This is a genomic window from Schaedlerella sp. (assembly GCF_056796775.1).
On sequence record NZ_JBQIKP010000005.1, the window covers coordinates 56,171 to 149,129 of the forward strand.

Below are 92,959 nucleotides of genomic sequence, written 5' to 3' on the forward strand. Positions count from 1 at the left end.
TTACATGTCACACACTGACCAATCACTACGCTGATTGGTCAGGAGGATGCACATAAAAGCTGGGATTCAGGCCGTCCATTGCCGCAGGCAATTTTAAATGACGGCCTGAGTTACAGGGCACGCCTGGTCAAGGTGTGACCTGTAACTAAAACTGTAAAAGAAAGCATGAAAATGGAAAATTACTCTTGAAGAATCAAGGTTTTTTGTGTATGATAAGTATATTGCGCCGGAAGAGGATTTGGCATGTACAGGAATTTCCATAGAGATAGAATATCTATGCAGAGTATTTTCCGGAGTACAAAAGTTAGGAGGAAACAAAAAATGAATGGAATATTAGCTTCAAGCGGAGCAGGTGGAGCGGCAGGCCTGGGCAGCATTTTTATCATGTATGCGGTTGTGATCGGCGTATTTTGGTTCTTTTTGATGCGTCCGCAGAAAAAGGAGCAGAAGAGGGTTCAGGGGATGCTTGCCACCATGGAGATCGGAGATACGGTTTTGACGACCAGCGGTTTCTACGGTGTGATCATTGATATTTCGGATGAAGCGGTGATCGTGGAATTCGGAAGCAACAAGAATTGCCGGATCCCCATGCAGAAGTCAGCGATCGCTCAGCTTGAAAAACCGGGAGCGGAATAGAAAAGGGCAAAAAAGACTCCGGATGGCAGAAGCCTCCGGTTTCTTTTTTGTCCTTTTCGTTTTCTGAGTATCGCTTTCAGGGGTCTTTGACTGGGATTTTTTGTGGATTTTTACAGGAAGTGGCACTGCTTTGGGCGATATATTTTGCAGTTCAAAGGGTTGAAACAGCCGAAAAAATGCTGTATGATAAACAAATAGTGTTTTTGGGGCCTGACCGTTGGTCTTCAACAGCAGTCAGTATTTTTATAATAATGGAAGGAAGATGGGATATGAAATTAAATATCGGTGTGATCAAGGGCGATGGAATCGGGCCGGAGATCGTGACGGAAGCAATGAAGGTCCTGGATCGGACCGCAGAAGTTTACGGACATGAGATGAATTATACGCAGCTTTTGATGGGCGGGGCATCTATTGATGTACATGGAGTTCCGTTGACAGACGAGACGATCAGACTTGCAAGATCGAGCGATGCCGTATTGATGGGTTCCATCGGAGGGGACGCGAAGACTTCACCCTGGTACAGGTTAGAGCCGTCTAAGAGACCGGAGGCAGGACTTTTGAAGATCCGGAAGGAGCTGAACCTGTTTGCAAATCTTCGGCCGGCGGTTCTGTATGAAGAATTGAAAGGGGCTTGTCCTCTGAAGGAAGAGATCACACGGGGCGGATTTGATATGATGATCATGCGGGAACTGACCGGAGGATTATATTTCGGGGAGCGTTCCACGGAAGAAGTGGACGGTGTCCTGACGGCCCGTGATACCCTTACATATAACGAAAACGAGGTCCGCAGGATCGCGCGGCGGGGTTTCGACACCGCCATGAAGCGGCGGAAAAAGGTGACCAGTGTGGACAAAGCCAATGTGCTGGATTCTTCCCGGCTGTGGAGAAAGGTCGTGGAGGAAGTCGCGGCAGAGTATCCGGAGGTGACGCTGGAGCATATGCTGGTGGATAACTGTGCCATGCAGCTGGTGAAGGACCCGAAGCAGTTTGATGTGATCCTGACGGAGAATATGTTCGGAGATATCCTGTCGGATGAGGCCAGTATGGTGACAGGCTCCATCGGGATGCTGGCTTCCGCCAGCCTGAATGAGAGCAGGTTCGGACTCTATGAACCGAGCGGCGGTTCCGCGCCGGATATCGCGGGGAAGGGGATCGCTAATCCTATAGCCACCATACTTTCGGCAGCCATGATGCTGCGCTTCTCCTTTGACCTGGACAAGGAGGCAGATGCCATTGAGCAGGCGGTTGCGCAGGTGTTGAAGGAAGGCTACCGCACCATCGATATCATGTCAGAGGGAAAGACGCGGATCGGCACCGCCGAGATGGGAGATCGGATCTGCGGATATATCAGATGAAAGGAAGGATACGAAGATGAGAAGTGATACCGTTACAAAGGGGGTACAGCAGGCGCCCCACCGTTCCCTGTTCAACGCGCTTGGATATACGAAGGAAGAACTGGAGAGGCCCCTGGTAGGTGTGGTCAGCTCCTACAACGAGATCGTGCCGGGGCATATGAATCTGGATAAGATCACGGAAGCAGTCAAGATGGGAGTCTCTATGGCAGGCGGGACACCGGTCATGGTTCCGGCGATTGCGGTCTGCGACGGCATCGCCATGGGACATATCGGGATGAAGTATTCCCTGGTGACCAGAGACCTGATTGCGGATTCCACCGAGGCGCTGGCTATGGCCCATCAGTTTGACGCTCTGGTGATGATCCCTAACTGTGATAAAAATGTGCCGGGACTGTTGATGGCAGCGGCCAGGATCAACGTGCCCACCATCTTTGTCAGCGGCGGTCCCATGCTGGCTGGTCATGTGAAGGGGCAGAAGCGGAGTCTGTCCAGCATGTTCGAGGCGGTGGGTTCCTATGCGGCAGGCACCATGACGGAGGAAGAGGTCTGTGAGTTTGAGAACAATGTCTGCCCTACCTGCGGTTCCTGCTCCGGCATGTATACGGCCAACAGCATGAACTGCCTGACTGAGGTGCTGGGTATGGGGCTTCCGGGAAACGGGACCATCCCGGCAGTCTATTCCGAACGGATCCGCCTTGCAAAGCATGCGGGCATGCAGGTGATGGAGCTGGTGAGAAAGAACATCCGCCCGCGGGATATTATGACAGAAGAAGCGGTCCTGAACGCTCTGACCGTGGATATGGCATTGGGATGCTCCACCAACAGTATGCTTCACCTTCCTGCCATTGCCCATGAGATCGGCATGGATTTTGAGATTGATTTTGCAAACGGTATCAGCGCAAAGACGCCGAACCTGTGCCACCTGGCACCGGCAGGCCCCACCTATATGGAAGACCTGAACGAAGCCGGCGGTGTCAGCGCGGTGATGAACGAACTGAATAAAAAGAATCTGCTCCATACAGAGTGTATGACCGTAACCGGAAAGACGCTGGGAGAAAACATTTCCGGATGTGTCAACCGGGATCCGGAGGTCATCCGTCCCATCGACCATCCCTACAGCGAAACAGGCGGACTTGCGGTTCTGAAAGGGAACCTGGCGCCGGACGGCAGCGTGGTCAAGCGTTCCGCGGTGGTGGAAGAGATGCTGGTTCACGAAGGGCCTGCGAGAGTCTTCGAGTGTGAAGAGGACGCGATCGCGGCGATCAAGGGCGGAGAGATCCACGCGGGGGATGTGGTGGTGATTCGCTATGAAGGCCCCAAGGGCGGTCCTGGAATGCGGGAAATGCTCAATCCTACCTCCGCCATTGCCGGTATGGGACTGGGCTCCTCCGTGGCGCTGATCACGGACGGACGTTTCAGCGGAGCCTCCAGAGGCGCTTCCATCGGCCATGTGTCGCCGGAAGCGGCAGTGGGCGGCCCGATTGCTCTGGTGGAAGAGGGGGATCTGATCCGGATCAACATTCCGGAGCTGAAGCTGGAGCTGGATGTGTCCGAGGAAGAGCTGAATGTAAGAAAAGCAAAATGGCAGCCCAAGGAGCCCAATGTGAAGACCGGATATCTTGCAAGATATGCCTCCATGGTGACCTCCGGCAACCGGGGCGCCATCCTGGAGATCCCGAAAACAAACGAATGATTAGGAGGTACCTGCAATGTATTTGACAGGAGCAGACATTGTGATTGAATGCCTGAAGGAGCAGGGCGTGGATACGGTATTCGGGTATCCGGGCGGCGCGATCCTGAATGTATATGACGCGTTATATCAGCATAGTGATGAAATAGAGCATATCCTGACCTCCCACGAGCAGGGGGCGGCTCATGCCGCGGACGGATATGCCCGTGCCACCGGCAGGGTCGGGGTCTGCTTTGCCACCAGCGGCCCGGGGGCAACCAACCTGGTAACCGGGATTGCCACCGCGTATATGGATTCGATCCCCATTGTGGCGATCACCTGCAACGTAGGCGTATCCCTGCTTGGAAAGGACAGCTTCCAGGAGGTGGATATTACCGGGATCACGATGCCTATTACAAAGCACAATTATATCATAAAGGATGTGGTCACCCTGGCGGACACCATCCGGAAGGCATTTCAGATTGCGCGGTCCGGCAGGCCGGGTCCGGTACTCATTGATATTCCAAAGGATGTGACGGCCAACAAGGCAGAGTATACCAGGGAGGAGATCCAGCCCTTTGCTCCGGATGGAGGACAGATATCCGAGGAGGAGATCGACCGGGCAGTGGCTATGATCGAAGAAGCAAAGCAGCCATTTGTATTTGTAGGCGGCGGTGCCGTGCTCTCCGGAGCCAGCGAGGAGCTGAGGGAGTTTGTGGAGAAGGTGGATGCGCCGGTGACCGATTCCCTGATGGGGAAAGGCGCGTTTCCGGGTACCGATGAGCGTTACACCGGGATGCTGGGTATGCACGGGACAAAGACCTCCAACTTCGGAGTCAGCGAGTGCGACCTTCTGATCGTATTAGGCGCCCGCTTCAGCGACCGTGTCACGGGTAATACGCAAACCTTCGCAAAGAACGCGAAGATCCTGCAGTTTGATGTGGATCCCGCGGAAATGAATAAAAATGTGCTCATCACTGCCGGAGTGACGGGCGATATCCGGGAAGCTCTGAAACGGGTGAACAAAAAGCTCTCCCGGCTGTCCCATACGGAATGGATGGAACGGATCCAGGAATATAAACAGCAATACCCGATGAAATATCATCCGGATACGCTGACCGGTCCCTATGTGATTGAGGAGATCTACCGGCAGACAAAAGGGGATGCCGTGATCGTGACTGAGGTGGGACAGCACCAGATGTGGGCGGCACAGTATTATCGGTATTCCAGGCCCAGGACATTTTTGACCTCCGGAGGTCTGGGGACTATGGGCTACGGCCTGGGGGCGTCTCTGGGAGCCAAGATGGGCTGCCCGGAAAAGACCGTGGTCAATATTGCCGGGGACGGCTGTTTTCGGATGAATATGAATGAGATCGCCACTGCGGCCCGGTATCAGATCCCGGTCATTGAGGTGGTAATCAACAACCATGTACTGGGCATGGTGCGCCAGTGGCAGAACCTGTTCTACGGACAGCGGTATTCCGCCACGGTATTGAACGACGGGGTGGATTTTGCCAAGCTGGCCGAGGGCATGGGGGCAGTAGGGATCTGCGTCACTACCCAGGAGGAGTTTCAGGAGGCATTTGCAAAGGCGCTGCAGTCAGACGGGCCTGTATTGATTGACTGTCAGATCGACTGCGACGATAAAGTATGGCCGATGGTTGCGCCCGGCGCGGCGATCAGCGAAGCATTTGATGAAGAGGATCTGTAACGGTCAAGAACAGGGTTACGTATGGACTGCGTGATCCTTACTAAAAGGAGGAATGAAACATGAGCAGAGTATATAACTTTTCGGCGGGGCCGGCGGTACTGCCGGAGGAAGTGCTTCAGGAAGCAGCAGACGAGATGCTGGACTACAGAGGAACCGGCATGTCCGTGATGGAGATGAGCCACCGTTCCAAGGCCTATGAGGAGATCATCACAGGCGCGGAGGCGGATCTGCGGGAATTGATGGGGATTCCTGACAACTATAAGGTGCTGTTTCTGCAGGGTGGCGCTTCCCAGCAGTTTGCCATGATCCCGATGAACCTGATGAAGAACAGAACGGCGGATTATATCATCACTGGACAGTGGGCGAAAAAGGCGGCTCAGGAGGCAGAAAAGTACGGAAAGGTCAACCGGATCGCTTCCTCGGAGGATCAGACTTATTCTTATATCCCGGACTGCTCCGACCTTCCGGTTTCCGAGGACGCGGATTATGTTTATATCTGTGAAAATAATACGATCTACGGAACCAAGTATCATGAGCTTCCCAATACGAAGGGGAAGATTCTGGTAGCGGATGTTTCCTCCTGCTTCTTATCCGAACCCATCGACGTGACGAAATACGGGATCGTGTACGGCGGGGTTCAGAAAAATATCGGCCCGGCCGGTGTCGTAATCGTGATCATCCGGGAAGACCTGATCACAGAGGATGTCCTGCCGGGAACTCCCACGATGCTGACCTACAAGACACATGCGGACGCGAAATCCTTATATAATACACCGCCGGCTTACGGAATCTATATCTGCGGCAAGGTGTTCCAGTGGCTGAAAAAGATGGGCGGTCTGGAAGTGATGAAGGAGCGCAATGAAAAGAAAGCGAAGCTGTTGTATGATTTCCTGGATCAGAGCAGGCTGTTCAAGGGGACAGTCGTACCGAAGGACCGTTCTCTCATGAATGTGCCGTTTGTTACAGGAGACGCGGACCTGGATGCCAGATTTGTCAAAGAAGCAAAGGCAGCAGGCCTGGAAAATCTCAAAGGCCACAGAAGCGTCGGCGGCATGCGCGCGAGCATTTACAACGCCATGCCCTATGAAGGCGTGGAAGCGCTGGTTGCATTTATGAAGAAGTTTGAAGAGGAGAATCTGTAAGATGTATAAATATCATTGCCTGAATCCAATCGCGCCGGTTGGAATTGAAAGATTTGACGAGAATTATGTCAGGGTAGAAAGCGCAGACGAGGCAGATGCGATCCTTGTCCGCAGCGCCGCCATGCATGAGATGGAATTTGGAAAGGACTTGAAGGCGGTTGCCCGTGCCGGGGCCGGAGTGAACAACATTCCTCTGGAAAAATGTGCGGAAAAGGGAATCGTAGTATTCAATACGCCGGGCGCCAATGCCAATGGTGTCAAGGAGCTGGTGTTGGCCGGGATGCTGCTTGCGGCCCGTGATATCATCGGAGGCATCAACTGGGTGCAGGAGCATGAAGAGGATGGCGACCTGGCGAAGGAGGCCGAAAAAGCGAAAAAGGCCTTTGCCGGAAGAGAGCTTGACGGCAAGAAGCTGGGAGTCATCGGCCTGGGAGCCATCGGCGTGCGGGTTGCCAACGCGGCCATCCATCTGGGCATGGATGTGTACGGATATGACCCCTATGTATCGGTAGATGCCGCATGGCAGCTTTCCCGAAATATCCATCACGCAAAGACGGTGGATGAGCTTTACAAGGAATGTGATTACCTCACCATCCACGTGCCGGCGCTGGACAGCACGAAGGGCATGATCAACCGGGAGGCCATCAGTCTGATGAAGAAGGGCGTCATCATCCTGAACTTTGCCCGGGATATCCTGGTAGACAGCGAAGCTATCGTGGATGCGCTCATTTCCGGTACGGTGAAACGGTACGTGACGGATTTCCCGACCCCGGAGATCGCAGGCGTGAAAGGCGCGATCGTGATTCCACATCTGGGCGCATCCACGGAGGAATCCGAGGACAACTGTGCGAAAATGGCAGTGAAGGAGCTGCGGGATTATCTCGAAAACGGAAACATCACCCACTCTGTAAATTATCCGGACTGCAATATGGGAGCCAAGGAAGAGGGCAGCCGGGTCACGATCCTGCATCATAATATCCCAAATATGTTGGGACAGTTTACGTCTCTTCTTGCAAAAGAGAATATGAATATCACACTGATGACAAACAAGAGCAAGAAAGCCTACGCATACACGATGATTGATGTGGACGCGGCGATTTCCGATGAAGTTGTGAAGCGGCTGGGAGAGATCAAAGGGGTGCTGAAGGTCCGGGTTATCGTCTGAGCTTCGATTTTTTACAGGCTGCGGATTCATTGCGGCCTGTAATTTTTGGTTACAGTTCACGGCCGGTTAGGCCGTGAACTGTAACAATTTTTGTGCGTTATCATTTTCTCTTGTGTTCCATATATTGACAAAAATTGTATTAGTGTATACAATGATACATGTTACTGTTTACACCCTGATAGGAGGAAATGATGGAGGGACATCAGGAGAATTCATTGAGAGGTCACGTGTTTCAGAGCATCCGGGACAATATTCTCAATGGTACATATAAAGAGCATGAGGAGCTTCGGGAGGTTGCTCTTGGAAAAGAGCTTGGCGTCAGCAGGACGCCTGTGCGTGAAGCGCTGCGCCAGCTGGAGCTGGAAGGGCTGGTTACGATCATCCCGAATAAGGGTGCCTTTGTGACCGGGATCACGCAAAAAGACATTCAGGATATCTATGAGATGCGCTTCATGCTGGAAGGGCTCTGTGCGAGATGGGCGACGGAGCATATTACGGAGGCGCAGCTGGAAGAGCTGGAGGAGATCATCTTTCTCTCGGAATTTCATTCCAGGAGGTACGGCAGCAGTGGGGATCAGGTGACGGAGTTGGACGGCAGATTTCACAGGGTATTGTATGAAGCCTCCCAGAGCCGTATGTTAAGCCATGTGCTGATGGATTTTCACAGGTATTCCCTGATGGCGAGGCGTTCCTCCATGGTCTCGGAGGAGCGTGCCAGGAAGTCGATCCGGGAGCATAAGCAGATCCTTCGGGCTATCCGGGACAACGATGCCAATCTGGCGGAACAGCTTGCCAATGAGCATGTACTCCATGTGATGCAGAACCTGCGGAGACAGGGGACGGAAGAATAAACGGAACGAATCAGCACAAATACGAATAAACGAGGAGGAGTTATCCAATGGAAAAAATTAAAATGACAACGCCGATCGTGGAAATGGACGGGGATGAGATGACCCGGATCCTCTGGAAGATGATCAAGGAGCATCTACTGGAACCGTTCATTGAGCTGAATACGGAATACTATGACCTTGGGCTGGAACACCGCAATGCGACAGACGACCAGGTAACCGTAGATTCCGCAAATGCCACGAAAAAATACAAGGTTGCCGTAAAATGCGCCACCATCACGCCTAATGCGGCGCGTATGGAGGAGTATGACTTGAAGGAAATGTGGAAGAGCCCCAACGGTACGATCCGTGCCATTCTGGACGGAACGGTATTCCGTGCCCCCATCGTGGTAAAGGGGATTGAGCCTTGCGTCAAGAACTGGAAGAAGCCTATCACCATCGCAAGGCATGCTTACGGAGACGTATACAAAAACACAGAAATGAAGATTCCGGGAGCCGGTAAGGTGGAACTGGTCTACACCGCCCAGGACGGAACGGAGCACCGCGAACTGGTGCACGAATACACAGGTCCCGGCGTAGCACAGGGAATGCACAACCTGAACCAGTCCATTGCCAGTTTCGCCAGAAGCTGCTTCAACTACGCTCTGGACATCAAACAAGATCTCTGGTTCGCGACCAAAGACACGATCTCCAAAAAATACGACCACACCTTTAAAGATATTTTCCAGGAGATCTACGACGCGGAATACGCAGACAAATTCAAAGAGGCAGGAATCGTCTACTTCTACACCTTGATTGACGATGCCGTAGCCCGCGTGATGAAGTCCGAAGGCGGCTACATCTGGGCCTGCAAGAACTACGACGGAGACGTCATGAGCGACATGATCTCCTCCGCCTTCGGTTCCCTGGCCATGATGACCTCCGTCCTCGTATCCCCCGACGGCTACTACGAATATGAGGCCGCCCACGGCACCGTCCAGCGTCATTATTATAAACACTTAAAAGGAGAAGAAACCTCCACCAATTCCGTAGCCACCATCTTCGCCTGGACCGGCGCTCTCCGCAAACGCGGCGAGCTTGACAGCAATCAGGCACTGATGGACTTCGCCGGCAAACTCGAAAAAGCTACCATCGACACCATAGAGTCCGGCGAAATGACCAAAGACCTGGCATTGATCACTACCATAGAGAACCCAACCGTACTCAACAGCGAGGACTTCATCAAAGCCATAGCAAGCAGGCTGTAATAAAAAAGCCCATAACAAATATTTTGTGTGATAGGGGATGCCATAACGGCATCCCCGTTGTTATAATTATAATCTATTCCGCCACCTCCGTATTTCTGCCAATTTCTACTTTTTTTCATTGTATTTTTCCAACATTTAGTTTATACTAAAATAGGCATAAATTTTGGTTTATTTTTAAATATTTTTTTATATGGAGGGCTAAAATATGAGCTACAATGCAACTGGGAACCCAGCAAGCAGAAGAATTGCCTCGATGCTTGATGAGGGAAGCTTTGTTGAGATCGGCGGCGCGGTGACAGCCAGAAATACCGATTTCAATCTGCAGGCAAAAGAGACTCCATCCGACGGTGTCATCACCGGTTATGGAGTGATCGATGGTAATCTGGTGTATGTATACAGCCAGGACGCGACCGTTTTGAAAGGCGCGGTAGGCGAGATGCATGCAAGAAAGATTGCCAATATTTATGATATGGCAATGAAGATGGGGGCGCCGGTGATCGGTCTGGTAGACTGTGCGGGGCTGCGTCTTCAGGAAGCTACCGACGCACTGGAGGCATTTGGAAGTCTGTATTTTAAGCAGTCCATGGCATCTGGTGTGATCCCGCAGATCACGGCGATCTTCGGTATGTGCGGCGGCGGGCTTGCGGTTGTTCCCGGACTGACGGATTTCACATTTATGGAAAGCAAGGACGGCAGACTGTTTGTGAATTCCCCGAATGCCCTGGAGGGAAATGAGATCTCCAAATGCGATACGTCCAGTGCCGAATATCAGAGCCAGACCTCCGGCCTGGTGGACGGAATCGGAACAGAAGAAGAGATTTTGGGCCAGATCCGTACTCTGATCAGTATGATTCCGGCCAATAATGAAGATGATAATTCCTATGAGGAATGTATGGATGACCTGAACCGTGTCTGTGCGGATATTGCCAATGCATCCGAGGATACGGGTATTGCGCTTGCGCAGATTTCGGACAGCCAGGTGTTCTTCGAGGTGAAGAAGGAATATGCAAAAGAGATGGCGGCAGGCTTCATCCGTCTCAACGGCATGACAATCGGCGCCCTTGCAAACCGCTCCAAGATCTACGACGCGGAAGGGAACGCGGAGAGCTTTGATACCGTGCTGACGGTGGACGGCTGCAGGAAGGCAGCGGATTTCCTGAACTTCTGCGACGCGTTTTCCATCCCGGTCCTGACGTTGACCAATGTGACCGGTTATGAAGCGACAAAAGCAGCGGAAAAGGATATGGCAAAGAGCGTTGCGAAGCTGACCTACGCATTTGCCAACGCGACGGTGCCGAAGGTGAATGTGATTGTGGGCAAGGCTTACGGCAGCGCTTACGTGGCGATGAACAGCAAGTCCATCGGAGCGGATCTGGTCTACGCATGGCCGGATACACAGATCGGCATGATGGATTCCGCGCTTGCGGCGAAGATCATGTACGCGGATGCGGATGCCGAAGTGCTCAAAGAAAAGGCGGCGGCTTACAAAGAGCTCCAGTCCAGCCCCATGTCTGCGGCAAGGCGGGGATATGTGGATGCGATCATTGAACCTGCAGACACCAGAAAATATGTGATCGGCGCATTTGAGATGCTGTTCACAAAAAGAGAGGATCGTCCCGACAAAAAGCACGGTACGGTTTAGTGAGGTGAGGCGAAGTGAAGAAAAAATTAAGTATAGCAGGACTTGTCCTTATCCTGATCTTCTGCCTGGCAGGATGCGGAAGCAAGTCAGCGGAAAAAGAGTATGATCAGGAAAGGCTGCAGCAGTATGCCCAGGGGATCATCGATAATTTCAGCAAGATGTCAGAAGAGGAGTTTGAACAGTATCAGTCCATGCCTGATTACAACCTGGATTATACACTGATGATGACAGGATTTCCGATCTCGGGAGAAAACTTCCGGACTATGATTGACGCCTGGAAGTCCGGCAGGGAGGACTGCGGTGAATTTTTGGAAATCGGTGATTTCACGATGGAGGTCACCAACACAGGCGCAGTGCTTTCGGCTCCCCTGAAAGGGGAAGAAAGAGATGCCGATCTGCAGTTTGCCTTTGACGAGGGCGGGCAGATGGAGAGCATCACGGTCAACGCGCACTATTCGACAACCGAGATCCTGAAAAAAGCCGGGCTGAATACGGTTCTGGGAATGGGAACCGTATTCGTGGTTTTGATTTTCATTTCATTTATTATTTCACTGTTTGAGAAGATTCCGGCATTGGAAGAGAAGTTCCGCAAAAAAGAGACTGCACCGGCAGCGCCTGCACCGGCCCCGGCAGCAGCGGCAGAGCCGGCAGCGGAGGTACAGGCCGATGACAGTGAACTGATCGCCGTGATTGCGGCAGCGATCGCAGCGGCGGAGGGAACGACCACCGACGGATTCGTGGTACGTTCGATTAAGAGAAGAAAATCCAATAAATGGAATGCATCCGTAAGGTGAAATAAGGAGGAAAATAAAAATGAAAAATTATACGATCACAGTAAATGGAAATGTTTATGATGTAACGGTAGAAGAGAACGGCGCAGGTGCGGCTCCGGCAGCAAGACCTGCGGCAGCGGCGGCTCCGGCACAAGCTCCGAAAGCGGCTCCCGCAGCGCCCAAGGCAGCGGCAGGCGCAGGCAGCATCCAGGTGAAAGCCGGTGCGGCAGGCAAGGTATTCAAGATCGAGGCCAGCGTCGGACAGAGCGTACAGGCCGGTGACACGGTTGTCATTATCGAAGCCATGAAAATGGAGATCCCGGTTGTTGCCCCGGAGGCAGGAACAGTTGCTAGTATTGATGTAGCAGTCGGCGATGCCGTAGAAGCAGGAGCAGTATTGGCTACATTAAACTAGTGTAAATACGGAGGTTTAACAAATGGAATATATTTCAAATACGTTGGGACACCTCATCGAGCAGACTGCGTTCATGAACCTGACCTGGGGAAATGTGATCATGATCGCGGTTGCCTGCGTGTTCCTATATTTAGCAATCAGGCATGAATTTGAGCCGCTGCTCCTTGTTCCGATTGCCTTCGGTATGCTGCTTGTCAATATCTATCCGGATATCATGCTTCATGCCGAGGACTCCTCAAACGGAGTGGGCGGACTCCTCTATTACTTTTATGTGTTGGATGAATGGGCTATCCTTCCGTCCCTGATCTTCATGGGCGTCGGCGCAATGACCGATTTCGGACCGCTGATCGCCAATCCGAAGAGCTTCCTTTTAGGAGCGGCAGCACAGTTCGGTATCTTTGCGGCTTATCTGGGCGCCATGGCAATGGGATTCTCGGATAAGGCAGCGGCAGCGATCTCCATCATCGGCGGGGCGGACGGGCCGACCTCCATCTTCCTGGCAGGAAAGCTGCAGCAGACCGCGATCATGGGGCCCATCGCCGTGGCGGCATATTCCTATATGTCCCTGGTGCCGATCATTCAGCCTCCGATCATGAAGCTTCTGACGACAGAGGAAGAGCGGAAGATCAAGATGGAGCAGCTTCGTCCGGTCAGCAAGCTGGAGCGGATCCTGTTCCCCATCGTCGTAACCATCGTTGTCTGTGTGATCCTGCCTACAACGGCTCCCCTGGTTGGTATGCTCATGCTGGGTAACCTGTTCCGGGAGTGCGGCGTAGTAAGACAGCTTACAGAGACGGCTTCCAATGCGCTGATGTATATCGTAGTCATCCTGCTGGGAACATCTGTAGGCGCGACTACAAGCGCGGAGGCATTTTTGAACTGGAGTACGATTAAGATCGTAGTCCTCGGACTGGTGGCGTTTGCGTTCGGAACGGCAGCCGGAGTCCTGTTCGGAAAGCTGATGTGCAAGGTGACCGGAGGCAAGGTGAATCCGCTGATCGGTTCCGCCGGCGTATCCGCGGTTCCGATGGCAGCCAGAGTTTCCCAGAAGGTGGGTGCGGAGGCAGATCCGACCAACTTCCTTCTGATGCATGCAATGGGACCGAATGTGGCCGGGGTAATCGGTACTGCGGTGGCAGCCGGAACCTTTATGGCGATATTTGGTGTAAAATAAAATGGAGGACAAATTGAATGGCAGAAATAGCAAAAAAACCGGTAAAAATTACAGAGACTATTCTGCGTGACGCGCATCAGTCCCTGATCGCTACAAGAATGACGACAGAGCAGATGCTGCCGATCGTGGAGAAGATGGACAAGGTCGGATACCATGCGGTAGAATGCTGGGGAGGCGCGACCTTTGACGCATCCTTACGTTTCCTGAAGGAAGATCCGTGGGAGCGGCTTCGGAAGTTCCGCGACGGATTTAAGAATACAAAGCTGCAGATGCTCTTCCGCGGGCAGAACATCCTGGGATACCGCCCCTATGCGGACGACGTGGTAGAGTATTTCGTACAGAAATCCGTGTCAAACGGCATCGACATCATCCGGATCTTTGACTGTATGAACGATATCCGCAACCTGCAGACAGCCGTAACGGCAGCCAACAAGGAAAAGGCGCATGCGCAGGTTGCCATGTCCTACACACTGGGCGACGCGTATACGCTGGAATACTGGATGGATCTGGCAAAGAGAATCCAGGATATGGGTGCAAACTCCATCTGTGTCAAGGATATGGCGGGCCTTCTCTGCCCGTATCAGGCAACGGAGCTTGTAACCGCTCTGAAGGAAGCGGTGGAGATTCCCATCGAGATGCATACTCACTATACTTCCGGTGTAGGTTCCATGACCTACCTGAAATCCATCGAGGCAGGGGCGGACATCATCGATACCGCAATGTCGCCCTTCGCACTGGGAACCTCCCAGCCGGCCACAGAGGTTATGGTGGAGACCTTCAAGGGGACGCCTTACGATACAGGGCTGGATCAGAACCTTCTGGCTGAGATTGCGGACTATTTCCGTCCGATCCGGGATGAAGCTCTCGCAAGCGGCCTGCTGAACCCGAAGAACATGGGTGTCAATATCAAGACACTGCTGTATCAGGTACCGGGCGGTATGCTATCCAACCTGACAAGCCAGCTGAAAGAACAGGGTGCGGAAGACAAGTTCTACGACGTGCTGGAAGAAGTGCCGCGTGTAAGGGCAGACCTTGGGGAGCCGCCGTTGGTTACTCCTTCTTCCCAGATCGTGGGAACTCAGGCCGTATTCAACGTACTGATGGGCGAGCGCTATAAGATGGCTACCAAGGAGACCAAGGACGTGCTGACCGGTAAATACGGCGCAACCGTAAAACCGTTCAATGCGGAGATCCAGAAGAAGGTTGTGGGAGAGGACGCCGAGATCATCACCTGCCGTCCGGCAGACCTGATCCCGGACGAGCTGGATACGCTCCGCAAGGAATGCGCGCAGTGGATTCAGCAGGATGAGGACGTGCTCAGCTACGCGCTTTTCCCACAGGTGGCAGTGGATTTCTTTAAGTACAGGGAAGCTCAGCAGACGAAGGTGGATGCAAAGGTAGCGGACACGGAGAACGGGGCTTATCCGGTATAAAGACAGGTGATCCATTACAAATAGTGAAAAAAGCCGGGGCCGGTTTCCTCCACACGAAAAGCGGCTTCGGCTTTTTATTAGAGAAATAAAGGAGCAGGAAAATGACAGTTCGGGAAAGAATTGAGAAACTTCAGGAACTGATGAAGAAGCAGGACATACAGATCTATATCGTTCCCACGGCGGATTATCATCAGAGTGAATACGTCGGGGAGCATTTTAAGGCAAGGAAATATCTGACAGGCTTTACCGGGTCCGCAGGAACGGCAGTGGTCCTTCAGGACCAGGCATATCTGTGGACGGACGGAAGATATTTTATCCAGGCGGCGCGGGAGCTTCAGGGAAGCGGGATTATCCTGCAGAGGATGGGGGAGCCGGATGTGCCGACCATGGAGACGTTTTTAAAGCAGGAGCTGCCGGAATCCGGAGTGATCGGATTTGACGGCCGCACAGTAGGCGTCGCGAAGGGACAGGAATATGCGAAGATCGCGGCAGACAAGGGCGGCAGTGTCCGGTATGATCTGGATCTGATGGATGAGATCTGGGAGGAACGCCCGGCGCTTTCTGAAAAACCGGCCTTTCTGCTGGACATCCGATATGCCGGGGAATCGGTGGAGCATAAGCTGGCGCGGGTGCGGGAGGCCATGGAAGAACAGAAGGCAGATGTGCTGGTGATCACCAGCCTGGACGACATCGGATGGCTCTTGAATATCCGTGGAAATGATGTGGAGTATTTTCCGCTGCTTCTTTCCTATGCGGTAGTCGGAAAGGACGGGGTAGAGCTGTATGCGGATGAGCGGAAGTTTTCCGATGAAATGAAAGCACATTTTCGGGAAAACCATGTGACCTTGTATCCGTATGACGGGATTTACGGCCGTATGAAAGCATTTACCAAGGAACAGAAGGTGATGCTGGATCCGGAGCAGATGAATTATGCCCTGTTCAGCAATATTTCCGGGGAGGTCAAAAAGATCCAGGCGGAGAATCCAATCGTGCTGATGAAGGCAGTCAAGAATCAGACGGAAGCGGAGAATATCAGAAATGCCCACATCAAAGACGGGATTGCCCATACGAAGTTCATGTATTGGCTGAAAAAGAATATCGGGAAGGAACGCGTCACAGAGATGACGGCTTCCGCAAAGCTGGAGGAATTTCGAGGGATGCAGGAGCATTATATGGGACCCAGCTTCGGGCCGATCAGCGCGTATAAGGAGCATGCGGCATGCGCCCATTATTCCTCCACGCCGGAAACGGATGTGGAATTGAAGACCGAGGGACTTTTTCTGACGGATACCGGCGGACACTACTGGGAAGGCTCCACGGATATTACTAGAACGGTGGCGCTGGGAGAGATCACCGAGGAAATGCGGCGGCATTTTACCACGGTAGTCTGCGGTATGCTGCATCTGGCGAATGCCAGGTTCTTGTATGGCTGCTCGGGATTGACCCTGGACTATGCGGCAAGAGAGCCGTTTTGGAGACAGGGGCTGAATTATAATCACGGGACCGGCCATGGGGTTGGATACCTGGGGAATATCCATGAGCCGCCCGTGAATTTCCACTGGAAACGGGTGCCCGGAAAATCCAAATATCCGGCGTTGGAGGTCCGTATGGTGATCACGGATGAACCGGGGATTTATATAGAAGGTTCTCATGGGATCCGTATTGAGAATGAGCTGATGGTGGCCGAAGGGGAGAAGAATGAGTACGGACAGTTCCTGCATTTTGAGATCCTGACCTATGTGCCCATTGATTTGGATGCCATAGCTTTGGAGTTGATGACAGAGCAGGAGAAGAAGCTGCTCAATGACTACCATCAGAAGGTATACGAGAAGATCGGGCCGCATCTGGAGGAAGAGGAGAGAAACTGGCTGAAAGAATATACAAAGGCAGTCTGATGTGAATATCATGAGTAAAGTTTTGGTGACAGGCGGCGGGGCTGCCGGAATGATGGCGGCACTGACTGCCGCCGGGAACGGACATGAAGTCCATGTATATGAAAAGAATGAGAAGCTTGGCAAGAAGCTGTTTATCACAGGCAAGGGGCGGTGCAATCTGACCAATGCCTGCGACCTGGATACGCTGTTTGCTTCTGTGGTCAGCAATCCCAAGTTTTTATACAGCGCGTTTTATGGATTTACCAATGAGCAGGCCATCGAGTTTTTCGAGAGCATTGGACTGCGCACGAAAACAGAGCGGGGGAATCGCGTATTTCCTTTGTCAGACCATTCTTCCGATGTGATCCGCATGCTGGAAAAGGAGATGGAGAGGCGGAACGTGCGGGTGCATCTGCACAGTGAAGTGAAGGAGGTGCTGACAGACGGCGCCGCATTTTCGGGACTCCTCTTTCAGAATGGAAAAAAAGAGACAGGGGATGCCTGCATCATTGCAACCGGAGGGCTTTCCTATCCGTCTACCGGAAGCACGGGGGACGGGTACCGGTTTGCGGAAAGCTCAGGCCATAAAGTGACGGAGCTTGCGCCGTCCTTGGTGCCTATGGAGGTGAAGGAATGGTACGCAAAAGAGCTCCAGGGACTTTCCCTGCGCAATGTCACAGCGGCAGTTTACGACGGGAAAAAGAAGCTGTATGAGGAATTCGGGGAAATGCTGTTCACTCATTATGGGGTCAGCGGCCCGGTGATCTTAAGCGCCAGCAGTGTGGTGGGAAGAAAGCTTGGGGCAGGGAAGGCGCTTGGAGAAATGCTGGAGGAAAAGACGGCATCCAGGAGGCCTGTAAAAAAAGAACTAATCTTGAAAATTGACTTAAAGCCCGCATTGACGGCAGAGCAGTTGGACCAGCGGGTATTGCGGGATTTTGAGGAACAGAAGAATAAGCAGTTTAAAAACGCGGTAGACAAGCTGTTTCCCGCAAAGCTGAAGCCGGTCATGATCGAGCTTGGCAACATCCCACCTGAGAAAAAAGTCCATGAGATCTCCAAAGAGGAGCGGCGTCGATTTGTGGAACTGATCAAGAATTTTCGGATGACTCTGACCGGGCTTCGTGGATTTTCGGAGGCCATTATCACCCGGGGCGGAGTCAGTGTGAAGGATGTGGACCCCGGCACCATGGAATCCCGGCATGTAAAACATCTCTATTTTGCCGGGGAAGTATTGGACCTGGACGCGCTGACCGGAGGCTTCAATCTGCAGATCGCCTGGTCCACAGGATACGCGGCGGGGAATGCTATTTTTAGTGAATAGGAGGAAGCAAGGATGGGATATAATGTAGCCATTGACGGCCCGGCAGGTGCGGGCAAGAGCACCATCGCAAAGCTGGTGGCGAAGGAGAAGGGATATATCTATGTGGATACCGGAGCCATGTACCGTGCGCTGGCGGTTCACTTTCTGGAAAAGGGGATCGCCGCGGAGGATACGGCAGGGATCATTGCGGCAGCCCGGGAAGCGGAGGTCAGCATCCGCTATGAGGAAGGGGTACAGCAGGTCTATCTGAACGGAGAAAACATTTCTTCCAGACTGCGGACCGAGGAAGTGGGCAACATGGCATCCATGACCTCACTTATTCCGGAGGTGCGGGAGCGGCTTCTGGAGCTGCAGCGTTCTCTGGCAAGAGAAAGAGACGTGATCATGGATGGCAGGGATATCGGAACGAACATCCTGCCGGATGCGGATGTGAAGGTTTACCTGACCGCCAGCGTGGAAACCCGGGCGAAGCGCAGATTCGATGAATTGACCGAAAAAGGGCTGACCTGCGATTACGATGAGATCGCAAAGGATATCCGGGAACGGGATGAGCGGGACATGAACCGGGAGACCGCGCCGCTGCGTCAGGCGGAGGATGCCGTTCTGGTGGACAGTTCGGATATGACTATCCCGGAGGTGGTAGAGACGATTGTCAGATTATGCAGGTAAATTCGGCTGCGCCGGTTCATATAGTAACCGCATAGTCGGAAAAAATTTAGATATAAGGAACCGATATTCATGAAAGTCAAATTAGCAAAAACCGCCGGCTTCTGCTTCGGCGTGAGGCGTGCCGTTGATACGGTATACCGGGAGCTGGAGCACTGCGGCGGCGAACGGATCTATACCTTCGGCCCTATCATCCACAATGAGGAAGTGATCAAGGATATCCAGGCGCGGGGGGCTGCAGTCCTTCGGACAGAGGAAGAGCTGGATGCCCTCGCCGGGGGCACGGTCATCATCCGCTCCCATGGAGTAGAAAAACGGATTTACGACAAGCTGGAGGCTAAAAACATTTCCATCGTAGACGCAACCTGCCCCTATGTGAAAAAGATCCACAACATCGTCCGGGAGGAAAGTGAAAAGGGAAATTTTGTGATCATCATCGGTGATCCGAATCATCCGGAGGTGAAGGGGATAAGAGGATGGGCCGGGGAGAACGCGGTGATCATCCAAAATGCGGAAGAGATAGAAGAAAATTCCAAAATAATCGAGCATTTCTTCTCAAAACAGGGAAATAATTCCAAAAATCATGAAAAAAAAGCCTGTGTCGTGGCCCAAACGACATTTAATTACAATAAATTTCAAGATTTAGTTGAAATTATTTCCGAAAAGAGTTATGATATAATTGTTTTAAATACAATCTGCAATGCAACAAAGGAACGTCAGATGGAGGCCCTGCGTATTGCGGAAGAGGTGGATGCAATGATTGTGATTGGAGACAAGCACAGTTCTAACACCCAGAAGTTATTTGAAATATGTGCGAAAGCATGTAAGGATACGTACTACATACAGACACTTGACGATTTGAATTTGAATCAATTAGGGTCAGTGGAAACAGTAGGTATTACAGCGGGGGCGTCCACGCCCAACAAAATAATTGAGGAGGTTCAAGTAATGTCAGAATTATCATTTGAACAGATGTTAGACGAGTCATTCAAGACAATTCACAATGGAGAAGTTGTAGAAGGGACAGTAATCGATGTAAAACCCGATGAGATCATTCTTAACATTGGATATAAAGCAGACGGTATTATTACAAAGAATGAATATTCCAATGATTCTTCTCTTGACCTGACAACGGTGGTTTCCGTAGGGGACGCCATGACAGTGAAGGTGCTGAAGGTGAATGACGGAGAAGGACAGGTGTTGCTGACTTATAAGAGACTGGCGGCTGAAAAGAGTAATGAAAGGCTGAAGGAAGCCTTTGAGAATAAAGAGGTGCTGAAGGCAACGGTGACTCAGATCCTTGGCGGCGGATTATGCGCGGAGGTAGAGGGTGTGCGTGTCTTCATTCCTGCAAGCCTGGTTTCAGATTCTTATGAGAAAGACCTGAGCAAATACGACGGAAAAGAGATTGAGTTCGTGATCAGTGAATTCAATCCGAGAAGAAACCGTGTCATCGGTGACAGAAGGCAGCTTCTGGTTGCGGAGCGTGCAGAGAAGCAGAGAGAGCTGTTCGCGCGTCTGCAGGTTGGAGATACGATCGAGGGTGTAGTGAAGAATGTAACGGACTTCGGTGCGTTTGTGGACCTGGGCGGCGTTGACGGCCTGCTCCATATTTCCGAGATGTCCTGGGGAAGAGTCGAGAATCCGAAGAAGGTCTTCAAGGTCGGCGACAACCTGAAGGTTCTTGTTAAGGATATCAACGATACAAAGGTGGCACTCAGCCTGAAGTTCCCGGAGACCAATCCGTGGGCACATGCTTCCGAGGATTTTGCGGTTGGTTCCGTGATCACCGGAAGAGTGGCGCGTATGACAGATTTTGGCGCCTTCGTAGAGCTTGCGCCCGGAGTAGACGCACTGCTTCATGTATCTCAGATTTCCAGAGCGCATGTGGATAAGCCGTCGGATGTTCTTTCCATCGGACAGGAGATTCAGGCGAAGATCGTGGATCTCAACGAGGCGGAGAAGAAGATCAGCCTGAGTATGAAGGCCATTGAGATGTCTGAAATGGCAGACGCGGAATAAGGACTACGGCATGATTCAGTGAATGATTGGAAAAACAAAACTGAGCGGAGACAAAAAGCGTTTCCGCTCTTTTTATGTTAAAAGAGCGACAAGATGTTCGCGGAAAGATACAATAAAATCACGAAATTTACTGGATTTTGTATACAAAGTACTGTAGAATAATATCATGTGAAAAAGAGCTGCTATTCTCAGGCTCATAAGAATTAGAATAGCAGCGGATCAAAGAAAGGAAGGGTAAAAGAATGGGACTTTTAACTTTTAAAGGTGGGATCCATCCCAATGACGGCAAGAGCCTGGCAAAAGACCAGCCGATTACGGAAGTGCTGCCGCAGGGTGATCTGGTATATCCACTTTCCCAGCACATCGGCGCTCCGGCCATCGCAGCTGTGAAAAAGGGCGACCATGTGTTAAAAGGCCAGAAGATCGCAGATGCGGGCGGCTTTGTATCCGCGCCTGTGTATGCGTCCGTGTCCGGGACGGTGAAAGCGTTGGAGAAGCATTTCAATCCGACGGGCAGCAATGTGGACTGTATCGTCATTGAGAATGACGGAGAGTACAAGGAAGCAGAAGCCGCTCCGATGAAGCCGCTCTCTGAGATGACGCGTGATGAGATCCTGACCCGGATCGGGGATGCAGGCATCGTCGGTATGGGAGGCGCAGGCTTTCCGACCCGTGTGAAGCTCTCTCCGAAGGAGCCGGACAAAATTGAATATATCATTGCCAACTGCGCGGAGTGTGAGCCATACATCACAGCCGACTACAGAAGGATGCTGGAGAACACCGAGGAGCTGGTCAGCGGGATGCGGGTCATCCTGTCCATGTTCGAGCATGCCCAGGGAATCTTCGGCGTGGAGGACAACAAGAAGGACTGCATCGAAAAGCTGCAGGAAGCCATCAAGGACGAACCCCGCATGAAGGTCTGCGCGCTGCAGACCAAGTACCCCCAGGGCGCAGAACGCCAGCTGATCTATGCGCTGACAAAGCGTGCCATCAATTCCACTATGCTTCCGGCAGACGCAGGCTGCATCGTGGATAATGTGGAGACACTGATCGGTATTCACAACGCGGTGATCAACGGCAGGCCGCTGACCGAGCGGATCGTGACCGTCAGCGGAGACGCGGTGGAGAAGCCGGGGAACTTCAAGGTTCTCCTGGGAACCAACCACCGGGAGCTGATCGAGGCGGCAGGTGGATTCAAAAGGGAACCGGAAAAGCTGATCTCCGGCGGCCCCATGATGGGATTTGCCATGATCACGCTGGATGCGCCGGTGACAAAGACTTCTTCCGCCATTCTGGCATTCCAGGAGGACATTGTGGCTAAGGCCATGTCCACTCCCTGCATCAACTGCGGCCGCTGCGTGGAGGTCTGCCCCAGCCGGATCATTCCGTCCAGGCTTGCGGACTATGCGGAGCGTCACGATGAGGAAACCTTTACGGCACAGAATGGGCTGGAGTGTGTGGAGTGCGGCTCCTGCAGCTATGTCTGTCCCGCAAAGCGCCCGCTGAAGCAGTCCATCGGTTCCATGAGAAAAATTGCTTTGGCAAATAAAAAGAAGAAATAGAGAGGTGAAAGAACAGTGAATGGAAAATTAAACGTATCATCCTCCCCCCATATCCGGGATAAGGTGACAACCAGCAATATCATGCTGATGGTAGTGATCGCACTGTTGCCTGCTACTTTCTTCGGAATCTATAATTTCCGGCATGAGAATGCATGGCTGCTTGTGGTGGTTACCACAGGCGCGGCAGTGCTGACAGAATACATTTACGAGAAACTGATGAAAAAACCGATCACGATCAAGGATTTTAGTGCCGTAGTCACAGGTCTGCTCCTGGCATTAAATCTGCCGCCCACACTGCCGCTCTGGATGGGGGCACTGGGCTCCGTGTTCGCGATTTTGGTAGTGAAGCAGCTGTTCGGCGGATTGGGACAGAACTTCATGAACCCGGCGCTGGGTGCAAGGTGTTTCCTTCTGATCTCCTTTACCGGCCGGATGACCTATTTTGTATATGACGGTGTGACCGGGCCGACTCCGCTGGCGGAATTAAAGGCAGGGGAAGCGGTCAACTCCATGAACATGCTGGTGGGGAACATTCGGGGAACCATCGGAGAGACCTCCGTGCTGGCGATCATGCTGGGAGCCATGTTCCTGCTCCTGATGGGAATCATTGATCTTCGGATCCCGGGTACATATATTGTGACCTTTGCGGTTTTCATCACGCTGTTCGGCGGGCATGGATTTGATCCCCAGTATATTACCGCGCATCTCTGCGGAGGAGGCCTGATGCTGGGAGCCTGGTTCATGGCCACCGATTATGTGACCTCCCCCATCACCAAGGGAGGACAGATCGTATATGGAATCTGCCTGGGAGTGCTGACCGGACTGTTCCGTCTGTTCGGCGGTTCCGCGGAGGGCGTATCCTATGCGATCATCATCAGTAACCTTTTGGTTCCGTTGATCGAGAAGGTTACTCTTCCAAAACCATTTGGTAAAGGAGGAGAAAAATAATGAATAAAATAGTAAAGAATACCCTGATCCTGTCGGCCATTACGATTGTAGCGGGCTGTCTTCTCGGGCTGGTCTATGAGATCACCAAGGCTCCGATTGCGCAGGCCCAGGAAAATGCGAAGCAGGAGGCTTATAAGACGGTCCTTGCAGACGCGGCGGAGTTTACGGTGGATGAGACGTTGGACCCGGCCAAGGCGGCGGATGCGCTGCTGGAAGCAGGCTACTCCGGAGATGATATTACAGAAGTGGCGGAAGCTAAGGATGCTTCCGGAGAAGTGATGGGATATGTGATCACAGTCACCTCCCACGAAGGCTATGGCGGAGATATCAAGATTTCCGTAGGGATCCTTTCCGACGGCACGGTAAAGGGAATCGAGATGCTGGAGATCAGCGAGACAGCCGGCCTGGGAATGAAGGCGGATGAAGACGAGTTTAAAAACCAGTTCAAGGATAAGCAGGTGGAGAAGTTTTCCTATACAAAAAGCGGAGAGGACGGGGATGATAAGATCGACGCGCTCAGCGGCGCTACCATCACGACCAATGCCGTGACCAATGCCGTGGACTCTGCGCTGGTTTATTTTCAGAATGTGTTAGGAGGTAGTGCTCAATGAATAAGTATACGGAGAGGCTGTACAATGGCCTGATCAAAGAAAATCCTACCTTCGTGCTGATGCTTGGGATGTGTCCTACGCTGGCGGTCACTACGTCGGCAATCAACGGAATCGGGATGGGACTTTCCACCACAGTCGTTCTGGTACTGTCCAACATGCTGATTTCCATGCTGCGGAAGATCATACCGGATTCGGTGCGTATCCCGGCGTTTATCGTTGTAGTCGCGTCCTTCGTGACTATTGTACAATTTCTGCTGCAGGGATTTGTCCCCAGCCTGTATGCGTCGCTGGGACTCTATATCCCGCTGATCGTAGTAAACTGTATCATCCTGGGAAGAGCTGAAAGCTATGCTTCCAAGAATCCGGTGCTCCCGTCCATTTTTGACGGTCTCGGAATGGGGCTTGGCTTTACGGTAGGTCTGACCGCTATCGGTATTGTGCGGGAATTGCTGGGCTCCGGCAAGGCATTCAATATGCAGGTTCTGCCTTCCTCTTATGAACCGATCACGATCTTTATCCTGGCGCCGGGAGCCTTTTTCGTACTGGCAGGACTGACCGCCCTGCAGAACAAGGCGAAGAAGCGCGCAGAGGCAAAAGGCGATCCCAGGGCGGAACTCATCGGATGCGGTACGGACTGTGCGTCCTGCGGCAAGAAAGCAGTCTGCGGAGCAGGCACCTCTGGGGCAGAAGCGGGAAAAACAGAGTAGGAGGGGATAGAAGATGAAAGAATTATTATTGATCGCGGTTGGCTCCGCATTTGTAAATAATGTCGTACTCAGCCAGTTTCTGGGAATCTGTCCGTTCCTCGGCGTTTCCAAAAATGTAAAGACTGCAGGCGGTATGGGTGGAGCGGTAATTTTCGTTATTACCATTGCTTCCCTCGTGACAAGTATCGTCTATAAAGGCATCCTGGTTCCGGCGCATGTGGAATATCTGCAGACCATCGTATTTATCCTGGTCATTGCGGCGCTAGTGCAGTTTGTGGAGATGTTCTTAAAGAAGGCAATGCCTCCTCTTTATAATGCGCTGGGCGTATACCTTCCGCTGATCACGACCAACTGTGCGGTGCTGGGGGTTGCTCTGACCAATGTGCAGAAGTCTTACAGCATTCTGGAAGGTCTGATCTACGGGATCGGCACAGCAGTCGGATTTACGGTAGCCATTGTACTGATGGCAGGGATCCGGGAGAAGATCGAATACAATGACATTACGGAATCATTCCAGGGAACTCCCATTGTGCTGGTAACCTCCGGCCTGATGGCGATCGCGTTCTTCGGATTTTCCGGATTGATTTAAGGAGGGAAGAAAAAGCATGAGCATGACAGGAATTTTACTGGCCGCCGTGATCGTCGGCGGGACCGGATTGTTGATCGGCGTCTTCCTTGGAATCTCCGGCAAAGCATTTGCCGTTGAAGTGGATGAACGTGAGGAAGCCATCCTTGGCGTCCTTCCGGGAAATAACTGCGGCGGCTGCGGATACGCGGGATGTTCCGGACTGGCTGCGGCCATTGTCAAAGGTGAAGCAGAAGTCGGCGCCTGTCCGGTGGGCGGCGCCCCGGTGGCGGCACAGATCGGCGACATCATGGGTCAGGCGGCCGGAGACCAGGCGCGCCAAACCGCATTTGTAAAATGTGGTGGAACCTGTGAAAAGGCGCAGGATGAGTATGCATATTATGGCATCCAGGACTGTACCATGGCCAGCATGATGCAGGATACCGGGCCGAAGGGCTGCGATTATGGGTGCCTTGGCTACGGCTCCTGCGTGAAGGCGTGTCCCTTTGACGCAATCCACATCGTGGAAGGGATTGCGGTGGTGGATAAGGAAAAGTGCAAGGCCTGCGGAAAATGTATCGCGGCCTGCCCGAAGAAGCTGATCGAGCTGGTTCCTTATGACCAGAAGACGTTTGTACAGTGTAATTCGAATGACAAAGGAAAGTCTCTGATGGATGTATGTCTTGTGGGCTGTATCGGCTGTAAGCTGTGTGAGCGCAACTGCGAGGCGGGCGCCATCAAGGTGACCAATTTCCTGGCACATATTGATGCGGAAAAATGTACCAATTGCGGCGTCTGCGCGGATAAGTGTCCGCGGAAGATCATTACGCCGCGGAAGATACCGGTATCATAAATATTGAGACATTTACAGGAGGAGTCAGAAAATGTTTTCTGACTCCTCCGATTTTAGTTTCACGTTTGGCAAACGAAAAGCCTTCCTGAATATATTCAGACGATTTCTTAGACATTTCCTTAGATTTTGTATGATGCAACCGCAAGTTTACATGATTTTCTTCAAAAGCAACAGCAATCTGCTTGTATTTACATGGAATTTTCCCTATAATGCGGACAGACAGTCCGGACTGCTGTAAAATAAAAATACTGCGAAAGCGAGAATGTGGATTCAGGAAAGGAAGGAAATGCAATGAGTTTTGGAGAAAATCTACAGTTTTATAGAAAGAGAAATGACATTACACAGGAACAGCTTGCAGAGCAGATGAGTGTATCCAGGCAGACAATCTCAAAGTGGGAATCGGAGAACTCTTATCCGGAGATGGAGAAGCTGCTCCAGCTCTGTGATATGTTTGGCTGCACGATGGATGTTTTGCTGCGGGGGAACGTGCAGGAAAGTCTGCAGGAGGATACAATGGGATATGACCGGCATATGAACCAGTTTTCCGTAAAGATTGTGGCCGGAATCGGAGTGATCCTGTTCGGCCTGATTCTGCAGATCCTGGGAGAAGCATTTCAAAAGCCGGATTATTTTGTGAACACGATATTCTTATTCGTTGCCATGACAGGGATACTGATCATCATAGAGGGCGGAATGCAGCACAGCAGGTTTGCAAAAAAGCATCCGCATATCAACCCTTTTTACAAGGAGGAAGAGCTGGAACTTGCGGAAAACAGATTCCGGGTGCGGATCATTGCCGGAATCGGGATTCTCTTTGCAGGAGCCCTGGCAGCGGCCATGTCAGAAGGATTTCCGGTTCCGGCAGGATGTACGAAAGAGATTTATGACAGTGTACCCATGTTCTTTTTTACAGTCGGAATCTGTACCATTGTATATGCGGGGATGCAGAAGTCAAAATACAATGTGGAAGAATACAACAAAGAGAACTCATCGGTTAAGAGCCGTAAGGATCAGTTGGTTGCCGTCTGGTGCGGATGCATCATGATCATGGCTACGATTCTTTTCTTCATCGCCGGGCTGGGGTACGAGATGTGGGAGAAATGCTGGATTGTCTATCCGATCGGCGGGATGCTCTGCGGGATCGTGACGCTGATACTCAATGGGATGTATAGGGAATAGTATTGACAAAAAGGCAGCAAAAGTAGTATATTTGAAAGGTGGTTAGCGAATACTAACACAAAATGTAATGATTGGAGGACTTTTTATGGGTGGGATTTCAGTGGGGAATGCGATGCAGACTAAGGCACTTTTGGGTCTTATGATACCGTTCCTTGGGACAGTGCTTGGGTCCGCCTGCGTGCTGTTTATGAGGGATCGGCTGAATCCTCTGGTGCAGAGGGCGCTGACCGGATTTGCGGCGGGGGTGATGGTGGCGGCTTCCATATGGAGCCTGCTGGTTCCGGCTATGGAGCAGGCGGCGCACATGAGGCAGTGGGCTTTTCTGCCTGCGGTGATCGGCTTCTGGCTAGGAATCTTTTTCCTGCTGCTTCTGGACCGGACCATTCCCCATCTGCACATGAACAGCAGCAAAGCGGAGGGGCCGAAATGCAGCCTGCAGAAAACCACAATGCTGGTGCTTGCGGTGACGCTCCACAATCTGCCGGAAGGTATGGCGGTGGGAGCGGTCTACGCCGGCTGGCTGTCCGGGGAGGCCGGGATCACGGCCATGGGGGCGCTGGCGCTTTCCCTGGGGATCGCGATACAGAACTTTCCGGAAGGCGCAATCATCTCCATGCCCCTGCGGGCGGAAGGAGTCAGCAAAGGAAAAGCGTTCCGTTACGGCGCGTTTTCCGGCGCGGTGGAACCGATTGGCGCAGTCCTGACGATTCTCATGGCGGGATTCATTATTCCGCTCCTACCGTACCTTTTAAGCTTTGCGGCAGGCGCCATGGTCTATGTGGTTGTGGAGGAACTGATCCCGGAAATGTCCGAAGGCAGCCACTCCAATCTCGGAACGGTTCTGTTTGCGGCAGGCTTTACGGTCATGATGGCGCTGGATGTGGCGCTGGGATAGAAATAGATGAATCAGACTGCCGCATACAGCTTTTAATATCCCACATAGTGTAAGCGGTAGTCTTCGGTCACAAAGATGGCCTGTACATTCTTCAGGCTTTCAATCAGTGCGCTGCCTTCCTCCAGTCCCAGGGCGAAACAGCAGGTGCTTAAGGCATCCCCGTCTGCGGAAGAGTCGGTGATGACCGTTGCCTGTAGCAATTGATTGGCATAAGGATAGCCTGTCTCCGGGTTCAGGATGTGGTGGTACAGCCTGCCGTCCTTTTTAAAGTACCGCTGATAAACCCCGGAGGAAACTACGGAGCGGTCCTGAATCTCTAAAATATCAATGGGCGCATTCTGTTCATCAAAGGGCTTCTGGATGCCGATGCGGAAGGGGCTGCCGTCAAAGGATGCCCCAAGGGTGAGCACATTTCCGCCCAGATTGATCAGGGCATGCTCTACCCCCTCTTTTTTCAGATACTCTTTCAGACGGTCGGCAATGTATCCCTTGGCAATACCGCCTAGGTCTATTTTAGCCTGAGGATCCAGCAGAGTGACCGTACAGGCCTTTTTATCCACCAGAACCTTTCTGTAATCTACATGGGAGCGGGCTTCTTCGATTGCCTCGGCATCAGGAACCGTATGCTCCGTATGATTCGTAAAATTCCAAAGATCACTCAGCGGCGAGATGGTGATGTCAAATTTCCCGCTGGAAAGCTCACAGTATCTCAGTCCCAGAGAGATCAGATCGACCGTTTCCTGTGATACCTTAACAGGGGTTCCGGCGGAGGCGTTGATCCGGGAGACTTCGCTGGTCTTGACCTTATTACTGAAAAGAGACTCATAATTTTCACAGATTTTCTTACATTCATCCAAAACAGAAGTGCTGACACCCCATGCGTCAATCTGGATCACCGTATCAAAATAAATGCCTGTGACACTCAACTTCTCATCCTTACGCGGAGAAGAGCAGGAGGCAAGCGGCAGAAGAAGCAAAATGATGAGAGAAAAAAAACTCACTTTTTTCATAGATATTTTCCTTACAGGTGGAATTTTTTGCAAAGCAACAATTACATTATATCCGGGGAAAAGAAGAAATACAATCATTTTATTCTCACGCCGGTTTGATATTTTATTTTTGGGCGAACAGATATTCGAAAGGTGTTGCAATCTGGAAAGGGATATGGTATGATGTTCAGAGCAAATGACAGAGCAACAGGAGGCGTTATGAAGAGAAATGACTGGATATTGATCACAGTGGTGCTGGCGGTGTCAGCCATTTTTCTTGGAATCCATTTTTCACGTCCGCAGCAGAAGGATGGCATGGCAGAGGTTACGATAGATGGGGAAGTATTTGGCTCCTGGCCTATTTCTGAAGACCGTACGGTTGAGATTGGGGATGGAAACCGTCTGGTGATTGAGGACGGGAAGGCGGACATGGTATGGGCGGACTGCCCGGACAAGCTGTGTGTGAACCAGAAGGCAATCTCACGGGAGGGGGAGAGCATCATCTGCCTGCCCAATAAAGTGGTGATTTCCATTGTGGGCGGTGAGGAACGGGAAGTGGACGCGGTGACCTGACCGGGGCAGAATAGAATTTGGCACAGTGAACGCAGGAGGAATCCATTTGAAAAACAGAGCGGCATATTTCGGTGTATTTACGGCATTGGCCCTTATTTTCAGCTATTTGGAAAGTCTGATCCCAATCCGGTTCGGGATTCCCGGGATCAAGCTGGGACTCGCCAATCTGCTGACTGTGATCCTTCTATATAAAAGGAATGCAAGGGAAGCCTTGCTTCTTTCTGTAGTACGGGTCATCCTGTCCGGTTTTCTGTTCGGAAACCTGTTCAGCATCGTGTACAGTCTGGCAGGCGGGATCCTGAGCCTTTTTGTGATGGCTGTTCTGAAAGGAACCGGGAGGTTCAGTGTGATGGGAGTCAGCGCGGCGGGCGGCGTATTCCACAATATGGGTCAGCTCCTTGTAGCGATGGCAGCCGTGGAGACTTACCGGGTCGGGTATTACTTTCCGGTACTTCTGATCGCGGGGGTGGTGACGGGGCTGCTGATCGGTACCGTGGCAGAGCAGGTATTAAAGCGGCTTGGAAACTTCCGGTTCGAGTCATGATTTAGAGATACAAAAGGAGAAGTACAGGGATGATATCATATATCAGAGGAAATCTGGCAGCGATGGAGAGGGATAAGGTGATCGTAGATGTCCATGGCGTGGGTTATGGAGTTTTTATGCCGGAGCGTTCTATGGGACTTCTGCCCCAGATGGGAAGCGAGGTCAAGCTCCATACCTATCTGAATGTCCGTGAGGATGCCATGCAGCTTTTCGGCTTTTTGACCAGGGATGATCTGGCAATCTTCAAACTGCTGATCGGAGTCAGCGGCATCGGGCCCAAGGGGGGATTGGGAATCCTGTCCCAGCTCTCTGCGGATGATCTGCGGTTTGCGGTTCTGGCGGGAGATGTGAAGGCAATCTCCGCAACTCCGGGAATCGGGAAAAAGACGGCGGAGAAGCTGATCATTGAATTGAAGGATAAGTTGGATCTGGACGATATGCTGCATCCGGCAGAGGAAGGGATTCCCGCGGCAGCAGCGGATTCTGGGGCGACGTCGGTACAGTCCGAGGCGGTCCAGGCGCTGGTGGCGCTTGGCTATGGAAGTACGGAGAGCTTAAAGGCCGTGAAGAAGGTGCGGCTGGAAGACGCGACAGTGGAGGAAGTGCTGAAGGCCGCGCTGAAAAATTTCTAAATAAAACAACATGCGCGGACAGATCAAGCTGCTTGAGCTGTTTTCCCGCAGTACCTGCAAGCAGGAAATCGCAGTACGGGGTTACATAACAGGGGAGACATATGGGAAAGAGGATCATAACAACAGAAAATCTGGAAGAAGATATCAAAATAGAAAATCATCTCCGCCCGCAGCGTTTAAAGGACTACATCGGGCAGGAGAAGGCAAAGCAGACGCTGGGCATCTATATCAGTGCGGCGAAGGAGCGGGGCGACGCCCTGGATCATGTGCTGTTTTACGGACCGCCGGGGCTGGGAAAGACCACCCTGGCAGGGATCATTGCCAATGAGATGGGGGTAAATATCAAGATTACCTCCGGGCCGGCCATCGAGAAACCGGGGGAGATGGCGGCGATCTTGAACAATCTGCAGGAAAACGATATTCTGTTTGTGGATGAGATCCACCGTCTGAACCGCCAGGTTGAGGAGGTCCTGTATCCTGCAATGGAGGATTATGCCATTGATATCCTGATCGGGAAAGGGGCGACGGCACGCTCTATCCGCCTGGATCTTCCGAAGTTTACCCTGGTGGGGGCGACCACACGCGCTGGGATGCTGACCGCTCCGCTGCGGGACAGGTTCGGGGTCATCCATCATCTGGAATTCTATACAGAAGAAGAGCTGACGACCATCATCCTGCGTTCCGCCCGTGTGCTGGAGGTGGAGATCGAGGAACAGGGGGCCAGGGAATTGGCAAAGCGTTCCAGAGGGACTCCGCGTCTGGCCAACCGGTTATTAAAGCGTGTGCGCGATTTTGCTCAGGTCAAGTATGACGGTGTGATCACGGAGTCTGTGGCGGATTATGCCCTGGATCTTCTGGATGTGGATAAGTACGGTCTGGACAATATTGACCGGAATATCCTTCTGACGATGATCGAACGGTTTCAGGGGGGACCGGTGGGACTGGATACTCTGGCGGCATCCATCTCCGAGGATGCGGGAACCCTGGAGGATGTCTATGAGCCGTACCTTCTGAAAAACGGATTCATACAGCGGACCCCGCGGGGACGCGTGGCGACCGAGCTGGCTTACGCCCATCTAGGGATACCGGCTGGCCAGTGAACTGTAAATTCATGGAAAAAACAGTTGGTTTTTGCTGTCGGATAGTTTATAATAACAAGTAAGAAACGCAAGGGGAGGAAGCTATGAGTTCAGCAAAACATTTTACAGAAGTACTCATCGGAGGAAAAGTTTATACTTTAAGCGGATTTGAGGGAGAAGAATATCTGCAGAAGGTATCTTCTTATCTGAACCATAAGATTACGGAATGTGCGAACAGCGATGGTTACCGCAAGCAGAGCGCAGACACTCGCAATGTACTCCTTGCCTTGAATATTGCGGATGATTACTTCAAAGCGAAGAAGCAGGGAGATTCCCTGGAAAGCGACATTGAACTGAAAGACAAAGAGATGTACGACTTGAAGCACGAGCTGATATCTGTCCAGATCAAGCTGGAGAACGCGGAAAAAGAACTGGCGAAGATGAAGGAAGAAAATAATGACCTGCAGATGCAGATCGTGAAACTGGAAACCGAGATGAAGAATCGAAGAAAGTAAATTCCCGTTTTTGCGCGCGGGCGCGGCAGTGAGGATTGACAGGTTCGCGGCGGTTTGGGATAGAGATTTTTTCGGTAGTATGTGCGGGAGGCTATGATTTCAAGACGGGACATCCAATATTGCGGAGAAGATTTAAAAATGAACAGAGGGCGATGTGTGGAAGTACTGGCTCCGGCAGGGTCATATGACAGCTTCCGGACAGCGCTGACGGCAGGGGCGGATGCGGTATATGCAGGCGGCCCTCATTTTGGTGCGCGTGCATATGCGGAGAACTTTACCGAGGAGCAGCTTCTGGAAGCAATCGACGAAGCGCATCTGCACGGGCGAAGATTTTATCTGACTGTCAATACACTCGTGAAGGATCAGGAGATGCCGCAGCTTTACCGCTACCTGGAACCCCTGTACCGGGGCGGGCTGGATGCAGTGATTGTACAGGATATCGGCGTGTTTCAGGTAGTGCGTACCTGCTTCCCGGATCTGGATATCCATGCCAGTACGCAAATGACCATCACCGGGGCAGAGGGCGCCAGGTTTTTGAAGGAATGCGGCGCCGTGCGTGTCGTTCCGGCGAGGGAGCTGTCCCTGGAGGAGATCCGGCAAATGAAACATGCTGTCGGGATGGAAATGGAATGCTTTGTCCACGGCGCACTCTGTTATTGCTATTCCGGCCAGTGTCTGCTCAGCAGTTTGATCGGAGGAAGGAGCGGGAACAGGGGGCAGTGTGCGCAGCCTTGCCGCCTGCGCTATGCATCGGGCGGTAAAAAGGGGTATCTGCTGAGCCTGAAGGATATCTGTACGCTGGAGTTGATCCCGGATCTGATCGAAGCGGGGATTGATTCCTTCAAGATCGAAGGGCGGATGAAGCGTCCGGAATATGTTGCCGGAGTGACGTCCATGTACCGGAAGTATGTGGACCTGTATCAGAAGTCAGGCAGACAAGGGTTCCGTGTCAGCGAAGAGGATCAGGAAATGCTGCTGGATCTGTATAATCGGGGCGGATTCCATACAGGCTATTATCAGCAGAAGAACGGCAGGGATATGTTCGCGTCAGACCGTCCGAACCATGCCGGGGTGCCTGCCGTAAAGGTCATGGATCAAAAGGGCAGGGAAGTGACTGTAAAGGCGCTGACTCAGATCCACAGGGGGGATGTTCTTGCATTTCCTCAGCAGGGAGATCATACCTTTGGCAAAGATCATGAGAAGGGCAGCCGGATCACGATTCCTTTACCGAAGGGGAAGCATTTGGAAAAAGGACTTGTCCTGAACCGGATCAGAAATGAAAAGCTGCTCGAGGAGCTCCGGGATTTCCAGAAGCAGGGAAAACGAAAAGAAAAAATTTATGGTTTCTTAAGACTTTATTCTGAAGAACCTGCCATGATGACGGTATGCATGGGCGAAGTGTCCGCGCAGGCTGTTTCGGAGATTGCAGTGGAACAGGCGGAGAAAAGCCCGCTGGATGAAGCGCGTATCCGAAAGCAGCTGGAAAAGACCGGAAATACGGAATTTGAATTTGATAATCTGGAGATGGATCTGGAGGAAGGGGTATTTCTGCCGATGCAGCAGATCAATGAGCTGCGGAGACGGGTACTGGAGGAACTGCGCAAAAAAATATGCATGCAGTATCACAGACCAGATATGCAGTCAGCGCATCAGGAAGACAGGCAGCCGGATATCGATCGGATCGGAACAGGGCTATTGACGGAAAAAGAAGGAAGCCGGACAGGGTCATTTCAGTTTTCGGCGCTGGTACAGACCATGTCTCAGCTGGACCAGGTGTGCGCGTTTCCCGAAGTTTCCCGAGTCTATATAGACAGCGCGGCCTTGGGGATGCTCAGCGCCGGAGATGCATTGGCGGATCGCTGCGGCTGGCTTCGGGCGCAGGGGCGGGAGGTATTCCTTGGGGTGCCGCATATTTTCCGCGAGCAGGCGGTTCGGATGTGGGAAGCTCGGATGAGATGCTTTGAACGGATCCATTTTGACGGGATCCTCCTGCGGAATTATGAAGGCTTTGCGCTTTGGAACGGCGCGGAAGAAAAGGAGCGGTTACTGCGGGCGCCCGGTCAGGCTGGGAACAGCAGCAGGGACAGAAAAGCGGGCGGATGGATTTCGGGAATTGACAGAAATGTGATCCTGGATCATAATGTGTATGTTATGAACCAGGCTGCGAAGGCATTCTGGAATCAACAGGGGGTACGGGAATTTACCGTGCCTGTGGAATTGAACCGGAACGAGATCCTGCATCTGGGAGCAGAGCATATGGAGATGCTGGTCTATGGATACCTTCCGGTCATGGTGACTGCGCAGTGTCTTGCGAAAACCGTAGATCGATGCCGAAAGCAGGCCAAACCGAAAGCGGAGTATTCCGGAGGAGGGAATCCGAACGAAAATATAAGGGAACTGACGGATCGGTACGGAAATCCGTTTTTAGTGGAAAACCGCTGTGAGGACTGCTATAATATCATTTATAATTCAGTTCCGCTATGTCTGTTTGACGAAAAAGCGGCATTGAAGGAAATTGGCCCTTCCCGGCTCAGGCTGCAGTTTTCCGTGGAAGATGGGGAACAGACGAGTCGGATCCTGCAGGAATGCATCCAGGCATTTTCAGAAGGGATGCAGAAAAAAACAGCCGGAAGTCACCCGGATTTTAAAAACGATACGGAAAGAGGAAGTGATCCTCACCAGTCAGGCAGCCGCTTTACGCGGGGGCATTTCCGAAGGGGAGTTTTATAGTGGTTAATATTATTGTTGAAGTCTCAAAGTATATGATCATCCTATTGATGACCGCCTATACATTTTCCTGTTTCTCGATCTTTGCGCAGAGTTACGAGGAAGATGAAAAACGGGCCTATATTCTGCAGAATGTACTGATGTTCATGATGCAGTTTCTGGCCTATGCGGTGATGTACCTGAAAACAGAGGAACACAAGCTCCTGCTGTTCTTTGCGGTACAGGTGGTTCTTTTAGTCGCGGTCATCCTTCTGTATTCGATCCTGTATCCGAATGTATCCAGGCTGATCGTGAACAACATGTGCATGCTGCTCAGCGCGGGACTGATCATGATCACACGGCTGTCCTATGAAAGCGCGGTGAAGCAATTCATCTTTATCGCCCTGGGGACCGCGTTCGGCCTGGTCGTTCCAGTCCTGATCCGAAAGCTGAAATTTCTGGCGGACTGGGTCTATATCTATGCGGGAGTCGGATTTGCGGCGCTTCTGCTGGTGGCAGTGTTCGCCGCCACGTCAGGCGGGGCGAAGCTGGGATTTACCATAGGCGGGATCGGGATCCAGCCTTCCGAATTTGTAAAGATCCTGTTTGTATTTTATGTGGCGGCCAGCCTGAAAAATTCTACGGAATTTAAAAATGTGGTGATCACTACGGCGGTGGCAGCGGGTCATGTGCTGATCCTGGTGGTGTCTACGGATCTGGGCGCGGCGCTGATTTTGTTTGTGGTGTACCTGGTCATGCTGTACGTGGCGACAAAGCAGCCGCTGTATGCCGCGGCAGGGCTTGGGGCAGGCAGTCTGGCGGCGGTGGCAGGTTATCATCTGTTTGCCCACATTAAAGTACGTGTGGCGGCGTGGAAGGATCCTTTCGCGTCTTATAATGAAGGCGGCTATCAGGTGGCCCAGTCTTTGTTTGCCATCGGGACCGGAAGCTGGTTCGGCATGGGACTGTGCCAGGGAAGCCCGGATATGATTCCCGTAGCAGAGTCGGATTTTATCTTTTCCGCGATTGCGGAAGAGCTGGGTGTGATCTTTGCGCTCTGCCTGATCCTGATCTGTGTGAGCTGTTATGTGATGTTCTTGAATATTGCCATGGAGCTGCGCAATCCGTTCTATAAGCTGGTGGCATTGGGGCTTGGAACCTGTTACATTTTCCAGGTGTTTCTGACCATCGGCGGAGTGACCAAGTTCATTCCCTCGACAGGGGTGACGCTGCCCCTTGTTAGCTATGGAGGAAGCTCGATCCTGAGTTCTATGATCATGATCGGGATCATTCAGGGACTTTACATCATCCGTGAGGACGAGGAAGAGGAACTGGAAATGAAACGGGAGATGGCAGCCAGACGGCGGCGCCAGCGGGCAGCCAGGGAAGCCCGGGAAAGGACGGCGGCAGGCCAGAACGGAGGCGGACGAAAAAGCGGGGATTCCCCAGGATCCCAGCGGCAGAACCCGGGCCGCCGCTCCGGAACAGATCCGGAGGGAGCGAGACGCCAGGGCGCGGGACAGAGACGGACCAGGGCAGGACAGGAGGAGCCAGGAAGAGAGAGAGCATTAAGAGATGAGCAGAGAGGATCGAGAAATAAAAAAACGACAAAAGGAAAATCCAAATTCGAAGAAGTTCCAAAACAAAGAATTCGCTAGGATCACCTATTTTTTTGTGCTGCTGTTCCTTGCAATGATGGGGTATCTGCTTTATTTTACCGCGGTTCGGGCAAAGGATATCGTGAACAGCCCTTACAACGCGCGGCAAGATAACTTTGCGGATCTGGTCATTCGGGGAGATTTTTCGGACAGGAACGGAAATACCCTTGCCCATACGGAGGTGGCGGAGGACGGTACAGAGATGCGGCAGTACCCTTACGGGGATTTGTTTGCTCATGTGATCGGATACAACCATCCAGAGCTGGGAAAGACCGGGCTGGAATCTGTGGAGAATTTTTCACTGTTGAGCTCCAACGCGTTTTTCCTGGAAAAGATGAAGGACGAATTTCAGGATCAGAAGCACCGGGGAGATACGGTGGTGACCACCTTGGACGCAGGCTTACAGCAGACGGCTTATCAGGCGCTGGGAGATAATAAGGGGGCTGTGGTCGTGATGGAGGCATCCACCGGAAAAATCCTGGTGATGCTGTCCAAGCCGTCCTATGATCCGAATCAGATAGAGATGAACTGGTCGTATCTGAACGCGGATGAGGACAACAGCCCGATGCTCAACCGCGCCACCCAGGGCTCCTACGCGCCGGGATCTACCTTTAAGGTGGTGACGGCGCTGGAGTATATGCGGGAGCACCCGGATTATGAAAATTATACCTACGAATGTGCGGGGGAGATCACATCCAATGACGTAACGATCCGCTGTTTTGACAGTACGGTGCATGGCTTCGAGAACCTGCGGGGCTCCTTTGCAAATTCCTGCAACGCGTCTTTCGTCAACATCGGATTGTCCCTGAACCGCAGTTCCTATGCGAAAACGGCGGAGGATCTGCTGTTCAATAAGAAGCTTCCGTGTATGCTGGATTATACGAAGAGCTCTTTTTCCGTAGATCAGAGCACCGGGGAGGCGGAAGTCATGATGACTGCCATGGGACAGGGAAAGACGCTGGTCAGCCCCTACCATATGGCATTGATCACATCGGCGGTTGCCAACGGCGGAATCCTGATGGAACCTTATCTTGTGGAAAAGGTGACCAACCATACGGGCAGAGAGATCAAGAAAAATGTGCCGAAAAGCTATCGGAAGCTGATCTCTTCTGATGAGGCGGCACAGCTGAAGGATTATATGCGCGCGGTCGTAGACGAGGGAACCGGGATGCTGCTGAGCGGCCAGAGCTATACGGCAGCCGGAAAGACCGGTACGGCCGAGTATGCGATGGACGACGGGGAAAAGATGCATTCCTGGTTCATGGGATTTACCAATGTAGACAATCCGGAGCTGGTCATCAGCGTGATCGTGGAAGGATATGACGGCAATGACGGCGCCAAGGCGGTGCCGATCGCGAAGCAGATATTGGATGCTTACTATTATTAACAGAAATGCCGTTATCCGTAGTGGTAAGCCTATGGGCCGTGCCGAAGCGTGAGAGGCTGGAAGGACGTCTGCCGGAGCTGCGGAAAATATGATTTATGCGGAGTATCCGGTCAAAAGGGAAGGAAATCATGAGGATAAAATGTTATTGTGATCTGTATGTGAGTGACGGATTGAAGCGAAAGAAAAATAAGATATTAAAAAAGCTGATGGATCGTACCCTGCAGCCGTCCTTATATATCCTTACATTGGCCCGGGGGGAGCAAAACCTTCTGGAATTTTATCCGGCGCTTCTTCTGCAGCAGCCGTGGTACGATGACGCGGAGGTTTTTGTAGTAGGCATTGCGGAAGGGTATGATGCCGCCGTGTATCTGGTGGAGGAGATCGTCCGCCAGGTGCTGGAAGAGACAGGGGAAACCGATATCCGTAGATTCCTTGCCGAACGGCAGGGAAGATTTGAGGAAGGGCTGGCATAACATGTTGCAGGTGATTTTGTTTATCTTAAAACTCATAGGCTGGATACTGCTGGCGATCCTGGGGCTTTTGATCCTGGTGCTGCTAGCCGTGATCTTTACGCCCCTGCGCTACCAGGCGGAGGCCAGCTGCCCGGGAAAGCTCTCGGAGCTGGAGGCCGGTGTAAGCTTCGGGATTTTTTTCCGGCTGATCAGCGGCAGGCTGCAGTACCGGAAAGGAAATCTGTCCTGGAATATCCGGGCGGCCTGGATCAAGCTGGGTGATACCGGGGACGCGGAAGAAGAAATAGAAGAAGCAGCCGACGGCCTGGAAGAAATGGGGGAGAAGGTGCTGGAAGAGGTTGCGGATGCGGAAGAGGCGTCTGAGGAAGTGAGATTGGAAAAGGCGAAAGAAGAGGCATCTGAGGAAGTGAGATCGGAAAAGGCGGAAGAAGAGGCATCTGAGGAACCAAAATCGGAGCCGCCGGAAGAAGAGACAGCCGAAGATATAAAAACGGAAAATCTGCCGCAAGGACCGGAGGATATCCCAAAAGAGCCGGTAAGAGAAAGCGCGACAGAATCATCGGCAGAATCCAGAGATCAAAAGGCGGAAAATAAATCAGAGGAATCGGCAGACACCAATAAAAAGAAACCGAAAAAGAAGAATAAAAAAACGGTGCCTCCGGATGCTGATACCGGAGAATCAGAAGAGAAACCGAAAAAAACTTTGTCGGACAAAATCACGGTTGTATTTGATAAGATCGAATATACTTTTGATAAAATGTGTGCTAAAATAGAGATGCTGTCGGCAAAGACGGAGCTTGTAACTGATTTTTTATCGGACGGCGTACATCAGTCCGCATTTCTGAAATGTTTTTCCGAGTTGAAAAAATTGTTGTTCCGGCTGAGGCCGAAGCAGTGCAGGGGGAAAATCCGGTTTGGATTCGAGGATCCTTCCCTGACGGGAAAGGTGCTGGCGGGCGCCAGTATGCTGTATCCATACTGGGGAGAGCATGTTTACTGCTGTCCCGATTTTGAGGAAAAGGTTCTGGAAGGCGAGGTATCCGTGAAGGGAGCCTTTCGTATCCTGCCGGCGGCAGTGATGGGCTGGAATCTGCTCTGGAGCCGGAACGTGAGGCGAACGGTTCTGGATGCCAGACGGTTGATCTCGAAATTAAAGAAATAAAATCATTCGAAAAATTGAAGGAGGAATAACAGGATGTCTGAAACAAATAATTTAAAAACGACGGTAGAATCCCTGATGAAGGGAATGGACGGACTCGTTTCCAGCAAAACGGTAGTAGGGGATGCGGTGCGCGTGGATAATATCACGATTCTTCCTTTGATCGATGTGTCCTTCGGAATCGGAGCAGGTTCTAATCTGAGCGATAAAAAGGATAAAGGTATGGGCGGAGTCGGAGGAAAAATCACACCTAGCGCGGTTCTGGTCATCAAGGACGGGACAACCCGGCTGGTGAATATCAAGAACCAGGATACCATTACGAAGCTGTTTGACCTTGTACCGGAGGTGCTGGATAAAATTACGACCAGAAAAGAAGATAAGGTGACAGAGGAAGATGTGGCGGACATCCTGGATGCCGCGGCAGATCTGGAAGAATAGAATAACGAATCATAAGCTAATACAGCGTTGCATAACCGCGGAACATGCAGCATAAGATAATGTAAGTGTAATAATAGCAGTCAGGATTTTGATTATGAAGCGGATGATTGGTTTTGCCTTACTTTGTGCTGCAATGGGAATGTTTTTGATCCTGCTGATCCCTTCCACGTCGATCTTAAGGGTGATGCTGTTCTGTGTGTGTCTGGCGGCAGGCTATGTATTATTTTGTAAATGATCGGTAAGGAACTGCCGTGAAAGGATATGCGCGTCTCGCTTGTCAAAATCCGCATATCATTTCACGCCGGTTCCTGAATAAGATATCCATGCAGGCATGGCTGCGCGGCTCATTGCTTCATGGAAATAAAAAACCAGCATCTGCAGGAGATACTGGTTTTTTCCGTGTCATCAAATATAAAGTAAATACAGTTCTTAAGCGCGTTCTACACGTCCGGATTTCAGACAGGATGTACATACATACATTTTCTTGGATCCGCCTTCTGTTTTAACGCGAACAGATTTTATGTTTGACTTCCACATCTTTGGTGTTTTTCTATGAGAGTGGCTTACATTATTTCCGAAATGGGCACCCTTATCACAAATAGCACATTTTGCCATCACTGCACCTCCTAACAATCTGAAAATTGTCCGATGGACTCACAACACCCATATTCTAGCAGATAGAGCCGTTGATTGCAAGCATTTTTTGCATTTCTGACTGGGTTTTTGCAAAAAAAATGGAAAAATGGAGAATAATAATAGAAAAATCTTGTTTTGCGTTCCATTTTAAAATATCAGTATTGTAAAGTTTATCCAAAAAGAGTATAATAGGAATACTTTCCGGGGCTTTTTTAGTGTAAGTCTGTCCCCCGGGAGATTCGACAAAGAACAGGGGGTTCATATATGATGAAAGGCAGTATGACTACAGATTTGGGGATTATCACGATCAATCCTGACGTGATCGCGAAGTATGCCGGTTCCGTTGCGGTAGAGTGCTTTGGCATCGTCGGGATGGCGGCTGTCAGCATGACGGACGGACTGGTAAGATTACTGAAAAAGGAAAGCCTGACCCATGGAATCCAGATTGCGATTTCCGAGGAGAATCACCTCACTTTGAATTTTCATGTGATTGTGTCATATGGTGTGAATATCCTGTCAGTTTCTGACAACCTGGTGAATAATGTCAAGTATAAGGTGGAAGAATTTACAGGTATGACGGTAGAGAAGATCAACATCTTCGTTGAAGGTGTCAGAGTGATAGATTAAGGAGGATACTTGTCGTGGCAACGAAAACGATAAATGCGGAGCTGTTTACGAAGATGTTTCTAGCCGGAGCAGCGAATCTGGAAGCGAAAAAAGAAGTGATCAATGAACTGAATGTATTCCCGGTGCCGGACGGCGATACGGGAACCAATATGACTCTGACCATCATGTCTGCCGCAAAGGAAGTGGGTGCGTTGGAGAAGGCTGACATGAAGTCCGTATCTAAGGCAATCTCTTCCGGTTCCCTGCGCGGAGCCCGGGGAAACTCCGGTGTCATCCTCTCCCAGCTTCTGCGGGGATTTACCAAGGAGATCCGGGAGCATCAGGAGATTGACGTACCGGTTCTGGCGGCGGCCTGTGAACGTGCGACGGCAACAGCATACAAGGCGGTCATGAAGCCCAAGGAGGGGACGATCCTTACGGTGGCCAGAGGGCTCTCCGAGAAGGCGGCTGAGCTTGCCGGGACAATGGAGGATCTGGAGACCTTTATTCCGGAGATCATTGAAGCAGCGAAGGAAGTGCTGGAGCGGACGCCGGAGATGCTTCCTGTATTGAAAGAAGCGGGAGTCGTGGATTCCGGCGGCCAGGGCCTGGTGGAGGTTTTGAACGGCGCCTGCGATGCATTCCAGGGAAAAGAGATTGATTACAGCGCGATCGAGGCTGCGCCGGCTGTGAAGATGGTAAAGCCGGAAGCACAGGCACAGGCAGATATCCGGTTCGGCTATTGTACGGAATTTATCATCATGACAGAACGGGAATTTTCCGAACAGGACGAGGAGTCCTTCAAGGCCTATCTGGAATCCATCGGGGATTCCATTGTCTGCGTGGCGGACGAGGATGTGGTGAAGGTACATGTGCATACCAACGATCCCGGACTTGCGATCCAGAAGGCTTTGACCTACGGTCAGCTTTCCCGTATGAAGATCGACAATATGCGGGAGGAACATCAGGAGAAGCTGATCCGCGACGCGGAAAAGGTGGCTGCGGAGCAGGCAGAAGCGGCAAAGAAGAAAAAGGAGCAGGAAGCGCCGAAGGAACCGCGCAAATCCGTCGGATTCATTGCCGTGTCGATCGGGGAAGGAATGAACTCCATATTCAGGGAACTGGGCGTGGACTATATTATAGAAGGCGGACAGACCATGAATCCCAGCACGGAGGATATGCTGACAGCCATCGATCAGGTCAATGCGGACCATATCTTTATCCTTCCGAACAATAAGAACATCGTGCTGGCGGCAAATCAGGCCCGCTCCCTGGTGAAGGATAAGGACGTGATCGTGATTCCGACGAAGACGGTGCCCCAGGGGATCACGGCGGTGATCAGTTATATGCCGGATGCGGATGTGGATACCAATGAGGAGACCATGCTGGAGGAGATCACCAATGTGAAGACCGGACAGGTCACCTATGCGGTCCGCGATACTCACATTGACGACAAGGAGATCCATGAGGGAGACATCATGGGTATCGGCGATGCGGGGATCCTTTCCGTGGGCCAGTCCGTGGAGGCAACGGCCAAGGAGATGCTGGCGAAGATGACAGATGAGGACTCGGAGATGATCAGTCTCTATTATGGAGAGGATATCCGGGAAGAGGATGCCGAGAGGTTCGGCCAGGAGATCGCAGAGCTGTATCCGGACGTGGACGTGGATGTACACAGCGGAGGACAGCCCATTTATTACTACGTGATATCTGTGGAGTAGGGAACGGTATGGAATGATACCTTGTGAAACGGCCGCATGGTCATCAAGGGATACCCCTGGGTATACATTCTGACATAGAAGAAATTGAAAAAGCCCGTGATGCGGAAAGGCGCGGCCTGCGGTTTCGTATTGCGGGCTTTTGCCTGACAGGCGGATTAGGAACTGTATGCGGTCCATATCAGTTATTTTTCCGCGGTTCCTTAAAAAATCAGGGAGAAGAGAATGGACGAAAGATCAGGAATCAGGGAAATCAAGGGAATCGGGGAGAAAGCGGAGAAAACTTTCTCAAAAATCGGGATCCATACGGTCGGGGACCTGATCCGCTATTATCCCCGGGGATATGAGGTATATGAGGATCCGGTGGCCGTCGGGGAGATCGAGGAGGGACATACCATGACGGTTTCCGGAGCCATCTATGGAAGGGTCCAGGTGTCGGGAAGTCCGAAAATGCAGATCACGACCCTCTATCTGAAGGATCTCACAGGAACCTTAAAGGTCATCTGGTTCCGCATGCCTTTTTTGAGAAACACTCTCTCGCGGGGCGGAGTGATCACGCTGCGGGGCAGGATCGTCCGGAAAAAGGACGGGCTCGTCATGGAGCACCCAGAGATCTTTTATCCCAGTAATAAATATGAAGAAAAAAGATCCTCTCTGCAGCCGGTATACCCTCTGACCTCCGGGCTGACCAACAACGCAGTCTTAAAAGCGATCCGTCAGGCGGTGGAGATGACCGACCTGGGAGAAGGAAGCCTGCCGGAGGGAATCGCGGAGCGGTATGGGCTTGCCGGATACCAGGAGGCTGTCCGGGGGATTCATTTCCCGGAGACAAAGGAAGAATTTTACCATGCAAGGGAACGGCTTGTGTTCGAAGAGTTTCTTATGTTCATTCTTTCCCTGCGCATGATGAGTGTTCAAAAGGAACGGGTTCTCAATCCATACTGCTTCCGGGATCCGGAGCTGATCGGGAGATTTCTGGAACGGCTGCCCTATGAGCTGACCGACGCGCAGAAATCCGTATGGCGGGAGATCCGTCAGGACATGTCCGGAATTCATGTGATGTCCCGGCTCGTACAGGGAGATGTGGGCTCCGGGAAGACTATTGTCGCCCTGCTTGCCATGATGTATGCAGGACTGAACGGCTATCAGGCGGCGATGATGGCGCCCACGGAGGTGCTTGCAAGACAGCATTTTGAGAATATCCGGAGAATGCTTGCGGAGTATGAGATCCCGCTGCGCGCGGAGCTTCTGACCGGCTCCATGAAGGGAAAGGAAAAAAAGGAGGCTTACGGGCGGATCGCGTCAGGAGAAGCGGATCTGATCATAGGGACCCATGCGCTGATCCAGGAAAAAGCAGAGTATCAAAACCTTGCGCTGGTAGTGACGGACGAGCAGCACCGTTTCGGCGTCAGGCAGCGGGAACGGCTGGCCGGAAAAGGCGTGTGCCCCCATATCCTGGTCATGAGCGCCACGCCCATTCCGCGGACATTGGCGATCATCCTATATGGGGATCTGGACATCTCCGTGATCGGTGAGCTTCCAAAGAACCGGCTTCCGATCAAAAACTGTGTGGTGGATACCGGATATCGGGAGACAGCCTATCGCTTTATGAGGAAGCAGATCTGCTCCGGAAGACAGTGCTATATCATCTGCCCCATGGTGGAAGAAAGCGACAGCCTGGAAGTGGAGAATGTGACAGATTATACGGAGATCGTCCGGGAAGCGTTGGGAAAAGGAATTGCGGTTTCTTATCTGCATGGAAAAATGAAGCAGGCGGAAAAAGACGAGATCATGGAGGCCTTTGCGAAAAATGAAATACAGGTGCTGGTTTCCACGACGGTGATTGAGGTCGGGATTGATGTTCCCAATGCGTCTGTGATTATGATCGAAAATTCCGAGCGTTTCGGGCTTGCCCAGCTTCATCAGCTCCGGGGCCGTGTGGGACGGGGAAAGCACCAGTCTTACTGCATTTTCATGAGCGCGTCAAAATCAGAGGAAACGAGAGAACGACTGGAAATCCTGAACAGATCCAACGACGGATTTTTTATTGCCGGGGAAGACCTGCGGCTGCGCGGTCCGGGAGATCTGTTCGGGATCCGGCAGAGCGGTGTGATGGATTTCCGCCTGGGCGATGTGTATCAGGACGCGAAAATACTGCAGACGGCGAGCGAAGCCGCAAACGTACTTTTGGATGAGGATCCCGGGCTGGAAGTGCTGGAAAACATCGGATTAAAAAAAGCGCTTGAACAGGCGATTTCACAGAATGCCCTGGAAACAACCTTATAAAAAAGTTTCCATCTGTACGGTTGGATGATCTAAAGATCATCCAACCTACGCATCCATTCGCAAAATCCGTGCTATCGCACTCTTGCGTCTGCTAATGCAGCCGCATTTTGCTCATTTATGCGTAGGTTGCTAATCCGAAATATCGGTTTTATTGCAATAAGTTGCATAAAACCGATATTTCGGATTGCAACCGTACAGGTGGAAAAGTTTTGGAAGCAACTTCCAGTGTAAAAGATGAATTCCTCCATATAATATGGTTGTAACAAAAAAACAACTTGTTACAAAAAAACGAAAGCGTAACGATAAAGTTACAAAAAGTTGCAAAAGGAGGAAAATAAAAATGGCAAGTCGTTCATCTAATCGAGCAGCAGTACCGGAGGCGAAGGGAGCCCTTGACAAGTTTAAGTACGAGGTAGCAGACGAACTGGGAGTACCGTTGACAGACGGATACAACGGTGACCTGACATCCAGACAGAATGGTTCTGTCGGCGGTTATATGGTCAAGAAAATGATCGAACAGCAGGAAAAGCAGATGGCTGGCAAATAACAAAAAAATTGCGAAATAGCAAAAGAAAAAAGCACTTAGGATTGACCTGAGTGCTTTTTTCTGCTAAAATTCACATGATCGCTGAAAAATGTATGATGGTTAGATACGGCAGACTGCTCTGCGGTCTGCTGTTTTGAAAAGTTATGCTGTACGTGGAAAGGGGTGCCTGTATGAGAGTCATAGCGGGAAGCGCAAGAAGATTACAACTGAAAACTCTGGACGGCATTGATACACGGCCGACCACGGACCGGATCAAGGAGACCTTGTTCAATATGATAGCGCCCTATATTTACGACTGCATGTTTTTGGATCTGTTCAGCGGAAGCGGGGGAATCGGCATTGAGGCGCTCAGCCGTGGCGCGCGGGAGGCCGTTTTTGTAGAAAAAAATCCAAAAGCCATGGCCTGCATCAAGGAAAACTTAAAGTTTACAAAGCTGGAAAATAAAGCCGTAACATGGAACCGTGATGTGATGACGGCGCTGTATCAGATGGAGGAAAAAAAGGTTTTTGACTATATCTTTATGGATCCGCCCTATAACCAGGAGCTGGAGCGGGGAGTTCTGGAATATCTGTCAGGATCGGCACTCGTGTACGAGGACACGGTGATTATCGTGGAAGCCTCCAGGGAGACAGATTTTTCCTATGTGGACGAGCTGGGATTTACATTGCTGAAGGAAAAAGTTTATAAGACGAACAAGCACGTTTTTATGGAAAAAGCCGGAAAGGAAGAGATATGTTAAAAGCCATTTATCCGGGAAGCTTTGACCCGGTCACATTCGGACACCTGGATATCATGAAAAGAAGCAGCAAGATTGTAGACCGGCTGATCGTCGGAGTGCTGAATAATAATGCGAAAATGCCGTTGTTTTCTGTTGCGGAACGTGTTAAAATGTTAAAGGAAGTGTCGGCAGGATTCGACAATATTGAGATCGTACCGTTTGACGGCCTGCTGATCGATTTCGCGAAGAAGATGGAAGCGGAGCTGATCATCCGGGGATTGCGTGCGATCACGGACTTTGAATATGAACTGCAGATGTCCCAGACCAACCATAAGCTTGGACCCGGTGTGGAGACGATGTTTTTAACAACCAGCATAGAATATTCCTACTTGAGTTCTACGACGGTGAAGGAGATTGCCGCATTCGGCGGAGATACGTCACAGTTTGTTCCGGAGGCGGTAAAAAGGGAACTGGAAAAGAAGATGAGAGCAAAAGAGGCTTATTAATGATGAGCAGCCGCATTGAGCAGATGATAGAGAAGATAGAAGCCTGACGGAGAACGGCAGGAGAGGAACGGAAAGAGAAAAGGAGCGTGTAGATTATGAGCAGCCGCATTGAGCAGATTATTGAAGAGATTGAAGAATACATTGACAGAGATTGCAAGTATCAGCCTTTGTCTACCACGAAAATCATCGTAAATAAAGAACATCTGGATGAGCTTCTTCGGGAACTGCGGATGAAGACGCCGGATGAGATCAAGCGCTATCAGAAGATCATTGCGAACCGGGATGCGATTCTGGCGGATGCCCAGGCAAAAGCGGATGCCCTGATTGAGGAAGCGCAGATGCAGACCAATGAGCTGGTCAGCGAGCATGAGATCATGCAGCAGGCTTATGCACAGGCCAATGAGATCGTGACTCAGGCAACCGCCCAGGCTCAGGAGATTGTAGACAACGCTACGGCGGACGCCAACGCGATCCGGATCGGCGCTATCCAGTATACCGACGACCTGATGGCCAATGCGGAGAGTATCATCGGCCACACGCTGGACAGCTATACGACCAAGTACGACGGACTGATCAATTCCCTGCAGGAGTGCTACGATGTGGTGCGGAACAACCGCGCGGAGCTGGCAATCCCCCAGGAGGATGGAAGCGGATATGAGCAGGGCGGCGGAGTGGAGTGACATTCATCTTAGGTACAGATAGAGAGAACCCATAAGACTGGCAGTCAGCGCGGCTGCCAGTTTTTGCGTGAGATAGGGCAGGATCGGAAAGCCGGCCTTGTGCACCATGCACTGGGTCTGCGCGGCGGCGCAGAAGCCGCCGAAGGAAGTCAGCCCCAGAACGGCCGGGTATAAAAGCTGCAGCGGGAGCTGCATTTCACGGAGCAGACCTAAGCCGTTTGTGACCTCCAGAAGGGGGAGCAGAGCCGAAACTCCCGGTATAATCACAGGAAGGGCCTCGAACAGCGACAGAAAGACGGAAAACAGGATGATATACCCGCCCACCTTTACAAGCGTTTCGAAGCTGTCCATGATGCAGCGGTCAATCTCCTGGAAGGACCAGGCGCTTTTGGTGAAGCCGTTTTTTTTCAGGTTATGGAACGCCTCTTTTTTATGTAAAAAGCTCTTTCTTGTAATAAAGCTGACCAGGACAGGGGAAAGTATCAGGATCAAAAGGGTTGGGATCAGGAGAGCGTCCGTTTCCAGTGTTTTCCATACCACATAATTCAGGATAAATACCGGGCTGGAATTGTTGCAGAAGGAAAGGAGATACCGGCCCTCTTCCGGGGAAATATAGCCGGCTTCGGTCAGATCCGCCGCTGTCTTGGCGCCCATGGGATAGCCGCATAAGAAGCCTGTGACCACGGCAAAGCTGCCGTTGGGAGAGACACCGAAGACATGGGTGAGGAAGGTGCCGAAGGCCGCGTTGATCAGATGCATGTTTCCGGTGACAAGCAGCAGGTTTGTGACAAGCAGAAATGGAAACAGTGTGGGAAGAATGATCTGGAACCAAAGCAGAAGCCCTTCACTTGCGCCTGCAAAAACGGCTTTTGGAGAGACAAGCATGATCAGGAATAAGAGAACGATCCCAAGTCCTTTCAGATTTCGACTCATCCGGAATCCTCCGTTTTGAATAATTGTTCATGCTCACACTGTAAGTATGAGCAGCAACGAATAATTACTAAAGATATATGAAATTGGTTGATTTTTTATGTGTGCTGTGACAAAATGGAAAAAGAGGCGCATTTGCGTGAGACGGCTGTGAACAGCAGTCCAAAAGAGGCCGGGACTCACAGCTGCTATCAAAAAAGAGACAGAAAGGGGAAAGCAACATGGCGGTATTAGAAAACATCGAGCCAAAGGAAGTATTTCATTTTTTTGAGGAGATTAGCCGGATCCCAAGGGGATCTTACAATACAAAGGGAATCAGCGATTACTGCGTGAGGTTTGCAAATGAGCGGAAGCTGGAAGTGTATCAGGACGAATGGAATAATGTGATCATCAAAAAGCCGGGAACAAAGGGATATGAAAACAGTGAGCCTATTATCATCCAGGGGCATCTGGATATGGTCTGTGAAAAAACGGAACACTCGGATCATGATTTCCTGACCGATCCGCTGGAGCTGATGGTGGAGGACGGATATGTGACGGCAAAGGATACCACACTGGGAGCGGACAACGGAATCGCTATCGCCATGGCGCTGGCAGTCTTGGACAATGAGACGTTGGAGCACCCGCCGGTGGAGGCGCTCTTTACGGTGGACGAGGAGGTCAGCATGGACGGCGCAGCCAATGTGGATCTGTCCAGGCTCCAGGGAAAGATGCTGCTTAATCTGGACTCCGAGGAGGACGACACTCTGACCGCAGGATGCGCCGGGGGCTTCCGTTTTTCCTGTGAGATCCCAGTGCAGAAGACTACCGCAAAGGGAAGCGGACTCCTGGTGGAGATCTGCGGCCTTAAGGGAGGGCATTCCGGCGTGGAGATTGATCGGCAGCGGGGCAATGCCAACAAGCTGGCGGGCCGGATGCTGTACCGTCTTGGCAGGGAGCAGGAGATTTTTCTTGTTGAGATCAGCGGCGGCACCAGAGAAAATGTGATTGCGTCCGTGAGCAAAAGCAGCATTGTTGTACAGGAACCGGAAAAAGCGATCCGGATGATCCAAGCCATGAAGGACGAATGGAGGCAGGAATTTGGCGCGGATGAGCCGGAGCTGGATATCCGGATTACGGAGCTGGGGGAAAAGGAATACACGGTATTTACTGGAGAATCCATGAAAAAAGTGGTCGGCTTCCTGGTGAACTGCCCCAACGGGGTGGATGAATACAGCCGTTCCCTGAAAGGGCTGGTAGAAACCTCCGATAATCTGGGTATAGTAGGGAACGGGGAGGAAGGTGTTCGATTCCTCGTGCTGGTGAGAAGCGGCATTTCCACCAAGCTGCAGGAACTTCAGGACCGTCTGATCTGCCTGACGGACCTGCTGGGCGGAAACTGGAATATCGACAGCGGATATCCGGCATGGACCTACAGAGAATCTTCCCGGATCCGTCCCATCGCCGCGGATGCCTTTGAAGAGGTGTTCGGAGTCCGTCCGGAGATTACAACGATCCATGCCGGACTGGAATGCGGGCTGCTCAGCGGCAAGAAGCCGGAGCTGGACTGCATTTCCTTCGGCCCGAATATGCGGGACGTACATTCCTTCAACGAACGGCTGGAGATCGCCTCGGCAGAAAAGATCTGGAATGTCCTGAAAATAATTTTAAAGAGATGTAAATAATCTGAACACTGCCTCATATAGTATAAGAAAACGAACCGGGGCAATGCGTTTTTGAAAACAAGTGATATCAGAGCAAGGATCTATTTTCGGAAGAAGCGCCGGGCAATGCGCGGGCACCGGACGGCTCACCAAATGGCCGTCCGGTATGCGCTGTACTGTATGATCCTCTGTTTTTTTCTTGTAGTGAACATACATATCCTGACCGCCAGGAGCCGGTACAGCAGACTGAATGAAGGAATCCTGTCGTCAGAAGGATACCGCAGGCAGAGGATGGATTCCGAAATGCTGGAGCATATCCGGATGTCGGAGGATCCGGGCAGAGACTTAGGTCTCTACTGGCTGGAAAATCATTTCGGACAGGAGGCTTTCCAGTATCCCTGCTCGGCGGAGACCTTTTCCAGGCTGGAAAAGATCTGGTCCGAGAAGCAGGGGTGGGAGCTGTACCGGGACGCCTGCAAAGCAGTCTGGAATGATCTGCAATATTTTCCGATACCGGTTCCGTCCAATGGAGTCCAGGCAGAGGTCACCTACGAGGATTCCTGGATGTTTGAGAGGAATTACGGAGGAAAGCGGGGGCATGAGGGGACAGATATCATGGCTTCCACAAACGAGCGGGGGCTTTACCCGGTGGTCAGCATGACGGACGGGGTCATCCAGCACAAGGGATGGCTGGAAAAGGGCGGATACCGGCTGGGGATCACGGCTCCCGGGGGCGCTTATTTTTATTATGCCCATCTGGATTCCTATGCGGATATCGAAGAAGGGGATTCCGTGAAGGCCGGCGATCTGTTGGGATTTATGGGGGATACCGGCTACAGTAAGGTGGAGGGGACTACCGGGAATTTTCCGGTACACCTGCATCTGGGGATCTATCTGGTTATAGGGGATCAGGAGATCAGTGTGAATCCATATTACCCGCTCCGATATGTGGAAGACCGCAGGGTGAAATGCGCCTACTAGTACATCATTGCATTAATTTCGAAATAATACGGGAATTACGGGAATTGCCCGCATCCAGAGAGGAATAACCATGAAATTACCAGAAGCATTTGAAGAAAAGATGCGTCTTTTGCTGCAGGAGGAATATGAAACATACCTGCAGTGCTTTGAGGAACCGCGCCATTACGGGCTTCGAGTGAATACAAGAAAGATATCCGCGGAAGAGTTTCTAAAGATCGCTCCCTGGCCGCTGACTCCGGTGCCCTGGATACCGAACGGGTTTTACTATGACGGGGACCGGGTGCAGCCGGCAAAGCACCCGTATTATTTTGCGGGACTGTATTACCTTCAGGAGCCCAGCGCCATGACCCCTGCCAGCAGGCTTCCCGTGGAGCCGGGAGACTATGTGCTGGATGTCTGTGCGGCGCCCGGCGGAAAGGCGACGGAGCTGGGGGCAAAGCTCAATGGGACCGGGATGCTGGTGGCCAACGATATCAGCAATTCCAGGGCCAGGGGATTATTGAAAAATCTGGAACTGCTGGGAATCGGAAATGTGCTGGTGACCAGCGAGGAGCCGGGAAAGCTGGTGTCTCATTTCACGGAATTTTTTGACAAGATCCTGATCGACGCTCCCTGCTCCGGGGAAGGAATGTTCCGGAAGGAAAAGAAGATGATCAAAGCCTGGGAGGAGCATGGGCCGGAATTTTTTTCCAGGCTTCAGCGCAGTATCGTGGTTCAGGCCGCGGCCATGCTCCGGCCCGGAGGGATGCTTCTCTATTCCACCTGTACCTTTGATCCGCAGGAAAATGAACGGATCATAGAATATCTGACGCGCCAATGCCCGGAGCTTGAGATCTGTGAAATGGAAGGGTATGAGGGCTTCTGCCCCGGGCGTCCGGAATTTACGGAAAGCAAACGTCCGGAATTTGAGAAGACAGTCCGGATCTTTCCCCATAAGATGCAGGGGGAAGGGCATTTTATCGCATTATTGAGAAAAAAAGAGTCTTGGGATGATCATGCCGGAGCCCCAGGAAGAAGCGGGACGGCGGGAAAACGGAAGCTGCCGGAGGAACTGGAAGAATTTCTGGGGAGCCTGCGTCTGGAGCTGGACCGGAGACGGCTGGAGATCCGGGAGGAACGGGTCTATTATATGCCGGAAGGAATGCCGGAGCTGCGGGGCATCCGTTTCTTACGCTCCGGGCTGCTGCTGGGGGAATTGAAGAAGAACCGTTTTGAACCGGGACAGGCACTTGCCATGTATCTGAAAAAGGAAGATTACGGAAACATTCTGGATTTTTCCGTGGAGGATGAGCGTGTGATCCGTTACCTGAAGGGGGAGACTCTGGATGTGGAGGATCTGGTTTCGCCCAGTGAAAAAGGCTGGTATCTGGTCTGTGTGGACGGATATCCGCTGGGCTTCGGAAAGCTGGCCTCCCAGGTTCTGAAAAATAAATACCTGCCGGGGTGGCGGTGGATGTCATAGATATTTTGCGGCGGGGATTTTGGATGCCATCGTATGCGGAAAAGCTGTCGGCGGCAGGTTTTTTGCGTGGAAGGGGGACAAGTATGAAGCTGCGTCTGGATAAATTTCTGGCAGACATGGGGCTGGGGACCCGGAGTGAAGTGAAGAAAGCAATCCGCAAAGGGCTGGCGCAGGTCAATGCACAGACCATACGGGAGCCGGAATATAAGGTGGATACGGAAGCGGATCAGGTGCTGTTTGGCGGACAGCCGGCGGCTTACCGGGAGTTTGAATACTATATGCTGAACAAGCCCGCAGGCGTGATCTCCGCGACTGAGGACACAAAAGAACGCTGCGTCGTGGATCTGATCGAAAGCCGGATGCGCAAAGACCTGTTTCCGGTAGGGCGTCTGGATAAGGATACGGAAGGGCTTCTGCTCATAACCAATGACGGGGATCTGGCCCATCGGCTGCTGTCTCCGAAGAAGCATGTGGACAAGGTTTATTTTGCAAGGATCCGGGGCAGAGTCACAGAGGAGGATGTGGAATGCTTCCGCCAGGGCGTTGATATCGGAGAAAAAAAACGGACCCTTCCTTCCGAACTTCGTATTCTGGAAGCCGGAGAGATCTCAGAGATTGAGCTGACCATCCGGGAGGGAAAATTCCATCAGGTCAAGCGGATGTTTCAGGCAGCCGGCAAGGAAGTGCTGTATCTGAAACGCCTGCGGATGGGGCCGCTTGTGCTGGACGAATCGCTGAAACCGGGAGAATACCGGACATTAAATACGCAGGAGATGGATATACTATGTTAAAAGAAAAAAAGGCAGTTATATTTGATATGGACGGATCTCTGGTGGATTCGATGTGGATGTGGCCGGAGGTGGACCGGGAATATATGAAGAAGCATAAGATCACCCCGCCGGAAACCTTTCATAAAGATATCGAGGGAATGAGCTATGTGCAGACGGCGCAGTATTTTCTGGATCAGTTTCCGGTTTTGGACTGTGCCGTGGAGGATATCTGCAGGGAATGGACCGAGATGACCCGGGAGCTGTACCGGACCCGTGTGCCGTTAAAGCCGGGGGCGGGGGAATTTTTGGAGCGGATGAAGCGGCGGGGAATCCTCATGGGGATCGCCACCAGCAATTCCCGGGAGCTGGCATTTACGGCTCTGGACGCCCTGCATATCCGGGATTATTTTTCTGCAGTCATTACATCCGATGAAGTACAAAACGGAAAGCCTGCCCCGGATGTCTACTTAAAAGCAGCCATGGAGATGGAGGTTCTGCCGCGGGAATGTCTGGTATTTGAGGATATTCCGAACGGGATCCGGGCCGGAAAGCGCGCGGGCATGAGTGTGTGCGCAGTCGATGATCTGTTTTCCGCCCCCTGTGAAGCCGAGAAACGAAAGCTGTCGGATTATTATATCCGGGATTACAGAGAAATCTGGGACGGAACCTATGAAATCTGCAGGAGAGCAGAAAGAGTCTGACGGAACAAAGCGTTTCACTTGCAAAACCAATGCAAGGGCTGGCTTGCCGCTTTTGCATGGTGAAGGATTGTATGGAGTAAAAAGATGGAACAGAAATTTTTACCGCTTTGCCGGGAGGATATGGAGGCGCGCGGATGGGACCAGGTGGATTTTGTCTATGTAATCGGGGATGCCTATGTGGATCATCCCTCCTTTGGACATGCCATCATCAGCCGGCTCCTGGAAAGCCGCGGCTACCGGGTGGCCATCCTGTCCCAGCCGGACTGGAAGGATGACAGAAGTATCACAGTATACGGGGAGCCAAGGCTTGCGTTTCTCGTGTCTGCGGGAAATATGGATTCCATGGTCAACCATTATGCGGTTTCCAGAAAACGGCGGGCAGCGGATGCCTATACCCCGGGCGGTGTCATGGGAAAGCGGCCGGACTACGCGGCAGTGGTCTACGGCAATCTGATCCGCAGGACCTACAAGCATACGCCCGTGATCCTGGGCGGGATCGAGGCCAGTCTTCGGCGGCTTGCGCACTATGATTACTGGTCGGACAGGCTGAAGCATTCCATCCTTCTGGATTCCGGAGCAGACATGATCTCTTACGGCATGGGGGAGCGTTCCATCGTGGAGATCGCGGAAGCTCTGGAGGCGGGCATTTCTGTCAGGGATCTGACTTATATCGAAGGAACGGTAGTCAGGACACGGAGTCTGGATTCGGTATACGACGCACTGCTTTTGCCGTCCTTTGAGGAAATGCGGCGGGATAAGCGGGAATATGCCAAAAGCTTCTATATCCAGTACTGCAATACGGATCCGTTTTCCGGAAGGCGGCTTGCGGAATCTTACCCGGGAAATGTCTATGTGGTACAGAATCCTCCGGCAAAGCCCCTGACGCAGATGGAAATGGATGATATCTACGGACTGCCTTATATGCGAACCTTTCATCCGTCCTATCAGGCACTGGGCGGCGTACCGGCTATTGAAGAGGTCCGGTTCAGCCTGACCGGCAGCCGGGGATGCTTCGGCGGCTGCAGCTTCTGTGCCCTGACCTTCCATCAGGGAAGGATCGTACAGAGCAGGAGCCGGGAATCCCTGCTGGAGGAAGCCAGACAGATGACAAAGGAAACGGATTTTAAGGGATATATCCATGATGTGGGAGGCCCCACGGCGAACTTCCGTCATCCGTCCTGCGAAAAGCAATGGGAGCTTGGCGTCTGCCCGAAGAAACAGTGTCTGTTCCCGAAGCCCTGTAAAAATCTGCAGGCGGACCACAGGGAATACGTGGACATCCTCCGTGCATTGAGAGAGCTTCCGGGAGTGAAAAAGGTCTTTATCCGGTCCGGGATCCGGTTCGATTATCTGCTTGCGGATTCGGATCCGGCTTTTTTGCGGGAGCTTTGCAGCCATCATGTGAGCGGGCAGCTAAAGGTGGCTCCCGAGCATGTGTCGGACGGGGTGCTGGAATTGATGGGAAAACCGAAGAATCAGGTATATCAGCAATTTGTGGATCGGTTTGTGAAGATGAACCGGAGGCTTCAGAAGGAGCAGTATCTGGTTCCCTATCTGATGTCCTCCCATCCGGGCTCTTCCTGGAAGGAGGCCGTGGAGCTTGCGGAATTCTGCAGGGACATGGGGTATATGCCGGAGCAGGTGCAGGATTTTTATCCCACGCCGTCCACCATATCCACCTGCATGTATTATACGGGATTGGATCCCCGGACGATGAAGCCGGTCTATGTACCGAAGAATCCTCATGAGAAGGCCATGCAGAGAGCGTTGATCCAATACCGGAATCCGGCCAATTATGACCTGGTGAAGGAAGCGCTCATCAAGGCCGGACGCACGGACCTGATCGGATTTGATCAAAAATGTCTGATTCGGCCGAAGAAGCTGTCCGGGGAGAAGGCTCAAAAGAAAGAGCCGGAAGCGAGAAGGAAAGGGAAGCGTTCGGGAAGAAAAGATCAGGAGATCAAAAGAAGGAATCCGGAAATCAAAAGAGAACATCAGGAAGGCAGGAGAGAACTTAAGAGAAGCGGAAAAAGATGAAGGGGGAGCAATTGTGCAAGGAGGCAGTCAGGTTATGAAAATTGCGGTAGTGACAGGGGCATCTTCCGGCATCGGGAGAGAATTTGTAAAGCAGATGGGACATTTTTATCGGAATCTGGATGAGATCTGGGTGATCGCCCGCAGAGGGCACAGACTCCAGGAGCTGAACCAGCTTTCCAGGGTCCCGATCCGGATTCTGGAGGGGGATCTGCTCCGGGAAGAGGTGTATGAGAAGCTGGAAAAGCTACTTCGGGAGGAAGCTCCGGATATTCGGATGCTGGTGAACGGCGCCGGCTTCGGGAAAAGCGGGACGGTGGAAGACATTCTGGAGGAAGATAAGACTGCGCAGGCGGAAATGATCGAGCTGAACTGCACCGCGCTTTCCAGGATCACATTTTGCTGCCTGCCCTGTCTTTCCAGAGGCAGCAGGATCATCCAGATGGCAAGCGCCGCTGCCTTTTCTCCCCAGCCTTCTTTTGCGGTCTATGCGGCGACCAAAGCGTACGTGCTGAGCTTTTCCAGAAGCCTGAGGGCGGAGCTGAAAAGACGGGGGATCTATGTCACCGCAGTCTGCCCGGGGCCGGTGGATACGGAATTTTTCCGGGTTTCTGGGGAACTGGACAATCCGCTGAAAAAGCTGGTGAAGGTCCGGCCCCAGGGTGTGGTGAGGAAGGCTCTGCTGGACAGCCGGGCAGGAAAGGATATTTCCGTATACGGGCTGCCCATGAAGTGCGCCCACGCGGCGTCCAAGCTGCTGCCTCATCGTCTGATATTAGCTTTTATGGGAGGGAAACCATGATAAAATATGAAAAAGGAACGCCGGGTTATCTGCGCGAAAAACTAAAGATTGAGATCCTGCGTACAGTGGTATATTTTGCCATCGTAATCGCCGTATTTCTGCTGGGCTACAGCCAGACCCATTCCAAAAAGAACCTGCTGACGGTGGTCGCCGTGGTGGGATGCCTTCCCGCCTGCAAGGCGTTGGTGGGGGTCATCACGCGGATCCCTTATAAGACGGTGGATCCGGCTCTGCCTGACGAGATCGGGACAAAAGCGCCGCATTTGACGGTGATCTATGACCTGGTGGTGACAAGCACGGAGAAGATCATGCCCATCGACTGCATGGTGATCTCCCATCAAAAGGTCTACGGATATACCACCGGAAAAAAAGCGGACCTGCAGGAGACAGCGGCTTATCTGCGGAAGATGCTGCGCCAGAACGATTTTCCCGAGGTTTCTGTTAAGATGTACGACCAGTATAAGCAATTCCTCTCCATCGTGGAAGGGCTGGAGAATATCGCGGCCGTAGAAAAGGCAGATACGAAAGAAGAGGAAGGGCAGATTGCGCATGTGATCATGAATCTTTCTCTGTAGAAATGCAGATGGGACCTTTGCTGCATGGGTGTAAAAACCAGAAACCGGTTTTTCGGACAGAACCTTGCAGGAAAGAATCGTTTTCAGGAACGGAGGAGAGACGTGCGGGAAATTCGCATCACGGAAAATGAGGCGGGCCAGCGGCTGGACAAACTGCTGGCAAAATTTTTGAAGGAGGCGCCCAAAAGCTTCCTGTATAAAATGCTTCGGAAAAAGAATATCACATTAAACGGGAAAAAGGCGTCCGGCTCCGAAAAACTTTCTCAGGGAGATGCAGTAAAGCTGTTCCTTTCGGAAGAAACCATAGAAAAATTTTCGGGGAATGCGTCGGACTGCGCTCAGGACGTATATGCAGGCAGGGCAAAAGCTTTGGATATCCTCTACGAGGACACCCATGTGCTTCTGCTGAACAAGCCGGCGGGGATGCTGTCCCAGAAGGCCCGGGAGGAGGACGTATCCGCTGTGGAGCATCTGACCCGGTATCTGCTGGACACAGGCGCGTTGACAAAAGAAGAATTAAAGACTTTCCGGCCCTCGGTCTGCAACCGGCTGGACCGGAACACCAGCGGGATCCTCGCTGCCGGAAAGAGCTTGGCAGGCCTGCAGGAGCTGAGCCGCTTTTTTAAGGAGCGTTCTATTGGAAAATATTACCTCTGCCTGGTTTATGGAAAAGTAAAACAGCCGGAAGCCGTCAAAGGATATCTGGTGAAGGAGGAAAAGACAAATTATGTCCGGATAGCGGAGCATGAGATGCCGGGAGGTGTCCGGATTGAGACCGAATACCGCCCCCTTGCGTCAGGCGGGGAATGTACGCTTCTGGAAGTCCATTTGGTGACCGGAAAGCCCCACCAGATCCGCGCCCATCTCGCGTCAAAGGGGCATCCGATCCTGGGGGATTATAAGTATGGGATCCGCAGGATCAACGACATTTATCAAAAGCAGTATGGCCTGAAATCTCAGCTTCTTCATGCGTGGAGGCTTCGAATGCCGGATACGGGAGGCGCGCTGGGATATCTGTCGGGCAGAGAGTTTCAGGCGCCTCCGCCGGACTTGTTTCAGCGCATCTGCCGGGAAAAGACGGGATATTCGGAGATTTTTTGAGGAAACGGCAGAGGACGAAGATATGTCGGCCGCTGTCACTGGGCAGCAGGCGCAAAAGTGCGAAGCACGGATTTTACGAATGAATGAAATGGGTTGGATGCTCAAAGAGCATCCAACCGTACAGATGGAAATTATTCAGAAGGATAAAGGAGCAGGACAATATGGCAACATGGAACTCGCGCGGCCTCAGGGGATCTACCCTGGAGGATCTGATCAACCGGACAAATGAACGGTATGAGGAATGGAATCTGGCGCTGATCCAGAAGATTCCCACCCCCATTACTCCGGTACAGATCGACAAGGAGCACCGGCATATCACGCTGGCATATTTTGACAAGATCAGTACAGTGGATTATATCGGGGCGGTTCAGGGGATTCCAGTCTGCTTTGATGCCAAGGAATGCTCAGTGGATACCTTCCCTCTGCAGAATGTGCATGAGCACCAGATCCGTTTTATGGAAAAGTTTGAACGCCAGGGCGGGATTTCTTTTTTATTGATCTACTACAGCGGAAAAAACAGGCTGTATTATATGAAATATGCGGAAATCCGAAGGTTCTGGGACCGCGCTCAGGAGGGAGGGCGCAAAAGTATCCGGTTTGACGAACTGAATGAGGAATATTTTATGTCACTGAAAAATAACTGCTTTGTCCCCTACCTGGACTATATTCAGAAGGATTTGGACAGCAGGGATTGACATTCGAATCGAAACTTCGTATAATGACAGAAGATTTTAGCACTGTAGCGAAGTAAAGAAAGGGTTCTATAATTATGGAACAGAAATTACATACACCGGAGGGAGTCCGGGACATTTACAGTACGGAATGCAGGAAAAAACTGGCGGTTCAGGAAAAGCTTCATGAACTGCTCCACCTGTACGGCTATCAGGACATCCAGACCCCGACGTTTGAATATTTTGACGTGTTCCGGAAGGAGATCGGGACCATCTCCTCCAGGGAATTATATAAGTTTTTTGACCGGGAGGGCAATACGCTTGCCTTGCGTCCGGATATCACACCGTCCATCGCCCGGGCTGCGGCTACGTTGTTTGAGGAGGAGGACTGTCCGCTGCGGCTGTGCTATGTGGGCAATACGTTTATCAACCATTCCAGCTATCAGGGAAGGCTCAAGGAAAACACCCAGCTTGGGGCGGAGCTGATCGGCGAGGATTCCATTGAGGCGGACGCGGAGATGCTGGCCATGGTGGTGGACGGACTGAAAAGAGCCGGGCTGACAGAATTTCAAGTGAACATCGGACATGTGAATTTTATCCGGGGGCTGATGACAGTGGCAGGGCTTACGGAAGAGCTTACGGAGGAGATCTTTACTCTGATCAACAACCGCAATTATTTCGGAGTGGAAGAGATCCTGGACCAGGAAGACGTATCGGAGGAGATCAAAGAGGCATTTTCTGCGCTCCCGGAGCTGATGGGCGGAGTGGAGGTGCTCTCAGAGGCCGCGAGGCTTGCGCCGACTCCGGAAGCGAAGGCTGCCATTGCGCGGCTTTTAAAGATTTACCAGGTATTGATCCATTACGGCGTGGAGAAGCACATTTCCTTTGATCTGAGCATGAGCGGGAGCTACATGTACTATACAGGCATCATTTTCCGGGCCTATACGTATGGGACCGGAGATGCGGTAGTGCGGGGCGGAAGATACGACCACCTGCTGGAGAAGTTCGGCAGGCGGACGCCTTCTATCGGATTTGCCATGATCGTGGATGAACTGACCAGCGCGCTGAGCCGCCAGAAGATTACCATAGAAACCAAGCACAACAATCTGATCGTCTATACGGAGAAGACGCTGAAATGGGCGCTGTCCTTTGCGCGTGAGTTCCGGGAAAAGGGCCGCTGCATTGAGATGCTCAAGCGGGGGGCGTCGGAGAATAAGGAGAAGTTCCGGGAATATGGAACGCGCACCCAGGCGGTGAGCATGCTGTATCTGCAGGAGGACGGCACGGTGGAGCTGGTGAATTTCAGGACCGGAAAGGAAAAGACGGTTGACTATGGAAAAGAGAGGGTCACGGAATGAAGTATCTGACATTTGCGCTGACGAAAGGGAGGCTTGCGAAAAAGACTCTGGAAATGCTGGAGAAGCTGGGGATCACCTGCGAGGAGATGAAGGATAAGAGTTCCAGAAAGCTGATTTTTGTAAATGAAGAGCGGAAGCTGAAATTTTTTCTGGCCAAGGGACCGGATGTTCCGACGTATGTGGAGTACGGAGCGGCGGATATCGGCGTGGTGGGAAAGGACACCATCGTAGAGGAAGGCAGAAAGGTCCATGAGGTGCTGGATCTGGGCTTCGGGGCATGCCGGATGTGTGTCTGCGGATATCAGGAGACGGCGGAGCTTCTAAAGCACCGGGAGCTGATCCGTGTGGCAACCAAGTATCCCAACATTGCAAAGGATTATTTTTACAATAAAAAGCATCAGACCGTGGAGATCATTAAGATGAACGGATCTATCGAGCTGGCGCCCATCGTGGGGCTGTCGGAAGTGATCGTGGATATTGTGGAGACGGGATCTACATTGAAGGAAAACGGGCTGGTCGTGCTGGAGGAGGTCTGCCCGCTGTCCGCGCGGATGATCGTCAACCCGGTGAGCATGCGGATGGAAAATGAGCGGGTGCGGGAGTTGATCACCAGTTTAAGAACGCTTTTACAGGAGGAAAAACATGCGGATTGAGAGTTTGGATGAGAACACCAAGAAAAACCTGTTAGAGGATCTGCTCAAACGCAGTCCCAATAGCTATGGAGAGTATGAGGCCTGTGTCCAGGAGATTCTGGAAACGGTTCGGGAGAAACAGGATGAGGCTGTATTTGATTATACCAAAAAATTTGACGGGGCGGATATCAACCCGGGGAATATCCTGGTGACAGAGGAAGAGGTGCGGGAGGCTTACGCGCAGATGGATGAAAACCTGCTGCGGATCGTCCGCAGGGCGCTGGCCAATATTGAAGCCTACCATCAGAAGCAGATGCAGTACAGTTGGTTTGACAGTAAGCCGGACGGCACTATGCTGGGGCAGAAAGTCACGGCGTTAAGGCGGGTGGGCGTCTACGTACCCGGCGGAAAGGCCGTGTATCCCTCCTCCGTGCTGATGAACGTGATGCCCGCAAAGGTGGCCGGGGTGGAAGAGATCATCATGGTGACGCCTCCGGGAAAAGACGGAAAGGTGAATCCCACCACTTTGGTTGCCGCAAAAGAGGCAGGGGTGACGGCGGTCTACAAGGTGGGCGGAGCGCAGGCAGTCGCGGCGCTGGCCTACGGGACAGAGAGCATCCCAAAGGTGGATAAGATCGTGGGACCCGGCAATATCTATGTGGCGCTGGCGAAAAAGGCGGTTTACGGACATGTCAGCATTGACTCCATCGCAGGGCCGAGCGAGATCCTTGTCCTGGCAGATGAGACGGCCAATCCCCGGTATGTGGCGGCAGACCTGTTGTCCCAGGCGGAGCACGATGAGCTGGCGTCGGCAATCCTGGTGACCACCAGCAGGGAGTTAGCAGAGCAGGTATCCCGGGAAACAGACCGGTTCATCCAGGAGCTTTCCAGGGGGGAGATCATCCAGAAGTCACTGGACAATTACGGGCATATCCTGGTGGCGGATACGATGGAGGACGCCATCGGCGCGGCCAACGAGATCGCGTCGGAGCATCTGGAGATCATGACGGCGGAACCCTATCAGGTCATGACCAAGATCCGCAATGCGGGAGCCATTTTTATTGGGGAGTACAGCAGCGAACCTCTGGGAGATTATTTCGCGGGACCAAACCATATCCTGCCCACCAACGGGACGGCCAAGTTTTTCTCGCCCCTGTCGGTGGATGATTTTCTGAAAAAATCCAGTATCATTGCCTATTCCAGAGAAGCGCTGGAACAAGTGTGCGAGGATATTGAGCAGTTTGCGGAAGCGGAACAGCTGACGGCCCATGCAAATTCCGTCAGGGTGCGGTTCGAAGAATAGGGCTGTGCCGCTGTTTTTAAGGGGCGGATGAGAGAGAATGGGAATTGCCGCATACAGAAAGCCTGCAGACGGCCGACTTTCTGTACAGGGCGGTATGAAAGCGGCCGAAAGAAGGAGGATTTGCGTATGAAAGAACGGATGGGAAGCTGTACGAGAAAAACAAAGGAAACAGAGATCACCTTGTCCATCAATCTGGACGGGCAGGGGAAGAACCGGATCGATACCGGAATCCCGTTTTTTGACCATATGCTGGACGGATTTGCGCGGCACGGGCTGTTTGACCTGGAGGTGCAGGTGAAGGGGGATCTGGAGGTGGACTGCCACCATACGGTGGAGGATACCGGGATCGTCCTGGGCCAGGCCATTGCCGGCGCGCTGGGAGATAAGGCGGGAATCCGGCGCTATGGAAGCTTTATCCTGCCGATGGATGAGGTCCTTGCCCTCTGCGCCGTGGATCTGTCCGGCCGGCCGTATTTTAAGATGGATGCGGAATTTACGGCGGAACGTCTGGGTACGCTGGACACGGAAATGGTCCGGGAATTTTTTTACGCCGTTTCTTACAGCGCGGCTATGAACCTGCATCTGAAGATATTGGATGCCGGCAATAACCATCATATGGCGGAGGCGCTGTTCAAGGCGTTTGGAAAGGCGCTGGACGGGGCAGTCATGGAGGAGCCGCGGATGCAGGTCGTCTGGTCTACGAAAGGAAGCCTGTAGGAAAAAATATAGAAGGAGAACATACTATGAGTTATAAAAGGTTAACCCCATGTATCCTGATCGACGGCGCCAAGGCCGTTCGCTGGTTTGACGATAAAACCGTGATATCGGATGACGTGGTTTCCCTTGCAAAGCATTATGGAGAACGGGGGGCAGACGAGCTGATTGTGTTTGATCTGTCCAATTCGGATGAGAACCATGAAGAAGCCATTGACCTGATGAAAAAGATCAACCGGGTCATCAGCATCCCCATGGTGGCAGGCGGAAATATCCGCCGTCAGGAGGATGTAAAAAAGATTCTGTACGCCGGCGCGAAGCGGGCCCTTTTGAACCTGTCCAAGCCCGGAACCTTGAAGCTTTTAGAGGAGGCTGCCCTGCGGTACGGAAAGGAACGGATCGCCGTGTCGCTGAATGATTTCGACGCGCTGTTCAAGCACCAGCACCAGATTGAGAAATATTGTACGGAAATGATATTCATGCACAGGCTGGACCTCAATTCCGTTGTAAACATTACGGAGATTCCCTGCGTGGTGGTGACAGATACGATGGAGCAGAACGAGATTCTCAAGATCCTGAAATCCGACGGGGTCAAGGGGGTTTCCGGCCTCTTTATCAGTCAGAAGGACATGGACTTTGACGCGTTTAAAAATGTCTGCCTGGAGGAAGGCATCCGGATGACTTCCTTTGAAAGCATTATGGATTTTGCGGAGTTTAAACTAAATTCCGACGGCCTGATCCCGGTGATCGTCCAGGACTATAAGACCAATGAAGTGCTGATGATGGCATATATGAATGAAGACGCATTTGAGCATACCATCAAAACCGGCAAGATGACCTACTACAGCCGGAGCCGGCAGGAACGGTGGATCAAGGGGGAAACCTCCGGGCATTTCCAGTATGTGAAGATGCTGACCGTGGACTGCGACAAGGATACGTTGCTGGCGAAGGTGGAGCAGATCGGCGCGGCCTGCCACACCGGGAACCGGACCTGCTTTTTCCAGTCCATTGCAGGAAATGATTTTGACGCCAAGAACCCCTTACAGGTATTCGAGTCCGTGTATAAGACTATTGTGGACCGCAAGCAGAATCCAAAGGAAGGGTCCTACACCAATTATCTGTTTGAAAAGGGAATTGATAAGATACTGAAAAAAGTGGGAGAGGAAGCCACGGAGATCATCATTGCCTCCAAAAACCCCAATCCGGAAGAGATCAAGTATGAGGTCTCGGATTTTATGTACCATCTGATGGTGCTGATGGTGGAACGGGGGATCACATGGGAGGATATTACAAAGGAACTGTCAGACCGGTAAGACGGGCTGGCAGTTTCTGCCGCTTCAGGGGCGGAAACTGTGGGAAATGTATACATCCGGAAATATGCGCGGACAAAAAATGCAGACAGAAGCTGGGGGGTTTGATCCTGTTTTGACGGTGTCACTTCATGCAGGATTCCAGAGGGGAAAAGTTCTAAATATCGGGGATTGTACATATATATTCGATACAAGTATCCGGCGGACTCAAGCCCCCGGGATACAAAGATCGAAAAACGAAAGGAAGCCTGCTATGAACGATCCCGAGGCACGCCGCAGAGAGCTTCTGCGCCAGACAAGAAAGCGGTACGACGACAACCATTTTATTCCCGCGGTCCATCCCAGATACGGAAGTATTTATCATGAATTGTATGACGACCAGGAATCCGCATATCCCAGAGACACATTCCTCTTCCGGCTGACGCTTGGGATCTTGTGCTTTATCTGCTATGTCTGGATGGATTCCAGCCAGGCCGAGATCGCCAGCGTCAGCAGCGATCAGATCGTGAACCAGATTGAGAAGCAGGTGGAAATGGAGGATATACGGGAGGTTTGGAATAACCTGTAGTATTTTAGGCGGGAGTATAGAGACTACATTGGAGGAAACGGTTCAGAGCGCCCTGGCGCAGATCAAAGAAAAGCAATATGCTGCGGTGCTGACTGCAAAAGGGATCTCAGGAGAACGAATCCGCTGCTACGGCTTTGCATTTGAAGGGAAGAGGATTCTGATCGGGTAAAAGAAAATTATTCCACAAAAAACATGGAAAAATTCCCCTTAAATTGGATAAAAATATAGTTGACCAATGGTCGAAGAATGTGGTAATGTTTACTTAAATCAATTCGACCGTTGGTCGATTGCATTTTAAGCAGACGGCTGGGATATAGGAACAGCCATCTGGCAGCAACAGTGGGAAATCAAGGAGGAAAAGGATGACTTACGCAGATTTATTTTATGAGATCAAGGGGAAATTTATGGGGGCGGATGTGAGTGACATACACGAGCATCTTGCGTTTCAGTTTAACATTGAGGACGAGGAAGCCGGCGGCGCTTTCTATGTGGAGGTAAAGGACGGCGTGCTCCATGTAGAGCCTTATGAATATTATGACAGAGACGCCATGTTTATCTGTTCGTCTGAGGTGCTTCTCAAGATCGCAGACGGAGAGATGGACCCCATCGCGGCATTTACGGACCAGAAGCTGCGGGTGGAGGGCAATATTGAGAAGGCGCTGCGGTTAAAGGAGATCATAGAGCTGAAGAAAGGCGCGGCGCAGGAAAAGAGCATCGCAAAAAAAGCGGCCGACAAGGTTGTGAATACCGTAGTAAAGACGGCGGTCAAGAAGGCAGCGGCGAAGGAAGCGAAGAAAAATAAATAAGACAGACACATGGGAACAGCAAAAAAAGGATGGTGAAATCATTGGGAGCATTGAAAAATATTGTAGCTGCGGCGGGAATCCTGGCTGCGGCAGGAATCGGGGAAACCGCATATTTTTATAATAGGACCATGAAGCGCGGAAACGCGAAGACCGACAGGACCATCAAGATGTCGGGTACAGATTGGGCAAAATATTATCCGCTTATGGAAAAGAGAAAGGAATATGTACTGGCGCAGACCCACAGGGATGTATCCATCACCTCTTTTGACGGGCTGAAGCTCCACGCTACATACTTTCCGGCGGTGGAAGACGGGAATACTTCCGATGTAAAGAAAGCTGTAATCTGTTTTCACGGCTATACCGGGGAAGGACTCAGCAATCACGTAGCCATCGCGGATTATTTCCTGAAACGCGGCTATGCCATGCTGATGCCGGACGCAAGGGCCCACGGTGAGAGCGAAGGGGAATACATCGGCTTCGGATGTCTGGACCGGCAGGATGCCCTGGGCTGGATCAACTGGATGATACAGGAACTGGGTGAGGATGTGAAGATCATGCTTCACGGCACCTCCATGGGCGGCGCTACGGTGCTGATGACCAGCGGCCTGGAACTGCCGGCCAATGTGAAGGGGATTGTATCTGACTGCGGGTTTACTTCCCCCAAGGAGGTGTTTACTTATGTGCTGAACCACATGTACCATTTACCGGCATTTCCGGCAATCCAGGGAGCCGACCTGCTGAACAAAAAACTGGCGGGCTACGGCATGGACGAGTGCAACGCCAAATATGAGGTCGAAAAGGCAAAGGTACCGATCCTCTTTATCCATGGTTCGGCGGATACCTTCGTACCGTGCAATATGTGCCATGAGATCTATGACCACTGCAGATCTCCGAAGCGTAAGGTGATCATTGAAGGGGCGGCCCATGCAGAGAGCTATTATAAAGACATGGAGACTTATGAAAAGGCGCTGACCGAATTTACGGAAGAGATTATGCAGTAATAACCTGAGACATACCTGCATTTGTATAAAGAGACGATGCGGATATAGATTGCAGCGGTATTTGAAGCCAATGAACGGACGTTTTTGAACGTGAAAGGATTAATAAACAGAATGAAAACAAGAAAAGGTTATAAGACGTATCCACTGACGGTAGCACAGAAATTCCACAACTATTATTCCGAGTACTGCCCGGGAAAAGAGATCCTGAATGTAGGCACGAGCCTGACCATTGAGTTCGAACTGAATATAGACGAGCTGAGAAAAGCCATCTATAAGGCATACGAGCGGTGTGAGTCTATGCGTGCGCGGCTTGCCTTTGACAAGAAAGAGAAGGAATGGTATCAGTACATTGCCGACAAGGAAGACCGGGAGATCGAGTTCGTGGATTTCACCGGAAAGACCATGGAAGAGGCGGAGGCTGAGATGACGGCGTGGACGCGGGTTCCCTTTGACAAGGAAGACGAGCCGATGAATAAGGTCACCATCATCAAGACTCCGGACGGATATGAAGGGATGTATCTGGTGGGGGATCACAGATTTCTTGACGCCCAGTCGCTGATCGGGTTTATGAAAGACGTGATCGAGCTGTACTGCAACGCGAATTTTGAAGGGATTCCGTATCCGGCGGATATGCGTTCCTATACTGCGCAGATTGAGAAGGATATGGCATATGAGGCCGGCAGCAAGGCGCAGGCCAGGGACAGGGAATATTTCCGCAGGCTCATCGAAGCATCGGAACCGATTTACAACGGAATCACCGGTCCGCAGAGGCTCGAGGACGCCAGGGCGGCAACCGGGAATCCAAATCTTCGGGCAGCGCCTACCGGATCGGACAGCTTCGCGGCGGCAATCGACATCTTCCATCTGGAGGAGGAGCCGACTGCAAGGCTGATGTCTTTCTGCGAGCAGGAACACATTTCTCTGCAGTGCCTGCTTGTGATGGGAATCCGTACCTACCTGCAGAAGATCAACCAGAATGACGACGTGTCCCTGCAGGTTGCCTATGCCCGCAGAGCGACGCTCCAGGAGAAAAAGTCAGGCGGTACGCGTATCCACAGCTTCCCGTTCCGAACCGTGATTTCGGAGGATCAGACATTTTTGGAGGGAATCCATGAGATCCGGGACAGACAGAATGAAGTGTTCCGCTATGTGAATTTCAATCCTACAGAGTATCTTGGATATAGAAAAGAATTATACAAAACGCCGCTGGGCATGGGATATGAGAGCATGTCGCTTACCTATCAGCCGGCTACGCTGAGGGAAAAGGGGCTGACCGACTTAGGCGGCATCAAGTATAAGACGAAGAGATACTGCAACGGTTATTATGCGGACGGGCTGTATCTTACAGTGATGCACAGGCCGGATGACAACGGACTGGATTTCAGCTTTGAGCATCAGACGAAAGCATATACCAGGGAGCAGTTGGAATATTTTTACTATTATTTCTGCAAGATCATGTTCAAGGGAATCGAGACACCGAACATGAAGATCGGCGATATCATCAAATTGGTGTAGTTGTTCTGCAGCATAAGAAAATTCAATACAAAAAAGAAAGGGTGGGGAAAAATGTTTGATCAGTTGACAGAGATCATCGTAAACTATGTGGAGGTTCAGAAGGAAGATATCAAGCCGGAGTCACGCTTTATCGAAGACCTTGGCTTTACGTCTTTCGACTTTATGAGCATGCTCGGTGAGATCGAAGATGAGATGGATGTTGAGATCGACCAGGAGGAAGTGGTCAATATCCGTACCGTCCAAGAAGCAGTGGATTATCTTTCAAAACTGGCGTAGGAACCTGCGGGATTTCCTTATTTGAAAAGGAGAAAGACATATGAACGAATTGCGCAGCACACTCTATGATCTGCTGGTGAAGGCAGAGGAAGCATACGGCACCCAGGATGCCGTCAGATATAAAGTAAAGGACGCTGACCAGGGAGGAAAAAAGAAGACAAAGGTGGAGGCGAAGACCTATACACAGCTTCGCCGGGACAGTGAACAGATTTCGGCAGCCCTCACCGAACTGGGGGAGCAGGGAAAGCATATCGCGCTCATAGGGGCAACCTCCTATTCATGGATCACCTCCTACTACGGCATCGTGAACAGCGGCAGCGTGGCGGTTCCGCTGGACGCAAACCTTCCGGCGGAAGACCTCTGCGAATTGATTGACCGGGCGGATGTGACGACGCTGGTGTATGACGAGACCAAGGCAAATGTTGCCCGGATGGCGGCGGAGAAGTGCCCCGGGCTTACGCATCTCATCGCCATGGAAGGGGAGACTTCCGTTCCCAATGCCCTCCATCTGTGGGAGCTGGCCGCAAAGGCGCCGGAGAGGACAGATTTTGAGCCGAAGCCGGAGGATCTGGCGACCATCATGTTTACCTCCGGAACCACCGGAAAGAGCAAGGGCGTGATGCTGACCCACCGGAATCTGGCGGAAAACGCGACCGCCCAGGATATGGGATATGAACCGGGAATGGTCATCATGACCGTGCTGCCCATCCACCACGCCTACTGCCTGAGTATGGACATTCTCAAAGGGACGTCCATCGGCGCGATCATCTGTATCAACGATTCGCTTTTAAGAGTAGCCAAAAATATCAAGCTCTTTGAACCGAACATGATTCTAATGGTGCCCTTGATGGTGGAAACCCTTGCAAAAAAACTGGAAGAAGCGTCCTTTATTCCGGCCCCGCTTGTGAAGGCGAAGGTATTCGGGAAGCAGTTTCATACCGTGTGCAGCGGCGGCGCCTACTTAAATCCAGACTATATCGCCCTGTTCAAGAAGTACGGCATTACTATCCTGCAGGGCTACGGCATGACGGAGTGCGCGCCGGTGATCAGCACCAACAGCAACAGTGAGAAAAAAGACGGCTCCATCGGAAAATGCATGCCAAACTGTGAGGCGAAGATCGTAGACGAGGAGATCTGGGTAAAAGGTACCAGCGTGATGCAGGGGTACTATAAGATGCCAGAGGAGACGGCCGAGACCTTGGAGGACGGATGGCTGAAAACAGGAGACCTGGGTTACATCGATGAGGATGGTTTCCTGTTCCTGACCGGACGCAAGAAGAACCTGATCATTACGCGGAACGGGGAGAACGTATCCCCCGAGGAGATCGAGAACAAGTTAGGCGCAAACCGCCTGGTGCAGGAGGTTCTCGTGCGGGACTGCGAAGGACTGATCGAGGCGGAGATCTTCCCGGATCTGGAATATGCGTCGAAGAAGCGGATCAAGGATCTGGAGGGAGAGCTTCAGAAGATCATTGATGAGTATAATAAGACGGCTCCGCTCTATAAGCGGGTATTTAAGCTGAAAGTGCGTGACGTGGAGTTTGAAAAGAACACCACGAAGAAGATTAAGAGATTTTAGAGTGACTTACAGGGAGCCGCGGCCGGCTCCCTTTTCATATCATTGTATGCAGAAAAGCTGCCGGTGGTAGTTTTTCTGTATTGCGCAGGAATCACAAAAGACTGAAGAGGTGAATATTCTGTTAAAAAGGTCTTTTTTATGAAGTGGGTAAAAAATGCCGTTGGATATTGGTGTGAAGATATTCTGGACAGAAAATACCTTGGCCGGAAGATCGGGGCTGCCGTTCTCGATACCGGTTTGACTGTGCATCCGGATCTTGCGGGGCGTATCATAGGATTCGGAGATTTTGTAAACAGGCGGAAGCAGATCTATGACGACAGCGGGCACGGGACACATGTGGCGGGGATACTGGCCGGGAACGGAAAGCTGTCAAACGGTGTTTATGCCGGGATTGCGCCGGAGGCGTCCATACTGCCGGTAAAAGTATTGGACGATTCGGGAAACGGAATGGTGGAGTACGTGATGGAGGGAATCCGCTGGGTGCTGGCAGAGCGGAAGAAATACAATATCCGGATCGTCAATATTTCCGTGGGAACCCAGCCGGGGCTTGACAAGGCGGAGGAAGAGCGGCTTTTGAGAGGGGTGGAGGAGCTGTGGGACGCAGGGCTGGTCGTGGTGGTATCGGCGGGAAACTACGGGCCTGATCCGGGAACCGTGGCAGTACCCGGGAGCAGCCGGAAGGTGATCACGGTGGGGGCGGTGGATATTGCGGGCAGGCAGGGAGGGAAGAGCAGGGCAAAGTGGGATTATTCCGGCAGGGGCCCCACCGAGGACTGCGTCATAAAGCCGGATTTGGTGGCGCCCGGAACCTATATTACAAGCTGCAGCGTGGATTACAGACACCGGTTTCGGAAACCTTATACGGTGAAGAGCGGTACCTCCATGGCCACCCCTGTGGTATCCGGAGCCATTGCCTGCCTGCTGTCAAAATATCCGGATATGACCAACGTGGAAGTAAAATTAAAGCTGCGGGAGAGCTGCGTCCCCTCGGAACATACGCAGGGGTGGGGGATGCTGCATGTGGGGAGGCTGCTTTCGGCGGGCTGTTGACGCCCGCCTTCTTTTATGGTGATTGTTTGCGTCTGCGGTACTCACAATAACAATAAAAGTTCTGCACTGAATGGAAATTATCGGGTAGCATTCTGAGCCGATTCATGGTAAAATATGTGAGGTTAGTATTGCCAGAAAGTTTTCGAACACCGATTAAGGAACTGCTGCAGGATCAGCGTTGTATCTGGTTTGCCCCGCTGTTTTGCACCGGATCCTGAGAAAATATGTATGAGGAGGTACAAACAAATGGCATGGTATGATGAGGCGGTATTTTATCACATTTATCCGCTGGGACTGACCGGCGCGCCCAAGGAGAATCCGTATGGGGAGCCGGAGCATCGCCTGAACACGCTGATCCCCTGGATTGCCCACATCAGGGAGATCGGCTGCAACGCGCTGTATATTGGCCCTCTTTTTGAGTCTGTCGGACACGGATATGAGACGACGGATTATAAAAAGCTGGACAGCCGTCTTGGGACGAATGAGGATCTGACCGGTTTCGTGGCAGAATGTCACAGACAGGGGATCAAAGTGATACTGGACGGTGTATTTAACCACACCGGACGCGATTTTTTTGCGTTCCAGGATATCAAGAAAAACCGGGAAAATTCCGCCTACAAGGACTGGTACTGCAATGTGAATTTCTGGGGAAATAATTCCTTCAACGACGGGTTTTCCTATGAGAACTGGGGCGGTTACGACCTTCTCGTGAAGCTGAACCAGCATAACCCGGCGGTCAAGGACTATATCTGCGACGTGATCCGTTTCTGGGTCAGCGAATTTGATATTGACGGAATCCGTCTGGACGCGGCGGATGTACTGGACTTCAACTATATGCAGGCGCTCCGCCATACGGCCAATGAAGTGAAGCCGGATTTCTGGCTGATGGGAGAGGTGATCCACGGCGATTACACCCGTTGGGTCAATGAGGGAACCCTGCATTCCGTGACAAATTATAACCTGCACAAGGCGCTGTATTCCGGACACAACGAGCACAATTACTTCGAGATCGCGCATACGGTAAAGCGTCTTTACGGCATGGGCGGCAACCGTCCGGACGGCTTAAAGCTCTACAATTTTGTGGATAATCATGACGTGGAGAGGATCTATACAAGGCTGAACAACAAGGCGCATTTTACGCCGGTCCATATCCTTTTGTATACGCTGCCCGGAGTTCCGTCCGTTTACTACGGTTCCGAATTTGGGATCGAGGGAAGGAAGGAACGGTTCTCAGACGATTCCCTGCGCCCTGCGCTGAATCTGTCTGATTATGCGGATGCGGCAAAGGACAATTCCTTTACACGGCTGATCGGGGCACTGGGAAGGACGAGACAGAACACTCCGGCGCTTTCTTACGGAGAGTACAATGAACTGCTGCTGACCAACCGGCAGTATGCGTTTTCCAGAAATTACAACGGACAATCCGTTGTCGTTACGGTCAATAACGACGACAGCGATTACACGATGACGGTTTCCGCAGGAAATGCAGCGGAATATATCGGGGCATTGTCCGGAGAAAAGGTATCTGTGAACGGCGGAAGAATCACGGTCAATGTAAAGGCCAATTCCGGGGAGATCTGGGTTCCTGCGGCAGAGGATGGAGCAAAGGCCGCGGCGGACGCGGGATTTACCGGGCTGGATGTGAAGGATGCCGCGGCGGAAGTGAAGCAGGCTGAAAAGAAGGCAGCTGCGGAGAAAGCGGCATCAGAGCAGAAGACTGAGGAAAAGACCGCGCAGGTGAATAAGCCTGACAAGAAGGATGCGGCAGAAACGAGGACGGAACAAAAAACTGCAGATCAGTCTGAAAAGAAAAAGCCGGCAGCTGCGGGCGGAAATGTGGCCGGAGCAGATACTGCGTATACGGAAGCATTTGAAAAAGGGAAGATCGCTGGGCTACAGGAAGCGATCCTTGCGATCATGGGAAAGAATGGCCAGATCACCGATCAGATGCGCAAGGATGTTATGGATAATGTGTATCATGACTCCCTGATCAACTGGATCAAGAGCTTCCGTTAGGATTTCGGGAGCGCAAAGCGCAGAGAAATCCGAGTACCATAATATGTAACTATTCAGAACGTAGGCAGAGGGACTGTGGTCTGCCGTTCTGAACAGTTGCGATCATATGCTGTAAAAAGCCGTTCCTGATGTATATGGGGATGGCTTTTCTAAATACCGACGTATGCAGAAAAGCTGCCGGCTGCCGGTTTCCTGTATGGCTGCGTACTGCGTCGCGAATGAAGCCGTACGATAAAGAGGAATCTGTATTTCATGTCTTGAAAACAATACAACAGGATTCTTCGATTGCTCTTCTTCTAAAAAAGGTTATAATAGGTATTGAGATGATGTGATTCGAAATAAGGGAGATTGGCCATATGATCTTTAAAGGAAAAATCGGAATCTGGTTCTGGCTGCTTTTGATCGGTGTCAATATTGCGATGGTCTATGAGGGGATTCATGGAGAAATAAAAGGCAGGGAAATACTTGCCCTGTTCTTCGCTTTTTTTCTTACGAATATCATATGTATCCCCATGGTGATCAGGAATTATGTGCAGATCGACGGGGAAAAGCTGATCTTTGCATTGGGATTCTGCAAAGACTATATGAAGATTGAAGACATCACGGAGGTATACAGGACGCATAATCCGATCGCTGCAGGCGCGCTGTCGCTGGACCGGATCGTGATAAAGGCAAAAAGACAGGAATGGATCATCGCTGTACTCGATAAAGAGCAGCTGTTCCATGAACTGAAATGGAGAAATCCAAAGATCCAGATCCGGAAATCCATGGCGGCGGGGAGGGAATGACATGTATCGGATCGCTGTATGTGATGATGACATTCAGATGCAAAGATTCCTGTGCTCTGCCATTGAGGAGGCCGGGATTGCCTGCACTGTAGAAAAATTTTCAAACGGGGCGGAGCTTCTACGCGACGAAAAGGAATATGATATTTTATTTCTGGATATCGATATGCCTGTGGTCAATGGGATGGATGCCGCCAGGCAGCTCCGCCGCAGAGACCGGAGGGCAAAGATCATCTATGTCACAGGGTATCAGGATTATATGCAGCGTTCCTTTGCGGTCCATCCCTTTTCCTTTCTTGTCAAGCCGGTGAAAAAGGAAACGATCATCCGGCAGCTTAGGGAAGCGGTTCTGTACAGCCGGGAGGAAGAGAGCGCGGACGTACTGCGGCTGGAGACCACCCAGGGGCTGGAGGAGATCGCGGTTCCGAATCTCTATTATCTGGAATACCAGAGTCGGAAGCTGCGTCTTGTGATGAAGCATGGAGAACGGATGATCCGAGGGAAAGTCTCGGAGTTTTCGGAAAGGCTGGCGTCTTACGGCTTTGCTTCTCCACACAAGAGCTTCATTGTGAATCTGTATCATGTGAAGGCAATCCGGGGATATGATATTGTGATGATGAACGGGGATCTGGTTCCGCTGTCACAGAAACGCTCCGCGGAATTCCGCGGTCTGCTGGGAAAATATCAGGCGGACAGATTAGGAAGTGTATGGAAATAGCTTATATATTCTGACTTGTCTGCATTCCGGCAGCTTCTTATGAATGGGGGGAGAAAATGAGCTGGGTAGAATCCGGGATATGGAATGGAATTTTCATGTGTATGGAGACGGCTGTGCTTACCCTGTGTACCTGGTTTTTCATGAGCCATACAGAGCAGGACCGGAGTGAAAAAAAGAAAAAGCGATGGGGGGCTGCCGTCCTGTATTGGATGGGCCTTGCGGGAATCACCTTCGGCTTTCAGAACAACGGATTTATCCATCTGCTCCTGCTGGTGTATATGGTTTTCATGACAACGCTGGCAGGAATGCGGCTGTACAACCGGGGAAGGATGTACCGGTTCTATTACTTTCTGTTTCCTGTGACCATGGTGATCGTTCGGATCTTTGTCATCTATATGGTGTTTGCTTACATGAGTTCCCGGTGGGGGAGCATGATCTTTGATTATACTCTGGCAAACACTGCGTTGGTGATCAGGCAATTGACGGAAATCCTTCTGACCGGAGCCTGGGTGGTGGTGCTGAACCGGAAGAAATACGAAAATGTGAAAGGGATGCAGTTCGCCGGACTGTTTCTGGCTCCGGCAGTCAGTATGTTTATCATCTTTTCGCTGATCTATACCGGGGATGTGTTTGTGCAGCTGTACGGAGCATTTCTGATCATACTGAATATTTTGGCGCTGGTCATTATGAATCTGTACATCTGGTATTTATTCTCTTATCAGTCAAAAAATAAGAAGCTGAGGGCAGAACTGGAGATCCGGAAAAAGCAGAGTGAGATGCAGTATCAGTATTATGAGAAAGTGGAACAGAGATACCAATCCTCCCGAAAGATGGTCCATGATATGAGAAACCATCTCCAGGCGATCGAAGCCCTGCAGGAGCAGGACGCGGACAAGGGAAAAGAGTATGTAAAGGATATGCGCCGGATGCTGGACAGACTTGGGATCGTAAACTATACGGAAAACAGGATGCTCAATATCATATTGAATGATAAGGCGGAAGAGGCGCAGAAGAGTGGGATCGGGATGGAGATCCGGATTGATGAGATCCGCCTGGAGCATATCCGGGACATGGATATGACGACCATATTTGCAAATCTGCTGGATAATGCTCTGGAAGCCGCGGAGCAGGTGGTGGGGAAACGGATGATTCAGGTGCAGGCGGATACATTTCATGATTTTACGGTGGTGAAGATCCGGAATTCGATGCCGTGCGGCAGTGCGGCGAAAGGGACGGAAAGTTCATCGGTGAAAAAGGACAGGAAAAGCCATATGGGGATCGGCCTGGAAAATGTACGGGATACTTTAGAAACATACGGGGGAGGGATGATGACGGAGATTCAGGAAGGGGAATTCGTTGTGAGTATCACCATTCCGGAATAAAAAACCAAGCAATGAAAGGAGAGGATATCTATGAAAAAGAAGATGAGCAAAATGATGGTATGCGTGTGTGTTCTGACAGGTCTGCTTTTCGGCTGCGCAGGGAGTCAGCGCCTTTCGGACAATTTTGACGAGGCGGAGGTGAAGGCCGCGGCAGAGAGCGTCATTGAAATCCTGAACAGCGGAGAGGTGGAGTTGCTTGTGGACGAACAGTGGAATGCGGTGATGAAGGGCGCGGCGGACGTGGAAATGCTGAAAAGCGAGATTGTGCCCATCGTGGAAGAACTCGGTGAGTTTGAAGGCTTTGACAAAGAAGCGGTTACCGGGAGTAAAGACCCGGATACGGAGCAGGAATTTGCAGTGGCGGTGATCAAGGCAAAATATGAGAAACGTAAGGCGCAGTTTACGATTTCATTTGATGAAGATATGAAGGTGGCAGGATTCTTTATTAAATAGTGAGGAAAGCGGTGATTATTTTGAAGGCTATCATATATTCTTGCATGGCAGTGAGTGCCGTCTTCTGGGTCATGGCGGCCGTATTTGCGGTACTGAAAGGGAAGGCCGCAATTTTGATCAGTGGGTTCAATACGATGCCGAAGGAGCAGAGAGAGCAGTACGACAGGGAGCAGATGAGCAGAGATATGCGGAATACACTTGCCCTTTGGGCAGCTGTGTCAGGCGCGGGCGGTGTACTGGCGTATCTGTTTTCATCCGCTGGCATTGCGGTTATCTCAATGATTGCGGTGCTGATCTTATTTTTTCGGGAAGTACATCTGGACGAGGAGAAGGCTTTTAGAAAATATAAGCTGAAATAGAATCCAATTTTCAGAATACTCTATATTAAGAATTATATCAGCAATGCTAAAAACCAATAAAATGAAACGTGTGATTTTGAAAAAGCGGTGGTATATCATTTTCCGCCGCTTTTTCCCATCTTTTTCAACAGAACGTCTATGTCGATCGGCTTGGTCAGAAAGTCATTCATCCCGCTTGCCAGCGCCAGGTCCCGGTCCTCCTGGAAGGTGTTGGCTGTACAGGCGTAGATCTGAATAGACTGGGCGTCTGCGCGGTCCAGATTCCGGATTTCCCGGGATGCCTCACAGCCGTCCATGACAGGCATCTGCATATCCATAAGGATGATCCCAAATTCTCCGATCTCAGATTCACGAAATAAGTCCACTGCCTCCCGGCCATTCTGGGCGTGGGCAGTCTCAAATCCTTCCATGGACAGGATTTCCAGAAGGATTTCCGCATTCAGCTCCACATCCTCGGCTACCAGGATTTTGCACGGTCCGGAGTGCTTCTGTGAATGCAGGGACTCCTTTGCGGTCCCATTTTTTTCGGTCTCCTTCAAATAGTCCGGAATCTCTTTTACAATGACGGAGGGGATCGAAACGGTGAAGGTACTTCCCGCATGCAGCTCACTTTCCACGGTGATATCGCCGCCCATGGCATTTGCCAGCAGCTTGCTGATCGGCATGCCGAGTCCGGTTCCGGTGATTCCGCTTATGTTCCGGTTCTGCTCCTGGCTGAACGTATCGAAGATCCTGCCGAGATAATCTCTGGACATTCCGATCCCTGTATCCTTACAGAGGTAAAAGGTCATGACGTGCGTATCATCGGTCTTTTCCTGACGGACGGACAGCCGTATGGATTTACCTGACGGCGTAAATTTGGCAGCGTTGCCTACGATATTCATCAGGATCTGCTTGATCCGGGTCGCGTCCCCTTCGACGCAGGGCTCGATCACATCCTTTTCCACGATAAACTCCACCCCGCGGCCCTGAATGTTGTCAGTCTGCATGGCCGCAATCTCATCGACCAGCGCATCCACCATCATCGGTTCATTGATAATATCCACCTTGCCGGCCTGGAGCTTTGACATGTCCAGGACGTCATTGACCAGGGACAGGAGATACTTTGCCGTGCTGTGTGACTTCCGAAGCCATTCCTTAATGTGCGACCGCTGGCTGTCGTCGTCAATGTGGACCATGATCAGATGATTCATACCGATCAGGCCGTTCAGAGGGGTTCGGATCTCATGGCTCATATTGGAAAGGAACTCTTTCTGGGATTTTTCCTTTTCCGAAGCACGGATCGTCTTTATCTGATACCGCATCACGATCAGGAGCATACTGAGTATCGTCAGGATACTGATGACCAGCATGATCATGCTCATGGTAAAAAATGTCCGGGTCTGCTCCCGGAATACGGCTTCGTTGACAGACATGATAAAATACAGGCGTATTTTTTCATCAAAGGGGATAAAATAAAACAGCTCTTTGTATTTTTCACCGGTGTGGGAGTGATAAAAGGCAAAGGTCTCAAGAGCCGCGAATTTTTCGGCAACCTCTTCATTTGTCAGCTCGGAATCCTCGGATTCGGACAAATGTGCAAACAGATTATTTTGTTCGTTCTCGTATACTTTTTTATTGATATCTACGATGTAATGTCCCTCCATATCGATGAGGGCGCTGTGACCGCGACTTTCGCCGCTTTTGGTAAAACAGTCGATCACCATTTTATCCTGGATGGATGAGATATCATTCATTCCGATGATCGCGCGCATCCTGATGCCGTCCACCTGAAAATCCTGCAGACGGATCCCGTAGAGTATGCTTTCCCTGTTCGGGCCGCTGCCTTCGGTGTACTCATCAAACCGGGTCACAAAGCGGTCGTTGCCATTTGCGAAATAGGTCATAAAATCCGGATATCTGGCCATGGATTCGGGAGGATAGATCTCATGTCCGTCCGTGTAGACCGTTCCATCCTCCGTCACCAGGCAGAGCCGGGCAAAGTCGCCTACGGTGCACTCCAGGTCCAGATGCTCCTGCATTTCCTCGAAGGTCCTGCAGTTGTAGCCGGCAAAACGCTCCTGGATCTCATAGAGGTCCTTCCAGCAGATCTCAATATATGCCTGAATCGTAGATTTATCGTGCTCCGCAATCTCGCTGATCTCGTTGATGATATTATCCGAGATCGTCTGATTCAGCTGATTGATATAAAAAAGTGTGATCACAGAGACAATTGCCAGTGCGGAAATCACCAGCATCGCATAAAAAATTTTTTGCTTTTTTACCATTGTTTTCCCCCCCCTGTGTCTCATCCTTATGGAACTTTGACAGGAATTGCCGGGTGGCTGAGATTCTGTTCCATCCGACAGCAATATAATCATAGCTCATTTTCCAGAAAAAATCCATACCTAATCGGACGAAGTCTGCCCGTCACGCAGTAAAGAATACCTTGCATAATATGGGGGGAGAGACTATAATAAATAAGCGGAAAGCTGCCGGGGCAGTTTTTTACGGATATCCATGTATTCGAAAGGATGATCAGCGGCAGGCTTTCTGAATTTGTGCCGTATCTGCAGAGAAAACAGGCAGATGCGCATAGTTTAGAGATAAAGAGGTATATGCAGATGATAAGAATCGGTATTTTAGGCTATGGCAATCTGGGCAGGGGTGTGGAATGTGCCGTGAAGCAGAATCCGGATATGGAGCTGGCGGCAGTCTTTACCCGCAGGGATCCGGCAGATGTAAAGATCCTGACAGAAGGTGCATGTGTGTGCGGCATATCCGAAGCGCAGGACTGGAAGGACAGGATCAATGTGATGATCCTGTGCGGCGGGAGCGCGACGGATCTTCCCGAACAGACTCCGATCTATGCGGAGCTGTTCCATGTGGTAGACAGCTTCGATACCCATGCAAGGATCCCGGAGCATTTTGCCAGGGTGGATGAGGCGGCGAAAAAAGGCGGTAAGGTGGGAATCATATCCGTGGGCTGGGATCCGGGGGTGTTCTCTCTGAACCGGCTGTATGCCAATGCGATCCTTCCGGATGGAAAGGATTATACGTTCTGGGGAAAGGGCGTCAGCCAGGGGCATTCCGACGCCATACGCAGGGTAGAGGGCGTCAGGGACGGCAAGCAGTATACGATTCCGGTAGAGGCCGCGCTGGATTCCGTGAGAAAGGGAGAGAATCCGGATCTGTCCACCCGGCAGAAGCACACGAGAGAGTGCTTCGTGGTACTGGAAGAAGGGGCGGATGCGGCGAAGGTGGAGGAAGAGATCAAAACCATGCCGAATTATTTCGCGGATTATGACACGACGGTACATTTTATCAGCCAGGAGGAACTGGAGAGAGACCACAGCGGGATTCCCCACGGCGGTTTCGTGCTGCGCAGCGGAAGGACCGGGTGGAAGTCAGAGAACAGCCATCTGATCGAATACAGCTTGAAGCTGGATTCCAACCCGGAATTTACGGCCAGTGTCCTGGCGGCATATGCCAGGGCGGCATACCGGCTTGGCTCGGAAGGCGTAAGCGGCTGCAAGACCGTGTTTGACATTGCGCCGGCTTATCTGAGTCCGAAGGACGGGGCAGCGCTGCGGGCAGAGCTTCTGTAGGAACGTCTGCCGCAAAGACAGATACAGAGTAGAAAGAGAAAAGGAGGAACGGAAAAATGACGATCGAGCGTGTAGAGAATATGGCCGGAGGAGAAGGTCATGTGATCATCAAAAAGATTCTGGGAGAAAAGGAACTGAACGGAAAATGCAGACTTTATGCGGAGGTTACTCTGGAAAAGGGCTGCTCTCTGGGATATCATGTGCATCATAACGAGAGCGAAACTTACTATATCCTTTCCGGAGAAGGGGAATACGATGATAATGGAACCCCGCGTCCGGTAAAAGCAGGGGATGTGACGTTTACGCCGGACGGCTGCGGACACGGACTGAAAAATACGGGGCTGGAAGATCTGGTATTTATGGCGCTGATCATTTTGGATTAAACGTTCTGTCCTTACGGATCAGCACCCCGTACAGCTGGAATTCGTTTTGGAATTTGAATGACCGCTGCGCTCGTCATGTTCAGAGCGCGGCGGTTTTGGCATTCAGGAGAGCAATCGCCCGGCCGTTTCGGAAGTCCGCCGAAGTATAGGAATGACAGGGGGCAAGGATATGTCAGGATTTTTCCGGCAGATCTTTACAGGCTGTATTTCCGGAACAGGCAGGAGATCACGCCCGCGGCGCACAGGCCGAACAGGACATTGTGCATGGAGCCGAATACATCCAGAGCTCCCCGGATGCCCTGGAGAGATTCGAACCGCTCCGGGATCCAGTTATTGACCAGGAAGGCGCCGTAGGAACAGATATAAATAAAAAAGAATGAGAACATCCCCCGGCCTACATCTTCTTTGTAATATCCGGTCTCGTCATACACGCGCACCCTTGTCATGGCCCAGAGCGCGGAGAACAGCTCAAATAGGATGAAGAAAGCGGCTACGGCAAAATAGGATGCCAGGACCAGGGTATAATTCTGAGAGACCACTGCATTTTCAATGTCGCCGTAGGGCGCGCTCCCCCGGAAAAAATTATAGGCCATAAATCCGGTGATGGCCAGAATCAGGATCACCGACAGGTTCCGGAAAATAGTCTGGGAGATCCGGTACACGGTCCTTCCACCTTTTTTGATGGGGGCGGCAATGGGAGTCTGTCCGCTTCTTTTCCGCCTGGCATGGGACAGACGGACAGGCTCCCGATACTCACTTCGGCTGCCGCGCCTCCGGCCGTTTCCGGGTCTGTCATAATCGTCATCCTCATAATCATAATCATCCCTGCCGTCATAATAACCGTCATATCCATCATCCGGATCCTCAATGGACAGGTCGTAACGTCTGCTGTCCCTGACACGGGGCATGGGCTGCGTCATGGTCTCTGTCCTTACGCCGCTGCGGGAATCTTCGTCACTTTCCGGATTCACTTTATATTTGGAGGAGATATCTTCCTCATAGGTAACTTCAAAATCATCACTGAACTCATAAGCGCTTTTTGGGGGCTTACGCATAAGATCACTCCTTTTTCATTGTTTTTAGAAAGCTCTGCCAGGATGAGACATATCTTATCACACGGCAGATGGATTTTCCAATGTTTTTTATTTTAAATCCTTTTTCGGGCAAAATCAATCTTTCCAGAAAAAACGTCCTGAATTTTTCAGATAGTTCCATCATGAAGCATTGACCTGAGACTCCGATAGACGTATAATAATAGCGCAGGCGCAGCGATTTGGAACAGCGGGCCTTAAGTCTGTCTGCTTGTCGCGGCAATGACGCAAAAAACAGAAAAGGAGTGGAATTATGGCAATTTTAGTAGCAGGAGGAGCAGGATACATTGGAAGTCATACCTGTGTGGAGCTCTTGAACAGAGGTTATGAAGTTGTAGTGATTGACAACCTTTACAATTCCAGCGAAGTCGCTTTGGAGCGTGTGAAGGAGATTACGGGAAAGTCATTGAAATTCTATAAAGGTGATATATTGAGCCGGGAAGACCTGGAGAAGATTTTTGATAACGAGGAGATTGAGGCTGTGATCAATTTCGCAGGGCTCAAAGCAGTCGGAGAATCTGTGGCCAAGCCATGGGAATATTATCATAATAATATCAGCGGAACATTGATCCTGTGCGATGTGATGAGAAATCATGGCTGCAAAAATATGATCTTCAGTTCTTCCGCGACCGTATACGGAGACCCGGCGGAGATCCCGATCACGGAGAAATGCCCGAAGGGACAGATCACCAATCCGTACGGACAGACGAAGGGGATGCTGGAACAGATCCTGACAGACCTGCACGTAGGGGATCCGGAGTGGAATGTCATGCTGCTCCGTTACTTCAATCCGATCGGGGCCCATGAGTCTGGACGGATCGGAGAGGACCCGAAGGGGATCCCAAACAACCTGGTTCCCTATATTGCCCAGGTTGCGGTCGGCAAGCTGAAATGTCTGGGTGTCTTCGGGGACGATTATGATACCCATGACGGAACCGGAGTCCGTGACTACATCCATGTAGTGGACCTGGCAGTGGGTCATGTAAAGGCAATCGAGAGAATGCGGACAGAGGAAGGCAAGGGCGTTCATATCTACAATCTTGGGACAGGCGTCGGCTACAGCGTGCTGGATGTGGTGAAGGCATATGAAAAGGCATGCGGCAAAGAGATCCCATATGAGATCAAGCCACGCCGGGCAGGAGATATCGCGATGTGCTACTGCGACGCAACGAAGGCAAAGGAGGAACTGGGCTGGGTTGCGGAACGCGGCGTGGAAGAGATGTGCGCGGATTCCTGGAGATGGCAGTCCAACAACCCGGACGGCTACAGAAGCTGATAAAAGATTTTCATCTGTACGGTTGCAATCCGAAATATCGGTTTTATGCAGCTTATTGCAATAAAACCGATATTTCGGATTAGCAACCGTACAGATGGAAAGATTTTCGATCACACGATTCTGAGCGGCAGAATGGAACTGGAAAATCATTTTTATATATTGACAAGCGTTTCCAAACTTGTTATGATAGAAAAACAGAACGCACTCTGTTTTTGCGGAAGAGTGATACCCGAAGGGCATCCCATAACGCATGTCCCTGCGGGACGGGCGGATTTCGTCCGATCAGGTATAGAAAGTGAGATAGTGTATGAGAAGACAGGTATACTCTCTGCTGGTGGATAATAACCCGGGTGTCCTGAGCAGGATTGCGGGATTGTTCAGTCGGCGGGGCTACAGTATTGACAGTATAACGGCAGGGATGACGGCGGATTCCAGGTTTACCAGGATCACGGTCGTATCGTCGGGGGATGAGCTGATCCTCTCCCAGATCGAGAAGCAGGTACGTAAACTGGAGGATGTCCGGGAGATCAAGCTCCTCAAGGATGACGAGGCAGTGTACCGGGAGCTGATCATGGTGAAGGTGCGCGCGGACGCGAAGCAGCGTCCGGAGGTGCTCTCCATTGCGGATATTTTCCGGGCGAAGATTGTGGATGTGGAGCCGGAGTCCATGATGATCGAGCTTACCGGGGATCAGTCCAAGCTGGAGGCTTTTTTAAACCTGCTGGACGGATATGAAATCCTGGAGCTTGCCAGAACCGGAATCACGGGATTGTCCAGAGGGATCAAGGACGTTACATATCTGGAGTGAATCACGGATTCGATAAGGGATTCAGCTGTAACCGGATAGCTAAAGGCTCAAGAAGCCTTTAACTTATATATTACTCACGGCCGATGAGATTGGCCGGCAGAAGAAACAGGAGGAATTTCAAAATGTCAGCAAAAATTTATTATCAGGAAGACTGCAATCTTTCCATGCTGGAAGGAAAGACCATTGCCATCATCGGATATGGCAGCCAGGGCCATGCACATGCCCTGAACCTGAAAGAATCCGGATGCCATGTCATCATCGGACTTTATGAAGGAAGCAGATCCTGGTCTAAGGCAGTGGAGCAGGGATTTGAAGTGTTTACCGCGGCAGAGGCGGCGAAGCAGGCCGATATCATCATGATCCTGATCAATGATGAGAAGCAGGCAGCCATGTACAAGAAGGACATTGAGCCGAATCTGGAAGAGGGGAACATGCTCATGTTTGCTCACGGATTCAATATTCATTTCGGACAGATCGTACCCCCGAAGAACGTGGATGTGACCATGATCGCTCCGAAGGGACCGGGACATACGGTAAGAAGCGAATATCAGGTTGGAAAGGGCGTTCCCTGTCTGGTTGCGGTAGAGCAGGACGCGACCGGCAAGGCACTGGATAAAGCGCTTGCTTATGCGGCAGGTATCGGCGGAGCAAGGGCAGGCGTACTGGAGACGACCTTCAGGACAGAGACAGAGACAGACCTGTTCGGCGAGCAGGCAGTACTTTGCGGCGGTGTATGCGCACTGATGCAGGCAGGCTTTGAGACATTGGTGGAAGCTGGATATGATCCGAGAAATGCCTACTTCGAATGTATCCATGAGATGAAGCTGATCGTGGATCTGATCTATCAGTCCGGTTTCGCGGGAATGAGATATTCGATCTCCAACACTGCGGAGTACGGTGATTATATCACAGGTCCGAAGATCATCACAGATGAGACCAAGAAGACTATGAAGAAGATCCTGGCAGACATCCAGAGCGGTGCGTTTGCGAAGGACTTCCTGCTGGATATGTCCGAAGCAGGCGGACAGGCTCACTTCAAGGCAATGCGGAAGCTGGCTTCCGAGCATCCGTCGGAGAAGATCGGGGAAGAGATCCGCAAGCTCTACAGCTGGAGTGATGAGGACAAGCTGATCAACAACTAATAGAGAATGAATCTATAAAAGAACAGTAGACCAGTCGTGGGCTGCTGTTCTTTTATAGATCAGGATAATTCTCTGAATTTTCCATAGAATAAAAAAGACATACGCCATGACGGAAGCGTATGCCTTTTTATTTCAATAAATATCTATTCTTAAGCAATGCCGTTGACAGCCTTGGTCAGACGGGAGATCTTTCTGGAAACGGTGTTCTTATGATATACACCCTTTGTCCCAGCTTTAGAAATCTCAACGATGGCAGCCTTCAAAGCTGTCTTAGCTGTCTCAGCGTCCTTCTGCTCGATCGCGGTCTCAACCTTCTTGACAGCAGTCTTCACTCTGGACTTGATCGCTTTATTTCTGGCAGCCTTAGTCTCGTTTACCAAAATCCTCTTCTTAGCAGATTTAATATTAGCCAACCTGTACACCTCCAAATCACATAATAATCAAAATGCAGTTACACTTCACAAACTGTGAATGATAACAAAATGCAGACAGATCATAAAATCTGCCTGAAAATGACTCCGTTGGATTCGGACACGGACGTACCAACGGAACATACTCACTTATTTTATGCCAACTGTCAAAAGATGTCAATACATATTTCTCAAAATATTGTAAAAACTACATACTATTCGCAGTCTTATAAGAATAAGTAGAGTGAGGGAAAGAACATGTTGGAGAAATATAGTGTGCGTACAGATCTTGCGCTGGAGGAGAAGGAACGGTTTGAATCAGACAATGTGGAGATTTCCGGAGTGGTATTGGAGGAAGAATACGACAAGGAACGGGAGATTCGGATCACCCGTGTGAAGGTGGAGACGGAAAACGGGGCCAAGACCATGGGGAAGCCGGTGGGCGTCTACCTGACCATGGAAGCGCCCAATATGGCAGTGCCGGACGAGGATTACCACAGGGAAGTGTCGGTCAAGCTTTCCGAATATATCGAGGAGCTGATCCGGGGCAGGTCGCTGGATACGGACGATCTGTCCGTCCTCGTAGTAGGTCTGGGAAACCGGCAGGTAACGCCGGACGCGCTGGGGCCGTATGTGGCGGATAACCTGTGCGTGACCCGGCATATCGTGAAGGAATATGGAAAATACGCTATGGGGATGGAGCATGCCCGTCTGGTCAGCGCCATCGTACCCGGTGTCATGGGGCAGACAGGAATGGAAACTCTGGAAATTGTAAAAGGGGTGGTAGACGAGACGAAACCTGATCTGGTGATCGCCATCGACGCGCTGGCGGCGAGAAATACCAGAAGACTGAATCGGACCATCCAGATCGCGGATACTGGCATCCATCCCGGTTCCGGAGTGGGAAATCACAGGAACGGGCTTACGAAGGAGTCCGTGGGAGTTCCGGTCATCGGGATCGGCGTCCCCACAGTCGTAGACGCGGCGACCATTGCCAATGATACCATGGAAAATCTTATCGAAGCGCTGGAAACCTCGGAAATTCTGAAAGGAGTGGGGGACGTTCTGCGGACTTACAACAGCGCGGAAAAATACGAGCTTGTAAAAGAACTCATATCTCCCCATCTGAACGGCATGTTTGTGACGCCAAAGGATGAGGATGAGCTGGTAAAACAGATCAGCTATACAATTTCCGAAGCATTGAATATGCTTTTCACGAATAAAGAGGAGGAGTAAGGAATAAGGTAAAATGAGGGATCTGACCGGTCCCTCATTAAAGGAGGGTGTATGGAAAAAGAACGACTGAGCCGGGGGATCGCGGCAGTGCTGCTGTGCCTGGCTTTTACATATATCATTATCGATACCGCGGGAGGTACAGGCATTGGATGGGGATACCGCTGGCAGAGGGCGCTCTTTCAAAGTACGGAGCGGATGTATCTGCCGGGGGCGGTGTACGCGGCCCGGGAGGAAAACAAGCCTGCTGCGCAATGGCTCCTGGAGCAGGCATTCGACTGGATCCCGCTGGTGGAGTATCTGGATACGAAGATCCAGTACCGGACGGTCATGGAGGATGAGGAGACCATCGCAAAAATACTGGAAAATCAGGCCAATGACGGCCATATGGTAGATCAGAACGGAAATCCGGTGGGAGGGACTGAAAGCGTGGAGGATGTTGTGCCGACACCGGGACAGCCGGTCCTCGACATGTCCATAGAAAGGCTTCGGGACTTTGATTATCTCCTCAGCAATTTTTATACGGTTGACAGTTCTACCATGATCGGACCGGAGCAGCTGAACGCGGATGACCTGCTGGGAAGGAGCATGAAGATCGATACCAGTACGCAGGGACCCAAAGTGCTGGTCTTTCATACCCATTCTCAGGAAGAATTCGCCGATTCCACTCCGGGAGACCCGGCTACAAGCATCATCGGGATCGGGGAGTATCTGGTACAATTGCTGAATGCCAAGGGGATCGGAGCCATTCATGATACCGGGGTGTATGATATCATCAACGGACAGCTGGACCGGAGTAATGCTTACGAAAACGCGGAGGCCTCCATCCGTCCGGTCCTGGAGGCCAATCCCACGGTGGAAGTCGTCATTGACCTGCACCGGGACGGCGTGGCGGAGGGCACCCATCTGGTGACGGAGGTGGACGGAAAGCCTACGGCAAAGATCATGTATTTTAACGGATTGAGCCGTACAAGGACCAACGGGGATATCGAGTATCTGTACAATCCATATATCCAGGATAACCTGGCATTTTCCCTGCAGATGCAGCTTGCGTCGGAGAGCATGTATCCGGGGTTTGCGCGGCATATCTACCTGCGGGGATACCGGTACAATCTGCATCTGATGCCGAAGTCACTGCTGATCGAAGCGGGGGCTCAGACCAATACGGTGGAGGAAATGCGCAATGCCATGGAGGTGCTGGCGGAAACACTGCATCAGGTGCTGATGTAAATTTCCGGATAATCTTCAAAGAAATGAAAAAAGACTTGCAATATACCCTGCGGGGGTATATAATGTAAAGCGTATAAGGTAATGAAAGTTTTCTACCTGTATGGCTGGATGCTCTTTGAGCATCCAACCCACCTCATTCATTCGTAAAATCCGTGCTTCGCGCTTTTGTGCCTGCTAACGCAGTCACATTTTACTCATTAATGAGGTAGGTTGCTAATCCGAAGTCGTATTTTCATTGTAATAAATTGCATAAAAATGTGACTGCGGATTGCAACCGTACAGGTGGAAAGTTTTTTGCGTCGCCGAAAGAACGGTGTGAGGAAGAGGTTTATATGGAAGAGACTCATGTAGAAGAGGAATATACAAAGGATACGCTGCCGGAAGAGACCGGCGGATGCTGCGGAACACAGAAGGAGTGCTGCCACAAGACGAAAGAGCGGTCGGATAAGGAGTACAGGGATCTGGTTCATCGCCTGAACCGGATTGAGGGGCAGGTACGGGGACTGAAGCGTATGCTGGAGACGGATGCCTACTGTACGGATATCCTGGTGCAGGTATCGGCAGTGAACGCGGCGTTGAACAGCTTTAACAAGGTACTGCTGGCGAACCACATCCGGACCTGCGTGGCAGAGGACATCCGGGCCGGGAAGGATGAGACGATTGATGAGCTGGTGGCGACATTGCAGAAGCTGATGAAGTAAGGAACTGTGCATAAATAACTTATATATCTGACTTGTCTCAATATCCATCTGCCGCATCAGAAAATCTTGACGCAGCCCACTGCGCCTGCGATTTTCTTCTTTGCAGATAAATATTGATCCTACGTCATCTGTACAAGTTATTTGTGCACAGTTCCTAAACAGATTCCCCCTGTATGGTTGGATGCTCTAAAGAGCCTCCAAGCGTACAGGTGGAAAAATTTTGTAGTGCGAAGGAGGAAGGATTATGGAACAATATACAGTAACCGGAATGAGCTGCGCGGCCTGCAGCGCCAGAGTGGAAAAAGCTGTAGGCGGCCTGCCGGGAGTGCAATCCTGTTCGGTGAGCCTGCTGACCAATTCCATGGGAGTGGAGGGATCTGTCTCCGCGTCGGAGGTGATCGCGGCAGTAGAGGCGGCAGGCTACGGAGCAGCAATAAAAAATGCGGAGGCAAAATCAAAAGGAACCGTGAAAGCCGCCGCAGAGGAAGAATTTTTAAAGGATCATGAGACTCCGGTCCTGAGGCAGAGGCTGACCGCGTCCCTGATCTTTCTGATTCCGCTGATGTATCTTTCCATGGGGCATATGATGTGGAACTGGCCTGTGCCTGGATTTCTGGCAGGCAATCATGTGGCAATGGGCCTGATCCAGCTTTTGTTTACAGGGATCATTATGATCATCAATCAGAAGTTTTTTATCAGCGGCTTCCGGGGACTGCTCCATCGCGCGCCCAATATGGATACACTGGTCGCGCTGGGGGCGGGGGCGGCGTTTGTGTACAGCACCTATGCGCTGTTTGCCATGACGGACGCGCAGATGAAAATGGATATGGCGGGCGTCATGTCCTATATGCATGAGTTTTATTTTGAATCGGCGGCCATGATCCTGACGCTGATCACAGTGGGAAAGATGCTGGAGGCCCGTTCCAAGGGAAAGACAACGGACGCGTTGAAAAATCTTATGAAGCTGGCGCCCAAAACCGCAGTGATCCTGCGGGACGGCGCAGAGACAGAAGTTTCCATTGATCAGGTACGAAAAGGAGATCTCTTCGTGGTCCGTCCGGGAGAGAATATCCCGGTGGACGGAGTGGTACTGGAAGGAAGCAGCGCGGTAAATGAGTCGGCGCTGACAGGAGAGAGCATTCCTGTGGATAAGGCAGAGGGAGATGCGGTATCGGCGGCTACGCTGAATCAGTCCGGTTTCCTGAAATGCCAGGCCACCAGGGTGGGGGAGGATACCACGCTTTCCCAGATCATCCAGATGGTCAGCGACGCGGCGGCTACGAAAGCGCCGATTGCCAAGGTGGCGGACAAGGTTTCCGGTGTTTTCGTTCCCACAGTGATCGTGATCGCGCTGGTAACGATCCTGGTGTGGCTGATTGCGGGAGAAGGGATCGGGTTCGCGCTGGCAAGGGGGATCTCGGTTCTGGTCATCAGCTGTCCCTGTGCATTGGGGCTTGCGACTCCGGTAGCCATCATGGTGGGAAACGGCGTGGGAGCCAAAAACGGAATCATGTTCAAGACCGCGGTTTCTCTGGAAGAGACCGGGAAGATGGAGATCGTTGCGCTGGACAAGACAGGAACCATAACCAGCGGGGAGCCGAAGGTGACGGACCTGCTGCCGGCAGAGGGGATTTCCGAGTCCGGGCTTTTAGAGCTGGCTTATGCGTTGGAGCACAAAAGTGAACATCCTCTTGCAAGGGCGATCCTGACAGAGGCAGAGGAACGCGGTTTGAAAGCGCAGGAGGTCAGTGACTTTGAGGCACTTCCGGGAAATGGACTGTCAGCGGTGCTGAAAGGGGAACTCACCTTGAAAGGTGGGAATCTGAAATTCATCAGCCAGTATGCAGAGGTCACAGATGCCATGCGCAGGCAGGCCGAGCATCTGGCAGAAGAGGGGAAAACCCCGCTGTTTTTCAGCAGCAACGGTCAGCTTGCCGGAATCATCGCTGTGGCGGATGTGATCAAAGAGGACAGCCCCAGGGCCATCAAAGAGCTCCAGAATATGGGCATCCGGGTCGTCATGCTGACGGGGGATAATGAGCGGACCGCAAAGGCCATCGGTAAACAGGCCGGAGTGGACGAGGTGATTGCGGGTGTCCTTCCGGATGGAAAGGAAAGCGTGATCCGTGCCCTGAAGCAGAAAGGCAAAACAGCAATGGTCGGGGACGGGATCAACGATGCGCCGGCCCTGACCAGGGCAGATATGGGGATTGCCATCGGAGCGGGAACGGATATTGCGATCGACGCGGCGGATGTGGTCCTGATGAAGAGCCGCCTGAGCGATGTGCCGGCTGCTATCCGACTGAGCCGCGCGGCACTGCGCAATATCCATGAAAACCTGTTTTGGGCATTTTTCTACAATGTGATCGGGATTCCGCTGGCAGCAGGGATCTGGTTTCCGATCTTCGGGCTGAAACTGAACCCCATGTTCGGGGCAGCTGCGATGAGCCTGTCCAGCTTCTGCGTGGTGACAAACGCACTGCGGCTGAACTGGTTTAAGATACATGATACAAAGAATGACAAAAAGATCAAAGTAAAAAGAAAGCAGGAGGTAACAGTGATGGAAAGAACAATGAAGATTGAAGGGATGATGTGCGGACACTGCGAGGCAGCCGTGAAAAAATGCCTGGAGGCACTGCCGGAGGTGGATGCGGCCCAGGTCAGCCATGAGGCAGGCACAGCGGTGGTAACATTGAATGCGGAGATTGCCAATGATGTGCTGAAAAAGGCGGTTGAGGATCAGGATTATAAGGTGTTGGAGATCAACGGTTAAGCAGACGGGGAGGAGCAAAAGTGCCTCTCCCGTTTTTTATGCGTTACAGTTTGCGGTCGTGAACTGTAACAACGGGTTTTTTGATGAACCAGCTCTGACGCTTAAAAAATTTTGAATAAAATCTTGCATTATTTGGGGCTATTGCAACGTTTCAATAAAAGGCCAGGAAACTTTTTCTTCGCACATAGGATAAAACATCCATTCGTCTAAATAAAAGCAGGAACGATGAAACACCTGGCCCCGTTTGATATGATGTCAGCATAAAAAGCAGTAGTCTGGCAAGGGAGGTTGGGAACGATATCTTGTGATTCTTTATGTAAATATTGATTGATAGCTCAGACTTTACGTTCCTTTGCAAAAGTAACTTTCTATCCAACGTCTGAAGCTCTCTGAAAGAAGAAGTCCGGATTGGATTTTCTCCACTCCTGACAGAGGGATTTTGCAGATATAGTGTATTATATTACTCAAACTTCGCACATAGATTTTAGCTATGCACCTTGAAAATTCAATATCTGGCAATGATTCAATTATCAAAGAACAGCCTTTTGGAACACTATGCTGCT

88 protein-coding genes are annotated in these 92,959 nt (G+C 51.5%); 82 read left to right on the forward strand and 6 right to left on the reverse strand.

Annotation, left to right across the window (positions count from 1 at the left end; translation table 11 throughout):
- Positions 1–321 precede the first annotated feature (321 nt).
- The 25 genes from yajC (at position 322) to ACTOY7_RS04185 (ending at position 28,416) form a co-directional block, all read left to right on the forward strand.
- Complete coding sequence (yajC, locus tag ACTOY7_RS04065) at positions 322–636, forward strand: preprotein translocase subunit YajC (RefSeq protein WP_300886009.1); 315 nt, start codon at positions 322–324, stop codon at positions 634–636.
- 269 nt (positions 637–905) lie between these two features.
- Positions 906–1,991 carry a 3-isopropylmalate dehydrogenase gene (gene leuB, locus ACTOY7_RS04070; protein ID WP_482670260.1) on the forward strand — a complete coding sequence of 362 codons (1,086 nt, stop codon included), beginning with the start codon at positions 906–908 and terminating at the stop codon, positions 1,989–1,991.
- A gap of 16 nt (positions 1,992–2,007) precedes the next feature.
- Entirely contained in the window at positions 2,008–3,684 is a 1,677-nt protein-coding gene (gene ilvD, locus ACTOY7_RS04075; protein ID WP_482670261.1) for a dihydroxy-acid dehydratase, read from the forward strand.
- A gap of 16 nt (positions 3,685–3,700) precedes the next feature.
- Positions 3,701–5,371, forward strand: a complete 1,671-nt coding sequence (ilvB, locus tag ACTOY7_RS04080) for a biosynthetic-type acetolactate synthase large subunit (RefSeq protein ID WP_482670262.1) — start codon at positions 3,701–3,703, stop codon at positions 5,369–5,371.
- Between the two features lie 59 nt (positions 5,372–5,430).
- Positions 5,431–6,513 carry a 3-phosphoserine/phosphohydroxythreonine transaminase gene (serC, locus tag ACTOY7_RS04085; RefSeq protein WP_300886006.1) on the forward strand — a complete coding sequence of 361 codons (1,083 nt, stop codon included), beginning with the start codon at positions 5,431–5,433 and terminating at the stop codon, positions 6,511–6,513.
- 1 nt (position 6,514) lies between these two features.
- Positions 6,515–7,678 (forward strand): phosphoglycerate dehydrogenase, encoded by a 1,164-nt coding sequence (locus ACTOY7_RS04090; protein ID WP_482670263.1) that lies wholly within the window; start codon positions 6,515–6,517, stop codon positions 7,676–7,678.
- A 191-nt stretch (positions 7,679–7,869) separates the two neighbouring features.
- Positions 7,870–8,529 carry a GntR family transcriptional regulator gene (locus tag ACTOY7_RS04095; RefSeq protein WP_482670279.1) on the forward strand — a complete coding sequence of 220 codons (660 nt, stop codon included), beginning with the start codon at positions 7,870–7,872 and terminating at the stop codon, positions 8,527–8,529.
- A 47-nt stretch (positions 8,530–8,576) separates the two neighbouring features.
- The gene (locus ACTOY7_RS04100; RefSeq protein ID WP_300886005.1) at positions 8,577–9,773 is read left to right on the forward strand and encodes an NADP-dependent isocitrate dehydrogenase; all 1,197 of its coding nucleotides are present in this window, start codon (positions 8,577–8,579) and stop codon (positions 9,771–9,773) included.
- A 205-nt stretch (positions 9,774–9,978) separates the two neighbouring features.
- Complete coding sequence (locus ACTOY7_RS04105) at positions 9,979–11,415, forward strand: acyl-CoA carboxylase subunit beta (protein WP_482670264.1); 1,437 nt, start codon at positions 9,979–9,981, stop codon at positions 11,413–11,415.
- Between the two features lie 14 nt (positions 11,416–11,429).
- The gene (locus tag ACTOY7_RS04110; RefSeq protein WP_004080772.1) at positions 11,430–12,209 is read left to right on the forward strand and encodes an OadG family transporter subunit; all 780 of its coding nucleotides are present in this window, start codon (positions 11,430–11,432) and stop codon (positions 12,207–12,209) included.
- Positions 12,210–12,228: 19 nt separating this feature from the next.
- On the forward strand, positions 12,229–12,603 hold the full coding sequence (locus ACTOY7_RS04115; RefSeq protein ID WP_004080771.1) for a biotin/lipoyl-containing protein: 375 nt from the start codon (positions 12,229–12,231) through the stop codon (positions 12,601–12,603).
- Positions 12,604–12,625: 22 nt separating this feature from the next.
- A complete protein-coding gene (locus ACTOY7_RS04120; RefSeq protein ID WP_004080769.1) occupies positions 12,626–13,777 on the forward strand; it encodes a sodium ion-translocating decarboxylase subunit beta in 1,152 nt (383 codons plus the stop codon).
- 17 nt (positions 13,778–13,794) lie between these two features.
- Complete coding sequence (locus ACTOY7_RS04125) at positions 13,795–15,210, forward strand: oxaloacetate decarboxylase subunit alpha (RefSeq protein ID WP_482670265.1); 1,416 nt, start codon at positions 13,795–13,797, stop codon at positions 15,208–15,210.
- A 101-nt stretch (positions 15,211–15,311) separates the two neighbouring features.
- Entirely contained in the window at positions 15,312–17,105 is a 1,794-nt protein-coding gene (locus ACTOY7_RS04130) for an aminopeptidase P family N-terminal domain-containing protein (RefSeq protein ID WP_160280417.1), read from the forward strand.
- 10 nt (positions 17,106–17,115) lie between these two features.
- Positions 17,116–18,408: a BaiN/RdsA family NAD(P)/FAD-dependent oxidoreductase gene (locus ACTOY7_RS04135; protein WP_482670266.1), complete on the forward strand. Its 1,293-nt coding sequence runs from the start codon at positions 17,116–17,118 to the stop codon at positions 18,406–18,408.
- A gap of 12 nt (positions 18,409–18,420) precedes the next feature.
- Complete coding sequence (gene cmk, locus ACTOY7_RS04140) at positions 18,421–19,077, forward strand: (d)CMP kinase (RefSeq protein ID WP_482670267.1); 657 nt, start codon at positions 18,421–18,423, stop codon at positions 19,075–19,077.
- 69 nt (positions 19,078–19,146) lie between these two features.
- Positions 19,147–21,096: a bifunctional 4-hydroxy-3-methylbut-2-enyl diphosphate reductase/30S ribosomal protein S1 gene (locus ACTOY7_RS04145; RefSeq protein WP_160280414.1), complete on the forward strand. Its 1,950-nt coding sequence runs from the start codon at positions 19,147–19,149 to the stop codon at positions 21,094–21,096.
- 242 nt (positions 21,097–21,338) lie between these two features.
- A complete protein-coding gene (gene rsxC, locus ACTOY7_RS04150) occupies positions 21,339–22,658 on the forward strand; it encodes an electron transport complex subunit RsxC (RefSeq protein WP_482670268.1) in 1,320 nt (439 codons plus the stop codon).
- A gap of 81 nt (positions 22,659–22,739) precedes the next feature.
- On the forward strand, positions 22,740–23,606 hold the full coding sequence (locus ACTOY7_RS04155; protein ID WP_394684003.1) for an RnfABCDGE type electron transport complex subunit D: 867 nt from the start codon (positions 22,740–22,742) through the stop codon (positions 23,604–23,606).
- Positions 23,606–24,217: an RnfABCDGE type electron transport complex subunit G gene (locus ACTOY7_RS04160; RefSeq protein ID WP_300884362.1), complete on the forward strand. Its 612-nt coding sequence runs from the start codon at positions 23,606–23,608 to the stop codon at positions 24,215–24,217. Before ACTOY7_RS04155 ends, ACTOY7_RS04160 begins: the two co-directional genes overlap by 1 nt.
- Entirely contained in the window at positions 24,214–24,924 is a 711-nt protein-coding gene (rsxE, locus tag ACTOY7_RS04165) for an electron transport complex subunit RsxE (protein WP_016294418.1), read from the forward strand. Before ACTOY7_RS04160 ends, rsxE begins: the two co-directional genes overlap by 4 nt.
- 13 nt (positions 24,925–24,937) lie before the next feature.
- The gene (locus tag ACTOY7_RS04170) at positions 24,938–25,513 is read left to right on the forward strand and encodes an electron transport complex protein RnfA (RefSeq protein WP_016294417.1); all 576 of its coding nucleotides are present in this window, start codon (positions 24,938–24,940) and stop codon (positions 25,511–25,513) included.
- Between the two features lie 16 nt (positions 25,514–25,529).
- Positions 25,530–26,342: an RnfABCDGE type electron transport complex subunit B gene (locus tag ACTOY7_RS04175; protein ID WP_160280409.1), complete on the forward strand. Its 813-nt coding sequence runs from the start codon at positions 25,530–25,532 to the stop codon at positions 26,340–26,342.
- Between the two features lie 291 nt (positions 26,343–26,633).
- Positions 26,634–27,521, forward strand: coding sequence for a helix-turn-helix domain-containing protein (locus ACTOY7_RS04180; protein ID WP_160280408.1), 888 nt, complete (start codon positions 26,634–26,636; stop codon positions 27,519–27,521).
- Between the two features lie 85 nt (positions 27,522–27,606).
- Complete coding sequence (locus ACTOY7_RS04185; RefSeq protein ID WP_300884361.1) at positions 27,607–28,416, forward strand: ZIP family metal transporter; 810 nt, start codon at positions 27,607–27,609, stop codon at positions 28,414–28,416.
- A 32-nt stretch (positions 28,417–28,448) separates the two neighbouring features.
- Here the strand turns inward: ACTOY7_RS04185 and ACTOY7_RS04190 are convergent, their stop codons facing one another.
- The gene (locus ACTOY7_RS04190) at positions 28,449–29,426 is read right to left on the reverse strand and encodes an FAD:protein FMN transferase (protein ID WP_160280407.1); all 978 of its coding nucleotides are present in this window, start codon (positions 29,424–29,426) and stop codon (positions 28,449–28,451) included.
- 198 nt (positions 29,427–29,624) lie between these two features.
- Here ACTOY7_RS04190 and ACTOY7_RS04195 point away from each other — a divergent pair, with 198 nt between their 5' ends.
- The 12 genes from ACTOY7_RS04195 to ACTOY7_RS04250 all read left to right on the forward strand — a co-directional run bounded on the left by ACTOY7_RS04195 (position 29,625) and on the right by ACTOY7_RS04250 (position 40,804).
- Positions 29,625–29,978, forward strand: coding sequence for a NusG domain II-containing protein (locus ACTOY7_RS04195; RefSeq protein WP_160280406.1), 354 nt, complete (start codon positions 29,625–29,627; stop codon positions 29,976–29,978).
- Positions 29,979–30,024: 46 nt separating this feature from the next.
- Positions 30,025–30,522, forward strand: coding sequence for a Gx transporter family protein (locus tag ACTOY7_RS04200; RefSeq protein ID WP_300884359.1), 498 nt, complete (start codon positions 30,025–30,027; stop codon positions 30,520–30,522).
- Between the two features lie 29 nt (positions 30,523–30,551).
- Positions 30,552–31,154 carry a Holliday junction branch migration protein RuvA gene (ruvA, locus tag ACTOY7_RS04205; protein WP_300884358.1) on the forward strand — a complete coding sequence of 201 codons (603 nt, stop codon included), beginning with the start codon at positions 30,552–30,554 and terminating at the stop codon, positions 31,152–31,154.
- 101 nt (positions 31,155–31,255) lie between these two features.
- Positions 31,256–32,254 (forward strand): Holliday junction branch migration DNA helicase RuvB, encoded by a 999-nt coding sequence (ruvB, locus tag ACTOY7_RS04210; protein ID WP_300884357.1) that lies wholly within the window; start codon positions 31,256–31,258, stop codon positions 32,252–32,254.
- 83 nt (positions 32,255–32,337) lie between these two features.
- Complete coding sequence (locus ACTOY7_RS04215; protein WP_004080740.1) at positions 32,338–32,748, forward strand: cell division protein ZapA; 411 nt, start codon at positions 32,338–32,340, stop codon at positions 32,746–32,748.
- 138 nt (positions 32,749–32,886) lie between these two features.
- On the forward strand, positions 32,887–35,478 hold the full coding sequence (locus ACTOY7_RS04220) for a U32 family peptidase (protein ID WP_300884356.1): 2,592 nt from the start codon (positions 32,887–32,889) through the stop codon (positions 35,476–35,478).
- Positions 35,478–37,112, forward strand: a complete 1,635-nt coding sequence (locus ACTOY7_RS04225; protein WP_482670269.1) for an FtsW/RodA/SpoVE family cell cycle protein — start codon at positions 35,478–35,480, stop codon at positions 37,110–37,112. Before ACTOY7_RS04220 ends, ACTOY7_RS04225 begins: the two co-directional genes overlap by 1 nt.
- A complete protein-coding gene (locus ACTOY7_RS04230) occupies positions 37,030–38,499 on the forward strand; it encodes a peptidoglycan D,D-transpeptidase FtsI family protein (protein ID WP_330690586.1) in 1,470 nt (489 codons plus the stop codon). Before ACTOY7_RS04225 ends, ACTOY7_RS04230 begins: the two co-directional genes overlap by 83 nt.
- Before the next feature lie 128 nt (positions 38,500–38,627).
- Positions 38,628–38,972, forward strand: a complete 345-nt coding sequence (locus tag ACTOY7_RS04235) for a hypothetical protein (RefSeq protein WP_160280400.1) — start codon at positions 38,628–38,630, stop codon at positions 38,970–38,972.
- A 1-nt stretch (position 38,973) separates the two neighbouring features.
- Positions 38,974–40,134: a DUF2953 domain-containing protein gene (locus ACTOY7_RS04240; protein ID WP_300884354.1), complete on the forward strand. Its 1,161-nt coding sequence runs from the start codon at positions 38,974–38,976 to the stop codon at positions 40,132–40,134.
- A gap of 33 nt (positions 40,135–40,167) precedes the next feature.
- On the forward strand, positions 40,168–40,569 hold the full coding sequence (locus ACTOY7_RS04245; RefSeq protein WP_160280398.1) for a GerW family sporulation protein: 402 nt from the start codon (positions 40,168–40,170) through the stop codon (positions 40,567–40,569).
- 94 nt (positions 40,570–40,663) lie between these two features.
- On the forward strand, positions 40,664–40,804 hold the full coding sequence (locus ACTOY7_RS04250; protein ID WP_004080724.1) for a hypothetical protein: 141 nt from the start codon (positions 40,664–40,666) through the stop codon (positions 40,802–40,804).
- Between the two features lie 194 nt (positions 40,805–40,998).
- Here the strand turns inward: ACTOY7_RS04250 and rpmB are convergent, their stop codons facing one another.
- Positions 40,999–41,184: a 50S ribosomal protein L28 gene (gene rpmB / locus ACTOY7_RS04255; protein WP_016294403.1), complete on the reverse strand. Its 186-nt coding sequence runs from the start codon at positions 41,182–41,184 to the stop codon at positions 40,999–41,001.
- A 288-nt stretch (positions 41,185–41,472) separates the two neighbouring features.
- On the opposite strand from rpmB, the gene ACTOY7_RS04260 reads away from it, so the two are divergent.
- The 7 genes from ACTOY7_RS04260 to ACTOY7_RS04290 all read left to right on the forward strand — a co-directional run bounded on the left by ACTOY7_RS04260 (position 41,473) and on the right by ACTOY7_RS04290 (position 48,267).
- Positions 41,473–41,832, forward strand: coding sequence for an Asp23/Gls24 family envelope stress response protein (locus ACTOY7_RS04260; protein ID WP_300884369.1), 360 nt, complete (start codon positions 41,473–41,475; stop codon positions 41,830–41,832).
- Positions 41,833–41,846: 14 nt separating this feature from the next.
- The gene (locus ACTOY7_RS04265; protein ID WP_160280396.1) at positions 41,847–43,532 is read left to right on the forward strand and encodes a DAK2 domain-containing protein; all 1,686 of its coding nucleotides are present in this window, start codon (positions 41,847–41,849) and stop codon (positions 43,530–43,532) included.
- 222 nt (positions 43,533–43,754) lie between these two features.
- Entirely contained in the window at positions 43,755–45,815 is a 2,061-nt protein-coding gene (recG, locus tag ACTOY7_RS04270) for an ATP-dependent DNA helicase RecG (RefSeq protein WP_482670270.1), read from the forward strand.
- A 340-nt stretch (positions 45,816–46,155) separates the two neighbouring features.
- Entirely contained in the window at positions 46,156–46,362 is a 207-nt protein-coding gene (locus ACTOY7_RS04275; RefSeq protein ID WP_016294399.1) for an alpha/beta-type small acid-soluble spore protein, read from the forward strand.
- A 170-nt stretch (positions 46,363–46,532) separates the two neighbouring features.
- Positions 46,533–47,102 carry a 16S rRNA (guanine(966)-N(2))-methyltransferase RsmD gene (gene rsmD, locus ACTOY7_RS04280; protein ID WP_300826033.1) on the forward strand — a complete coding sequence of 190 codons (570 nt, stop codon included), beginning with the start codon at positions 46,533–46,535 and terminating at the stop codon, positions 47,100–47,102.
- A complete protein-coding gene (coaD, locus tag ACTOY7_RS04285) occupies positions 47,096–47,587 on the forward strand; it encodes a pantetheine-phosphate adenylyltransferase (RefSeq protein WP_160280393.1) in 492 nt (163 codons plus the stop codon). The genes rsmD and coaD overlap by 7 nt, the downstream gene beginning before the upstream one ends.
- A 95-nt stretch (positions 47,588–47,682) precedes the next feature.
- Complete coding sequence (locus ACTOY7_RS04290) at positions 47,683–48,267, forward strand: ATP synthase subunit B family protein (RefSeq protein WP_160280392.1); 585 nt, start codon at positions 47,683–47,685, stop codon at positions 48,265–48,267.
- Between the two features lie 3 nt (positions 48,268–48,270).
- On the opposite strand, the gene ACTOY7_RS04295 is transcribed toward ACTOY7_RS04290, so the two are convergent.
- The gene (locus ACTOY7_RS04295) at positions 48,271–49,200 is read right to left on the reverse strand and encodes a transporter (RefSeq protein ID WP_160280391.1); all 930 of its coding nucleotides are present in this window, start codon (positions 49,198–49,200) and stop codon (positions 48,271–48,273) included.
- Positions 49,201–49,418: 218 nt separating this feature from the next.
- Between ACTOY7_RS04295 and ACTOY7_RS04300 the strand changes: the two genes are divergently transcribed.
- The 29 genes from ACTOY7_RS04300 (at position 49,419) to ACTOY7_RS04440 (ending at position 77,762) form a co-directional block, all read left to right on the forward strand.
- Positions 49,419–50,861, forward strand: coding sequence for an aminoacyl-histidine dipeptidase (locus tag ACTOY7_RS04300; protein ID WP_300884351.1), 1,443 nt, complete (start codon positions 49,419–49,421; stop codon positions 50,859–50,861).
- 105 nt (positions 50,862–50,966) lie between these two features.
- Positions 50,967–51,821, forward strand: coding sequence for a M23 family metallopeptidase (locus ACTOY7_RS04305; protein WP_482670280.1), 855 nt, complete (start codon positions 50,967–50,969; stop codon positions 51,819–51,821).
- A gap of 70 nt (positions 51,822–51,891) precedes the next feature.
- Positions 51,892–53,283, forward strand: a complete 1,392-nt coding sequence (locus ACTOY7_RS04310) for an RsmF rRNA methyltransferase first C-terminal domain-containing protein (RefSeq protein ID WP_482670271.1) — start codon at positions 51,892–51,894, stop codon at positions 53,281–53,283.
- Positions 53,284–53,366: 83 nt separating this feature from the next.
- Positions 53,367–54,074, forward strand: a complete 708-nt coding sequence (locus ACTOY7_RS04315) for a pseudouridine synthase (RefSeq protein ID WP_160280477.1) — start codon at positions 53,367–53,369, stop codon at positions 54,072–54,074.
- Positions 54,068–54,754: an HAD family hydrolase gene (locus ACTOY7_RS04320; RefSeq protein ID WP_160280388.1), complete on the forward strand. Its 687-nt coding sequence runs from the start codon at positions 54,068–54,070 to the stop codon at positions 54,752–54,754. Before ACTOY7_RS04315 ends, ACTOY7_RS04320 begins: the two co-directional genes overlap by 7 nt.
- Before the next feature lie 84 nt (positions 54,755–54,838).
- Complete coding sequence (locus ACTOY7_RS04325; RefSeq protein ID WP_160280387.1) at positions 54,839–56,791, forward strand: YgiQ family radical SAM protein; 1,953 nt, start codon at positions 54,839–54,841, stop codon at positions 56,789–56,791.
- A 34-nt stretch (positions 56,792–56,825) separates the two neighbouring features.
- Complete coding sequence (locus ACTOY7_RS04330; protein ID WP_160280386.1) at positions 56,826–57,590, forward strand: SDR family NAD(P)-dependent oxidoreductase; 765 nt, start codon at positions 56,826–56,828, stop codon at positions 57,588–57,590.
- The gene (locus ACTOY7_RS04335; RefSeq protein ID WP_160280385.1) at positions 57,587–58,165 is read left to right on the forward strand and encodes a hypothetical protein; all 579 of its coding nucleotides are present in this window, start codon (positions 57,587–57,589) and stop codon (positions 58,163–58,165) included. The genes ACTOY7_RS04330 and ACTOY7_RS04335 overlap by 4 nt, the downstream gene beginning before the upstream one ends.
- A gap of 102 nt (positions 58,166–58,267) precedes the next feature.
- Positions 58,268–59,266 carry an RluA family pseudouridine synthase gene (locus ACTOY7_RS04340; RefSeq protein ID WP_482670281.1) on the forward strand — a complete coding sequence of 333 codons (999 nt, stop codon included), beginning with the start codon at positions 58,268–58,270 and terminating at the stop codon, positions 59,264–59,266.
- A gap of 161 nt (positions 59,267–59,427) precedes the next feature.
- On the forward strand, positions 59,428–59,961 hold the full coding sequence (locus tag ACTOY7_RS04345; RefSeq protein ID WP_160280384.1) for a Holliday junction resolvase RecU: 534 nt from the start codon (positions 59,428–59,430) through the stop codon (positions 59,959–59,961).
- Positions 59,962–60,035: 74 nt separating this feature from the next.
- Entirely contained in the window at positions 60,036–61,295 is a 1,260-nt protein-coding gene (gene hisZ, locus ACTOY7_RS04350) for an ATP phosphoribosyltransferase regulatory subunit (RefSeq protein ID WP_482670272.1), read from the forward strand.
- Positions 61,292–61,948 carry an ATP phosphoribosyltransferase gene (hisG, locus tag ACTOY7_RS04355; RefSeq protein ID WP_300884347.1) on the forward strand — a complete coding sequence of 219 codons (657 nt, stop codon included), beginning with the start codon at positions 61,292–61,294 and terminating at the stop codon, positions 61,946–61,948. Before hisZ ends, hisG begins: the two co-directional genes overlap by 4 nt.
- Positions 61,938–63,230, forward strand: a complete 1,293-nt coding sequence (gene hisD / locus ACTOY7_RS04360; RefSeq protein ID WP_482670273.1) for a histidinol dehydrogenase — start codon at positions 61,938–61,940, stop codon at positions 63,228–63,230. Before hisG ends, hisD begins: the two co-directional genes overlap by 11 nt.
- A gap of 126 nt (positions 63,231–63,356) precedes the next feature.
- The gene (gene hisB / locus ACTOY7_RS04365) at positions 63,357–63,947 is read left to right on the forward strand and encodes an imidazoleglycerol-phosphate dehydratase HisB (RefSeq protein WP_482670274.1); all 591 of its coding nucleotides are present in this window, start codon (positions 63,357–63,359) and stop codon (positions 63,945–63,947) included.
- Positions 63,948–63,973: 26 nt separating this feature from the next.
- Complete coding sequence (gene hisIE / locus ACTOY7_RS04370; RefSeq protein ID WP_125127487.1) at positions 63,974–65,257, forward strand: bifunctional phosphoribosyl-AMP cyclohydrolase/phosphoribosyl-ATP diphosphatase HisIE; 1,284 nt, start codon at positions 63,974–63,976, stop codon at positions 65,255–65,257.
- Between the two features lie 250 nt (positions 65,258–65,507).
- The gene (locus ACTOY7_RS04375) at positions 65,508–65,822 is read left to right on the forward strand and encodes a hypothetical protein (protein ID WP_004080677.1); all 315 of its coding nucleotides are present in this window, start codon (positions 65,508–65,510) and stop codon (positions 65,820–65,822) included.
- A gap of 28 nt (positions 65,823–65,850) precedes the next feature.
- Positions 65,851–65,991, forward strand: a complete 141-nt coding sequence (locus ACTOY7_RS04380; protein WP_207636270.1) for a hypothetical protein — start codon at positions 65,851–65,853, stop codon at positions 65,989–65,991.
- A 193-nt stretch (positions 65,992–66,184) separates the two neighbouring features.
- On the forward strand, positions 66,185–66,628 hold the full coding sequence (locus ACTOY7_RS04385) for an SCP2 sterol-binding domain-containing protein (RefSeq protein ID WP_004080676.1): 444 nt from the start codon (positions 66,185–66,187) through the stop codon (positions 66,626–66,628).
- Between the two features lie 41 nt (positions 66,629–66,669).
- On the forward strand, positions 66,670–67,629 hold the full coding sequence (locus ACTOY7_RS04390) for an alpha/beta hydrolase (protein WP_482670275.1): 960 nt from the start codon (positions 66,670–66,672) through the stop codon (positions 67,627–67,629).
- Positions 67,630–67,740: 111 nt separating this feature from the next.
- Positions 67,741–69,144: a condensation domain-containing protein gene (locus ACTOY7_RS04395; RefSeq protein WP_160280377.1), complete on the forward strand. Its 1,404-nt coding sequence runs from the start codon at positions 67,741–67,743 to the stop codon at positions 69,142–69,144.
- Positions 69,145–69,195: 51 nt separating this feature from the next.
- Positions 69,196–69,420: an acyl carrier protein gene (locus ACTOY7_RS04400; RefSeq protein ID WP_004080672.1), complete on the forward strand. Its 225-nt coding sequence runs from the start codon at positions 69,196–69,198 to the stop codon at positions 69,418–69,420.
- Positions 69,421–69,460: 40 nt separating this feature from the next.
- Positions 69,461–70,999 (forward strand): AMP-binding protein, encoded by a 1,539-nt coding sequence (locus tag ACTOY7_RS04405; RefSeq protein ID WP_160280376.1) that lies wholly within the window; start codon positions 69,461–69,463, stop codon positions 70,997–70,999.
- A 138-nt stretch (positions 71,000–71,137) separates the two neighbouring features.
- Entirely contained in the window at positions 71,138–72,049 is a 912-nt protein-coding gene (locus ACTOY7_RS04410; RefSeq protein WP_285823916.1) for a S8 family peptidase, read from the forward strand.
- Between the two features lie 246 nt (positions 72,050–72,295).
- Complete coding sequence (locus ACTOY7_RS04415) at positions 72,296–74,065, forward strand: alpha-amylase family glycosyl hydrolase (RefSeq protein ID WP_394683590.1); 1,770 nt, start codon at positions 72,296–72,298, stop codon at positions 74,063–74,065.
- A 356-nt stretch (positions 74,066–74,421) separates the two neighbouring features.
- Positions 74,422–74,853 carry a PH domain-containing protein gene (locus ACTOY7_RS04420; RefSeq protein ID WP_160280373.1) on the forward strand — a complete coding sequence of 144 codons (432 nt, stop codon included), beginning with the start codon at positions 74,422–74,424 and terminating at the stop codon, positions 74,851–74,853.
- Between the two features lies 1 nt (position 74,854).
- Entirely contained in the window at positions 74,855–75,568 is a 714-nt protein-coding gene (locus ACTOY7_RS04425) for a LytR/AlgR family response regulator transcription factor (RefSeq protein WP_160280372.1), read from the forward strand.
- A 56-nt stretch (positions 75,569–75,624) separates the two neighbouring features.
- Positions 75,625–76,950 (forward strand): sensor histidine kinase, encoded by a 1,326-nt coding sequence (locus tag ACTOY7_RS04430; RefSeq protein ID WP_482670277.1) that lies wholly within the window; start codon positions 75,625–75,627, stop codon positions 76,948–76,950.
- Positions 76,951–76,980: 30 nt separating this feature from the next.
- Positions 76,981–77,403 (forward strand): DUF3887 domain-containing protein, encoded by a 423-nt coding sequence (locus ACTOY7_RS04435; protein WP_160280370.1) that lies wholly within the window; start codon positions 76,981–76,983, stop codon positions 77,401–77,403.
- Between the two features lie 11 nt (positions 77,404–77,414).
- Positions 77,415–77,762 (forward strand): DUF3784 domain-containing protein, encoded by a 348-nt coding sequence (locus ACTOY7_RS04440; protein WP_394683591.1) that lies wholly within the window; start codon positions 77,415–77,417, stop codon positions 77,760–77,762.
- Positions 77,763–77,857: 95 nt separating this feature from the next.
- Here the strand turns inward: ACTOY7_RS04440 and ACTOY7_RS04445 are convergent, their stop codons facing one another.
- Complete coding sequence (locus tag ACTOY7_RS04445; RefSeq protein WP_160280369.1) at positions 77,858–80,029, reverse strand: hybrid sensor histidine kinase/response regulator; 2,172 nt, start codon at positions 80,027–80,029, stop codon at positions 77,858–77,860.
- Positions 80,030–80,365: 336 nt separating this feature from the next.
- Between ACTOY7_RS04445 and ACTOY7_RS04450 the strand changes: the two genes are divergently transcribed.
- Both ACTOY7_RS04450 and ACTOY7_RS04455 read left to right on the forward strand, forming a co-directional pair.
- Positions 80,366–81,349 (forward strand): diaminopimelate dehydrogenase, encoded by a 984-nt coding sequence (locus ACTOY7_RS04450; RefSeq protein WP_160280368.1) that lies wholly within the window; start codon positions 80,366–80,368, stop codon positions 81,347–81,349.
- A 56-nt stretch (positions 81,350–81,405) separates the two neighbouring features.
- Positions 81,406–81,732 (forward strand): cupin domain-containing protein, encoded by a 327-nt coding sequence (locus ACTOY7_RS04455; protein WP_160280367.1) that lies wholly within the window; start codon positions 81,406–81,408, stop codon positions 81,730–81,732.
- Positions 81,733–81,926: 194 nt separating this feature from the next.
- Here ACTOY7_RS04455 and ACTOY7_RS04460 read toward each other — a convergent pair whose 3' ends face one another.
- On the reverse strand, positions 81,927–82,787 hold the full coding sequence (locus ACTOY7_RS04460) for a hypothetical protein (RefSeq protein ID WP_160280366.1): 861 nt from the start codon (positions 82,785–82,787) through the stop codon (positions 81,927–81,929).
- 289 nt (positions 82,788–83,076) lie between these two features.
- Here ACTOY7_RS04460 and galE point away from each other — a divergent pair, with 289 nt between their 5' ends.
- The 3 genes from galE (at position 83,077) to ilvC (ending at position 86,049) form a co-directional block, all read left to right on the forward strand.
- Complete coding sequence (gene galE, locus ACTOY7_RS04465; RefSeq protein ID WP_160280365.1) at positions 83,077–84,099, forward strand: UDP-glucose 4-epimerase GalE; 1,023 nt, start codon at positions 83,077–83,079, stop codon at positions 84,097–84,099.
- Positions 84,100–84,406: 307 nt separating this feature from the next.
- Positions 84,407–84,907: an acetolactate synthase small subunit gene (gene ilvN, locus ACTOY7_RS04470; RefSeq protein ID WP_160280364.1), complete on the forward strand. Its 501-nt coding sequence runs from the start codon at positions 84,407–84,409 to the stop codon at positions 84,905–84,907.
- 122 nt (positions 84,908–85,029) lie between these two features.
- A complete protein-coding gene (gene ilvC / locus ACTOY7_RS04475; protein WP_160280363.1) occupies positions 85,030–86,049 on the forward strand; it encodes a ketol-acid reductoisomerase in 1,020 nt (339 codons plus the stop codon).
- 149 nt (positions 86,050–86,198) lie between these two features.
- On the opposite strand, the gene rpsT is transcribed toward ilvC, so the two are convergent.
- The gene (rpsT, locus tag ACTOY7_RS04480) at positions 86,199–86,462 is read right to left on the reverse strand and encodes a 30S ribosomal protein S20 (RefSeq protein ID WP_016294359.1); all 264 of its coding nucleotides are present in this window, start codon (positions 86,460–86,462) and stop codon (positions 86,199–86,201) included.
- Between the two features lie 255 nt (positions 86,463–86,717).
- Here rpsT and gpr point away from each other — a divergent pair, with 255 nt between their 5' ends.
- The 4 genes from gpr (at position 86,718) to ACTOY7_RS04500 (ending at position 92,396) form a co-directional block, all read left to right on the forward strand.
- On the forward strand, positions 86,718–87,695 hold the full coding sequence (gpr, locus tag ACTOY7_RS04485; protein WP_160280362.1) for a GPR endopeptidase: 978 nt from the start codon (positions 86,718–86,720) through the stop codon (positions 87,693–87,695).
- A 51-nt stretch (positions 87,696–87,746) separates the two neighbouring features.
- On the forward strand, positions 87,747–88,922 hold the full coding sequence (locus ACTOY7_RS04490) for a stage II sporulation protein P (RefSeq protein WP_160280361.1): 1,176 nt from the start codon (positions 87,747–87,749) through the stop codon (positions 88,920–88,922).
- 332 nt (positions 88,923–89,254) lie between these two features.
- Positions 89,255–89,623: a metal-sensing transcriptional repressor gene (locus ACTOY7_RS04495; RefSeq protein ID WP_300885613.1), complete on the forward strand. Its 369-nt coding sequence runs from the start codon at positions 89,255–89,257 to the stop codon at positions 89,621–89,623.
- Positions 89,624–89,867: 244 nt separating this feature from the next.
- The gene (locus ACTOY7_RS04500) at positions 89,868–92,396 is read left to right on the forward strand and encodes a heavy metal translocating P-type ATPase (protein ID WP_160280360.1); all 2,529 of its coding nucleotides are present in this window, start codon (positions 89,868–89,870) and stop codon (positions 92,394–92,396) included.
- Positions 92,397–92,959 lie beyond the last annotated feature (563 nt).

What these genes read in the sequence shown, in the direction of transcription:
- rsmD (WP_300826033.1), top strand. Translation starts at nt 46,533, where the DNA reads ATGAGAGTCATAGCGGGAAGCGCAAGAAGATTACAACTGAAAACTCTG.
- ruvB (WP_300884357.1), top strand. Translation starts at nt 31,256, where the DNA reads ATGGGAAAGAGGATCATAACAACAGAAAATCTGGAAGAAGATATCAAA.
- ACTOY7_RS04155 (WP_394684003.1), top strand. Translation starts at nt 22,740, where the DNA reads ATGCTGATGGTAGTGATCGCACTGTTGCCTGCTACTTTCTTCGGAATC.
- ACTOY7_RS04295 (WP_160280391.1), bottom strand. Translation starts at nt 49,200, where the DNA reads ATGAGTCGAAATCTGAAAGGACTTGGGATCGTTCTCTTATTCCTGATC.
- ACTOY7_RS04395 (WP_160280377.1), top strand. Translation starts at nt 67,741, where the DNA reads ATGAAAACAAGAAAAGGTTATAAGACGTATCCACTGACGGTAGCACAG.
- ACTOY7_RS04450 (WP_160280368.1), top strand. Translation starts at nt 80,366, where the DNA reads ATGATAAGAATCGGTATTTTAGGCTATGGCAATCTGGGCAGGGGTGTG.
- ACTOY7_RS04460 (WP_160280366.1), bottom strand. Translation starts at nt 82,787, where the DNA reads ATGCGTAAGCCCCCAAAAAGCGCTTATGAGTTCAGTGATGATTTTGAA.
- yajC (WP_300886009.1), top strand. Translation starts at nt 322, where the DNA reads ATGAATGGAATATTAGCTTCAAGCGGAGCAGGTGGAGCGGCAGGCCTG.
- ACTOY7_RS04195 (WP_160280406.1), top strand. Translation starts at nt 29,625, where the DNA reads ATGAAGAGAAATGACTGGATATTGATCACAGTGGTGCTGGCGGTGTCA.
- ilvB (WP_482670262.1), top strand. Translation starts at nt 3,701, where the DNA reads ATGTATTTGACAGGAGCAGACATTGTGATTGAATGCCTGAAGGAGCAG.
- hisIE (WP_125127487.1), top strand. Translation starts at nt 63,974, where the DNA reads ATGAGTTATAAAAGGTTAACCCCATGTATCCTGATCGACGGCGCCAAG.
- coaD (WP_160280393.1), top strand. Translation starts at nt 47,096, where the DNA reads ATGTTAAAAGCCATTTATCCGGGAAGCTTTGACCCGGTCACATTCGGA.
- ACTOY7_RS04500 (WP_160280360.1), top strand. Translation starts at nt 89,868, where the DNA reads ATGGAACAATATACAGTAACCGGAATGAGCTGCGCGGCCTGCAGCGCC.
- ACTOY7_RS04490 (WP_160280361.1), top strand. Translation starts at nt 87,747, where the DNA reads ATGGAAAAAGAACGACTGAGCCGGGGGATCGCGGCAGTGCTGCTGTGC.
- ACTOY7_RS04345 (WP_160280384.1), top strand. Translation starts at nt 59,428, where the DNA reads ATGGCAACATGGAACTCGCGCGGCCTCAGGGGATCTACCCTGGAGGAT.
- ACTOY7_RS04260 (WP_300884369.1), top strand. Translation starts at nt 41,473, where the DNA reads ATGAAAGGCAGTATGACTACAGATTTGGGGATTATCACGATCAATCCT.
- ACTOY7_RS04420 (WP_160280373.1), top strand. Translation starts at nt 74,422, where the DNA reads ATGATCTTTAAAGGAAAAATCGGAATCTGGTTCTGGCTGCTTTTGATC.
- ACTOY7_RS04455 (WP_160280367.1), top strand. Translation starts at nt 81,406, where the DNA reads ATGACGATCGAGCGTGTAGAGAATATGGCCGGAGGAGAAGGTCATGTG.
- ACTOY7_RS04105 (WP_482670264.1), top strand. Translation starts at nt 9,979, where the DNA reads ATGAGCTACAATGCAACTGGGAACCCAGCAAGCAGAAGAATTGCCTCG.
- ACTOY7_RS04215 (WP_004080740.1), top strand. Translation starts at nt 32,338, where the DNA reads ATGAGTTCAGCAAAACATTTTACAGAAGTACTCATCGGAGGAAAAGTT.
- ACTOY7_RS04125 (WP_482670265.1), top strand. Translation starts at nt 13,795, where the DNA reads ATGGCAGAAATAGCAAAAAAACCGGTAAAAATTACAGAGACTATTCTG.
- ACTOY7_RS04170 (WP_016294417.1), top strand. Translation starts at nt 24,938, where the DNA reads ATGAAAGAATTATTATTGATCGCGGTTGGCTCCGCATTTGTAAATAAT.
- ACTOY7_RS04405 (WP_160280376.1), top strand. Translation starts at nt 69,461, where the DNA reads ATGAACGAATTGCGCAGCACACTCTATGATCTGCTGGTGAAGGCAGAG.
- ACTOY7_RS04220 (WP_300884356.1), top strand. Translation starts at nt 32,887, where the DNA reads ATGAACAGAGGGCGATGTGTGGAAGTACTGGCTCCGGCAGGGTCATAT.
- ACTOY7_RS04175 (WP_160280409.1), top strand. Translation starts at nt 25,530, where the DNA reads ATGAGCATGACAGGAATTTTACTGGCCGCCGTGATCGTCGGCGGGACC.
- hisZ (WP_482670272.1), top strand. Translation starts at nt 60,036, where the DNA reads ATGGAACAGAAATTACATACACCGGAGGGAGTCCGGGACATTTACAGT.
- leuB (WP_482670260.1), top strand. Translation starts at nt 906, where the DNA reads ATGAAATTAAATATCGGTGTGATCAAGGGCGATGGAATCGGGCCGGAG.
- ACTOY7_RS04425 (WP_160280372.1), top strand. Translation starts at nt 74,855, where the DNA reads ATGTATCGGATCGCTGTATGTGATGATGACATTCAGATGCAAAGATTC.
- rsxE (WP_016294418.1), top strand. Translation starts at nt 24,214, where the DNA reads ATGAATAAGTATACGGAGAGGCTGTACAATGGCCTGATCAAAGAAAAT.
- ACTOY7_RS04290 (WP_160280392.1), top strand. Translation starts at nt 47,683, where the DNA reads ATGAGCAGCCGCATTGAGCAGATTATTGAAGAGATTGAAGAATACATT.
- ACTOY7_RS04190 (WP_160280407.1), bottom strand. Translation starts at nt 29,426, where the DNA reads ATGAAAAAAGTGAGTTTTTTTTCTCTCATCATTTTGCTTCTTCTGCCG.
- ACTOY7_RS04445 (WP_160280369.1), bottom strand. Translation starts at nt 80,029, where the DNA reads ATGGTAAAAAAGCAAAAAATTTTTTATGCGATGCTGGTGATTTCCGCA.
- recG (WP_482670270.1), top strand. Translation starts at nt 43,755, where the DNA reads ATGGACGAAAGATCAGGAATCAGGGAAATCAAGGGAATCGGGGAGAAA.
- ACTOY7_RS04385 (WP_004080676.1), top strand. Translation starts at nt 66,185, where the DNA reads ATGACTTACGCAGATTTATTTTATGAGATCAAGGGGAAATTTATGGGG.
- hisB (WP_482670274.1), top strand. Translation starts at nt 63,357, where the DNA reads ATGAAAGAACGGATGGGAAGCTGTACGAGAAAAACAAAGGAAACAGAG.
- ACTOY7_RS04400 (WP_004080672.1), top strand. Translation starts at nt 69,196, where the DNA reads ATGTTTGATCAGTTGACAGAGATCATCGTAAACTATGTGGAGGTTCAG.
- ACTOY7_RS04100 (WP_300886005.1), top strand. Translation starts at nt 8,577, where the DNA reads ATGGAAAAAATTAAAATGACAACGCCGATCGTGGAAATGGACGGGGAT.
- ACTOY7_RS04145 (WP_160280414.1), top strand. Translation starts at nt 19,147, where the DNA reads ATGAAAGTCAAATTAGCAAAAACCGCCGGCTTCTGCTTCGGCGTGAGG.
- ACTOY7_RS04320 (WP_160280388.1), top strand. Translation starts at nt 54,068, where the DNA reads ATGTTAAAAGAAAAAAAGGCAGTTATATTTGATATGGACGGATCTCTG.
- ACTOY7_RS04240 (WP_300884354.1), top strand. Translation starts at nt 38,974, where the DNA reads ATGTTGCAGGTGATTTTGTTTATCTTAAAACTCATAGGCTGGATACTG.
- cmk (WP_482670267.1), top strand. Translation starts at nt 18,421, where the DNA reads ATGGGATATAATGTAGCCATTGACGGCCCGGCAGGTGCGGGCAAGAGC.
- ACTOY7_RS04495 (WP_300885613.1), top strand. Translation starts at nt 89,255, where the DNA reads ATGGAAGAGACTCATGTAGAAGAGGAATATACAAAGGATACGCTGCCG.
- ACTOY7_RS04230 (WP_330690586.1), top strand. Translation starts at nt 37,030, where the DNA reads ATGAGCAGAGAGGATCGAGAAATAAAAAAACGACAAAAGGAAAATCCA.
- ACTOY7_RS04325 (WP_160280387.1), top strand. Translation starts at nt 54,839, where the DNA reads ATGGAACAGAAATTTTTACCGCTTTGCCGGGAGGATATGGAGGCGCGC.
- ACTOY7_RS04435 (WP_160280370.1), top strand. Translation starts at nt 76,981, where the DNA reads ATGAAAAAGAAGATGAGCAAAATGATGGTATGCGTGTGTGTTCTGACA.
- gpr (WP_160280362.1), top strand. Translation starts at nt 86,718, where the DNA reads ATGTTGGAGAAATATAGTGTGCGTACAGATCTTGCGCTGGAGGAGAAG.
- ACTOY7_RS04310 (WP_482670271.1), top strand. Translation starts at nt 51,892, where the DNA reads ATGAAATTACCAGAAGCATTTGAAGAAAAGATGCGTCTTTTGCTGCAG.
- ruvA (WP_300884358.1), top strand. Translation starts at nt 30,552, where the DNA reads ATGATATCATATATCAGAGGAAATCTGGCAGCGATGGAGAGGGATAAG.
- rsxC (WP_482670268.1), top strand. Translation starts at nt 21,339, where the DNA reads ATGGGACTTTTAACTTTTAAAGGTGGGATCCATCCCAATGACGGCAAG.
- ACTOY7_RS04235 (WP_160280400.1), top strand. Translation starts at nt 38,628, where the DNA reads ATGAGGATAAAATGTTATTGTGATCTGTATGTGAGTGACGGATTGAAG.
- ACTOY7_RS04160 (WP_300884362.1), top strand. Translation starts at nt 23,606, where the DNA reads ATGAATAAAATAGTAAAGAATACCCTGATCCTGTCGGCCATTACGATT.
- ACTOY7_RS04305 (WP_482670280.1), top strand. Translation starts at nt 50,967, where the DNA reads ATGCGCGGGCACCGGACGGCTCACCAAATGGCCGTCCGGTATGCGCTG.
- ACTOY7_RS04180 (WP_160280408.1), top strand. Translation starts at nt 26,634, where the DNA reads ATGAGTTTTGGAGAAAATCTACAGTTTTATAGAAAGAGAAATGACATT.
- ilvD (WP_482670261.1), top strand. Translation starts at nt 2,008, where the DNA reads ATGAGAAGTGATACCGTTACAAAGGGGGTACAGCAGGCGCCCCACCGT.
- serC (WP_300886006.1), top strand. Translation starts at nt 5,431, where the DNA reads ATGAGCAGAGTATATAACTTTTCGGCGGGGCCGGCGGTACTGCCGGAG.
- ACTOY7_RS04415 (WP_394683590.1), top strand. Translation starts at nt 72,296, where the DNA reads ATGGCATGGTATGATGAGGCGGTATTTTATCACATTTATCCGCTGGGA.
- rpmB (WP_016294403.1), bottom strand. Translation starts at nt 41,184, where the DNA reads ATGGCAAAATGTGCTATTTGTGATAAGGGTGCCCATTTCGGAAATAAT.
- ACTOY7_RS04410 (WP_285823916.1), top strand. Translation starts at nt 71,138, where the DNA reads ATGAAGTGGGTAAAAAATGCCGTTGGATATTGGTGTGAAGATATTCTG.
- ACTOY7_RS04250 (WP_004080724.1), top strand. Translation starts at nt 40,664, where the DNA reads ATGAAGCGGATGATTGGTTTTGCCTTACTTTGTGCTGCAATGGGAATG.
- ACTOY7_RS04095 (WP_482670279.1), top strand. Translation starts at nt 7,870, where the DNA reads ATGGAGGGACATCAGGAGAATTCATTGAGAGGTCACGTGTTTCAGAGC.
- hisD (WP_482670273.1), top strand. Translation starts at nt 61,938, where the DNA reads ATGCGGATTGAGAGTTTGGATGAGAACACCAAGAAAAACCTGTTAGAG.
- ACTOY7_RS04130 (WP_160280417.1), top strand. Translation starts at nt 15,312, where the DNA reads ATGACAGTTCGGGAAAGAATTGAGAAACTTCAGGAACTGATGAAGAAG.
- galE (WP_160280365.1), top strand. Translation starts at nt 83,077, where the DNA reads ATGGCAATTTTAGTAGCAGGAGGAGCAGGATACATTGGAAGTCATACC.
- ACTOY7_RS04120 (WP_004080769.1), top strand. Translation starts at nt 12,626, where the DNA reads ATGGAATATATTTCAAATACGTTGGGACACCTCATCGAGCAGACTGCG.
- hisG (WP_300884347.1), top strand. Translation starts at nt 61,292, where the DNA reads ATGAAGTATCTGACATTTGCGCTGACGAAAGGGAGGCTTGCGAAAAAG.
- ACTOY7_RS04375 (WP_004080677.1), top strand. Translation starts at nt 65,508, where the DNA reads ATGAACGATCCCGAGGCACGCCGCAGAGAGCTTCTGCGCCAGACAAGA.
- ACTOY7_RS04430 (WP_482670277.1), top strand. Translation starts at nt 75,625, where the DNA reads ATGAGCTGGGTAGAATCCGGGATATGGAATGGAATTTTCATGTGTATG.
- ACTOY7_RS04135 (WP_482670266.1), top strand. Translation starts at nt 17,116, where the DNA reads ATGAGTAAAGTTTTGGTGACAGGCGGCGGGGCTGCCGGAATGATGGCG.
- ACTOY7_RS04185 (WP_300884361.1), top strand. Translation starts at nt 27,607, where the DNA reads ATGGGTGGGATTTCAGTGGGGAATGCGATGCAGACTAAGGCACTTTTG.
- ACTOY7_RS04090 (WP_482670263.1), top strand. Translation starts at nt 6,515, where the DNA reads ATGTATAAATATCATTGCCTGAATCCAATCGCGCCGGTTGGAATTGAA.
- ACTOY7_RS04330 (WP_160280386.1), top strand. Translation starts at nt 56,826, where the DNA reads ATGAAAATTGCGGTAGTGACAGGGGCATCTTCCGGCATCGGGAGAGAA.
- ACTOY7_RS04275 (WP_016294399.1), top strand. Translation starts at nt 46,156, where the DNA reads ATGGCAAGTCGTTCATCTAATCGAGCAGCAGTACCGGAGGCGAAGGGA.
- ilvC (WP_160280363.1), top strand. Translation starts at nt 85,030, where the DNA reads ATGTCAGCAAAAATTTATTATCAGGAAGACTGCAATCTTTCCATGCTG.
- ACTOY7_RS04245 (WP_160280398.1), top strand. Translation starts at nt 40,168, where the DNA reads ATGTCTGAAACAAATAATTTAAAAACGACGGTAGAATCCCTGATGAAG.
- ACTOY7_RS04315 (WP_160280477.1), top strand. Translation starts at nt 53,367, where the DNA reads ATGAAGCTGCGTCTGGATAAATTTCTGGCAGACATGGGGCTGGGGACC.
- ACTOY7_RS04335 (WP_160280385.1), top strand. Translation starts at nt 57,587, where the DNA reads ATGATAAAATATGAAAAAGGAACGCCGGGTTATCTGCGCGAAAAACTA.
- ACTOY7_RS04300 (WP_300884351.1), top strand. Translation starts at nt 49,419, where the DNA reads ATGGCGGTATTAGAAAACATCGAGCCAAAGGAAGTATTTCATTTTTTT.
- ilvN (WP_160280364.1), top strand. Translation starts at nt 84,407, where the DNA reads ATGAGAAGACAGGTATACTCTCTGCTGGTGGATAATAACCCGGGTGTC.
- ACTOY7_RS04115 (WP_004080771.1), top strand. Translation starts at nt 12,229, where the DNA reads ATGAAAAATTATACGATCACAGTAAATGGAAATGTTTATGATGTAACG.